This is a genomic window from Actinomycetota bacterium (assembly GCA_035640355.1).
Lineage (GTDB): Bacteria > Actinomycetota > UBA4738 > UBA4738 > HRBIN12 > CALGFI01.
Genome location: DASQWI010000017.1, coordinates 1 through 111,876, shown reverse-complemented (window position 1 = coordinate 111,876; position 111,876 = coordinate 1). Strand labels below are relative to the sequence as shown.

The window sequence follows — 111,876 nt, the reverse complement described above, 5'->3', positions numbered from 1 at the left end:
GTCTCGGGTTATGCTCTCAGCCGGTTGCTGGTCTTGCGCACCTCCGGTTCCCAAGCCGGGGGTGCGTTCGTCTGTAGGCGGACTCATCCGGTCCCCGCCTTCCGCTCCACGCGAGCCTTTCGAACGGGTCTACGGCGGATGAGCGCGACGACGGCGCGGAGCGCGGTTGGATCCTCGACGCGAGCGGGCAAGCCTTGCGCTTCACGAGATGCGCGGACGGTCTCGCGGTCGATCACGCCGACATCCCGGCGTGCAGTGGGTCCTCGGCGAGGAGGTCCCGCGGATGACAGCCCAGAACCGCAGCGAGCCGAATGACCGTCATGCGGGAGGGGCTGCGGCGTCCGCTCTCCCAGTGGTCGACAGCGCCGGCGCTCACGCCCAGCGTCAGCGCAAGGTGCTCACGTCGCCAGCCCTTGGCCTCGCGGAGCTCCCGGAGAGCCGGGCCGTCGAAAGTGAAAAAGCCAGCCAACCTGATCCTCCTTCGGATCGGGTCGCCTGGCAGAGAGAGCGCGCCTATCGGCACACCAGCCGAGCAGCGACTTGCAGACTACATGCCTGAAGTTACACTAGTGAGAGTGATCGCGCAACCTCGGATCACCCTCACGCCCGAGTACAACTTGAAGCGGCTTAGACGTGAGATCGCGGGCCGCGAGGACGAGACGATCCTCGTCGTCGGGACCGGCGAGAAGCATCGGAAGCTTCTCAACCGACTCGCGCGGGAGATGCCGAACGTCCTGCGCGGCTTCGACGAGAACACTCGGGAGCACCTCGCGTATATCAACCCCGACGGTGACCCCCTCGCCTGGCGTCACGACGAGCCCGGGAGGGCTCCTGTCGTCACGTCGATGTACGCGCCGCAGCTCTAGGCCCGCCAGACGATCTCAACGCGAGCGGGATCGAACCTGCTCCGTCCTGGAACGCCGGGGTTCAGCACGACGCCCTCGACGACGAGAGCGAGCAGGGTCCGCCGCTCGTCGAGGCTCGCCTGCTCCCACCACGCCGCGAGCTCGTCGGCCGACGTCGGCAGCGCGGCCGCCATGGTTGCGCGCGAGCGCGAGCGAAGCTCGTCGCGGGCGTGGTCGATCCGTCCGGCCAGATCGCGGTCGGCGGCGCGGAAGGCCTCGAGCGAGATCTCGCCGGAGGAGTAGGCGCCCGCGGCCTCACGGCGACGATCCTCGAGTGCGGCAAGCTCCGCGGCTACCTCGGTGGGCGGATCGTCCGTCGCGACGCCAGCGGCAAGCGCGCGCAGCGCCGGACCGTCGAGTGCTATCAAGATAGCGTCGCGGATGAAGTCCTCGAGCGGCTCGGCCAGGTGGAACATTCGGTTGCAGCCGCCAGCGTCCACGGTGCACGCGTAACGCGGCTGACGCCGATCGTTGGGCCGAGCGACCATCGCGGCGCCGCACCGTCCGCAGCGCAACACTCCGCCGGTGAGCAAGTACCGCCTTGCCGGTGCGCGCGGGTGCGAACGATCGGCCAGGATCGCGACGACGGCCTCGTGCTGCTCCGGCGTGATGACGGCGGGCCAGACGGCCGGACCGACGACGACGCCTCGGTGCTCGCGCAGCCCGGCGATCCGCGGCGAGACGAACATCCGCTTGAGCGAGGCGACCTGCCAGTCGGTCCCCCGCGGCGAGCGCACGCCGCGATGCCGCCAGTCGAGCCAGATGCTCCGCATCGACGCGCCGGCGATCAGACGCTCAACGGCGTCGCGGATCTCGTGTGCTTCGCCCTCGCGGATGCCGACGCGGTCATCCTCGAAACCGAACGGCCGGTCTCCCCCGCCGACCGGCTTGCCGGCCTCCGCGAGCTCGCGGTGCTTGCGACGCTGCCGCTCGGCCTTGTGCTCGGACTCGTACCGCGCAGCGGCGCCGAGCATCCTGGCGACCATGCGACCGCTCGCCGTCGACAGGTCGAGCTCGCCGGCCTGGACCGTGAGCACCGCCGCTCCGGCCTGCTCGATCGTCTCGACGAACGCCTCGAGGTCGCGGGGGTGGCGGTAAATCCGATCGGGGTGCCAGGCGACGACCGCGCCGATGCGACCGGCGGACAAGTCCGCAAGCATCCGCTCGTACTCCGGCCTTCGGCGCCCCGCGTAGGCCGAGACGTCGTTGTCGACATACCGATCGGTGATGGTGAACCCGCGGGAGCGCGCGAGCTTCTCGCAGTCGGCGAGCTGCCGGCGGACGCCGAGCTCGTCGCCGATCCGGTCGTGCGAGATCCGCGCGTACACACCGGCGCGGGGCGCGACCTTGGCGGCGCGGGTGGCCATTAGCGCACCCTACGCGCGTCGGAGTACATAGGTCAACACTGTTATGCGCGAGCGACACTTCACCGGGTCGCAGGTACGACGCGCCCCCGCCGAGAAGCGCCGCGGGCGACGCCGAGTGATGCGGTGAGCGAAACGGCCGGTCGCGGACGAGCCCGTCCCCTTCGAGCAGCCCCGCGACCGAGTGCAACTGCGTGACCTCCAGCGCCTCCGGGCCCGACATCGCCGGCAAGATGGTTGCCAACCGGCGCGCAAGCATCGTCTTGCCTGCACCCGGCGCGCCGACGAACAGCGCGTTGTGTCCGCCGGCCGCGGCGACCTCCAGTGCGCGTCGCGCCTGCGCCTGGCCGCGGACCTCGGAGAGGTCGACGGTGTGGCGGCCTTCGCCCCGGGGCACGGTGCGCGCCGGCGGCGACGGCCGCCACGTCCCGCGGAAGAACCCCACCACTTCGGCGAGCGATGGAGCGCCGACGACCTCGATGCCATCGACGAGCGCCGCCTCGGTCGCGTTCATCTCGGGAACCACGACGCCGCGCAGCCCGTCGGCCGCGGCGGCGATCGACATGGAAAGCACGCCCGGCGTCGACACGAGCGTCCCCTTGAGCGAGAGCTCGCCGACGAACCCCCACCGTCGCACGCCGTCGGCCGGCGCCTGTCCCGTCGCCACGAGCACGCTCATCGCGACGGCAAGGTCGAGCCCGGGCCCATCCTTCCGGATGTTGCCCGGCGACAGGTTCACCACGACGCGGCGGAGCGGCCACTCGAGCCTTGCGCTCTCGACCGCCGGACGGATGCGATCTCGCGCGTCCTGGACCGCCGCGCCGGGCAGTCCCGTCAACGTGAGCGACGGGAGACCGCGACCGACGTGCGCCTCGACGACGACCGGGCGCCCACGAACGCCGACGACGGCGACCCCCATGACGCGCCCGTACACGGTCGCGCGACCCTAGCGTCCACCACCGACACGGCGAGCTACGTCAGAAGGCGTCTTCGAAGATCTCGACGTCGGGTCCGCGCGGTCCGAGCCACACGCTCGCCACGTCGAACCGCGTCTGCACGGCCTGGAACCGGAACGACTGCATGAACGCGTCCGCGAGCTGGCGCAACTTCCGTCGCTTGGCCCACGTGACGGCCTCGTACCCGCCGCCGAAGGCCATGCCGGTCCGTGTCTTGACCTCGCAGAACACAAGCGTGCCTCCCCGGTGCACCACGAGGTCGAGCTCGCCGATCGCGCACCGCCAGTTGCGGGCGATACCCCTGTACCCGCGGCGCTCATACACCCGCGCCGCGGCCTCCTCGCCATCGCGCGCGCGAGACAGTCGTCGATCTGTCGCGGGCACGTCCGGACGCTATCCCCCGATACCGACATCCGTGCCGTCGGCGCCGAGTGGGAGGAACGAAGGAGCGAACCCCCGAGCTACGGGGCGATCGTTGGATCGTCGTCGTGACGAAGCTCTTCCACATTCACGTCGCGGCGCGTCATCACACGCACGCTCGTAACGAACCGCGCCGGCCGGAACATGTCCCACACCCACGCGTCGCCGAGGTTCACCTCCACCCATCCCCCGTCGCGCGTTTGAACGTCCACCTGGTTGGCGAGGTAGAAGCGGCGCTCCGTCTCGATGACGTAGCGGAACATCGGGACGACGTCGCGGTATTCGCGATACAGCTCGAGCTCGCGTTGCTCCTCGAACCGCTCGATGTCGTCTTCTTCGTTCACGGGCCCGCCTCCTCGATGACGACGATCTCGGCGTTCATGTCCTCGACGGTGACATCGCCGTTGGCTCGCTCGGGCGCCACGCCATCGGCGCGTCCGAGCGCTTCGTCGAGCGACCCCGGGTAGTAGCCGGTGCGGAGGCCCTTGAACGAATACCGGTGTATCGGCGAAGGGCCGTGGCGGAACAACGCGTCGCGATGGCCCTTCGTCCCGTAGCCCCGGTTGTGGTCGAACCCGTACGCCGGGAACCGCCGGTGGTACCGATCCATCATCCGATCGCGCAACACCTTCGCCACGATCGAGGCTGCAGCGACCGATGCGGTCACCGCGTCGCCTTTTTTGATCGACAGGTTCGGCACGGGAAGCCGTCGGACCGGGAACCCATCGGTCAACACGTAATCGGGTTGAACGCTCAGCCTCGTGACGCACCGACGAAGTAGCCACACGTTCGTGCGCTGGAGGCCGCGGTGATCGATTCGTTGCGGCATGCACTTGCACACCGACCACGCGATCGCGTCTCGAACGATCCGTTCGAACGCATCTTCGCGCTGAGCCGCGGTCAGGAGCTTCGAATCGTTCACTCCTTCGAGGTCGAACCCATCCGGAAGGATCACGGCTGCCGCGAAGAGCGGACCGGCCAGCGCACCGCGACCCGCCTCGTCCACGCCGGCGATCAGACTGAACCCTTGCTCCCGAAGACCGCGCTCGTATCGAGCGAGATCGACCGGACCAGGCCCGGGCGTCCGCGCCCTGTTCGCTTCACGCACCGCGCTACCCACGCTACTGCACCCCTCCCGCCCTGGAGAGCGGCCAGATCACCACGAACGCACGACCGATCACCTTGTCGACGGGGATGAACCCGAGGCTCCCACGAGAGTCGTTCGAGTGTCCCCGGTTGTCGCCCATCACGAACAGCGAGTCGCGAGGGATCTGAACGGGGCCGAAGTCGCTCATCGACACCCGCGCCTCCCGCGTGAGGTACGGCTCCTGGAGAGGACGACCGTCGATGTACACGATGGTGTTTCGGATCTCCAGCGACTCCCCCGGAAGCCCGATCACCCGCTTGATGAAGTCCTCGTGCTCGGGCCGGGCGATCCCGATGCCCTCGGACAGCCAGTGCAGGAAGCCGCCGACCACGCCGCGGTCGGGACCTCGCCCGTCCTGCGGATCGGAGAACACGATGACGTGCCCGCGTTCCGGCTCGTACAAGACCTTGTTGACCAGGACGCGATCGCCCGGTTTGAGGACCGGCTCCATCGAGCCGGACGGGATGAAGAACGCCTGGACGACCAGGGTCTTGAGCAGGATCGCCAGCGCGAAGGCAAGGACGATGAGAACGGGAAGCTCTCGGAGGAACGACAGAACGGCCTTGCCACCGGTCGGGCGCCCGTTCGGCGTCTTGTCCGGCACCTCGCGGGTCTTCGTCCCTCCGGCCGGCCCGGCCGGGCCGATCGGCCGGTCCGTCACCTTCTAGCCCTGCTCCGCGCTCTCGCCGCTCTCGCCGCCTCCGGCTGATGCGGCCGAGGGCTCGAGCTCCGCCACACCATCGACGACGTTCCCTGCCGCGACGGTGCCCTCGTCGGCAGCCGCCTCCGAGACTTCGACCGAATCGGGGTCTGCGGAACCGTTGTCCGCCGCGGCGGCGCGACGGGCCTCGGCCGACGCGATCGCGGCCAGCTCCTCGTCGCCGAGCCGGCGCTCGCGGATCCGCGCCTTCTTCCCTCGACGCTCACGCAGGTAATACAGCTTTGCGCGACGAACGCGACCGCGGGAGACCACCTCCAGCTTGCCGATGGACGGTGAGTGGAGCGGGAACGTCCGCTCAACGCCGACGCCGAACGAGATCTTGCGAACGGTGAACGTCTCGTGCAGTCCGGAGCCCTGGCGACGGATCACCACGCCCTGGAAGACCTGGATCCGCTCCCGACCGGCCTCCACGACGCGAACGTGCACCTTGACGGTGTCACCCGGACGGAATTCGGGCTGGTCCGTGCGGAGATAGGCTCGGTCGACGAGATCGGTCTTGTTCATGGCGGGAGTCTCATCGTAACAGGCACGCCCGAGGCTCCCGGGGAAGTCGTTCGCTCAGCGTTCAAGCAGGTCGGGGCGGTTGCGACGGGTCTTCTCGACCGCAGCCTCGCGTCGCCACCGCTCGACAGCCGCGTGGTCCCCCGAAAGCAGAACCTCGGGTACGCGCATCCCTCTGAACTCCGCCGGCCGCGTGTAGTGCGGATGGTCGAGGAGGCCGTCAGCGCCAAAGGAGTCGCGCTCGTGCGACTCCTCCCGTCCGATGACGCCTGGAACGAGCCGGGTCACTGCCTCCAGCACGACGAGCGCCGGGAGCTCTCCGCCTGAGAGCACGTAGTCGCCGATCGAGACCTCCTCGGCGCCGAGACCCTCCACGACGCGCTCGTCGATTCCCTCGTACCGTCCGGCGATCAAGACCAGCCACGGTTCCTTCGACAGCTCGCGGACGAGCGCCTGATCGAGACGCCGACCGGCCGGCGACATCACCAACAGGCGCTTCGGTTCATTGCCGAGCGACTCGACCGCGCGAAAGACCGGCTCCGGCTTCATCACCATTCCCGGGCCTCCGCCGTACGACTCGTCGTCCACCTGCCGATGCCGGTCCGTCGTGTGATCACGGACGTCGTGCACCCGAACGTCGAGCGTGCCGGCGTCGATCGCCTTGCCGAGCAAACTCTCGCGAAGAGGGCTGTCGAAGATCGACGGGAAGATGGTCAGGACGTCGACGCGCACGAACGCATCATTCCACGGTGAGTCCGGCGATCTCGCGGACGACGATGCGCTTGGCGCCAACGTCGACGGAGAGGAGCACGTCGTTCAACACGGGCACAAGCGTTTCACGACCTTCGCCGTCGACCACCGACCAGACGTCGTTCGCGGCGGTGTGGATCACCTCGCGAACCATGCCGAGCGCGCGACCTCGGTCCGTCTCGACGGCGCACCCCTCGATCTGGTGATCCCACCACGATCCTTCGGGAAGAAAGGGAGACGACGATTCGGGAACGACGAGGAGCGCCCGCTGGAGTCTCTCCGCCTGCTCTCGGTCTCGAACCTCGCGGAACCGAACGAGCAGCCGGCCGCGATGCGGCCTCGACGACTCGACGGTCAGGGTCCGCCCATCTTCCAGCCACAGCGTCGCGCCGGGGGCGAAACGATCTTCGACCTCCGACAGCACGAGAACCGTTAGCTCGCCCTGGACCCCGTGGGCGCGAGCGACCCGGCCGACCGCGACGGTCGGCTCGTCCACGAGTGCCTAGTCCGCGATCTCGACGTGCGTGTGCCGAACGCCGGCCCGAAGACCCGCGGCCTTCACCACCGTTCGCAGCGCACGGGCGGTTCGGCCGCCCCGGCCGATGACCTTCCCCATGTCGTCCTGGGCCACGCGGAGCGTGAGGAGAACACCACGATCGTCGGCGGCCTCCGTCACTTCGACCGAGTCCGGCTCATCGACGATCTCGCGCGCGAGGTACTCGAGAAGATCCCTGAGACCGTCCGAAGGGGCTTCTGCCACGGGGTCAGCTCGCCTTCGCGGCCGCCTTCGTCCCCTTCTCGGTGGTGCCCTCGCCCTTTGACCCGGCGAACTTCTCCCAGATGCCCGTCTTGGTCATGAGCACCTTGACGGTGTTCGAGGGCTGTGCCCCGACGCGGAGCCAGTGCAGGGCCCGTTCCTCGTCGATCTCGATGATCGAGGGATCGTCGAGCGGGTGATACCTGCCGATGTTCTCGAGGAACCGGCCGTCACGAGGACTTCGCTGGTCCGCGACGACGACGCGGTAGAAGGGCCGCTTGGTCTTCCCCATCCGCCGCAGCCTGATCCGTACCGCCATCTCTCCTCCTGACTCGGGGGCCACGCTCGCGCATCCGCGCTCGCTCCTTGGACCCCCGAACCCCCGCTCCTATCCCAGGCCGGGGAGGTTCGGCATGCCCGGGATCCGGGGCATCCGCTTGCCGCCCAGCATCGACTTCATCATCTTGCGCGCCTGCTCGAACTCCTTGAGCAGGGCGTTCACCTCAGCGGTCGTCGTCCCCGACCCTCGAGCGATCCGGAGGCGCCGGGGCCCGCCGATCATAGCGGGATCGCGTCGCTCTTCCCTGGTCATGGACCTGATGATCGCCTCGGCGCGCGCCATGTGACCGTCGTCGACCTGGAGGTCCTTCAGCGCGTTCTTGCCGCCCGGAACGCCGGGGAGCATCGCCAGCAGATCCTGGAGCGGCCCGAGCTTGCGCACCTGTTCCATCTGCTCGAGGAAGTCCTCGAGCGTGAACGACGCGTCCATCATCTTCTTGGCCGCATCCGCCGCACGCTCGGCGTCGAGGTTCTCCTGCGCCTTGTCGATCAGCGAAAGCACGTCGCCCATGCCCATGATCCGCGAGGCCATCCGGTCCGGATGGAACGGCTCGAGGTCCGCCGGACGTTCGCCCGTTCCGGCGAAGAACACCGGTCGCCCCGTCACGGCCGTGATCGACAGCGCGGCGCCCCCCCGGGCGTCGCCGTCGAGCTTGGTCAGGACGAATCCGGTCGTGTCGATCTCGCGCATGAAGGCCCGCGCCTGGACGACGGCGTCCTGTCCGGTCATCGCGTCGCACGCCATCAGGACGTGGTGCGGCCTGATGGCGTCCTTCACGCGCCGCGCCTCGCGCATCATGTCCACGTCGACGTGGAGACGACCGGCCGTGTCGACGATCACGACGTCGAAGCTCTCGCGCTGCGCGTGCTTCAGCCCCGACTTCGCGACCTTGACGGCGTCCTTGCCTTCGGAGACGACCGGTACGTCGATCTCTCGGCCGAGCGTCACGAGTTGGTCGACGGCAGCGGGGCGCCACAGGTCGGCGGCGACGAGGAGCGGACGTTTGCCCTTTTCCTTGTACATGCGCCCGAGCTTCGCGCACGCGGTCGTCTTCCCCGAGCCCTGGACTCCCGCCATCATGATCACCGCGGGCTTCGCGCCCGACAGCTGAAACGTTGCCTGCGTTCTGCCCATCGTCTCCTGGAGCTCGTCGCGGACCACCTTGATCACCTGCTGCGCCGGCGTGAGGCTATTCATCACCTCTTCGGATAGCGCCCGCGTTCGAACGCGCTGGAGCAGGTCGTCGGCGACCTCGACGGCGACATCCGCATCGAGCAGCGCGGTGCGCATCTCGTCCAGAGCGCTATCCACCTGCTTCGGGTGGAGCTTCCCGCGCGTGCGCAGCTTCTTGAAGATGCCGTCGAGACGGCCGGTCAAGGTGTCGAACATCGGAACGAGATTACGACGTCTCGAGAACGCGCTCGACGGTGTTCAGCAACGCCGTGGGCGAGAACGGCTTCGTGAAGTACTCGTCCGCGCCCAACGACAGGACGAACGCGCGACCCTCTTCACCCGTTGCGGTCACCACGATCACGCGGACGTTTTTCGTGGCGGGGTCGTTCTTGAGCTCGGCCAGCACGTCGGCGCCGCTCGCGCCGGGGATGTTCAGGTCCAGGAACATCAGGTCGGGCGGCTGCGTCTTGGCCATCTCGAGCGCCCTCGCGCCGTCGGGCGCCTCGCGGATCTCGAACCCCTCGTGCTCGAGGATCAGCCGCATCGCTTCACGCATCGTCGCGTGATCCTCGACGATCAGGATGTCGGCCTTGGTCGTCGTGCTCATGCGCTCAGCAGCCGATCCGCGAACGTGCGCGGCTCGAACGGCTCGAGGTCCTCGATCGCCTCGCCCATGCCGATGAGCTTGACCGGCAGGCCGAGCTGTTCGCGAACGGCCAGGACGAATCCTCCCTTCGCCGTGCCGTCGAGCTTTGTCAGCGCCACGCCCGTTACCTCGACTGCGTCGGTGAACGCCCTCGCTTGGGCGATGCCATTCTGACCCGTCGTCGCGTCGAGTACGAGCAGGGTCTCGTCGGGTGGCCGGCCGGCAGCCTTCTCCAGGACGCGGCGTACCTTCCGTAGCTCGTCCATCAGCGGCTGTTTGGTGTGAAGGCGCCCCGCCGTGTCGACGATCAGGACGTCCGAGCCCCGTGCCTCTGCCGCCTTGACCGCGTCGAAGGCTACCGACCCCGGGTCCGCGCCGCGTTGCTGCGTGACCAGATGGGCATCGGCACGACGCGCCCAGACGTCCAACTGCTCGGATGCGGCCGCGCGGAAGGTGTCGCTTCCGGCGAGGCTTACGGATCTGCCGGCCCGCGCCAGTCGGGAGGCGAGCTTGCCGATCGTCGTGGTCTTCCCCGAGCCGTTCACGCCGACCACCATGATCACCGCGAGACGTCCCTCCGGCAGGTCGAGGGCACCATCACCGGCGAGGATCTCGGCCACCTCGTCCGAGACGAGCTCGACGGGGTCGGATCCGGACGTGTAGCGGTCGCGAACGGCCGAGACGACGCGGCCGGCCGTCGACGGACCGACGTCGGCCTTCACCAAGAGCTCTTCGAGCCGTGCCCACGGGTCGTCGACGGCCCCGCCGAACAGCGACCGGATCCGCGCGCTCAGCGTTTCGGTCCGCCGCGGCGGCGGAACTTCGACGGGGGCCGGCCTGGTGCGAGGCACCACGCTCTCCGTCGTGGCGCCCCGCCGCCCCGAGACGCGCAAGACGAGTATCGCCGCGATGAAGATCGCCACGACGACGACAGGGATCCACCAGAGCTCCACGAGCGCGCAGGCTAGCCGACGGGGTTCGACTCGGGTACGACGGCGCCGCGGGGTGTTGGCGCCGTCTCGATCCCGTCCGTGAGCTGATCCAGCCGCTGCGCGAGGACGCGCGACGTACCGTCCTTCGACATCGAGATGCCGTACATGATCCCGGCGACCTCCATCGTCCGTTTCTGGTGCGTCACGATGATGACCTGCGACTCGGCGGCGAAGCCCTCCACCAGCTTGATGAATCGGTGCAGGTTGATGTCGTCGAGCGCGGGTTCGACCTCGTCCATCAGGTAGAACGGGCTCGGCCGAGCCTTGAAGATCGCGAACAGGAACGCCAGCGCGGTCAGCGCGCGCTCGCCGCCCGACAGCAGACTGATGCGCTTGACGCGCTTGCGGCCGGGGCGAGCCTCGATCTCGATACCCGTGTTCAGCAGGTCACCCGGCTCGGTCGCAATGAGTCGTCCCTCGCCGCCCGGGAACAACTCCGCGATCAGCCGTTCGAACTCCGCCGCCACGTCGCGGTACGCCGCCTCGAACGTCGTGGCGATCTCCATCTCGACACGCTGGATCACCTCGAGCAGATCTCTCCGCGCCTTGCGAACGTCGTCTAGCTCTCGCTGCATGAAGTCGTACCGCTCCTGCATCGCCTCGAACTCGCCGCCCGCGAGCAGGTTGACGCGGCCGAGCAGTCCGAGACGTCGCTGAACGAGCTCCGCTCGCCGCTCGATCGTGGACACCGTGGCTTCCTCGGTGAGCTCGGCCACCGCGTCGTTCGGCTCGCGCTGGTGTCCCTCGCGCAAGAGGCGCTCCGCGTCCCGGATGCGGCGTTCGAGGTCACCGCGGAGCCGATCTTCGTCCTGATAGTCCTCGCGAAGACGATCGAGCTCCGTCGACGCGTCGCGCCACAGGCGATTCGACTCGGCCTCCTCCTCCGTGGCTGCGCGGTCCGCTTCTGCGGCGGCGATGCGGGCAGAGGCCGCGGCCTCGAGCGCGGTCTCGGCGCTCGAGAGTCGCCCCTCGGCATCGGCGCGCTCGTTCCGAGCGGTTTGGAGCGTCGTCCGGAAGGTGTCCTCGTCCTGCCCGGCGAGCGCGTCGCGCTCGCCGCGCGCCGCCGCCAGCCGCTCCTCGACCCCGGCGCGATCTCGTCGAAGCGTCTCAACGGCGACTCGCGCTTGCACCGGCGGCTCGGGGGCCTGCGGCAGGTCCGGAACCTCGTGCGTCATCGGCTCCGCCGCGGCGAGCGCGTCGCGCCACGCCGCTGCCGCGTCGTCCAGGCCGGCGAGCCGTTGCGAGAGGAGCTCGTCCTCCTTGGCGATCGACGCGATCTCCGCGTCGACCCGAGCGATGCGATCCGCGGCTCGCGTGATCATCGCGTCCGAGCGCTCGATCTGCTCGGTCAGCTCGTCGATCTCGGTGGCGATGGCGTCGAGCCGTTCGCGTCGCGGCCTCGCCGACGACGTCGCTCGCGCCAGGTCGTGTTCGACGACGTTCAGCTCCCGCCGGATCTCCGCTCCGCGCGAGTCCGCGACCGCAGCCGTCCGGATCACCGCGGGTCCGAGTAGGACCCCTTTCGGCGTGACGAACGACGCCTTGGGATGCCTCCGATGCTTCTCGGTCGCTTCCACGAGCGTCTCGGCAAGGTAGATGTCCGCCAGCACGGTCGTGACCAGACCGCGCGCGGACGCATCCGCGTCGACGACGCTCAGCAGGGTGCGCTCGCCCGGCAGGACGGACGCCGTCGGACCCCCTCCCGCGATGGTGAGCGTGGCGCCGTCTCCGTCCGCCGCGTCCCCGATCGCAAGCTCCTCGTCGGCGTAGACGACCGCGTCCGACAGTGGCCCGAGCCCGGCGCGCAGGGCTCGTTCCCATCCCTTCTCCGCGCGGACGAGCTCGCCGAGCAGACCGAGCGCGCGCTCCTTGTGACCCGTGATGAAGCGCCGGCCCGGCGTCTGTTCCAGGTCCTCCAGCCGCGCACCGAGCACGTCGCGCCGATACTCATGACGCCGCAGCGTCTGTTCGAGCGTTTCCACCGCCGCCGCCACTGAGTGGCGTTCGCGTTCGAGCTCGGCGCGCCGTTCCGACAGCGGCGCCGTCTCTGCGTCGAGGCGCTCGACCTCGTCGCCCAGGCTCTCGCGTTCGCGTTCGGCGACCGTCCGACGTTCCCGAACGTTCGCAATCCCCTCCTCGAGCCGCGCCCGTTCACGCTCGTACGACGCGAGCGAGCGCCTGAGCGTCTGCATCTCGGCGCGATGCGCCGCCGCCTCCTCGAGGGCGCGGCGCCGCTCCTCTTCGACATGCAATCTCATCTCGGCCGCGGAGAGGAACGCGCGTTCGGCCTCGTCCAGCTCGCGTTCGCGCGTGGCCATCTCATCGGCCAGGTCAGCCGCTCGGCGTTGAAGCCCGAGCACCTCGGTCTCGAGTGAAGAGAGTCGTGCTCCCCGAGAACCTTGCGCCGCAAGTGTCTCACGTGCCTCTGACTCGAGCTCCACCGCGCGCCTCAGCTCGAGCTCGGCTGCGGACTTCGCCGCCTGCGCGTCGCGAAGGCGTCCCTCGGATTCCTGGAGCGCCCACACCGCGCGTGCACGGTCGTCCGCCGCTGCGGCGACCCGCGCATCCAGCGAGTCGAGCCGCTCGCGCGCCGCCGTACGTCGTGCCAGCCCCTCCTGCCATCCGCCGCTCCGGCTCTCGCGCTCGTTCAACAGCTCCCGCAGACGCGCGGCGGCGAGCTGCACCGCGAGCGCGTCGGCCTCCGCGGTGAGCTCCTCATGGCGCCGCGCCACCTCGGCTTGTTGCTTGAGCGGCTTCAGTTGCCGCCGCAGCTCGGCCTGGACGTCTTTCAGCCGCAGTAGGTCTTGATCGAGTCCGCTGAGCTTGCGCTCGGCACGCTCCTTGCGTTTGCGATGCTTCGCCACACCGGCTGCTTCCTCGACGTAGCGGCGTCGGTCCTCGGGGCGTGCCGACAGCACGTCCTCCAGCTGACCTTGCCCGACGACGGTGTGCAGACCGCGACCGATGCCGCTCTCGGAGAGCAGCTCCTGCACGTCGAGCAACCTGACGACCTGACCGCCGATGCGGTACTCGCTGTCGCCCGAGCGGAAGATCGTGCGAGCGATCTCGATCTCGGTCATCGGTACAGGGATCAGCCCGGCGGAGTTGTCGATCACCAGCTTCACCTCGGCCATACCCAGCGCAGGACGCTGTGGACTTCCGGCGAAGATCACGTCGGCCATCTGCCCGCCGCGAAGCGCTCGAGGCCCCTGCTCCCCAAGCACCCAGCTGATCGCGTCGACGAGGTTGGACTTACCCGACCCGTTGGGGCCGATGATCACCGAGACGCCCGGCGCCAGTTCCAGCGTGGTCTTGTCGGCGAACGACTTGAAGCCTCGGACCTGCAGGGATCGGAGGAACATCGAAAGGCGATGCTAGCAGCGGCTTTGCGCCCGGCCTCGCATTTCCGAGCCCGAACTTCGGGCCGACAGGATCAGTGCACCACGCGGAACGAGATGTCCCCGACGGGGTCCTCGGCGACCGCCTCGACCTCGTCGATACGAGCGAGCTCCGGTCCGCTGCGGCACCAATCGACCATCCGGTCTACGGCGTCGTTCGTTCCTTCGAACGCGGCCTCGACGCCACCGTCCGAACGGTTCCGCACGTAGCCGCCGACGCCGGCCTCGCGAGCGAGACGCGCGCACGTAGCTCGAAAGAAGACGCCCTGAACGCGACCCGACACGACCACACGGGTTCGTTTCACCGTCGGCATACTAGGTTCGTGATCCAGTACGACCCTCGGACGGCCCTGATCGTCGTCGACGTGCAGAACGATTTCGCCGACCCGAGGGGCAGCCTGTACGTGCGACGCGGCGAGGAGGTCGTTCCGTTCGTGAACCGTGAGATCGAGCGCGCCTTCGATGGCGGCGCGTCGGTCGTGTACACGCAGGACTGGCATCCCCCGGTCACTCCGCACTTCCGGAAAGACGGCGGCATCTGGCCCGTCCACTGCGTTCGAGATACGTGGGGAGCGCAGTTCCACCCGGGACTCCGCGTCGCCGAGAGCGCGACGATCGTTCGCAAGGGTGAGGACGGCAGTGACGGTTACTCCGGGTTCAGCGTGCGCCATCCCGAGACCGGCGACGTCCGCGCGACCGAGCTCGAGTTCATCCTTCGCCAACGAAGCGCCGACTCGCTCGCGATCGCCGGCCTGGCCACGGACTACTGCGTGGTCGAGACGACGCTCGATGCGATCCGATTCGGACACGATATGACGGTGCTCGTCGACGGGGTCCGCGCGGTGGACTTGCGGGACGGCGACGGCGAACGCGCCCTCGAGCGGATGCGCGCAGCCGGAGCGGAGCTGGACTAGGTCAGCTCTGGCACTGGGGGCAGAAGTACGCGTTCCGCCCCGAGATCTTGACGGCCTGGATCGGCGTTCGACACCGGCGGCACGGGAGCCCGGCCCGTCCGTACACCTTCAACTCGTTCTGGAACTCCCCCGGCTTGCCGAACAGATCCATGTACGCCTCGTCGTCGAGCGTCGTGCCGCGGAATCGGATCGCCTCCTGCAGCACCTCCTGCATCGCTCGGTACAGGCGCCGGACCTCCTGCGAGGACAGCGAATCGGAGAGCCGGTCGTATCGCAGACCTGCGCCGAACAGCACTTCGTCCGAGTAGATATTCCCCAGGCCGCTCACGAACTTCTGGTCCATGAGCAGCTGTTTCATCTTCGTCGCGCGCTGCGTGAGCGCGCCGCCGAACGCGTTCCACGTGAAGACGTGATCGAGCGGGTCGATCGCAATGTGCTGTAGCTCCCTCACCTTGCCCAGCTCGTCCGCGCCCGTCACGAACATCTCGCCGAACGTGCGCGGGTCGACGAAGCGTAGGTCGCCGCCTTGGACGAACGTGATCACGACGTGTGTGTGCTGGGGGAGGGGCACGCGCTTGGTGCCGCGCACGAACTGTCCGGACATCCCGAAGTGCACGACGAGGACGTCGCCGTCATCCATGTGAAGCAGGACGTACTTACCGCGGCGCTCGGCCTTGGTGAACTTCCGGCCCACGACCCGGTCGGTGAACTCCTTGCGCTTTCCGTGACGTCGGATCACGCGCATCGCATTCCTCGACGCCCGGACGTCGGCCGTTGCCACCTTGCGTCCGACGACGTCCTTTTCCAAGTCGCGCCGCATGACCTCGACCTCGGGGAGTTCCACTTACCTCGCCTTCTTCCGTACCGCCGCGGGCTGGGCGTCAGTCCTCGCCGTCGCGCCGGCGTGCGATTCCAGGCTCTGGGTGCGGCGGGCGCCGTCCCGCTCGGTCAGTCGGACGTACGCCTGGTGTGCGGCCTCCTGTTCGGCCTCCTTTTTCGAGCGGCCCATGCCGCTCCCGAGCTCCCGTCCACCGAGGAACACCGTCGCCGTGAACTCCTTCTCGTGATCTGGGCCTCGCTCGCTGATGCGGTACTCGGGGAGCGAGTGCAGATCCGCCGACGCCAGCTCCTGAAGGATCGTCTTGTAATCGCGGCCGCCTTCGCCGCGCACGTACGCGATCATCCGTGGCCTGAACACCCGCACGATCAGCTTGCTTGCCGCGTCGAGTCCTCGGTCCAGGTAGACGGCGCCGAGAAGCGCCTCGAGCGCATCGGCGAGGATGCTGCTCTTGTCTCGCCCTCCGCTGCCCTCTTCGCCCTTCCCAAGGAGTACGTACCTCCCGATCCCGAGATCGCGTGCGACGTCGGCCAGCGCGCCCATGTTCACGATCGCCGCACGCAGCTTCGCCAGCTCACCCTCCGTCATCTCGGGGAACTCACGAAACGCCATGTCGGTGACGACGATGCCGAGGACGGCGTCGCCCAGGAACTCCAGGCGTTCGTTGTGGGCGTGCGTGTCGTTCTCGAACGCGTATGAACGGTGCGTGAGTGCGATCTCGCGCAGCGCGGCGTCCTTGAACCGAACGCCGAGCAACCGGTCGAGCGCCTGATCGTTGTGCCCGTTCGCCGCTCCTGCGCGCGAGGCTCTCTTCGTTCGGCCCCGCGCTCCGCCCTTCGAGGCCTGGGAATCAGCAGCGGGTGTCACGCCGTCACTCGACCTCCACCGCTTGGCGCCCTGCGTAGTAGCCGCAGTTCGAGCAGACGCGGTGCGGAAGCTTCGGCTGGTGGCACTGCGGGCACTCCGAGTAGGTCGGCGGTTGCGCCTTCCAGTTGGCCTTTCGCTTGGCGCTCCTCGTGTGGGACTGGCGTCGCTTCGGAACCGGCATCGATCCTGTCCTTTCTGTTGGTCGCGGTCAGCTTTCGGCGTGGCGTGGGGATGGGCCTGCGCCCTCGTCGGATGGAACATCCGGCGCGTCGATGAGGAGTCCGGCGAGCGCGGACCACCGCGGATCCGTCGTGTCGTGGCCCGGGCACTCTCCGAGGTTGCGGTCTCCGCCGCATACGGGGCACAGCCCCAGGCAGTCCGGCTTGCACAGCGGCGAGAACGGCATCTCCAGCACGACCGCGTCTCGAACCATGGGCTCGGGGTCGAGGCTCAGGTCCGGGTCGATCGCGTAGTCGTCCTCGGGTCCTGGCTCGCGCGCGAACATCTCCTCGACCGCGAGATCGAAGTCGCGTGCGAACTCCTTCAGACATCTGGCACAGCGCATCGTGAACCGCCCGGAGATGCTTCCGTGAACGAAGATCCCGTCGAGGACGCTCTCGAGCGTGAGGTCACCCTCGATCGGTTCGTCCTCGCGGACGTCGGCGAGCTCGGTGTGCAGACCGGGAACGCCCTCCTCGACGCGAACGCTCTTCGAGGCGCCGGGGTGTTCGATCAGGTCGCGCACATCGATGGGGCGCATCATGCGCCCTCGTCCTCGAGCATCGGCATCTGGACGTCGGGACCGATCTCGACGTTGGTCGTGGGAACGGAGCCGCGGAGCTTCTCGCGCCCCGCCTGAACCTGGTCGATCGTCCGGCTGATCGACTGGTTGGTCTCGATCACGTCCTCGAGGATCCGCTGCAGCGCGCCCTCGAGCTGCGCGAGCTTCGCGTCGACGTAGTCCTCCGACTCCAGACGGAGCCGGCGACCGTCCTCGCTTGCTTCCTGCACGATGCGCTGCGCCTCCTCCTGCGCGCGCTGCACGACCGCCTCGTGGGAGGCCATTCGCAACTGCTCCTCGCGCGCGGCTTCGACCATCGCCTCCGTGTCGCGGCGAGCCTTCGCCAAGAGCTCCTCACGGTCCTTCACGATCCACCGTGCCTGCTTGATCTCGTCCGGGAGCGAGTCCTTCATCTGCGTGATGAGCTCGAGCACCTCGTCGCGGTTCAAGAGTGCTGACGACGACAGCGGCATCGACTTCGCGTCGCGCACGAGCTCCTCAAGCTGCTGGATCCGGGCGGAAAGGTCCATGCCTACGCGAACCTCTCCTTGAGGCGCTCGGCGACGACGGGAGGAACGAGGCCGCTCACTTCTCCGCCCAGCTTCGCGACCTCCCTCACCAGGGAGGACGACAGGAACGACCACTGCGGCGCTGTGGTCATGAACAGCGTCTCCACGCCGGCGAGCGAGTGGTTCATCTGCGCCATCTGGATCTCGTACTCGAAGTCGGTCACCGCGCGGAGGCCCTTGACGACGACGTCCGCGCCGCGCTGAGTCGCGTATTCCACGAGCAATCCGGAGAACGCCTCGACCTCGACGTTGTTGAGGCCCTGCGTGACCTCCTTGAGCAGGGTGACGCGCTCCTCCGCGGTGAACAGCGGTTGCTTGGAGGGATTGTCGAGCACGCCGATGATCAGCGCGTCGAAGCGCTGAGCAGCACGTTCGATGATGTCGAGGTGACCGTTCGTCACGGGGTCGAACGTCCCCGGACACAGGGCGGTCAAGCCCATCTATGCCTCCCGGAGGATCAGTACGGCGGTGTCCCCGTACTCAAGACGCCTTGCGACGAGCCAGTGTACTGGAATGACAGGCGTGAAACTCCTGGAGCCACGGGTGAGAACGACCGCCCCGCCGGCCTGCACCCACCCGTCGGAGAGGCCTTCGAGCACGCCCTCGACCGCCGCGACGTCGGCGTCGTAGGGCGGGTCGGCCAGGACCAGGTCGAACCTGCGGGCCGGAGCGCTCCTTCGGATGACGAACCCGGAGACCTCGGATGAGACGACCTCGGCGCGTTGGGCCAGGCGGGTCCGATCGAGGTTCTGGTGGATGGTGCGGAGGGCGGCCCTGCTCTGCTCGACGAACGTCGCGCGCTCGGCCCCCCGCGAGAGCGCCTCGATCCCGAGCGCCCCGGTTCCGGCATACAGGTCGAGGACGTCGGCGCCGGGGACGTCTGCGCCGATGCTCGAGAACAGCCCCTCCCTGGCGCGGTCGGAGACGGGCCGAACTCCCGACGGAACGGACGCGAGCCGGACGCCCTTCGCGGTCCCGGCGATCACGCGCACGTGCGGAAGCTACACAGCCTCCATCACGCGGCGGGGCTAGACGACCCCGGCCTCGTTCGCGTGCCGAACGAGCTCGGCGCGGGTGCGAAGGCCGAGCTTGCGCATGACGCTCGCGCGGTGGTTCTCGACGGTTCGCACAGAGACGAACAGCATCGAGGCGATCTCGGCGTTCGTGTGCCCGAGCGCGATGAGGCGCAGCACCTCGCGTTCGCGCTCGCTGAGGTCGTCGATGGCACGCGCCCGGACGCGACCGGGCGTGTCGCGCCACCGAGCGAGCGCGGCGCCCAGCGAGGGCTGGAGGTATTCCGAGCCAGCAGCGACGCGCCGAACCGCGTCGACGAGCTCCGTCGAGGCCGTCTCCTTCAGGAGGTAGCCGCTCGCGCCGGCGGCGAGACACATCTGCACGTCCGTCGGGTTGTCCACCATCGTCAGCACCAGGATCGCGGCGGCCGGGTGCCGTTGCTTGAGACGGCGGACCACCTCGGCCCCCCGCTCGTCCGGAAGCATCAAGTCCGCGACGACGACGTCGGCACGGACGTCGAGCGCCACTGCGTCGTCGACCGAACCGGCCTCGGCCACGACGGTGACACCGTCCTGTCGTTCCAGAAGTGCGCGCAAGCCCTCTCGGACGACAACGTGGTCGTCGATCAGGAGCACGCCGATCGTGGCGCCGTTCACGCGTTCACCCTCCCCGGGACAGCGGTGCGTGTGACGTTCGGCGCATCCTTGATCGGAACCTCGAGCCGGATCCTGGTCCCTGCCCCGGTAGCCGACTCGACCACGAGCCTGCCCTCGACGAGCTCGGCGCGCTCGCGCATGCCGATCAATCCGAGTCCCCGTCCCGGCTGGATCGAAGCCGGATCGAACCCCCTGCCGTTGTCTTCGACGAGCGTCGTCAGCATGCCGTCGTTCCGCCGCATCACGATCGAGATCGCCTCGGCGCGCGCGTGCTTCTGCGCGTTGTGGACGGCCTCTTGCACGACGCGATACACGACCGCCTCGGACTCCGGGGGAAGCCGAAGCTCCCCGATCTCCTCGTGCAAGTCGACGAGGACGTCCGGGACGGAGACGTCCTCCGCGAGTCGGCGCACCGCCGGTACGAGGCCGAGTCGTTCGAGCTCGGGTGGGCGGAGGCTCCACACGAGCTGACGGCTGTCCGCGATCGCGCGCCGGACGAGCTCGGTCACGCGAACGGCGCGGGGCCTCGCTCGCGGCGGGACCTCCAGCTCCAAGTCTGATGCGAACAGCGAGATCGACGTGAGCAGCTGGCCGAGGCCGTCGTGGAGTTCGAGCGCCACACGTTCGCGCTCTTCTTCCTGGGCCCGGACGATGCGGTGCAGCATCTGTTGCCGTTCCTGAGCCAGCTGCTCGAGCTGCGTCGCGCGTTCCGCCAGCGCGTCTCGCAACAGGGCCTGCCTGAACGCGATGGCGAGCTCGGAGCCGACCTCCGACGCGATGTCGGCCGCCTCCTCGTCGAACACGCCCGGCTCCATCGACGAGAGCATCAACGCACCGAGCTGTCCCTCGTCCGCCTTGAGCGCCACGGAGAGCGTGCTCCGGACGCCGACGCTTCGCGCCATCGCCGCGGACGGAGTCGGGGTATCGACCTCTTGCAGGTCGTCTGTGACCAGCACGTCGTGCGAGAGCAGCTCTCGCACGACATCGTCCGGTATGTCGGTGGCCGAATCCGGAACGGGACCGAGCGAGTCGGAGAAGTGGCGTACGGCGACGGACGTGAGCCTTCCGGTCGCCGCGTCGACGAGCGCGACGGTTCCCCCATCGAACGGCACGAGGCGTCGGAGGTGTTCGAGCGCCTGTCCCGCCATCTCGTCGATCGACGTCGCCGCCAGGACGTCGCGGTCCACCTGATGCAGCAGCTCCAGCCGCGTGGCCAGACGGAGCTGCCGGTCGAGCGCTCGCCGCCTGTCCTGCTCGGCCTGCCGCCGGTCCGAGATGTCCTCGATGACGCCGAGCATGCCGGAGATCTCACCGTCGGCGTCGCGGAGGGCGGCAACCGAGAGGCTGACGTCGATCCGAGATCCGTCCTTGCGCATCCGCGTCGTCTCGAACCCCGCGATGCGTTCACCCGCGAGCTCCCGCCTCATCAGGTCGGCGAACTCCTGCTTCTTGTCGGGCGGCAGGTACGGCAGTGGTTGGCCCACGATCTCCGCCGCGGTCCACCCGAACATCTGCTCGGCTGCGGGGTTCCAGTGGCGGACCCGGCCGTCGGACTCGATGACGATGATGCCGAGCGGGGAGGCGCTGAAGACCCCGCCGAGAGACTGGGTGAGCTCGTGCAGCGCCGCGTCCTGGACACGTTGCGGCGTGATGTCGACCATCAGGCCCTGCCACTGCGAGGGACGCCCGCTGTCGGCGGGGATCAGAACGGCCTCGTCGTGGATCCAGACGATGCCGCCATCGCGTCGGCGTGCGCGATACTCGATGCTCAGTACGCCCGTCTCGTCCGCGACATCGCTCGCGGCCAGGACGGCCTCGCGGTCGTCCTCGACGATCACGCGTTGCCACAGGTCGTCGTCGGTCATCCACTCGTCCGGCTTGTAGCCCAAGAGCTCCTCGAGCTGCGGGGCAACGTAGATGCAATGCGTTCGTTTCGGATCGTCCCGGTCGACCTCGTTCAGCCATACAACGCCGGGGACGCGTTCGACGAGCAGGCGGTTCCGATGTTCAGACTCCCGCAACGCGTCATCAGCCGCGTCGACCTCGCCCTGCGCGAGCTGCCACTCCCGCCTGAACCGCCGGATACATAGCCACACCACGCCCGTCGAAGCCAGGACGAAGACCGCCTCCTTGGCGATGCCGACCGAGCGCGCCAGGGGATCCTCGAGCAGCATGTGCAGCGCGATGTCCAGGCCGACGACCCACATCGAAGCGACCAAGGCGTACGCGAACGCCGCGCGAACCGCGAAGCGGTGCGCGCGCTCGGTGGGCGTCGCGCCGGTTGGTGCCCGAGGGAACATCTCCCCAATCCCTCGGGCGGAATCGTGCTCATCTGTAGGGCCGGAGGCGTAGGCCGTCCCGACGGTGATCCGTCCTCGCGTCTCTCTACGAGCTGAACAGCCAGTCGATCGAATGCTCGAACCGCGCCCGGAGCTCCCCCATCAGCGCCGGGTGATCCTCGAGCCCCGGGTCGGCCTCGATCACCTCGAACGCGCGGGCGCGGGCCCGCCGGACGAGGTCAAGGTCCTCGGCCAACCGCGCGAGCTTGAGGTCGGGCAAGCCCGACTGCTTCACGTCGAACAGCGTCCCCTCCCCCCGGAGGCGGAGGTCCTCGTCGGCGAGCTCGAACCCGTCCGTCGTCCGCACCATCGCCAGCAGTCGCGCCCTGGCGTCGTCGTTGTCCGGCGTGCTCTCGTCGAACAGGATGCAGAACGAGGCGTGTTCGCCGCGGCCGATCCGTCCGCGCAACTGGTGGAGCTGCGCGAGGCCGAACCGCTCCGCGTTCTCGACGAGCATGACGGTTGCGTTCGGCACGTCCACGCCGACCTCGATCACGGTCGTCGAGATCAGAACGTGGTGCTCACCGGCGCGATACGCCTCCATGCGTCGCTCCTTCTCCGCGGGTCGCATGCGCCCATGCAACAGCTCGACGGAAAGATCGGGGAACACCTTGGTCGCCAGGCGTTCGGCCTCGACCTCAGCCGCGCGAACCTCGGTCTTGTTCGCCTCGTCGATCGCCGCGCAGACCACGAACGCCTGCCGCCCCGCGGCGACCTCCCGGCGGACGACGTCGTACGCAGCCTCGCGCTCCTCCGCACTACGCGCGATGCGCGTCTCGACCGGACGCCGCCCCTTCGGCATCTCGTCGAGGACGACCATGTCCAGGTCGCCGTAGTACGTGAGGGCGAGCGTTCGCGGGATCGGTGTCGCCGTCATGATCAGCACATCCGGCGAGGCGCCCTTTCCCTTCAGGGCCATCCGCTGGTGGACCCCGAAGCGGTGCTGCTCGTCGACCACCGCGAGCGAGAGATCGGCGAAGGCCACGCCCTCCTGCACGAGCGCGTGCGTCCCCACGACGAGATCGACCTCACCGCTCGCGATGGCGTCGAGGAGCTTCGCGCGGTTCCGCCCGGTGACCGACGCGGTGAGGAGCGCGTACGTCAGGCCCGCCTGAGCCTCTGCGGGAGGTTCGTGGTCGAGGAGCGACACCTGCCCATCCGTCCTCGCGGGTTCGGGCCCGCTCGGATCGAGGTACGGGTGCGCCCCGAATGGACCCGTCTCCGGGGGGCCAACGCTCGCGCGTTCGCGCTCGCTTCTTGGGCCCCCCGAACCCCTCAGGAGATCCTCGATCGAACGGAAGTGCTGCCCGGCGAGCACCTCCGTCGGCGCCATCACCGCTGCCTGGTGTCCGCTCTGGATGGCGACGAGCGCCGCGTGCAGCGCCACCAGCGTCTTGCCCGATCCGACGTCGCCTTGCAGGAGCACGTTCATCGGTCGGGGCCGCGCCATCGCAGCGTCGATCTCCTCAATGGCGCGTGTTTGCGCTTTCGTCGGCTCGAACGGGAGGACGCCGGCGAGTCGTTCGGTGAGCGGACCATCGGGCGTGTGAGAAACCCCGGGCTCGGCGCTCTCGAGGCGTTGCTTCCGGAACGCCACGCCGACCTCGAGGGCGAACAGCTCGTCGAACTTCAGCCGTTCGATCGCCGTAAGGAGCTCTTGCTGGGTTGCCGGGAAGTGGATGGACCGGATCGCGCCGTCGAACGCCGCGAGCGCCTCGGCGGCCACGACGTTTTCGGGCAACGGATCGGGGATCGAGCGGAGCTGCTCGAGCGCGTGCCACACCAGCTCACGGATCGTTCGCGTGGTGATGCCGTCGGTCGCGCGGTGCACAGGCGTGATGCGGCCGGTGTGAACGAGGTCTCCCTCGTCCGCCGTGAGGAGCTCGACGTCGTGCTTGGTGAGCTGACGCCGGCCGCGGTACAGCTGCATCACGCCGGACGCCGCGACCTCGTGACCCTCCCGGTACACGTTGACGATCCACGGCTGGTTGAAGAAGACAAGGTCGATCGTCGCGGTGCCGTCGTACAGGACGACGGTGACCATCGTGGTCCTTGAACGCGTCCGCCGTCGCTCCACCTTCCGCACACGTCCGATCACCGTCGCCGGCAGCCCGACGCGGAGATCGCGGATCCGCGAGACCTCCGAACGGTCGATGTATCGGCGCGGGTAGTGGTGCAGGAGGTCCCGCACCGTTTCGATCTCGATGCCGGCGAGGACGTCTGACGCGGGTGGGCCCTTGGTCTGCACGCCCGTCCGTCGATTGGCGAGCCGCCGGTCGATCGCGGAGACGGGCGAGTCGAGCGTCAGCGGCATGCGCGACGAGGCCGTTCGCGGGCGTGCGGAGGCATACTGCGTTCTACCACGCGGCACATGCGACGCTTCCGGCGCTTCGTCGTACTTGCCACTCGTGGATCGAACCAGTCTCCCCAGGGGTGTCTGTTACCCTGGCCGCGCTATGGCAGCGGTGTGCGAAATCTGCGGGAAGAGACCGTTTTTCGGCATGCAGGTCTCTCACTCCCACCGGCGTTCACCTCGCCGGTGGAACCCAAACGTGCAGCGAATCCGCGCGCTCGTCGACGGGAAGCCGAAGCGCGTGAACGTCTGCACGAGCTGCCTGAAGGCCGGCAAGGTGCAGCGGCCGCCGGCCAAGTCGTCGGCCGTCACCCCCTCGGGCTGATCCGCACCCCGAAAAGCGGGTCGACCGGACCGATCCCCTCGCCGATCGGCAGCGCGTGCCTGATCGCGTCGGTCACGAACCGCTTCCCCAGACCAACCGCGTCCAGAAGGGTCTCGCCCCGCGCGAGATAGGCCGCGATCGAGGACGAGAGGACGCACCCGGTCCCGTGCGTATGCGGGGTGTCGATCCGTTCCCCCTCGACCCAGACGAGTCGATCGCCGTCGAAGAACAGGTCGTCGGCGCGGTCGGTGTCCTCGAGGTGTCCGCCCTTCACCAGCACCGCCGTCGGCCCCATCGCCTGGATCGCCTCGGCGGCGTCCTCCATCAGGTCGCGCGAGTCGACGCGGAATCCGGCAAGACCGGTCGCCTCGGCCAGGTTCGGCGTGACCAGTGTCGCCAGCGGAACGATCCGGTTTCGAAGCGAGTCGACGGCGTCTTCGTCCAGGAGCGCGTGTCCATGTTTCGACACGAAGACCGGATCGACGACGACGTTCGGAACGCGTGTGTCGGCAACGGCTTCGGCGACGGCCTCGACGATCGGCGCGGACGCCAGCATCCCGGTCTTCGCGGCGTCGACGCCGATGTCGGTCACGACCGCGCGGATCTGGTCGCCGACCGATTGCGGCGACAGCCGCTCATACCCGGAGACGCCCTTGGTGTTCTGAACGGTGACGGCCGTGATGGCCGTCATCCCGAACACACCGAGCGCGCTGAACGTCTTGAGGTCCGCCTGGACTCCGGCGCCGCCCCCGGAGTCGGATCCGGCGATCGACAGCGCTCGGGGTCGGGCGGCCGATGCCGTGCTCATGCGAAGTGGTCCCACCCCTCCGGCTCGATCGGCTTCTCGCGTCCGTCGGCGTCGACGCCGACGAGCCCATCACCTTCGATGATCGTTCCGATCGTCGCGAGCGTCACGCCGAAACGCTCCCGAAGCGCTCGCCCCGCCGCGTCCGCATCGTCCGGATCGAGCGTCGCGAGCAGCTCGTAGTCCTCGCCGCCGGAAAGCGCGAGCCCGAGCGCATCGACGTCCAGCGTCTCCGCCCCGTCACGGAGCGCCTGCGCGACGGGAACCGCGTCGAGCTCCACGCGCGCGCCGACGCCACTGGCGAGGCACACGCGAGCGAGGTCCTTCGCGAGCCCGTCGGAAAGGTCGATCATCGCGCGCGCGCCGCTTCGCGCGAGCATCTGCCCTTCTCCGACACGCGCGAACGGCCGCGCGAGCGCACCGAGGAGCGCGCGGCCCCACGGCTTCGACAGCGCCGCCTGCCGAACGGCCGCGCTGGCCCGCGAGACACGGAGTCCTCCGGCGGCAGCGCCGAGCGAACCGGTGACGGCGATCGCATCGCCCGGGCGAGCGCCCGAGCGCGGCACCGCGCGACCCGGCGCGACCTGACCGATCACGGTGACGGCGACGATCAGGATGTCGCCCCGATTGGTGTCGCCGCCGACCAGGGCGAGCGCGTATTCGGCGCACGCGTCGCGCATCCCCCCGTACAGCTCGATCACCCACGCGGCGTCGACGTCGGGCGACAGCGCGATCGATACCAGCGCCGAGCGGGGGCTCCCTCCCATCGCGGCGATGTCGGACACGTTCACGGTGACGGACTTCGCACCGAGATCGCGCGGTGAGATCGACGATCGCTCGAAGTGCACGCCCTCCACGAGCATGTCCGTCGTCACGACCAGCTGACCGGTGCCGGCCGCGAGCACGGCCGCGTCGTCGCCGAGGCCGACCACGACGTCGCGCGCCTCCCCGGTGAGGAGCCGGGTGATCGCTGCGACGAGCTCGTCCTCGGTCAGGTCCATGGCGGCTGCGGCGCGATTGTGTTCGATTGGGCGCCGGACGTTCTGTAGGATAGATGGGCTCCGAGCTGCGTCGATGCGCTCGCGCCCACCACAGAAGGAGACGTTCGTTTGCTCGTCCAGGCGCGCACCGTCCATCAGAGCCCAACGCCGGAGGAGCTGCGCGATTACACCGAGCGCATGCCCACGTGCCGGATCACCGAGTTCGGGAGCGTCAACGTCCAGGCGCGGGTGACCTCGCGGAGCGCGGGAAGCACATACGTCGTCGCCGAGCGTTCGTCCGGAAAGACGATGACCCGCGAGGAGTTCGAACGGATCGCGGCCATGCAGGACGAATACCTTCGCGGTCGAGACGCGCTGGTGATCGACGGTTACATAGGCAACGACCCGGAGTTTCGAACGCGCGCCCGCCTATCGATCGAGACGGCGAACGCGAACATCGCGGGCATGCAGCAGAAGCTCTACTTCCGGCGAGACGACGATGCCGACCCGGAAGTGCACGTCGTCTACACGCCGAACCTCTCCGCTCCCGGCTATCCCGATGATCGCGTCATCGCGGTCGATCTCGAGAACGGCCTCACGCGGGTGATCGGCGCCGACTACTTCGGGGAGTCGAAGAAGGGCGGCCTTCGGATGTGGAACAAGAAGGTCTACGACCTCGGGGGGCTCGCGCTCCACGCCGGCATGAAGGTGATCCCGACGGCCCGCGGCGAACGCGTGTTCATGATCATCGGATTGTCCGGGACCGGAAAGACGACCACGACGTTCACTACGCAGAACGACTCGCTCCCCGTGCAGGACGACTTCGTCGCGCTGATGCCTGGCGGCAAGGCGCACGGAACGGAGAACGGGTGCTTCGCCAAGACGTTCAGCCTCGACCCGAGCTTCGAGCCGAACATCTACCGCGCGGTGGTGAAGCCGACCACGTATCTGGAGAACGTGTTCCAGGACGGATCGGGGAAGGTGAACTTCTTCGAGCAGTCCTACACACAGAACGGGCGTGCCGTGTTCGGTATGGACGACCTGGAGCGCTACCGTGACGCTCGCGAGGTCGGACCGGTCGACGCGCTCCTCATCCTCAACCGCAACCAGGACATCATCCCGGCCGTGGCGAAGCTCAACGACGAACAGGCCGCGGCGTACTTCATGCTCGGCGAGACCACCGGAACGTCTGCGGGCGGCGCCGCGGAGGCGGGGAAGTTCCTCCGCGTTCCGGGAACCAACCCGTTCTTCCCGATACCCCACGGGCTGCAGGGGAACCGCATTCTCGAACTGCTCGCCACGCACCCGATCGAGACGTACCTGCTCAACACGGGACGCGTGGGCGGGCCGGACGGCGATGAGCGGTCCAAGAAGGTACGGATCCCGGATACGTCGGCGTGCGTCGAGGGCATCGCTGAGGGTTCGATCTCGTGGACCGAGGACGATGACTTCGGCTACCTCGTCGCCGAGAACCTGCCCGGCATCGACGACGCCGACCTGCTGCGGCCCCGCCTCCTGTACGAGCGGCAAGGCAGGATGGTCGAGTACGGCGAGGTCGTCGATCGGCTGAAACGGGAGCGGGTCGCCAGGCTGGAGGAGTTCCCCGAGCTCACACCGGAGATCATCAAGGCGGCGGGCTGACGTCGCGCTCGCCCGACGGCGAGCGCCGGCCGAGGAACCACCCGGCCAGGAGTTGCAACGCCGCCAGAACGAGGGGAACGATCAGGTACCACCGGTAGGGCTCGACCTCGTCCACCCACGCTCGCCCGCGCAGATCCACCGACGCATAGATCGCGAACAACCCGGCCACCGCGAACCACAGGCCCACGCGCCCCGTCACGAACAACGCGTACAACGCGTGATCGGACACGTCGGTTCCGTCGAACGGCCGGCGCGTCCAACTCCACAGCGAGCGAAGGCCGAGGAGGACGAACACGATGGCGATCACCACCTCCACGATCCTCACGCCGCACCTCCCTCTTCCCGGTGGGGCCGCACCACGCTCGGATCGCTCGCCGTGCTACCCCTGGACCCTGGCGCCCTCGCAAGCAGCCGAACCACCTCGTCGTCGCTCGTCTGGTTGAACGTGCGGTACCACTCGCCGACGGCGAGGAACGGCTCGGGCGTTGCGAGCACCACCATCCGGTCGGCGTCCTCCCGAAGCTTCGCGATCGATTGAACCGGAGCGACGGGAACGGCAAGGATGACCTTCGACGCGCCACGCTCGCGCGCCCACCGAAGAGCGGCCGCGGCGGTTCCTCCCGTGGCGATTCCGTCGTCGACGACGATCGCCACCTTGCCCCGAACGTCGGCGGGAGGACGTCCCTCCCGATACGCGCGTACGCGCCGTTCGATCTCGCGCTCCTGCGCGGCGATCTCGCGCTCGAGGTACTCCGGCGTCACGTGCAGCGAGCGGACGAGACGGTCGTCGAGCACGCGGACGCCCGGAGCAACGGCGCCGAGGCCGAGCTCGGGATTGCCTGGTGCGCCGATCTTTCGTGGCACGACGACGTCGAGTGGCGCGCCGAGCGCGTCGGCGACGGCCCGGCCGACGACGACGCCGCCGCGGGGGATGGCCAGGACTACGGAGTCCGTGCCGGCGTACTCGAGCAGTGCATCGGCGAGGACGTCGCCCGCCTCGGCGCGGTCGGAGAAGATCACCCCTCGTCCTCGTTCGGCGTCTGTTCGTCGCTGCGAGTTCGACGGCGCGTCGCGTCGTCGATCTCGCGACGCGCTTCGTCGTCCTCGATCTCATGCCGCCGGTCGCCGATCACCTTCTCCGGAGGCGGCATCGGTCTTCGAAGCCTGCGGTACGGCGCGAGCGGGTCGTCGCGGCTCGTTCGCTTCCGCTTGGCGGCGGACATGTGTCGATCATCCCACTCTGTCGGTGCGTGCGTTTGCCGCCTCCACGGTGCGTGCATAGAGTGGCCGCGTTCGAACGCGCGGGGCGTATCCGACGGAGGGAGGCGTTCGGTGGTCCAGGCCTACATCCTCATCCAGACCGAGGTCGGAAAGGCCGCGCAGGTCGCCAAGGACGTTCGCGGGATCACCGGCGTATCGGAGGCCGAGGACGTCACCGGACCGTACGACGTAATCGTCCGCGCGGAGGCGAAGAACGTGGACGAACTCGGCAGGCTCGTCGTCGCCAGGATCCAGGGCGTCGAGGGCATCACGCGGACGCTCACCTGCCCCGTCGTGCACCTTTAGTCGAAACGGCGAGGAGCTGTTACCCGCCGAAACCCTTCTTCCGATCGTGCTCGTGGCGCTCGATCGCCAGCTCGATCAACCGGTCGACGAGATCAGCGTACGGAACGCCGGACGCCTCCCAGAGCTTCGGGTACATCGAGATGCTGGTGAATCCGGGGATCGTGTTGAGCTCGTTCACGAACAAACCCCCGTCGCTCGTCAGGAAGAAGTCGACGCGCGCGAGGCCGGAGGCGTCGATCGCTCGGAACGCCGCGATCGACAGCCGCTGAATGTCTTCGAGCGTCTCGGGCGGGATGTCGGCGGGGATCACGAGCTCGGCACCGTGCTCGTCGAGGTACTTCGCGTCGTAGTCGTAGAACTCGTGGCCGCGCGGGATGATCTCGCCAGCTAACGACGCGACTGGATCGTCGTTGCCGAGCACCGCGCACTCGAGCTCTCGACCGCCGTCGACCGCCGCCTCGAGGAGCGCCTTTGTCCCGTAGCGAAACGCTTCCTCCAGTCCGGCACGGAGCTCCCCGCGCTCGCGCACCTTGGTGACGCCGACGGACGACCCGAGTGCCGCGGGCTTGACGAACAACGGCGTCCCCAGATGCTCGGCGCGGGCCTCGACCGCCTGTGGGTCCTCCTCCCACTCGCGTTCGTACACCGCGTCGTGGAGCACGACGGGGATGCCCGCCGAGTGAAACAGGACCTTCTGCACCGCTTTGTCCATCCCCAGTGCGGATCCGAGCACGCCCGAACCGACGTACGGCACGCCGGCCATCTCGAGGAACCCCTGGATCGACCCGTCCTCGCCGTAGGGGCCGTGCATCACCGGGAACACGACGTCGATCTCGGTCCGACAGCCGTCGGCGGCGACGATCGCGTGCGCCCCCGGTTCCTGGTCGAGCGCCACCTCTTCCCCCGGAGATCGCTCTACCGACGGCAGCGTCTGCGACGAACCTCCCTGCAACGCCGGCGGTCCGCTCGGCATGAGCTGCCACCGGCCGTCCCTCGTCACACCGATCGCGACGACCTCGTACCGATCGCGGTCGAGCGCGTCGAACACCGAACGCGCCGAGATCACGGAGATCTCGTGCTCGGCGGAGCGCCCACCGAACAGCAGCACGACGCGGCGTCTCACACCTTCTCCAGCGCTCGCGCGAAGTCGGCGGCGATGTCATCGGGGTCCTCGATCCCCACGCTGACGCGGACCAGGCCGTCTGCGAGGCCGGCGGCGCGACGCGCCTGGGCGTCGAGCTGTCTGTGCGTCGTCGACGCCGCGTGACCGACCAGGGTCTGCGTCCCGCCGAGGCTGGCTGCGATCCATGCGAGCTCGACGCCGTCGCAGAACCGCCTTCCCGCGTCCACGCCGCCATCGACCTCGAACGCGAGCATGCCGCCGAACCCCATTGGGAGTTGCCGGCGCGCCAGCGCATGATGCGGATGCGTCGCCAATCCCGGGTAATGCACGCGGTCCACCTTCGGATGCTGTTCGAGGAACGTCGCGAGCGAGAGCGCGTTCGCCGAGTGTCGGTGCATCCGGAGCTCGAGCGTCGCGAGGCCGCGCATGCACAACCAGGCCTCGAGTGGCGCCATCGTCGCTCCGGTCTCGATCACCGTGTTGCGCAGTCGCGCCGCGTCGCGTTCGGAGCAGCAGACGACGCCCGCGATCAGGTCGCTGTGGCCGCCGATGTACTTCGTCGCCGAATGCAACACGAAATCGAATCCGTACCGCGCCGGGTTGCACAGGTACGGCGACGCGAACGTGTTGTCAACCGCCGCCGGCACACCGGCGTTCTGACAGAGCTTCGAGAGTGCCTCGAGGTCAACGACCGTGACGTTCGGGTTGGCGATCGTCTCGCAATAGAAGAGCTTCGCGCCCGGCAGCGCATCGCCGACCGCGTCGTGATCGTGAGCGTCGACGAACGTGACCTCGATGCCGTACCGCGGAAGGACGTTCCGAAACAGCGAGAAGGTGCCTCCATAGAGCTCCGGACTCGCGACGATGCGATCGCCGGCACCGGCGCACGCCGTGACGACGGTGTGGATGGCCGCCATGCCGCTCGCGAACGAGAAGGCCGCCTCGGTCTCCTCGAGATCGGCCATGAGCGTCTCGAACGCGGCGAGCGTTGGGTTCCCGTACCCGCGCGTATAGGTGTAGCCAGGCCGGCGGAACGAGATCGTGTCGGCATACCGTTCCGACGTCTCGAACCGGAACGTCGAGGATTGGAAGATCGGAACGCTCGGCGCGTCCTGGTCGATCGGCGGCATCCGGGCGCCGTGGACCGCCCTGGTCGCGAACCCCGGGCGCCAATCCTCGTCCACAGCCACCTCCGCTGAGCCACGTTCGATCGCGCGGCTCGCTCGGCAGCCTACTTCGTTGGCCTTTCTGCATTCGTCCAGCGCTCGGGGTAGCGCCCTCGTAGCCCATCGACGAGCGAGGCGAGCTCGTCCATCAACTGATCGGTCACCGCGCGAACCATCGAGTGATCGGGATCCGCGCCGGCTCGAGTGGCCGCGTCGAACGGCTCGCCCGCTCGCAACCAGATGGGACGGCCGAACGCGACGCTCTGCCTCCCATCGCGCCGCCACACGTACTGACCGCCCCACGTCGCCACGGGGATGATGGGGACGCCCGTCGCGACCGACAGGCGAACGGCGCCGGTCTTTCCACGACTCGGAGAGAAGTCCGTGTTCGTCGTCGTGCTCGTTCCCTCGGGGTAGATCACGACGACATCACCCTCCGCGATCGCTCGTTCCGCCTCCTCGAGGGGCGATCGATCGCCCGTTCCGCGGCGAACGGGAATCTGCCCCGCGCCGCGGAGCACCGCCCCCACGAACGGCGCGTCGAACAGCTCCTGCTTCGCCAGGAACCTCGGCCGTCGCCCCGCCTTCACGACGAAGTAGGCGTGCGCGAACGGGTCGAGGTATGACAGGTGATTGCCTGCGATGATGGCCGGACCCTCGGCCGGCACCCGCTCGAGACCCTCGAATCGCCAGTTGAACCAGAGCTGGAACGGTGGGCGCAGCACCCCGACCATCGCGCGGTACCACGGCTCCAACTTGGCGCCACCTCGTCTGGAACCGGGGGTTCGCACGACGTTCGCTTCGCTCACTGTGCTCCCCAGAGCCCCGGTCGCGCGATGCTATCGCGTTCCGAGAACGCTTCACCGCGCGCCTGCCGCGGGCGGCGTTGGCGCGGTGGAGGCGTTAGCCTTTCCGAATGCGCGTGGTCGCCGTTCCGGTGAAGTCGCTCTCGCGCGCGAAGACGCGTCTCGCGCCGAAGCTGTCCGCGCTCGAACGTGGCGCCTTGACCCTCGCGATGCTCGAGGACGTCCTCGATGCGACCGAAGAGGTTCCCGGTTGGGAGACGTGGATCGTGTCCCCGGACGAGGTCGCGCTCGAGGTTGCCGCCCGTCGCGGCGTGCGCGCGATCGCCGAGACGAAGTCGTCCCTGGCGAACGCCATCCGACAGGTCGAGGTCCTGGCCAAGGACGTGGAGGCCGACGCGCTGACGATCCTTCCGGGGGACCTCCCGCTCGTCACACCGGAGGCGTTGCACGACGCCTTCCGAACGCTTGGGGCGGTCGTATTGGCGCGTTCGGGCGACGGCAACGGAACGAGCCTGTTGTTGCGACGGCCTCCGCGGGCGATCCCCGCTCGGTTCGGACCGGAATCGTTCCACCGGCACATGGAGCTCGCGGCAGAGCGGGGCCTCCCCGTCTCGGTGATCGAACGCACAGAGCTCGAGTTCGATCTCGACACGCCGAGCGATATCCTCACGCTGCTCTCGAACGGGCGGAGGGGACGAACGCGAGAGGTCTGTCTGCAGATGGATCTTCCCGAACGTCTTCGGAACATCGCGTAGCAGCGCGGGACGAGGAGGAACGGTGCCGCAGGGAACGATCAGGCACTTCAACCCGGAAACGCGCGACGGCTCGCTGCTCCTGGACGACCGGACCGAGGTCTCGATCGACGCGACGTCGATCGAGGGCGGCGGAATCCTCTACCTGCGCATCGGTCAACGCGTGCGGTTCGACCTCGTCGAGGAGGCCGGTCGAAAGGTCGCGCGCACGCTCCGGCTCGTCACGTTCTGAGCCGCACGCCGAGTCCGGGGACGGCCTAGCTCGAACGCCTAGACGTCGATCGCCGGCGTTTGGCCGCGATCATCTCCTTGAACTCCTTGCCCGCGGTGAACCACGGGAGATCGCGCGCGGGGACCACGATCGGCGTGAGCGGCTTCCGGGGATTGCGGGCGATCCGGCGGTTGCGGCGCTTGCGCTCGAACGTGCCGAACCCTACGAGTGAGACCCTGTCGCCGCGAGCGACCGTCTCGCGGATCACGTCCATCGACGTGTCGATCGCCCGGGCGACGTCCGCCTTGCTCGCCCCGGTGCGCTTCGCGACCTCCGCGACGAGTCCGCTCTTGTTCATGCTCGCCTCCCCCGTCCCCTGCACCGTAACGAGATGCGCTCCCCGTGGTCAATGGGCGTGGGCCGTGCGACGATGACATGAACGTGAGACGCTCGCTCGCCGCCCTGGCCGTCGCGATAACGCTCGCCGCGTGCTCGGGCGAGGACGGCCGCGAGTTCGCTCGTTACTACGATCCTCGCGGCCTGTTCACCACCAATCTCCCAGCCGCCAACGACATCACGGTGACGCCGCCGTCTACCGGCGGGGAAGGTCCTCCCTTCCTGACCGGCGTGATCTCGACGCCGCCGCTCCCCAGCCCCGAGCCGCAGAGCGCGTTCGGCGGTGGCGCGGCATTCGATGCTTCCCAGACCGAGGCGCCGGACCAGACCGTCTATCGCGCGTTCGCCCTCACGACCGCCGAGTTCGACGATCTCGACCACATGGGGTTGTTGCTGCTGACCGGCCAACCGTCCGTCGACGTCCAGATCGACGAGGGCGTGCGGATGGATGGTCTCGAGGCGCGCCTGCTCGTCGCCGACATCGTGAACGAAGGAGCAGTGGCTGCGTCCGCCGCGATGGCGTTCACGCTCGGTAGCGACGGGACGGGCTACATCCTGATCGCTGTGTTCCCGCCTGGCGGGTGGGACGCGGAACGCGACGACTTCATGCGGATCCTCGAGTCGTTCCGGGCGGAGGTTCCGCCGGGATTGAACGCGTTCCCGGTGACGGGCGGGGAAGCATAGATCCGGTTCGCTTGCTGGCGGGCAGGGACTCGAACCCCAACTTCCAGGGCCAGAACCTGGCGTCCTGCCATTAGACGACCCGCCAACGATCCGAGCCATCCTACCCGTCGTGGGCGCCGCGGAACGGCGCGGCCGTGAGTACGCTCGTGCCGGTCTGGATCGCGTTGGACGGAATCCCATGAGCGTCGAAGAGGGCCGGCCGCTGTGGCGTCCTTCGGATGAGCTCGTCGCGGACTCCAACATCACGCGCTACCTACGGTGGCTCGACGAGGAACGCGGTCTGGCCTTCGACTCGTACGACGGGCTCTGGCGGTGGTCGGTCACCGAGCTCGACGCGTTCTGGTCTTCCCTCTGGGAGTTCTTTGCGGTCCGGGCGCACGAGCCGTTCACATCGATACTGAGCGAGCGCCACATGCCGGGCGCTCGGTGGTTCGAGGGCGCGAGGCTCAACTACGCGGAGAACGCGCTGGCGGGTCCCGACGATCGGCCGGCGATCCTGTTCCGGCGCGAGGACGGGTTCGCGCTCGACCTCACGCGCGCGGAGGTCGCCGAACGCGTGGCGGCGGCGGCCGCGGGGCTGCGGCGACTGGGGGTGCGTCCGGGCGACCGCGTGGCGGCATACCTGCCCAACGGGGTCGAGGCGGCGATCGGATTCCTCGCGGCCGCGAGCATCGGGGCCGTCTGGTCGTCGTGCTCGCCGGACTTCGGGCCTCGGGCGGTCGTCGACCGATTCCGCCAGATCGAACCCAAGGTGCTGCTCGCCGTCGACGGCTATCGCTACAGCGGGCGCGAACAGGACAGGCTCTCCGTGGTAACGGACGTCGCGCGCAAGCTGCCCGGTCTCGAGCATGTCGTGATCGTTCCGACCCTCCGCGACGATCCCGACCTCAGCGATGCACAAATGGCAGCGCGCTGGGCGGACGTGATGTCCGAGCCGGCGCCTCCGGCGTTCGAGCCGGTCGCGTTCGACCATCCGCTTTGGGTCCTGTACTCGTCCGGAACCACCGGCCTGCCGAAGGCGATGGTGCACGGGCACGGCGGGATCCTGCTCGAGCACCTGAAGTCGCTCTCACTCCACCTCGACCTGGGGCCGAACGACAGGTTCTTCTGGTTCACCACGACGGGCTGGATGATGTGGAACTTCCTGCTCGGCGGCCTTCTGGTCGGCTCGACCATCGTGCTCTACGACGGCGCGCCGGCGCATCCGGGGGTCGGTGCGCTGTGGCGGCTCGCCGCGGAGACCGGCATCACGTACTTCGGGACGAGCGCGCCGTACCTGCACGCGTGCATGAAGCGGCGGCTCGATCCGAAGACGATCGCCGACCTCGCCGCGTTGCGGGCGATCGGCTCGACGGGGTCGCCGCTCTCGCCGGAAGGCTTCGCGTGGGTGTACGACGCGGTCGGTTCGGACGTGTGGCTGGGATCGATCAGCGGCGGAACGGACCTCTGCACTGCGTTCGTCGGATCCTGTCCACTCCTTCCGGTGTACACCGGCGAGATCCAGTGCCGGTGTCTCGGTGCGAAGGTGGAGGCGTTCGACACCGAGGGCCGATCCGTGATCGGTGAGGTGGGCGAGCTCGTGATCACCGAACCCATGCCGTCGATGCCGACCTCGTTCTGGAACGACTCCGACGGCGCGCGCTACCGGGACAGCTATTTCGACGTGTACCCGGGCGTGTGGCGCCACGGCGACTGGATCAAGATCACCGAACGGGGCAGCTGCGTCATCTACGGCCGTTCGGACGCGACGCTGAACCGTCAGGGTGTTCGCGTCGGCACCTCTGAGCTGTACCGCGTCGTCGAAGCGCTCCCCGAGATCCGCGAGAGCCTCGTGGTCGATACCGGCGAGCTCGGCATTGAGGGCGAGCTCGTTCTGTTCGTGGTCCTGGATGAGGGCCGCGACCTGGACGAGGCGCTTCGCGCACGTCTCAAGAACGAGATCCGAACGCAGCTCTCGCCGCGACACGTCCCCGACGAGATCATCCCGGTGCCCGACATCCCCAAGACGCTGAGCGGCAAGCGGCTCGAGGTGCCGGTCAAGCGGATCCTGCTGGGCGCGAACCCCGAAGACGTGGCGAGCCCCGACGCGCTCGCCAACCCCGAGGCGCTCCGCGTGTTCGCCGAGTTCAGCCGCGAACGCAGGAAGCGCTGAATCAGCTCGACGCCATGGTGAGCGCCATCAGCGCCTTGCCCGTGTGCATGCGGTTCTCTGCCTCGTCGTAGACGACGGAGTTCGGCCCGTCGATCACCTCGTCGGTCACCTCGAAGCCCCTGTCGGCGGGGAGACAGTGCATGTACAGCGCGTCGTCGTTCGCCAGCGACATCCTTCGCGCGTCGCAGATCCAGTCCGTGTACCGCTTCGCATCGGCGAGCGCGGCGCCCTCGTCGGTGAACAGATCGAGCCGTCCCCACGACTTGGGGTACACGACGTCGGCACCATCGAACGCGGCGTCCATGTCGTCGGTTTCCCTGATCGAGCCACCGCCCGCCCGGGCCGCTTCCTCGGCACGAGCGCGGACCTCCGGCATCAGGTCGAACCCCGGCGGGTGCGCGAGCACGACGTCCACCCCGAACCGGGGCAGCAGGGAGATGAGGCCCTGAGGAACGCTCAGCGGCTTCGCGTAGCTCGGCGCGTACGCCCACGACACCGCGACGCGAAGACCGCGAAGCTCGTCGCCGCGCTTCTCACGGATCGTCATCAGGTCGGCGAGCGTCTGCGTGGGATGGTCGACGTCGCACTGCAGGTTGATCACCGGGACCTCCGCCCAACGCGCAACCTCGCGCATGAACGCGTTCCCCTCGTACGGGATGAGGTCGTGGCGGATCGCCAGACCGTGGCCGTAGCGCGACAGGATGATGCCCATGTCCTTGGGGCTCTCTCCGTGCGCCACTTGCGTCTTGTCGGCATCCAGGAAGTGCGCGTGTCCGCCGAGCTGCGTCATGCCGGCCTCGAAGGCGTTCCGCGTCCGAGTGCTCTTGTCGAAGAACAGCATGAACAGCGTCTTGTCCGGGAGCAGGCGATGCGGGTTCCCTCGCTTGAAGCTCTCTTTCAGCTCGCCGGCGAGCCCGATCGACTCGTCGATCTCCTCGGTGGTCCAGTCGAGGGTCTCGATGTAGTCGCGTCCCCGGAGCGTCTTCCTATCCACGTGGTTGCCTACTCCTTGGGCGTCAGGGATTCCTGTCCGAGCTCGACGCCGAAGTACTTCGGCACGGCTTCCTGGCCCGGCACGTCGGGGACCGGGGGACAGTCGCGCCGCGACGGTTCGCGGAGCCCGACGATGTCGTCCGGCTGCACGGGAGCCCGGTTGAGCTCGCGCCCCGTCGCATCGCGGATCGCGGCGACCACCGCAGCCGTGGAGACGATCGTCGACGTCTCACCCACGCCCTTCGCACCGAAGGGGACGCCGGGCTCGGGATCCTCGACGATCCTCGTCTCGACCGGCGGCATGTCGAGCGTCGTGGGGATGAGGTAGTCGGTGAACGACGCGTTCGCGATCGCGCCATCGCGCAGCTGGATCTCCTCCATCACCGCGAGCCCGAGCCCCTGCGCGCTGCCGCCCTCGCTCTGTCCCTCGACGCCCTGAGGGTTGATGGATCGGCCGGCGTCGAGCGCAGAGGCGAGCTGCACGACCTTGACCAGACCGAGCTCGGTATCCACGTCGACGACCGCGCGCTGCGCGCCGAACGTGAACATCACGTGGATGTCGCCCTGCCCCTTGTCGTCGAAATCGGTCGTGTCACGGTGGTGGAACGTTCGCGTCGCGACGATCGGTTCGGCGAGCAGGTCTCCAACGTCGGCGACCGGCACGCCGCCCGCGAGCACCTGACCGTCCGCGAGCGACAGCTCACCTTCGGGTTGGACGTGCGCGATGGCCCTGGCGAAGAGCTCCTCGGCGACTGCGCGACACGCGAACTGTACCGCTCCCCCACCCATGAACGTCTGACGCGACGCCGACGTCGATCCGGCCGAGTCGACCGCGGTATCGGCGGCGTGCAGGACGACGTGGTCGACGCCGAGCTCCGTCCGCGCGACCTGCGTGACGATCGTCGAGAACCCCTGGCCGCACTCGACGCCCGCGGTATGGATGACCGCGACTGGGCCGTCCTCGCCCGCCGAGAGCGTCACCCGGGCCTGGTGGAAATCGTCGTAGCCGGCGCTGTACGCGACGTTCTTGTAGCCCACGGCAAACCCGACGCCGCGTCTCATCCCCTCTCCGTGGCCGACGTTGCCGGCGCCACCGGGGAACGTCATTGGATCGCGCATGCGAGGCGGGTCGGGTTCGGGCGGCATCGGAGCGTCTCGCGCCGCCTCGATCACTTCCCGCAACGGTGCGCTTCCCCGGATGACCTGTCCCGTCGGCAGCACCGATCCGGGCGAGACGGCATTCCGCAGCCGCAGCTCGATCGGATCGAGGCCGAGCTCGCGCGCCAGCTTGTCCAGGTTCGCCTCGTGCGCGAAGCACACCTGCGGCGCGCCGAATCCCCGCATCGCGCCGCACGGCGGGTTGTTCGTGTACACGGCCGTTCCCTCGAGGAGCGCGTTCGGCACCTCGTACGGCCCGGTCATGAACGAGGTCGCGTTGGCGATGACCGCGCTCGACGACGATGCGAACGCGCCGCCGTCGATCAGGATGCGGCCACGAACGGCGACGAGCCTGCCGTCACGATCGGCCCCGGTGCGGAGCCACACGCGCGAGGGATGACGGTGGACGTGGCCGAGGAACGACTCCGCACGCCCGTACGACATCTTCACCGGGCGCCCCGTGTACAGGGCGAGCATGCAGGCGTGGATCTGCATGTGGACGTCCTCCCGGCTGCCGAACGCCCCTCCCACGCCGCCGAGCGTCATCCGCACCTTGTCCTCGGGAAGGCCGAGCGCCGGCGCGATCTGGCGTCGGTCGACGTGAAGCCATTGCGTCGAGACGATCAGTTCGATCCCGCCGTCCTCCGCGGGGATGGCCAGACCCGCTTCCGGACCGAGCGCGGCCTGATCCTGCATCCCGGTCTCGTAGTACCCCTCCACCCACACCTCGGCCTCGGTGTCTGGATCGCCGTGCTCGATGCGGAGGTGCCGGAGCACGTTCCCCCAGTCGTGAAGCTTCGGCGCGGACGGATCGAGCGCGTGCTCCATGTCCAGCACAGGCTCGAGCACCTCGTACCGCACGCGCACCTTGTCCGCCGCGCGCTTGCCGAGCTCGAGCGTCTCGGCGGCGACGACGACGACTGGCTGCCCCACGTAGAGCACACGATCGTCGGCGAGCACCGGCTGGTCGGCGAACTCGAGTCCGTACGTCTTCTTCCCTCGAACGTCGTCGTGCGTCAGCACGGCGTGAACGCCGGGGCTCGTGACCGCGTCGGCGATGTCGACGGACTCGATGCGCGCGTGCGGGTGAGGACTTCGAACCGTCGCACCCCACAGCATCCTGTCGTGCCACAGATCGCTGCCGTACGCGAATGCGCCGGTTACCTTGGGGACACCGTCGACGCGGCCAAGGCTCTCGCCGACGGTTCCACGAGTGCGTTCGAGCGTTCGGCGGCTCATGCTTTGCTCGCGACCCGTTGGGCCACCCGGCGCCCCTCCCGTGCGATCTCGTCCTGGTCGGCCGAGGCCAGTCGCCCATCCCGAACGACGAACCGCCCCTCGACCAATAGATGACGCGCGCGTTGCGTTCGACCCATCAACAGACCGGCGACGACGTCCGACGCGCCGGCAAGCTCGAGGCCGTCGACCGGGAACAGCGCGACGTCCGCGCGCTTGCCTGCTTCGATCGAACCGACGTCGTCACGCCCGAGAACGTCGGCGCCGCCACGCGTTGCCAGCCGCAACGCCTCGCGTTCGCTGAGGCCGCCTTCCGGACCCGTCGCGCGCGACACGAGCATCGCCTGACGGATCTCGCCGAACAGATCGCTCGCCTCGTTGGAGGCCGGACCGTCGACGCCGAGGCCGACCCGAGTGCCCTCGTCGACGAGCGAACGCACCGGCGCGATGCCCGCTCCGAGCCGGAGGTTCGACGACGGACACGATGCGATGCCGCTCGAGGTGTCCGCGACGCGGCGCACGTCCTTCTCGTCGAGGTACACGGCGTGTGCGAACCACACGTCCGGGCCGAGCCATCCCCAGTCGTCCATCAGCTCGAGCGGCCGGCGGCCGAACCGCTCCAGGCAGAATCGTTCCTCGTCCTGCGTCTCGGCGAGGTGCGTGTGCAGGAGGACGCCGAGCCGCCGCGCGAGGTCAGCGCTCTCTCGCATCAACCGTTCCGTCACGCTGAACGGTGAGCACGGCGCGATCGCGATCCGCACCATCGAACCGATCGAGGGGTCGTGGAACCGCCGCACCGCCTCCTCCGAAGCGGCGAGCGCGTCGTCGGTGGTCTCGACCACGCTGTCGGGCGGCAACCCGCCGTCCCGCTCCCCGAGATCCATTGACCCGCGGCAGGGGTGGAAGCGGACGCCGAGCTCGCGCGCGACGTCGATCTCCACGGCGAGCAGGTCGCCCGCGCCTGCGGGATGGACGTAATGATGGTCGGTCGTCGTCGAGCATCCCGACAGCGCGAGCTGCGCGAGCCCCACGCGCGCGGCCGCGCGTTCCCACTCCTGGTCGACGCGCGCCCAGACCGGATACAAGTCCACGAGCCACCCGAACAGTCCCTTGTCGCGAGCGCGGGCGCGCGTGAGCGTCTGATAGAGGTGGTGATGCGTGTTCACCAGACCGGGCGTGGCAACGGTGCCTCGCCCGTCCAGTCGGTGATCCGGTTCCACCGGTGGATCGCCGGTTCCGACCCAGGCGATCATGCCGTCTTCCACGAGGATCGATCCGCCGGCGATCTCGGTGCTCGCGTCGTCGACGGTGACGACGACCTCGCACGACTCGATCAGCAGCCGCGTCACGCCGATCGCTCTCCGCCCAGACGTCGCTGCGAGGCGAGGCTCACCGCGTCGAGGATCTTCTGGTAGCCGGTGCACCGACACAGGTTGCCCGAGAGCGCCTCGCGCACCGCGATCTCGTCCGGCGATGGGTCGTGATCGAGCAGGTCGGTCACGGCGACGACGAAGCCCGGCGTGCAGAATCCGCACTGCACCGCGCCTGCCTCGACGAACGCCGATTGGACGTCGTTCATCGCATCGCCGTCGACAAGCCCCTCGACCGTCCGGACCTCGCGATCCTGCGCTTGCGCGGCGAGGACGAGGCATGCGCACACGAGCGTCCCGTCGAGCCAGACCGAGCAAGAACCACACTCTCCCTGCTCGCACGCGTTCTTCGAACCCGGCAGGTGCAGCTCGTCACGGAGGAACGACAGCAGGCTCGAGCCCTCCCACGCGTCAGCCTCGCGCCACTCGCCGTTCACGTTCACGCGGACGAGCATGGTCAGCGTCGTCCCGCGATCACGACACCATCGCCTCGTCGGCCCGTTCCTGCATCGCCCATCCCAGCGCACGGCGAGCGAGCACGCGAAGCGCGTGCAGGCGGTACGCGGCGGTGCCGCGCACGTCGTCGATCGGCGTCGCCGCCGCGACCACGCGTTCGGCGAACCCATCGGCCACGTCGTTGGGCACCGGCGCCGTGAGTTCGTCCCACGCGCCGGCCCGCTCCAGCTCGGCGGCCAGGAACGTCTCCGCGTCGGTCGCCCGCACTGCCGTCGGTGCCACGGCGCCGAGCGCAACGCGCACGGTTCGGCTGGGCGGGTCCATGGCGAAGCACAGCATCGCGATGGAGATGACCATCGCGTTGCGCGTTCCGACCTTCGAGTACGACTGCGGCCCGGACAGCGCCCGGTAGCGCGCGCCGATGATCAGCTCGTCGGGCTGGAGCGTCGTGCGCTTCACGCCGACGAGGAACTCGTTCCACGGCAACCACCGTTCGCGATCGCCCGCGACCAGACCGATCTCTGCATCGTGAGCGGCGAGCACGGGCAGCGCTTCACCAGCCGGTGACGCGGTTCCGAGGTTCCCGCCGATCGTGCCGGCGTTCCGGATCTGCGGCGATCCAACGCCTCGGGACGCCTGCGCGAGCGCGCGCTGGTGCGGCAGCTCGCGGAGGATGCGCGAGTAGGTCACACCCGCGCCGAGGAATACGTGGCCGTCGCCGTCCGAGCGCAACTCGCGGAGCTCGCGCAGATGCGACACGTCGATCAGGGTCTGCGGCCGGATCTTGTCGAAGTTGATCTCGAACATGAGGTCCGTGCCACCGGCGATCGGGACGGACTCGGGTTCCGCCGCACGGCGCTCGAGCGCTTCGGCGAGGGTGCGGGGAAGAACGACGTCCACGCTCAGGACCACCCGCCTTCCTCGCGGGAGCGAACGCCCCCCGCGAACGTCTCGAGCATGGCATCCACGTCGTCACCGAGCGGGTACAGGATCGGACTCGTGCATCCCGACGCGACGTACTCTCGCACCTTCGCCCGGCACTCGTCGGCGGTCCCCGACGCGGTGAGCATCTGCACGACTTCGTCCGGAACGAGCGCCATGGCCTTTCGGATCTGCTCCGGCGTCGCCGGCCACGTGAGCTCCTCTGCGATATCGTCGAGCAGCGACTGGTCGACCCCACTCGCCTTGCCGATGTGCGGCTGCTGACCGAGGTACTGAGTGACCAGTTCGCGCGCGCGATCGAGCGCGACCTCCCGGTCGTCGTCGAGCGAGCACACGACGAGCTGCGGACGGTCGATGTCCTCGACCGTCCTCCCCGACCGGGCCGCTCCATCCGCGAGGCGCGCCATCGCCTCCGCGTTGTAGGTCGGGCTGACCAGGTAGTTCAGCACCACGCCGTCCGCGATCTCGCCGGCAACCTCCATCATCTTCATCCCCGTCGCGCCGAGGTAGATCGGGATCTGCCTGGGCGACCGATCGCCGTGCACGATGTCGATCTGGATGTCGGTGACGTCGACGAACTCGCCATGGAACGTGACGTTGTCCATCGCGATCAACCGGCGAAGCACCTCGACGTACTCGCGCATCGCCCTCAGCGGCCGCTCGCGCCTGATGCCGACCTTGGACGCGAGCGGGTCCCACCAGGCGCCGATCCCCAACAAGATCCGTCCGGGCGCCAGGTCGTCGAGCGTGATGAACGTCGACGCCATGAGGCCGACGTTTCGCGTCCAGCAGTTCACAACGCCCGAACCGACGCGGATCGTCGAGGTGGTCGCGGCGAACGCGGCCATCGGCACCGTCGCCTCGCGGACGAGGCGGCTCTCGGCCTGCCACACGGCCTCGAACCCGAGCGCCTCCGCTCGACGGACGTAACGGATCCCGTCGCGGATGGGGTGCTTGTCCTGCAGGTAGAGCGCGATACGTCCTTCCGCCCCGCTCACCGCGCAGCGCCCCCGGTCGGCGCGAACGGATGTTCCTCGATGTCGTCCATCCGCCGCCACAGCTCTTGGGCGGTCGCCTGGCTGAAGGCGCGTAGCTCGGCCTCGCCGGTGTGGACGAGCCTCCGGTCGCGAACGACGACCGAGCCGCCGACGACCACGTCGCGGACGTCTCGAGCCGACAGCCCAAACATCCAGTGCCCCGCGAGATTCTCAGCGGTCAGGGGCGTCGGCGGATCGTAGTCGAGAACGACGAGATCGGCCGGCGCGCCGGGCTCGATGCGGCCGAGGAGCGGCTCGTCGAACGTCCGCCCGGCGAACGCCGCTCCAGCCGCCATGCGTCCGAGCACCCACGGGGGGGTGATCGAAGGGTCGTCCTCGCGCCCCCGCCAGTAGACGGCGCGCGACTCGGCGAACATGTCGCCGTCGATCCCGTCGGTCCCCAGTGCCACGCGGTCGCCCAGCCGTCCCACGGGTGCGCGGCCCACGCGGTTGTTCATGTTCGAGCGAGCGTTGTGAGCGACCCACGCCCCGGTCTCTCGGATCAGCGCTATCTCGCGGTCGTCGACGTGCACGCAATGGGCGAGCAGCGAGCGGTCGGAGAGCGCGCCGGCGTCGGCGAGGCGCTCGATCACGCGTCGACCGAAGCGGGCCTCGCTGTCCCGCTCGTCGACCGCGTCCTCGGCGACGTGGACGTGGATACCGACGTCGAACTCGTCGGCGAGCGACACACACGCGTGGAGCGTCTCCGCGGACAGCGTGAAGGACGCGTGCGCACCAACCATCGTTCGGAGCAGCGGCTCCACGTGCCCCGCCGACGCGTCTTCTTTCAGTCGCAGATGCGTCTCCTCGAGCCCGGCGGCCGCTCGATCGAGCCCGTCGCGGTCGGTGACCTCGTAGCAAAGGATCCTTCGGGCGCCGAGGCCGCGCAGCCCACCGTCCAGCCATTCAAGGGACCGGTCGATCGCGTTCGGTGAGGCGTGATGATCCACGATCGTCGTGGTCCCGGCGAGGAGGGCATCGGCACCGCCGACGAACGCCGAGTGGAAGATCGACGATTCGTCGAGTGCCCGGTCGAGGCGCCACCACACGCGCTGGAGAACCTGCAGGAAGTCCTGGGGTGGCTCGAGCCGGTACGGCATGCCCCTCGCGAGCGCCGAGTACAGGTGGTGGTGCGCGCAGACGTTGCCCGGGATCACCAAGCAGCCGGTGCAATCGATCGAGTCGGCCCCGGGCTCGGTACCGCCGTCGGCCGCGACTCGTCCGTTCACCACCGTGACGTCGGTCGGTCGGAGGGACGGCGGGTCGAGCGACGTGACGACGGTGCCTCCCCGCAGAACGATGCTCACCCCGCGGGACTCACTCGGTCTCGATGCGGCGGGCGCTCCCTGCGAGTTTCGGCACGAGGGCCACCGCCGCGGCGGAGTCGCGCATCGGCAGCTGCGTTCTCCACCGACCGTCGAACGCCTTCAGCGCGCCGGCGACGGCAGCTGCGGTGGGGACCAGACCGATCTCGCCGACGCCCTTCGCGCCGTACGGTCCTTCGGGCTGCGCGACCTCGACGACGATCGTCTCGACGTCGGGCATCCGAGGCGCCGGGATGATCCCCAGCGACTTGAGCGTGTTCGTCGAGGGGAACCCTCCCTCGACGGCGAACTCCTCGGTGAGCGCGAATCCCAGGCCCATGTGCACGGCGCCCTCAACCTGCCCCTCGATGAGCGTCGGGTTGATCGCCCGACCGACGTCGTGGGCGGCGACGACCCTCTCGATCCTTCCGTCGTCGTCGAGGATCACCACCTGCACCGCCCACGAGTACGCGAAGTGGGTGACGGGGTTCGCGACGTCCTCGCCGGGCTTGTTCGTCCAGTCGACCACGACCTCGCCGTGGAACTCTCGCCCGGCGAGGTCCTCGATGCGGTTGCCGTTCAGCTCCGCCTTCAACGCGGTCGCGGCCTGCTGGATCGCGCGCCCTCCCAGCACGGTCGAACGCGACGCCGTCGTCTGACCGGTGTCGAGCTCCCGCATCGTGTCGACGACGACGTGCACCCGATCGGCGGTGAGGCCGAGCTCCTCGCACACGATCTGCAGGAGCGCCGTATGCACCCCCTGCCCCATCTCGGTCCACGAGTGGAACAACGTCACGGTGCCGTCGACCTCGGCTCGCAGGATCGCCCGCCCCCGTTCGATCAGCCCATTGCCGATGCCGGTGTTCTTCACGCCGCAGCCGATCCCTGCGTGCTTCGCGTCGCGGTACTCGTCCCGCACGGCCTCGAGGCATGCCTTGATCCCGACGCCCTCCCCGAGCACCTGTCCGGTTCCGAACGGCTCGCCGACGTCGAGCGCGTTCCGCCAGCGCATCTCCCACGGGTCGATCCCGACGCGCTCGGCGAGGCGATCGAGCATCCCATCGATGGCGAACACCACCTGGTTCACGCCGAACCCACGCATCGCGCCGGCCGGCGGGTTGTTCGTGTAGACAGCCGTCGATTCGATGTCGACGGCGTCGAACCGATAGGCGCCGCAGGCGTGTCCCGCAGCGCGCTCGAGCACCTTGTCGCCGACGCTCGCATATGCGCCGGTGTCTCCGACGATCCGAGCCCGCACGGCGGTCAGACGCCCTTCGTCGTCGCACCCGACCGTGTACGTCATCGTCAGCGGGTGGCGCTTGGGGTGGAACCGGATGCTCTCGGCGCGGCTCATCGTGAGCAGGACCGGACGGCCGGTGGCGACGGCGGCGAGCGCCGCGTGGCACTGCACGTTCAGGTCCTCCTTTGCGCCGAACGCTCCCCCGTTCGCGACCTGCGTGACGCGCACGCGCTCCTCCGGCCAGCCCAGGAACGACGCGATCTGATGCCGGTCCTCCCAGACGCCCTGACCTTGCGACGAGACGTGCAGCGTGCCGTCGGACTGGGGAACCGCGAGGGCCGACTCGGGCTCGAGAAAAGCGTGCTCGATGAACTGCGTTCGGAACGTCTCGGTCAGCACGTGGGTCGAGCGTTGGAGCCCTGCGTCGACGTCACCGCGACGAACGATCGACGTCGAGAGCACGTTGCCGCTCTCGTGCAGTCGCGGCGCGTCGGGCTCCAGCGCCTCGAACGGATCCGTGACCGGTTCGAGCACCTCGTACTCGACGTCGATGAGCTCGGCGGCCTCGCGGGCGTCGTGGCGGCTCTCTGCCACCACGACCGCAAGGACGTCGCCGACGTACCGCGTGATCTCGCCCTCGGCGACGATCTGCGGCCAGTCCTTGGTGATCGCGCCTTGAACGCGTTGACCGGGGACGTCGCCCGCCAGTAGCACCGCGACGACGCCCGGATGCGCGCGAGCCCGCCCGGCGTCGATCCGTACCACGCGCGCTCGGGGGTGGTCGGAGAACCGGAGCGCGCCGTGCAGCATCCCGGGCGCAGACAGGTCGTTCACGTACGGCTTGTCGCCCAGGGCCAACTCCCGTCCCTGGTAGCGAGCGGTGCGCGAGCCGATCCGGCCCGACAGGTCCGGGTGGGGCATCGGCTCGCCGAGACGCGACCGCGCGACCATCTCGACCGCGTCGACGATCTTGATGTACCCGGTGCACCTGCACAGGTTTCCGGCGAGCGAGCGTCCGATCTCCTCGCGTGACGGTGATGGGTTCTTCGCCAGCAGACCCTCGGCCTTCATCACGATCCCCGGCGAGCAGAACCCGCACTGCGACGCGCCGGAGACGACGAACCCGTCCGCCCACCGGTCGCGCTCCTCGGGTGGGAGACCTTCCTGTGTCATCACCTGACGCCCCGCCGCGCGCTCGGCCTTCTGCGCGCACGAGACGACGGCTTTGCCGTCGATCAGCACCGTGCAGGCGCCGCACGAGCCCTCCGGCGCGCACCCGTCCTTCACCGAGGTAACACCCAGGTCCTCGCGGAGCACGTCGAGGAGGCTCGCGCCCGGACGAACGTCGACCGACACCGCGCTCCCGTTCAGCGTGAAGTCCACGTCACTCCCCTCCCGCGGCCGCAACGTAGCGCTCGGGGAACGCGGCGTACCACGCCGCCGCGAGCGGGAGGTGATCGATCGGACACTGGTCGTCAACGCTGTGCGCGTACACCTCGTTCGCCGGGCCGAACCCGATCGTGGGGATCTCGAGCTTCCCCGCGCTCGACACGCCGTTCGTCGAGAACACCCATCGGCCGATCTGTGGCGTCATCCCCAGGGCGCGCTCCGAGGTCTCGACCGCCGCGCGAACGCCGTGATGGTCCTCGGGCGTCACCCACGTCGGGAAGTACTTGTCGGTCGAGAGGGTCAACCCCGTGTATGCCCGCCCTTCATAGGTGAGCAGCTCGACCGTCGCGGCACCCTCCTGCACGGCGGGCAGCCCCTCGAGCTCGGCCCGAGCCGACTCGACCGTCTCTCCAATCGTCAGCCGCCGGTCCAGGTAGATCGTGCAACCGTCGGGCACGGCGTTCAACGAGGGCGTCTGAGCGTCGATCTTCGAGACGACCACCGTTCCCTTTCCCAGGAACGGATCGGACGCGAGTCGTTCGTTCAGGGCCTCGACCTGCTCGACGATCGGCGCCATCCGGTAGATCGCGTTCACCCCGCGCTCCGGCGCCGACGCGTGCGCCGCCCGTCCCGTCGTGTGGAGCGCGAACTCGGCGCGCCCGCGATGTCCCCGGTAGACCTGCAGGTTCGTCGCCTCGCCGAGCACGACGATCTCGGCCTTGGGGATCGTGTTCGTCAGGAGGTACTCCAGGGCGAGGCCGTCACAGTCCTCTTCCTGGACCGTTCCCACGACCCACAGCGTGAACCGAGACGTATCGATGCCGAGCCGCCGCAGCAGCGCGCCCCCGTGCACCATCGACGCGATCGCGGCCTTGTTGTCCGACGCGCCGCGGCCGTAGAGCACGCCGTGCTCGATCGTCGCCGTGAACGGCTCAGTGCGCCACAACGACGGGTCGCCCGTGTTCACCACGTCGATGTGCGAGTCGAACACGATGTGCACCGGCCCGTCGCCGATCCGCCCGATCACGCTGCCGAACCCGTCCACGACCACGTCGTCGAACCCAACCGCCTTCATCTCCTCGCCGATCCGTTGGACGACCGCGTTCTCCTCGCGCGAGAGGCTCGGCCGTTCGATCAGGTCGGCCAGGAACCGGGTGACGTCGTCGCGGAGACCTTCTGCCTCCCGCGCGTAGCGTTCGTCGACGTTCATCGGCCCACCATTGTCCCGTTCCGGTCGACGCCGGTGAACACCACGGCGACGCGCTCGCCCCGGTGCAGGCGTCCTCGTCGCGACAGCTCGATCAGGCCCGCGAGTCCCGCCGAGCCCGTGTGGTCGACGTCGATGCCACTCGCCTCGCGCGCGAGCGTGTTCGCGTCGCGTAGCGTCTCCTCTGAGACGAGGACCGGGGACCCGTCCGTCGCCAGCATTCCGCCGATGACCGCCGCCCAGTCGTACGTCTCGTCGTCGAGGATCCCATCGGCGATGCTTCGCGGTTCGGTCTCCCACGGCCACATGACCTCGGACCGGTTCGACCGCGCCCAGGTCATCGCGTCGACGATCCCCTCCGGCGTCGCCTCGTATCCGGCACGCTGCCGGACGCGCACGTACGCCCGCTCGAGCGGATGCGCGCTCTCGGTCTGCACGGCATGGATACGCGGCAGACGCTCCGGCGCCTCGAGCAGCGCGGCGTCCTCGAACGCGCGGATGCACGCGCTCGCCAGCGCGCCCCCGCCGATCTGCACGACGAGCGCGTCGAGCGACTCACCCGCTCGCGTGAGCTGAGCGACGAGCTCGTACCCGAGCGTCTCGCCCCCTTCGATCGTCAGGCCGTTGTCCGGACCCTGACACGTGAACGGGATCGCGCCCTCGGCGATCGCGCGTCGGAGCGCCGCGTACGTCGGGTCGCCGACCCCCTCCTCCTCCCGGTCACAGATCTCCATCGTTGCGCCGAGCTCGTGCAGCCGGCGGACCACCGCATGGTCCGCCCACGTCGGGATGAACACACGGAGCGGGCGCTCGGCCGCGCGCGCCACGACGGCCGCCGCGAGCGCCGCGTTGCCGCAGCTGGCGATGGCGAGCTCACGTCCGTCGATCGACCCCATGCCGGTCTGCTCCGCGACCAGCAGGTGGATCATCAGCCCCATCAGGTGCCGCGCCTTGTGCGACCCGGACACGTTCCCCGTCTCGTCCTTGACCCACACGTCGCATCCCAGGCGCTCGGACAACCCGTCGCTCCGTTCGAACGCAGTCTCGACGAATCCACGCCCGTCGACTGCGGCGACCGCCTTGTCGAGCTGCTCGACCAGGTGGACGTGGTCGTCGTCGCTCATCCCGTGGGCGCGGCCGAGGTGGTACGAGTGGAACAGCTCGCGAAAGCGCACGAACGGGTTCCGGTCGTCGCCGTCGGGGAACGAGACGTGCGTCGGGTCGATCTCGCGAACCATCACGTGGTCGCGGTCATCGCCGTTCGCGCTCGGACAGCGGAACGGGAACGGCTCGTCAGCCGGAGCGGTATACCCGCAGCCCTCGCAGACCACGGACGTCGCCGGCGCTGCACTCACACGGCCATCCCCGATCGAACGTTGAACGCGCGGATCGCCTCGTCCCACTCCGGCAACAGATCACGGAGCGAACGCCAGAACGCCTGGTCTTGGCGCGCCACGAAATCCTCGACGGAGACGCCTTGCTGCTCGACCCACGTGAAGTAGCCGAGGTTGAAGACGCGTCGCCGGTCCTCCTCGGTGAGCTGCATCATGTCGCCCGTTCCCTGCCCCTCGAGCGACCGGCCGAAGGTCTCCGCAGCCTCCGTTTGGCCGAACCCCCCGGGGAAGTCGCGCGCCAGGACCTTGTCCACCTCGGTTCGGTACATCGCCGCGCCGTCGGTGGCGATGGTGACGACGACGTCGTCGGCGCCGAGCCGCAGCAGCTTCGCCGTCTTGATCGCGGCGAGGACGTTGCAGATGCTCGACAAGCCGAACGCATCGAGCGCCTCGATCACGCGCTCGTCGACGCCGCGCGCACGGAGGAACGCCCGTCCCTCCTCGGTGTTGAACAGCACGTTCAGACGATCGGTGTCTCGGTCGCTCACGTCGGCGACGACGTCGGTGTTCATGACGTTGTGGATCAGCGGCACGTGCTTGTCGCCGATCCCCTGGATGTTGTGCTCGCCGAACCCATTGTGGAGCAGCGTCGGACATTCGAGTGCCTCGGCCACGACGACCTGCGCCCCGAACCGGTCCTTCAGGTGGTCCCCGGCGCCCAGCGTCCCGGCCGACCCCGACGCCGCGACGAAGGCACGAAGTCGGAGTGACGGGTCGGCCTCGCGAAGCGAGTCGAACACGCGCTCGAGGGCAGAACCAGTGACGAACAGGTGCACGAGGTGGTTGGGGTACTCGGCGAACTGATTGAGGATGACGTTCGCCGGATCCCGCGCGAGGCGGTTGCACTCGTCGTAGATCTCCTTGACGTTGCTCTCGACGCCCGGCGTTCGCACGATGTCGGACGGTTCGCTGACCCAGCGCTCGAGCCATTCGAATCGCTCCCGGCTCATCCCTTCGGGCAGCACGGCGACGCCCCGGCATCCCATGATCCGGCTGATCGCCACGCCGCCTCGGCAGTAGTTGCCGGTCGACGGCCACACCGCCCGCTGCGAGGTCGGATCGAATCCGCCCGTCACGACGCGCGGCGCGAGACACCCGTACGCAGCCAGCACCTTGTGCGCGCCGATCATGGGGAATCGATCACCGAACGCGACCAGGATGCGCGCGTCGACGCCGGTGAGCTCGGTCGGAAGCACGACGTGATCCGGGACGTCGACGGTCGAGCGGCGGTCGGCGCCGTTGTACCAGTGGACGCGGAACAGGTTCAGAGGATGTGCGGCGTCGGGATCGACGGACTCGAGCTCCGAACGGATGCGCTGCGGGATCTTCCCCGGGTCAGCGAGCTGCTCGAAGGTCGGCAGCGCGATGCCCGCCTCCGCCAAGCGCTCGACGACGCGCTCGTCGGCCGAGACATCCGCGCCGATCATCGCCCTCGTCCGCACCACCTTCGAAGGATTCTAGGCGGGGTGGGTTCGCCGTCGCGTCGGCCGTTCAGGGAGCGTGTGCCGCGGAACGACTACGGGCGAGGGTCCAGGATCAGCGGCGGGAGCGGTTCCTGGTCGAAATCGAACTCGCTCAGCAGGTTGCCGAGCCCCCGGACCTCCTCGCGGACCGTGGGACGCGAGTCCGGCCGGCTCATTGTGTCGGGATCCAGCCGTGCGCCGTCGAGGAACAGGTCCTCGATCAATCGCAGGTATGCGTCGAACGACAGCGTCTGCGAGTCGATCATGCCGCGACGCGCCCACGGGCTGATCATGATCCCCGGCACGCGGATGCCGTAGCCGTTGCGATCGACACGGGGTGGCACGACGTGGTCGTAGAAGCCGCCCCAGTCGTCCCACGTCAAGAAGATCGCCGTCTGCTCCCAATCGGGCCCGCGCATCAACGCGTTGACGACGTTCGTCACGTGTCGCTGCCCTTTCCAGATCGGCTCGCCGGCGCCGGGATGCTCGCCGACGCCCGAGTACGGCATCACCCACGACACCGACGGCAACGTTCCGTCCGCCGCCGCCGCATAGAACTCCGAGTGGCCCTGGACCCGATCGAGCTGGCGGTTCTGGCGGACGGTCGTGAACCACCGAAGCGGGTTCTGCTGGCTCACGGTGCGTTGTCCGCTCCTGTCGTTCGGGCAGGGATCGAACTCACACGTGTCGTCGCCGACGTAGTACGACCAGCTCACCCCGGCCTCGTGCAGCAAGTGGGTGATGTCGGTCCACGCCCAGATCGGAACGTCCTCGTGGGAACGCTGGACCTGCGCCTCGTCGCTCAGCTCGAGATCCGACACGCAACTCATCGGATCGCGAGGGTTGTCGCAGCTCGCCGCCCACGCAGAGACCAGGAACAGGTGCGCCGGCAGCGTCCACGAGTCGGCCGGCGCGAACATGCGGTCCTGCAAAACGAACCGGCGCGCGTACGTCCAGTAGTTCGGGATCGTCCGCGCCGTGTGGTAGCTCATCACGTCGGGCTGTCGTTGCGGCCCGAGGTAGCGCGCGCACGCCGGGTCGTCGCGGTGGTCGGCGCAGTGGATCGGGCTGTCGACCACCGTTCGGATGAACCCGTCCATCCGTCCGCCGTCCACGTCGGCGCGCGAGTGTCGCCATGCGTGCGGTCCGCCCTCCTGCAGCTGGCTGGTCGTTCGGTACGGCCGCGCGCACCTGCCGAGGACGGGGTCGGGGATGCACACGGCGATCCGGCCGTCCTCGGTCCGCGGAAAGCCCTTCGCCCCGGGGAACGTCCCGAAGTAGTGATCGAACGAACGGTTCTCCTGCACGATGAACACGAGGTGCTTGAGCGTCGCCCGGGCCTGCACGAGCTGCGTCTGCGACGGCTCTGGTACCGCGTCGCGGCTGCAGGCCGCCGCGACCAGCGCGAGCGACGCACCGAGGACGAGGAGCGTTCGCCTCATGTTCCGCTCGGCCTACCGGCGCCGGGATCCAGGATCAATGGGTCGAGCGGTTCCTGTTCGAAGTCGAACTCACGCAGCAGATCGCCGAGCACCTGGACCTCCTCGCGAACCGTGGGCCGCGAGTCCGGTCGGCTCATCGTCTCCGGATCGAGGCGCTCACCCTCGAGGAACAGGTCCTCGATCAGCCGCAGGTACGCGTCGAACGACAGCGTTTGCGAGTCGATCATGCCGGAACGCGCCCACGGGCTGACCGTCATCCCCGGAACGCGGATCCCGTACCCGTTCAGGTCGACGCGCGGCGGTTCGACATGGTCGTAGAAGCCGCCCCAGTCGTCCCACGTGATGAAGATCGCCGTTTCCTCCCAGTCCGGTCCGCGCATCGCGGCGTTCACGAGATTGGTCACGTGGCGCATGCCCTTCCACACCCGCTCATCGTTGTCCGGGTGCTCGCCGACTCCGTTGTAGGGAACGATCCACGACACCGACGGGAGCTTTCCGGCACGAGCCGCTTCGTAGTACTCGGCGTGGCCACGAACGTTGTCGATCTGGTGGTTCTGCCGGACCGTCGTGAACCACGGGAGCGGAGTCTGCTGCATGACGGTGTTCCGGCCGCGCGGGTTCCGGCGGCAGCCGAAGAAGCACGTGTCGTCGCCCACGTAGTACGCCCAGCTCACGTCGCGCTCGTTCAATAGATACGTGATGTCGGTCCACGCCCACAGCGGAACGTCCTCGCGGGCCTTGAGGATCTCCAGCTCCTCCGCCGGATCGAGCTCCGAGACGCAGCTCATCGGGTCACGAGGGTCCTCACATCGCGCAGCCCACGCCGACACCAGGTATAGGTGGGCGGGAAGCGTCCACGAGTCTGCCGGCGCGAACATGTGGTCCTGCAGGACGAAGTTCTCCGCGTAGCGCCAGTAGTTCGGGATCTCCCGATCGGTCATGTAGCTCATGACGTCGGGCTGCCCCTGCGGCCCCAGGTAGCTCGCGCACGCCGGATCGTCGCGATGGTCGGCACAGTGCATCGGACCGTCGATCACCGTGCGGACGAACCCGTCCATGCGGCCGCCGTTCACATCGGCGTCGGAGTGGGGCTCGCCGTGCGGCCCTCCCTCCTGCAGCTGGCTGCTCGTGTGGTACGGCGATACGCACGTGCCGAGGATCGGGTCGGGAACGCACACCGTCGGTGTGCCGTCACGCATGGGGATGCCCTCGGCGCCGGGGAACGTGCCGAAGTAGTGATCGAACGACCGGTTCTCCTGGACGATGAAGATCAGGTGCTTCAGGCGCACCTGCGCCTGCTCGAGCTTCGGCATGCCGGAGACGTCGTCCGGTGCGTGTGATGGGGACGACGCAACCGGCTGCGTCGTCGCGGGACTCGTGGTGCCGTCGGTCGCCTCGGGCGTCGCTTCCGAAGGAGCGGAACACGCCGCCGCGACAAGGCACGAGACGAGCGCGATCGCGCGGGCAGTACCAGGGACACGAGGCACGCCCGAGCCTACAACGCCGACGCCTGACCTCCGAGACGCCCGTGAGAGGATGCCGCCGTTCCGCGCCACGAAGGAGCTCCCATGAACCGAACGGCCACCCACAACGTCACGCTCATCCCCGGCGACGGTATCGGCCCCGAATGCGTACGCGCCGCCCAACGGATCGTCGAGGCGACCGGCGCGAACATCGACTGGGACGAACAGGAGGCCGGCGCAGAGGTTTTCAAGAAAGGACTCCCCTCAGGCGTCCCTCCCGAGACGATCGAGTCGGTCGACCGCACCCGCGTGGTGTTGAAGGGACCGCTCGAGACTCCCGTCGGATTCGGCGAGAAGAGCGCGAACGTGACGCTCCGCAAGCTGTTCGAGACCTACGCGAACGTTCGCCCCGTCCGGGAGCTCCCCGGCGTGACGACCCCGTACAGCGGCCGTGGCATCGACCTCGTCGTCGTTCGCGAGAACGTCGAGGACCTCTATGCGGGGATCGAGCACATGCAGACGCCCGGCGTCGCGCAGGCCCTCAAGCTCATCAGCCGGAAGGGCTGCGAGAAGATCGTGCGCTTCGCGTTCGAGCTGGCGATCGCGGAGGGACGCGAGAAGGTCCACTGCGCCACCAAGGCGAACATCATGAAGCTCTCCGAAGGCTTGCTGAAGCGCACCTTCGAGGAGATCGCGCCGGAGTATTCGGCGATCGAGGCCAATCACATCATCGTCGACAACTGCGCGCACCAACTGGTGAAGCGCCCCGAGCAGTTCGACGTGATCGTGACGACCAACATGAACGGCGACATCCTTTCCGACCTCACATCGGCGCTCGTCGGCGGGCTCGGGTACGCGCCGAGCGCGAACATCGGAACCGACGTCGCGATCTTCGAGGCGGTGCACGGCTCGGCGCCGAAGTACGCGGGCAAAGACGTGATCAACCCCACGGCGGTCGTGCTATCGGCCGTTCTGATGCTTCGGCACCTGGGCGAGTTCGACGCCGCGGCGGACATCGAGCACGCGATCCTCGTGACGCTCGAGCAAGGAACGTTGACCGGCGACGTCGTCGGCTACGACAAGGGCACGCCGACGAGCGCGTACACCGACGCGATCATCGGCAACCTCGGCAAGCGCTCGAAGCGGTGGCAGGTGCGCGACTACAAGCCGATCTCATTGCCATCGGTCGCCTCCCGGCCCGACTTCGTTCGGCCCGCGGAGCGCGCGGTGGTAGGACTGGACCTGTTCGTCGAGTCACCGCTCGATCCGGAGGAGCTCGGCACGAGCCTCCGCGCGCTGACCGATGACACGAACCTCGAACTGAAGTCGGTGTCGAACCGAGGACGGCAGGTGTTCCCACCGACCGGAGCGACCGCCGACATGGTCGATCACTATGCGTGCCGGTTCATAATCAGGCAGGACCCGGGCGACCTCTTGGACGGCGCGGTCCACGACCTCTTGCAGCGCGTGTCGACCAAGCACAAATGGATGCACATCGAGAAGCTGCAAGAGTTCGACGGCGAGCTGGGGTTCACCCGCGCGCAGGGAGAGAATTAGAGCAGCGAGCGTTGGGCGCGCCGGTCATAGATCGGCCGGCCGTCCTCGCCCCTCGCCGATGAGTGAAGGACGTGCTCCTCCCCGCCGCCGTCGAGCAGATGAACGACGCGGCCCCCGGTGGCGACGATCGCGTCGGAGAGGATCCGCCGGTGGCAGCGGCGCCAGTCGGACTCGGCACACATGAAAGCGGTGGGCATCTCGTCGGCGCTCCGGAGCAGCCAGTCGAGGCCGTCGGCGAACTCGCGCGTCTCGGTGTGATCGGCGTAGCCGCGAAGCGCGTCGTTCCAAAGCGCGACGTGGTGAGAGTCCGGGCGAGGTGTGCGGAGACCTCCCAGCTCGGCGCCGCGCCAGACGTACTCGATGCAGGCGTCGGCCAGCACGGAGTCGAGCGTCGCCTTGTTGAAATGCGGGTTCCGGCGCGACGCGGGCATCGCCCGAACGTCGACGACGCGACGAATCCCGGGGGCTTGAACGAGCTCGAGGAACGCGTCGACCGGCCGGCGGCCGTGGCCGACGCTGTACAAAAGGGCCATAGGACAAGAGTAGAAGTGGAATCATCCGAGGCCAGCGGAGCGCGTTCGATATCCTGGCAAAGCCCCGGACGGGGCGCTCGGTCCCATCGTCTAGTGGCCTAGGACACCACCCTCTCAAGGTGGAGACACGGGTTCAAATCCCGTTGGGACTACAAGCAAAGGCCCAGGTCAGAAACGGTGTCGCATCTGAACCGCCACTCAACTCGGTCGTTCGTCCCGCATTCGTCCCGTGGACGACCGTTACACGTAGCGATCGAACTGCCGACGGGAGGGAACAGGTTGAGGCTTTTGCTTAGGGGCTGCGAGGCCACGAGTTGGGGTCCCAACTAGGACGGTCGCGTGTGGATAGCGTCATATGCACCATGGGTTCGTCACAATTACGGCCCGTTCGACCGCTCCCTCAGCCACGTTTTCTCCTTCTAGGACTCGTGAAGCTAGGGCTCTTTCGTCCACGCATGTATGACCCGACGTTCGACCCGGTCGTAGACCTCGACGCGGTTGCCTTCCAGGCCCTCCATGCCCATCGACGTCTTGAAGGCTGTCACAGGTGGCGGTCCGTTCAGCCGGGGTGCCCCTCGCCCTCCGAGCTACGCACGTGCCTGAGCATGAGCCCGACGAAGATAGCCAAGGCGATCGTTCCAACCAGGCTTACGGCGGCGGCGACGTGCAGTCCCCGGACGAAGGCCTCGCGAGCGGCGTCGACCATGGCGCGGCCGACCTGATCCGGAAGCCGCCCGGCCACCTCGATGGCGCCTCCGAGCGTGTCCCGTGCGATCGCGGCCGCCTGGGGAGAGACCCCGGGCGGGATGCCCTCGCCGATCCCGGCGCGATAGATCGCAACTCCGATGCTGCCGAAGATGGCGATCCCGAGAGCCCCGCCGAACTCAGCGGACGTCTCCGAGATCCCCGCGGCCGCCCCGGCCCGCTCGGGCGGAGCCGACCCGATGATCAGGTCGTTCGTCAGGGTGAACAAAGGAGCGCTCCCAAGCGAGAAGGCGACGGAGCCGGCGACGATGACCGCGAAGCCTGAGGCCGCGTCGATCTGCGTAAATATCAGGAAGCCCACGGCGGCCAACGCCAGGCCGCCCGCCATCACCGGCGCCGGACGGACCCGGCGGGCGATCACCGGTGTCAGATTCGATCCGACGACGAACCCCAGGGCCCACGGCAGCGTCCACAAGCCCGCCTCGAGCGGTGACAGCCCCAGCACCAGCTGGAGATATTGCGGCAGGAAGAGGAAGCCCCCGAACACCAGGAAGATGCCGAACCCATACGTCACCAGCGAGGCGGTGAAGGCCGGCCTCACGAACAGCCGGAGGTCGATGAACGGATCGGCCAGCTTCAACTGCCGGCGCTGAAACACGACGCCAACGGCCAAGCCGGCAACGATGAACATCACGGCCACTACGCTCACGCCGTCCTGGGCGATCTGCTTGAGACCGAAGATCACCGCCAGAACTGCCACCAGCGCCAGGGCGGCGCTCGTGAGATCGAGACGGCCCGCGTCTGGGTCGCGGTATTCGGGGAGGAACTTCGGCCCAAGTGTCAGCAGCAGCGCCATCACCGGCACGGCCAGCAGGAACACCGCGCCCCACCAGAAGAACTCCAACACCAGGCCGCCCAGCAGCGGGCCGATCGCGCCTCCAACCGAGAAGCTGGTGATCCAGATGCTGATGGCCACTGTGCGCTGCCGGGGGTCGAGGAACATGTTCCGGATCAAGGACAGCGTGGACGGCGCAAGGGTCGCCCCTGCCACCCCCAGCAGGGCCCGGGTGGCGATAAGCATTTCGGCGCTGGCCGATAACGCGGCCAGCACGGACGCCACGCCGAACGCGGCAGCGCCGATCATGAGCAGACGGCGGCGACCGATCCTGTCGCCCAGCGTGCCCATCGTGATCAGGGACCCGGCCACCAGGAACCCGTAGATATCGATGATCCACAGCAGCTGCGTGCTGGTGGGCCGGAGGTCCGCGCTGATGGCCGGCACCGCCAGGTGCAGGACGGTCAGATCCATCACGTACAGAACGCACGCCAGCGCGATAACAGCGAGCCCTATCCACTCCTTGCGCCCGGCCCGAGGTGGGGCGGCGACCTGGTTTTCAGCCTGCACTGCTCACCTCCAGCCGTTCGGCTTCTCTTTACGACCCGTGGGGTCGGCAAGACTCATCGGTCAGTCGGCTAGGTCGGTCCCGCCGAGCTGGCAGCTTGAACGGTGGCGCCCTTCACGAAGCGCTGGAGCCTGTCGCTGCCCTGGTGCCGAATGAACCATCGGCCCGATTGGACGACGGCGAGGTAGATGGGCAAGAAGATCGCGACGGTGGCAATCGCCGCGCCAAGGAATCCGCCGACGAGGTAACCGATGAACAGCGGCGGGTGATCACAACGGGTCCCGGCCTGATCAGGCCCATCGCTACCGAGTCGAGGAACTCGCGCCCTGAGAGCCAGTAACACTGCTCAACGACCCCCTTCTCGGAGGAACGGGACGATCGCGAGCCCAACACCGAAGATGACGCACATTCCTGCATGTTTACCGTTCGTACGGGACGGACGACGAGGGCACCGATGCTTCCCGCTCATCTGGTTCAGTCGACCACGCCGTCCCGCTCGGCATCGTCCGCCTTGAGATTCAGAGAGATCGAGTTCATGCAGTAGCGCTCTCCGCTGGGCTCGGGACTATCATCGAACAGATGGCCAAGGTGGCCGCCGCACCGGGCGCACGTGACCTCGATTCGGCGCATGCCGAAGCTCACATCCTCGTGAAGCTCGACGGCTCCGCGAGCGATCGGCTCGAAGAAGCTGGGCCAGCCGGTGCCCGAGTCGTACTTCGCCTCGGAACGGAACAGTTCCTCTCCGCACGCCGCGCACCGGTAGGTCCCGCGATCCTTCGTGAACGCGTACTTGCCGGTGAAGGCGCGCTCGGTGCCCTTGTTTCTGAGCACCTCGAATTGTTCCGGGGTCAAGCGCTCTCGCCACTCCTGCTCGGATCTCGGGAGGTGCTCTCGGGGCCGCCGTCTCACGATCTGCTCGTCCATCACGCCTCCCTCGATGCGGATTGACACCTCGGCCGAGGAACGGTGCCTCTTATCCCCTCGCTCTCCCAAGAACGCTCGTAACTCGGCGTACGTTCCCCGGGGCGTGGGCGTCCAGGTCCAAATGCACCGCAGCCTTCGCACTGGTGCGGCGAACCGGGAGCCAGGGCGAGGCGAGGAAGGAGGACGCGGCGGTCGAATGATTCTGGAGCTCCAAGAGCAGAGGCAGGTGGTTCACACATCGTCCAGCCAGGTCTACGAGCAGACGCTCAGGTCACTAGGCACGTCGAGTGTGAACCGCCACTCAATTGGTCGTTCGTCCCGCATTTGTCCCGCGACACGTCACACATTCAAGTGGCGCTGGCGGGAGCGGTCCTGTCGATATGCCGATCTTCCGGCGAGCGTGCAGAAGGATCAGCCACCACCCGTGAGGAGCCGGTCCACTGAAGCAGGACTAACAGCACGGCTCTTTACGAGATGTGTCGTTGCGGCTCGTAGTGAAGGACGCCACGCCAGTTCGTGCCAGTTGTGTGCTCAGCCCATCCGCGAGCGGCGTCTACGAGCCCTGCTGCTCCTGCGCGCGCCGAGCGGCCTCCTCGGGCGAGACGTCCTCGACGTGCGTGTGGAACCACCAGTGGTTGCCGAACGGATCCACGACGCCGGCGCTCCGGTCACCGTAGAACTGGTCGGCCGGCTCGCGGAGCGACGTCGCTCCGGCCTCGAGTGCCCGTTGGAACGTCGCGTCGGCATCCTCCACGTACGTCATCACTGTGGCTGGCATCGGCTCGCCGCTGCCCTCGGCCGTCGAGGCCTCCGCGAGCATGACGATCGAGTCACCGATGCGCATCTCCGCGTGCCCGATCCTGCCGTCGGGCTGGGGCATCCTCAAGGCCTCTTCGGCGCCGAACGTCGCCGTGATGAACTCGATGAGTCCTGCCGCGTCCTCTACCAACAGGTAGGGCTGCACGCTGTGGTACTGGTCGGGTATCGCCTTGACGGTCATCGGCTCCTCCTCCTGAGGCTGGATCGAGGCTACCAACTCTCGACTGCGTAAATCCCTGACTCGTGCCGGAGCACTGAGACAGACGACATGCCCATCCAGCTGCGGACACCTTTCTGGTTTGTCCGTCGGACTCTCGGCTGTCGCATCGAGCGTCCTGGGTGAAGATCGCCGTCACCGCGCATACCGGCACATAGGCGTCGCAGTCCACTCGGCGCCACGGGGCTCATGTTCTACGAACGACGAGGTGGACGGTTCTTCGCGCTGGACGCCGACGGCAGAAGCTGCATGCTGGTCGTCGCGGTGCGCGACAGCCCGCGCTTGCTCAGAGCCGGGCGGTGATCGGTCGGAGCCGCCCTGGATCAAGAGGTTCGACTGGGGAACACATCGTCGATCGTGCGCAGCCTCAACTCGAGCGCCGCGAGCTGCGCGTCCCACCGCCAGAGCGCATCACGAAGTTCCGGCTTCTCGAACATCATCAGCGCCGAGCAGACGGTCATGGGGAGCACGTCGACGTCATCGCCCGCAGTTTCCGCGATGTCGGCGAACGTCACATGGAGCGCGTCCTCCGCCTCCTCCTGCGTCTCGAACTCCATGAGGACGTCTGGATGACCAGACGATCGCCAGTGGATGAGGAACCATGGCTGGAGCTCCGGAACCTCGACGACCTGTGCCATCCGCTCTCCAAACCGTGTCCTCGGGCGAGGGGCGGTTCCGTCCCCGAAACGCCTCGATCCTCCGCCTCCGGCGCCGAGATGCGGAATCGGGCGGGTGGAGGGTTCGCGCGATCCCCCAACGTGGGTAGCCCGCGGCGCGAGCCGCCATACGCTTGGCACGGACGCGGATCCGGATGGTGAGGTGAGGAAATGCGCACGATCGCGCTCCTCGGATGGCTCGGGATCGTCGGGGCGCTTCTCGTCTGGCAGGGCATCGGGCTTCTCCGCGGACCCGAATGGCCAACGCTCTCGGACCTTCTTCGCTCCTTCATGACGGTATCCGCCGGGCGCTTCCTCCTGTTCGGACTGTGGCTGTGGCTCGGATGGCATCTGTTCATCCGAGGATGGTCCTTCTTCCTTCGGGGTTGACGACCGTGCTGCGACAGGTCCTTCTGCCGCTCGTCGCCGCCTACGTCGCTTTCGTCGCCATGGTCGGCATCGCTCGGCGACATCCGGTCCCCAGACGGCCGGTCACCGGAAGGAACGTACGGCCGCACCTCGCCGAGACGGTTCGCGCAGTGGCGTGCGGGTACGCCGTCTTCCTCGCGATCGTCCTGATCTTCCACGTCTGGCTCGCCCGTGAACCGGATGCGTTCCCGAGCGCGATCTTCGGCGGCGCGTTCCTGGCGGCCATCGCACTGGTCGCGGCACTCGCCTTGTCGCTGATCGGCGGACGTGGCCGCCCGCACACTTGATCGTTCGGAAGTGGGCGATTCGGTTTGACATCCACAAGGATAGGACGTACTCGGTTTTCAGCGGTTCCCCACGTGGCCGATCGAGGCCCGCAACGACGTCCACTTACCCCGCCGGAGCTGTGTGCGGACGCTCCCGAACCATCTCCCCCTTTGAGAGGCCGGCAACGTCTGGGCCCAATAATGAAGGACTCCCCAGGCCGGTGGCGCGGGCAGATCGGGCCACCATAAGTAAGGACTCCCTGTGGCCCCCGCCATCAAAGCCATCCTTCTTGGCAGTTAGCGCTCACCGAGCTCAACCCGCGCCTCGAGTCCTACCTTGGCTGACGTCCCGGGACCGATCTCACATCGAGCCACTCGGTGGCTCGTGGACCTCGCCGCGCCACGACCCGGTGGGCTTTCCACGGGTCTCGATGAACTCCTTGAACCGAACCAGGTCGCCCTTCACCTGGCGCTCTAGCACACCGAGCGCGTCGCCAACGGATTCGACGGCGCCCTCGGGCTTGTACTCCACCGCCACGCTAATCTTCGTCCGCGACCCGCCATCGGCGGGCTCGAAGAACACTCGTCCCATGTTCTGCGGGTTCCCGAACCCCTCCCAGGCGATCACCTGATCGGGCGTCTGCTCGGTGATGCGGGCGTCCCACTCCTTGCGGCGCCCCGCGACCTCGGCCACCCAGTGGAGGGTGGAGCCCGTCGTCTGCTGGACCGCCTCGACTCCCTCCATGAACCGCGGAAACTCTTCGAACTGCGTCCATTGGTCGTACGCGACACGAACCGGCACGTCGACCTCGATCTCGCTCTCGACCTGTCGCATCTCTTCCTCCTCCTTGGATCAGCCGCGCGTGCGCGCTGGATCCTTGCCGTAGGTGCGCTCCTCCTGGATGCGGCCGTCCTGGCGATGGATGACCAGCCGGCCTCGCTGCGACTTCGCCACCTCGCGGGCTCGCCGGACGACGTCCTGCTTGGCGCTCGACCGCGCGATCGCCCGGCTCGATCCGCGCTTCGCGGCCCGCCATCCACCCTTCGGATCAGCGGAGACGTCGATGACCGGTGCGTCGCCGGCGCGCGTGGTCGACCGCCGGCCGGTGTCCTTGGTCCGCCCTCGCGTGCTCGTCGGGCGGGTGCGCGAGTGCCGGGTCGAATCCGTCGGTTGCATCGCGTCGCGGATAGCGTCCCGCGCGCGGTCCATGATCGACACGATCGGACCGATCAATAGGTTGCCGGTGGCCGACCTCGGACCCCGGGGATGCGGCCGGGTCGGCGCGGTGGCTTCGGCGGCGCGGAACGCAGCCGCCAGCATCCGGAGCTGGTCCGCATCGACCTCGGAACGGATCTTCGGGTGCTCCTCGCGCTCCTCGCGCTCGGCGTGCTCGAGGACTTCCTGCTGGAGTGCCTCCAACATCGCCGGGAACCGCGCGTCCTCGGGACCGATCTTCACGAGCTCGGAGAGGACCCCCTCGGCCTGCTTCTCCTCGGAGACGCGCCGGTCGCGGATATCGTCGGCGCCGGCGCGCAGCGCGAGCGGGTGCACGATCTCCTGTTCGGCCGTCTCATGCACGGCGAGCTTTCGGACCAGAGCCTGGAAGGCACTGCGCCGGCGGGTCCCGGTCGACGAGCGGACCTTCGAGAACAGCTCCTTGATCTCCCTGTGGTCCTTCAGCACTTCGTCGATGACGTCTCCACGGCTGCTCATCTCGGCCTCCCTCCCTCGAACGGCGAGCCAGCGTCGGCTGCCAGTCAGACGATGTGGGCGCAGTACCCACCGATGCACAACCGCATACGCCGATGCGCTCGGTGTGCTCGCTCCGCGCTCGTTTCGGCCGTATAACGGCCCAAGTATCGGATTGGCACCGTCGGGCGAAGTGGAACGCGCCGCAGAGGAGGGCGCCATCAAGGTGTTTCTGACCTGCACCGATGGAACATCGTGGATTTGGCGTTCCGAAGACAGGATCAGGTGGCGTGGACGAAGAACAAGACCCCGAGATCGGGCCAGGACACACCGAGCGTCGAGTCGACCCGGCACCCGACGAGCGTTTCCGGACCCTGGTCGAACACATCCCCGGAGTCGCGACCTATCTCGACCGCGTCTTGGACGACCCTGAGCATTCCGAGCCGATCTACATCAGCCCGCAGGTCGAGGACATGTTCGGGTACCCGGCCACCGAGTGGCTCGGCGAAGGCGAGCTGTGGTTGCAGATCCTGCCACCCCGAAGACCGCGACCGAATGATCGTTGCCGACGCCGAGGCGCGCCGGACGCTCTCACCGATGAGCGCCGAGTACCGGCTGATGACCCGAGAAGGGCGCGTCGCATGGGTGAGCGAGAAGGCCGCGGTCGTGCGAGACGTCGCTACCGGAGAGCTGTACTGGCAAGGCGTGATGGTGGATATCACCGAACGCAAGCGGTCAGAAGAGGCGCTCCGGGCGAGCGAGATGCGGTTCCGGACGATCTTCGACGCGGCCGCTTTCGGTGTGGCCACCGTGAACGTCCACGGCAAGATCATCGAGGCGAACCCGACGCTCGAGCTCATGGCCGGCTACGAGCACGGCGAACTAGCTGGGGTCTCACTGGGTGCGCTCGTTCACAACGACGAACGGGACGGCCTGAATCCGATCGGCGACGTGATCACCGGCGTGGTTGATCGGTGCGAGGTGGAGCACCGATTGAGGCGCAAGGATGACTCGCAGCTTTGGTGCCGCACGGTGATGGCGATCGTGCGCGACGCACAATGCGGCCCATCGTATGGGATCGGCATGCTCGAGGACATCTCCGACCGCAAGGACGCGGAAGAGGAGCTGATGCGGCGTGCCGTCCACGATCCGCTCACCGGTCTGCCCAACCGCCGTCTGCTGGAGGATCGGCTCGTGAGCGCGCTCGCCCGTCTGGCGCGGAGGCCGGACGGCGGAGTGGCCGTGATCTTCCTCGACCTCGACGGATTCAAAGAGGTGAACGACACGTTCGGGCATCAGAGCGGCGACGAGCTCCTCGTCGCGGTTGCGCAGCGGTTGCTCGCCTCGATGAGACCGTCCGACACGCTTGCTCGGATCGGCGGGGACGAGTTCGTCGCGATGTTCGAGGACGTGTCGTCGCGTGCGGCTGCGCGACGCATCGCCAAACGACTGATCGGACCCCTCTCCGAACCGTTTCTCCTGGACAACCGAGAAGTGCGAGTGACGGCAAGCGCCGGCATATCGTTGGGAACCGACTCACACGTCCGCCCCGAGCTCTTGATCCGCGAGGCCGACGGGGCGATGTACGTCGCGAAACGGAAGGGACGAAACCGGATCGAGTTGGCGCACCTGGTCGCGGGTTGACTCGTGATTGGGCTCAGGGCGGAGCGGTTCCGACGCTCCCTATTCTGTGTGTGCTGACGCAACCGAACGTCGGCGGGCGTTCACCTCGTGGAAGAAGGACCACAAGGTAGTTCGTGGGGTCCCTGCGTTGAGATAGCCTCCGGCCGGCAATGCTCGCCGTAAAGCCAGTGCATCGAGGCGAACGAGAAGTTCCGCTGCGAGCGAGGAGGGTCCTTGCGGCGACGTGCGCCGTCCTCGGCGTGATCACCTGCCTCGGCGTCCTGGTCCTCTGGCCCCGTGGCGACGTCGTGAGCCGACTCCTCCGCGATGTGACCGGCCTGCAGGAGACCTACGACGCCGAGGTCCTATCGGTCGTCACGGAGCCGTGCCGGGGCACGATGCCGGAGGACGATATCGAGTGTGCTCACATGACGTTCCGTTTGCTTGGCGGGCCCGACGAGGGAGAGCAGGCCTCGATCGAGGTTCCGCCGGAATCGTCGCAGGCATCGATCGAGCCCGGCACGACGATCGTGCTTGCCCGCAATCCAGACGCTCCCAAGGTCGTCAGATATGGGTTCGTGGACATCGAGCGCGGGAGGACCATCCTGATTCTCGCCTTCGTCTTCGCCCTTGCCGTCGTCCTGCTGGGGCGCCTTCGAGGCGTCACGGCGTTGGTTGGGCTCGCGGTTACGTTCGTTCTCCTTTTGAAGTTCGCCCTGCCGGCGATCCTCTCCGGGCACGATGCCACGGTGGTCGCGGCGTTCGCGGCATCGGCGATGGCCTTCATCGCGCTGTACCTCGCGCACGGCTTCACGGCGATGACGTCGATCGCTCTGCTCGGCACCCTCGCAAGCCTTCTGCTCACGGTGCTGCTCGGGAGCGTCTTCGTCGGGCTGTCCAAGTTCTCGGGCTTCGCGTCCGAGGAAGCGTTCCTCGTGAACATCGGAGCGTCGGAACTCGACCTGTCAGGCCTGATCCTCGCGGGAGTCATCATCGGCGCGCTCGGAGCGATCGACGACATGACCGTGACGCAGTCGTCGGCTGTCGCCGAGCTCGCTGGTGCGGATCCGCTAGCGGATCGCGGCGCGTTGTTCCGGGCGGGAATGCGAATCGGGCGCGACCACGTCTCCTCCACGGTGAACACGTTGTTCCTCGCTTACGTCGGAGCGTCGCTTCCGCTACTGCTCCTGTTCATCCTCACCGATCAATCCCTCGCGTTCGTCGCGAAACGAGAGATCGTGGCGACCGAGATCGTAAGGACGCTGGTCGGCAGCATCGGCCTCGTCGCGTCGGTACCGCTGACTACGTGGCTCGCCGCTTATTGCTTCACCCTCGAAAAATCGAAGCAACCGAGGAAATCGAACGACGTGCCCGCCCCGTCCGAGTCGACTGACGGGCCATCGCGGACGGACGAGGAGCGAGCGCGCACATTGGGGCCCGAGGAACACCCCATTCCCGATAGCCGGCTCGGTCGCCTTCGAAGGCGCTCATGACGAACGGCAACGCCAGGGCAAGCTCGATTCGTCTCGCTATGACGATCAGCGGCCGTGCGAACACAGCACGATGGAACCACCGGGCTCACTGTCCGCTCTGAGACTCCGAACGCTAGGTCGCGCTGAAGCTGGCGTGCATCCCTTGCTGGTAATGGCCGGGGAGGTTGCAGATCAGCACGTAGCTGCCTGCATCCAGGTTCACCGTCAGCGACTGCGAGCTGCCGCCCGCGACGTCCTCGATCTCGTCGATGAGCGTGACGCCTTCGCCCTCCTCGTCGACGACGCCCTCATCGTTCGTCGGCAGCTGATCTTCGGCGAGGTCGGTCTGGAACACGACGAACTCGTGCGTCTGCTCGGCGTCATTGGTGACGTCGAAGGTCACCTCTCCCGCCGGTGCGCTGTCCGAGTCCAGCGTGATCGAGAAGTCCGCGAGGGTCGCGCCGACGCCGCCCTCGTCACCACCGCAGCTTGCCGTGACGAACGCGAGCACCAGGACCACCACCGGAACCGCCAGCCACGGTCGTATATGCCTGGTCACGAATGCCTCCTTTCGGACGTCGCACACTCTTGCGTGGACGAACCCACCCGAAACGAATATAGGCACACCCCCGGATATCGTGCTCACCACTACTCGCGTTCCAACGTTTCGCCAACCGGTCATCGGTAGGGTCCGTCGCCGCAAGGAGCGGTCCAGTGGTCAGTGACGTTGAAGAACGGGCCGAGCCGGGTCGGCCCGAGACGACCGGAAAGGGGAGGCATTGATGGTATTGGTCACGATTCGTGCGCGGCTCCGGGATGATCCGGAAGCCATCCAGAAGATCCACGATGAAGTCACCTCGGCCACGAAAGAGATGGCCCTGCAGGCGGGCGACATCTCCCACCGGGTGTATCTGAACCCCCAGGACGGTCGGGACTTCCTGGGCATCGACGAGTGGAAGTCCGCCGAGGCGGTCCAAGCGTTTTCTGCCAACCCCCAGATTCAGGAGTTCTTCGGCCAGATGTTCGAAGGCCAGCCAGAGGTCACCGTCTGGGAGGGGTCAGGCTGGAACGAGTGGTGACCTAGCGGGGTCGCCTGGCAGCGAAGCCGCTCGCAGTCCGGCTCATCGTCGAGCCGGCGTCATGCACCGAGCGCGGAGAACCCCTCGTAGACGAGGAACGCTGGCCAGAGGATGGCTTTCGGGAAGATCGCCCAGACGTACTCCCAGAACGCGTCGGCCTGCTGCCAGTAGTAGAACAACGCGCCGAAGATCCCCAGCCCGTAGATCCCGCCACCCGCGGCCGCACCCGTGCCGCCCTTTGCCATCAGCGACCTCCTCCCCTGTCTGACTCCTGCATCGCAACCCTCGTGGCGGATGGAGTATCGGGGATGGCGAGGCACTTGGGTGCTGTTGTTGCTCTGCCGAATAGTTGGAGGGAGAGAGCTGGCCGTGCTTAGGCGAGCACGGAAAGAAGGAGTCGGAGGTCATGCCACGATGAAGCTGCCGGTGCTCCTGTGGAAGGAGGGCTGGAGGTTTTCGGAGCCGCCCGGCTACCAGCCGCACCTCGTGGAGGTGGGCGAGGGCGTCCTCGTCGACGACGCACGGTTACCGCACTTCCTGAACCAGCTGCTCGATGAGCACCCCGAGGGCCAGCGACTCAGAACGGAGGCGGCGAAACATCTCCCTTCTATGGGACTGGCCGTGGATCGAGGCGCCGACGGCTACGTCTACGTCTTCGTCAGTCGAACGGGAGAAACGGTCGGAGCGTTCGACTATCGCCTTCTCATGGCCACTGGCTGAATGCGTCGCCTGGCCATCCTCCGACGCGGCTTGCGATGTTCGATGGTGAGGCGGCTTGCGATGTTCGGTGGTGGGGCGGCGCTTATGCGTTCGTCAGAACGCTGCCGACCTGGGAGAAGGCCTGCAGGGCGTTGTGGACGATCAGGAAGATGATGAACGCAGCTGTCGCCGCCGATACGATCCGCAGGACCTGAATCTGAGTGTTCACCCTGTGACCCTCCCTTCCTTTCACTCGACGTCCCCACTTGGGGGATACCGTTTCTGTCCCCGGACGGTACCAGTGCGTTTCGTTGCTGGGGATACGTCGTTGGGCCATAAGAGACTCTCTTTCGCCTTCGGTCGATAGTTGACGTCGGCGGCAAAGGTCCATGACGACATCGGTCGGCCTCCGCAAAGTCCGCTCGCACGTCGTACACGAAATCGTCAGACGACTCATCGAGCGAACTTCAACCGCACGTTCAACTGGCGAGTCAGACCACGGAACTCGGGTCAGAGTCACTCACGAACACCAAACGCGCCTCGCGCGTCCGGGGGAAGCCGGATGGCCTACGGGGGCTGGAGCTGTGCCGTAACCGAAATGTCCGATCGCCTGATTCCCGCCCGCGTCGGAGTCCCTACCCTCAGCAGGCATGGAAGTATCGATACCGCGCGCTCGCTGGCGAGGTCGAAGGTGGCACCGGGTCAGCGAGACGACGCCGGTTGCCGAGCAAGTTGAGGAAGCCCGAGACGCCGAAGCTCGGGCATCGAACGACGTTCCCGTCCCCCTGCAGCTGCGCACGCTCAACATGGGGATGAGGACGATCCTGCTCGTTCCCCTGTTCTCGGCCTCTGCGCTGGTGTTGGCTCGAGGTACCGACGTGGACATGGGCCCGTTTGGCGTGGTGTTCGTCGTCGTCGCAATCGCCGCCGGACTCGCCACGCTGCTGCCCTACGAACGCCTGTTCCGAGTCGGTTGGGGGATCCCGGTCGTCTTCGCCTGGTCGATCGTGAACCTCGTCCTGATCGCCATCGGTATCTGGGCCACTGGTGGCTCGAGCTCGCCGCTCATGTTCTTGTACCTGCTCACGACACTCTTCTCTGTTGTTGCATTCACCCCTCGCGTCCAAGCCGTCTTCTTGGCGCTTACCGTCGCCAGCTACTCCGTTGCCCTCGGCGCCTCGGGGTGGAACACGATGAACGTGGTCATCCTCGGGGTTCTCGCCTTCCTGGCGAACCTGCTGGTCGGTCAGCTGAAACGTCAGACCGCCGCGCACAGGGAGGCACATCTGGAGTCCGAGCGTCGGTGGGCGCTTCTCGCGGTGGTGTCGGCGGCGGCAAGACAGATGAGCGCGGTCGAACCGACAATCGTCCTCCGAGCGGTCGTGGACTCGGTCGTCGCGCTGGGCTTTCCGACTACCCGGATCTACGTGCAAGACGATGGTGACTATCGAGCCGTCCTTCCTCCGGATGCCCCCGAGAACTCCTCGCACGCGATCGACTCGCTTCGCTTGGAGGCCATCAGGCGGGTGCTGGACGGAGGAAAGCCCGTGGTCATGGGCGAGGTCGGTGACGCGCTTCGGGAGCCGATTCGCCGGCTTGGCCTTTCGTCAGTGGTGGTCATCCCCATCCCCGAAGGCGAGCACGTCGAGGCGATCCTGGTCGTCGGCGTTGAGGGATCCGACGGTGCTTCGGCTCAGGACGTCGAGGTCTTTCAGATGCTCGCGACGCAGGCGGCTGTCGCACTCGAGAACGCTCGCCGTTTCGAACGTCAACGCCGCTCGATGGACCGGATCGCAGAGCTCGACCGGATGAAGAACGACTTCCTCTCCAACATCTCGCACGAGCTGCGTACACCGCTGACCGTGATCACGGGCGTGGGTCGGACACTCGAGGAGAGCGCGGACATCCTTTCGGAAGAAGACCATCGCGATCTGCTGGCCCGACTGAATGCGAACGCCGCAACGCTGGACAGCATGGTTGCCGAGCTCCTCGACTTCGGACGGTTGGAGGCGGGACAGCTCGACATCGAACCGACGGACGTCGATCTGCGAGAGCTGCTGACCGGAGTGACCGACCGCCTGGCCAGTCTCTTCCGTCACCACATCGTCCACGTCGACGTCGAACAAGGACTCACGGCCCAGGCAGATCCCCTGCTCCTCGAGCGGGTGGTCGAAAACCTGCTCACGAACGCAGCGAAATACACGCCGGCGGGGAGCAACGTCCGTGTGTCCGCGATCGGCGAAGGCCGGGACGCGGTCGTCGCCGTCCTTGACGACGGACCCGGGATACCGCCCGATGAGCTGTCTCACATCGGCGAACGGTTCTTCCGCGGAGGCGATCCGAACACCCGATCGACGCGAGGGACGGGCCTCGGCCTCGCACTCGTGTCCGAGATCCTCGACCTGCACGGCACCTACCTGGAGGTCGAGAGCAAGCCAGGGGCGGGGTCGAGATTCAGCTTCCAACTCCCACGCGGTCGCGTGACGGCAAACGATTCGTCGATCGGAGGCACCACGGTCATGTCCCGCACCGCACTGGGTCTGTCAGGGCAACGGCTCGTCCTGAGCGATGTCGCCCTCCCCGACCGGTTCGAGACCGTGCTTGCGGCCGCGCAAGTGGGCTTGGAGTTGCCCGTCGCCGCCCTGTTCCGCGAGTTTCATCCGCGGGTTCTCCGCTACCTGCGAGCGCATCTACCCGAGCGCGCGGAAGAGCTCGCGTCCGAGACGTGGAGCGAGATCGCAGCGGGGCTCCCGGAGTTCGAAGGGAACGAGGCCTCCTTCCGGCGATGGGTGTTCGCCGCTGCGAGGCGGCGCTTGCAGGAAGCGCGTGAGGAGCGAGGCTTTGAGCCGAGCGCGCGGATCGAGCGGTCCGAAGACGTGTCCGACGAACGACGCGCAGTTGACGCCGCACTCGCCCAGATCAGGGCGCTCGACCCTGAGCAGGCCGACGTTCTCCTTCTGCGCGCCCTGGGAGATCTCGACCCGCTGGAGGTCGCGGAGATCACCGGCGATTCACCCGATCAAGTGCGCGTGCGAGAGATGGAGGGGCTTCGGACTCTGAAGGACCGCACCGCCCTACGGACGGTCTGGACTCTCGAACGGGCTGAATCGGGAACGCGCCGATGACGAAGATCGACGGAGGGCTCATCGAAGAAACCACTGATGCGTTCGACTTCGCGGAGATCCTCGAAGCGGTTCGAGCCGCGGCCACACCGGAAGAACAGGCAAGCGCGAACGAGGCCATCTCCGCAGTCACCTCGACGCTGCGTACCAACCGACGCGCCGCACAACGAACCGTCGTGCGAGACGTCGCGACGAAGGGGCGGCGAGCAGGGACGAGGCTCGGAGCCGCTCTCGTCGTCACGGTCCTCACGGCAAGTACGAGCCTCGCGATCAGTGGAGGGCTCCCGGACGAAGCTCGGGACGCCGCCGCCGGGCTACTGGCGCTTGCCGGACTACCGTCGTCGGCGCCAAGGTTCGGAGCGGACCCGGCTACGGCTCCGCATACCACAGCCGAGCCGTTCGGGCCGGCGGATGACGATGGGCCCGTGTGGAGACCTCAGTTGTTGCTGGGCGGGATCGCCGGATCCATTTATCCGACACAACAGGCGCCTGCCCATAACGGGAGTACGCTCCCCGATTCCGACCCGCTGCCTGATGTCGACCCGATCCCTGATGTCGACGTCCTGCCGGATCCGGAGCCAGTGCCGGATTCCGACCCGGTGCCTGAAGCCGACCCATCGCCGCACACCGACCCCGTACCGGATGTCGACCCCGTACAGGATGTCGACCCCGTACAGGATGTCGACCCAGTGCCGGATGACGATCCCATTCCCGTTGTCGACCCAGTTCCCGACGGTGAGCCGGTGCCTGATGTCGACCCACTGCCGGATTACGGTGATGTACCCGACTACGGCACGCCCGGGTCCGACGAGAAGCCTGGTAACGGCCCGCCGCCCCACGACGGCACAAAGCCGGGTAACGGCCCGCCGCCGCACGCCGGCCCGAAGCCCGAGGCAGGCCCGAATGGCTACGACGGGAAGCCTGGCAATGGCCCGCCGCCGCACGCCGGCCCGAAGCCCGATGCAGACTCTACGGGCTACGACGACGAGCCGGGTAACGGCCCGCCGCCCCACGCCGGCCCCAAGCCGAGTGACGACCAGAAGCCGGGGAACGGGCCGCCGCCCCACGCCGGCCCGAAGCACAATGAAACCCCGGCGCCCGTGGAGAGCCCGGCGCCCGAGACCGACGCGGCCACCGATGCTGACCCCGCGCCAGAAGCTGATCCCGCTCCAGAACCTGATCCGGCCGCCGAGCCTGGTCCGGCGCCACAGGCTGACCCAGCCCCCGAGGCTGGTCCGGCGCCCGACGAGGCGACCCCCTAGGAGCACGCACAGGGGCGGCTCTACCAGCCGATGGGGGTGATCAGCTGGGCCGAGATCCTCGACCTTTCCGTCGGCGAGTTCAGTCCCGGTCAGACATCTAGCGATCGCCGGCGTCGCCGCCCACAGTCGGCATGCACACCGTCCGATAAGACGAAGGTGCGCAAACCGGCCGAGTTCCTGAAGTCACAGTTGCGGCTTCGGGTCGCCGTCTTCGGGGCGACGGTTGCCGTCGCGGCCGTTCTCACCCTGATGGGCGTTTGGTGGCTGCCCGCGTCCTTCCTTGCCCTCGGGCTCCTGTTCGTGCTTGGACGCGAGGCGTTGAACGGCCGCGCGCTCGATCCGGCGGGCCTCCGGAAAGGGATCCTCGGTGAAGAGGCCGTCGCTAACGTTCTGGCACGGCTACCGTCCTCCTACTGGGTGCTGCACGGCGTCTACACAGGGCACGGGGACGTCGATCACGTCATCATCGGGCCCACCGGCGTGTTCGCGCTCGAGACGAAGGGCTGGGAGGGCAAGTTCTATCGCAGCCGAGGTCAGCTGTACTGCAATGGGAAGCCGGCCGAGCATGTGCTGCAACAGGTGCGGGGCGCCGCCGGGCAGGTCCATCAAATCCTCCTGGAGGCCGGTGTCGACGAGTGGGTCGAGGCCGTCGTGGCCGCGGCGCGCGCCTCAGTAGCCCGCTCTCCCCTTCGCTTCCGGAACGCGTACGTCGTCTCCATCGAGGACGTGGTGGGGTTCGTGACGAGCCGGAGACGTTCGCTCAGCAGCGCGACCGTCCTTCAGGCTGCCGGGGCTCTATTGCGGCCGGGAGAGCAGCTCCCGCCCGAGGAGGTCCCGTCCCCTGCGACGAGTCACGAAGATGCTGCTGATGCCGACTAGTTTGAACTGATTGATCAGGTCGCCGAGGGGATCTCGATCCAGCGAGACCTGGGAAACGCCAGAACGTTTCGACCGGGTGCCTGCGTGACCACGAGCAGGACGGCGTCACAGTTGCGACAACGCAGGACGATCCCCGGAGCCTCCGTGTACGCGTGCTCCGCGCCGATTGGTTCGACGTTGCCGCACCCGGCACACGCGATCCGACTCGTCGTCACCTCGTGAACGAACACCTCTTGGAGGATGCCGGCGATCGCGTTGCCGTCGGTCCTCGTCTCCCCGCCTTCCATCTATCCTCCCGTCGGTCCGAATCGTTCGGTCTTGACGCTCGTCGCCGGATACCCAAGAAGGACGAGAGCGCTTGCGACCGACTCGACGAACGGCGTGGGCCCGCATATGAACGCCGTCGGCGAGCTCGATGCCGGCCAAGCGGTCTCCGACAGCATCGCGCCGTCAACACGACGCGCGTACCCGGTCCATCCCGGCGGCTGTGATCGGGTCAGCGTGTGGAACACCTCCGGACCGTTCGAGCCTGCCGAAAGCCCCTGCAGTTCATCCCGATAGATGACGTCGTCCCACGACCGCGACGAGTACACGAGCCGGGCACCCACTCCGGCCCCCGCAGCCTCGCGGTGCCGCAGCATCGACATCAGCGGGACGATGCCGGATCCACCGCCGACGAGCAGGACCGGTCCGCCTTTCGAGGCCTCCCACACGAAGTAGCCCCCGATGGGGCCACGGAGCTCGAGCTGGTCGCCGCGGCGTAGCTCTCCGAAGAGGTACGAGGACACTTCACCATCGGGCAGCAGCTCGACGGTGATCGCCAAACGAGAGTCTTCCGGCGCCGAGGCGATCGAGTAGCTGCGCTGGGCCTGATATCCATCCTCGGCCGTGAGGCGGACGTCCACGTGCTGTCCGGCCCGGTGGCCGGGCCAGTTCGCGACGTCGAGGACGATGCTTCGAACGCGGGGCGTCTCGTCGATGAGCTCGGTCACCTCGCCGAGCGTCCAGTTCAATCGCCCCAGTACCGCTGCTCGCGCCATGGATCTCCGTAGATGTGGTAGCCGTACGACTCCCAGAACCCCGGCTCGTCGTGGTCCATCATCCGAAAGCCGCGAACCCATTTCGCGCTCTTCCAGAAGTAGAGGTGCGGCACGAGCAGACGAGCCGGGCCGCCGTGTTCGTCCTCCAGCGGCTGGCCGTCAAAGGCAAACGCGATCCACGCCTTGCCGTCGACTAGATCCTCGAGAGGCACGTTGGCCGTGTAATCGCCGTCGGAGAACGCGAGCACGTGGGTGGCCTCGTGCTCGACTCCGTCCAGGAGCGTGTCGATCGCGACGCCCTCCCACATCGTGTCGAGCTTCGACCACTTCGTGACGCAATGGATATCGGTGCGGATCTCCTCGGAGGGGAGGGCTCGGAACTCCTCCCAGCTCCACGTCTTTGGCTCCGCGACCTCGCCCTCGATGGAGAACGTCCACTGCTCGAGCGGCGTGTGCGGCGTGGGGCCTGCCGAGAGCACCGGCCAGTCCGGATCGACGCGATACTGACCCGGCGGCAACCGAGAGGCATCGGCCTCGCTCGTCCGTCTGCCTCGAAACCCGCGGGAGACTCGTCCCATAGTCCGTCCGTTCGTCGAGGATGAAGCGGCCCTGATCCTATGCGCTTCTCTAGGAGCTGCGGATCTTGGTCCGCTCGCGGGCATGTCTGCCGTGCTCTGCGATGAAGCGAGCGACGTCGCCGATCGCGTCGGCGTGGCCACCCAGCATGAGGTGACCACCGCTACCGATCGTCACGAGGCGCGCGTCGGGGATGCGGCGGAACATCTCGACGGCGCCCTCGTAGGGAGGACCCGGATCGTCGCGAGCGTGCATCACGAGCGTCGGGACGCGGACCTGTGACAGATCGATTCGGTTGACGTCCGGGTTCGACACGTACGCATCGAAGCACTCGCCCACGACCCTGAGTTTCCCCAGAAGGACGTTGTGCATCGCGCGGGCGAGCTTCTCCTGATCGCCCGGGATCAGCTGCACGCCGTGAGGAACTTGCAGCACCTGGCTGAGCGCGCGATCAGGCCGCGCAGGTACGTGATCATCGTCTAGAGGATCGGGTCGTTGCCAAAGATCGCCTTGAACAGTGGCTTCGGCGGCAACCCTTTCGAAAGGTGCTCACCCAGGACGTTGGCGGAGACCAGGATAAGCGCACGGACCCGCTCGGGATGACGGACCCCGAGATGCAGCGCGGACGTGCTCCCGGCCGACCCCGCCAGGACCACGGCGTCGCTGATACCCAGCGAATCCATGAGCTCTGCGAAGGCGTCGGCCTGCATCTCAGTGGTCGCGTGCTCAGGCATCTCCGAGCCGAGGTAGCCGAACCGAGACGGGACGAGCAGTCGGTATCCATCCGGCACGAGCCCCTCGGCGAGATCGCGAAGGCCGCCATCCGCCGCCTCGGTGATGCCGTGGACTACGAGAACGACCGGACCGTCGCCACGGTCGAGGTACTCGATCCGGCCGAACGACGAGTCCACGGATCGCCATTCAAGCCCACCGATCTTCGCTTCGCGGCGTCGATGTCGTTCCGATAACGCTGGAACACGTTCATCGCGGGGCCTCCTCTGCTTACGTTGCCATCACGCCCCGACCATCGCCCTCGACGGCCAGCTCAGCCACAGGATCGAGCCGATCAGGGCCGCGTTGACCCCCTCGATGAAGAGGAACCAGGGGGTGAAATACACGACCATCAGCAGGAACGAAGCAGCTAGGCCGGTGATCGCCGCAGCGCGCCACCAGTCGGCATGCGCCCACAGTCCAATCCCGGCTGCCACCAGCACCACCGCGGTCGCTGTAGCGACCGTCGCGGCGAGTGCCCTCCTGTCGCCAAGCAGCCACGAATAAGAAGCATCGAAGGGCGCTTCCTTCCCGGGAGCTGGATTCGGAACGAGGACCCACATCGCGACGTGGATCAGCCCGTGCGCGATGAGGAATCCGATGAAGATGAACCGCCACATGTGAATCACCTCCCATCTTGTCGGTGCCATCGTGCCCTCGTGCCCGATCGAGATCACCGGCCGGACGACCCGGACCGTGCGGTCCCTTGGTCCCGCCCGCTGGACTCACCACCGTTCGGAACCCACTCCTTCAGCCAGACACGACCGATCACTCCTGCTCATACGAACGGGTCTCTCGCCACGAGCAACTCCGCTTCTTCGATCGATCCGGCCGAGAACGTGATGAGTCCGCCCGACCGGTCAGCCAGCGGGCCGCCGACGTAGTCAGGCAGGTCGAGCTCACGCCAGTACGCCGCGTGATTCGGTGCGACTGAACCAACCCGGCCCGGATCGTGCTGCATCAAGTAAAAGTACGCGACCCGCATATCGCCCTCGTTCCTCCGGGACTACTCAGGCGTCGACCGGAACCGTGCGAGGTACCTTCCCTGTCATCGTGAAGATGAAGCGCATCGCCCTGTGGCCAGAGTCGGCGCAGGGGTTGAACATCAAAGGGCATCCTCCGTCGATCACGGTGACTCCTCGCTCACGGCCGTAGGACGTGGCCTCGTCCGAGACGCTGCCCCGTCCGAACGAGCGATGCATCCACACCTGGCGGATCCCAAGCTCGGTGCACTCGCGCATGGTCTCGACGGCGACCTCAGGCCGCGTCCCGATCACGACTGCGTCGACGCCGCCCTCGATCGTCTTCAGGTCGTGGTAACAAGGATCGCCCTCGACCTCATCCGCGTTCGGATTCACCGCAAAGACCTGATACCCGCGGTCGCGGAGCCGTTGATACACGACGTTGGCTCCGTGTCCCTTCGGGTCCCTCGAGACACCCGTCACCGCGATCCTCTGCTTCGACAGGAACTCCTTCGCTGCTTCTCTCATCGTTGCCATGAGAATCCCCCCTGGTGATGAACCGGCTCGCGACCGCCGCGCCGGTGATGATCCTTGTGGTCGAGTTCGTACTCCTCCCGACGCCGCGCCATCGCCACGTACATGCTCGGAACCATCAGGACGTGCATGGCTGCGAGGAACGACCCTTCGGGAATCGCCCCAGCGAGGAACGGACCGAGCAAGACGATGTACGGAACGGTCATCGCCGCGCTCATCTCGCCGACGCTGGCCCAGCCGTGCCGCCGATGGCGCATCCACAGCGCCATGCCGGCGACCATGTACCCGGTCATCAGCAGGCCCCGGAGCGCCGCATAATGCAGCAGATTCGAGTGTCCCGCGAGCGCGAAGAGCCCCGAGACTGCTGCTCCCAGGATGGCCATCGACAGCAGCATCACGACGACCATCTCGGCGAAGTGTCCCCAGAACCGCCGCTTGGACCGTGTCGGAACCGATGCCTGCAGTTCGACCATATCGATGTTCATGTCCTCACCCGTCCACGTTCTGGCGCACCGCCGGCCGCGTCCCCGGGCCGCGGCTGGTGGTCACGCTTCCATCAATACGTCGAGACGCGCCGCTCCTCCGTGTGGCGCTCCTTCGAGCGGCGGATCGCCCTGCTGATGCCGTAGATGCAGAGCCCGCAGCACGCCGCCGCGACGACGACCCAGAAGACCACGGCGACACCTCCCTCGGCCGTCTCGGACCGGCGTCTCCGGTCCGCCTGGCCTCCTACCTTCCGTCTCGCGTCGTGAACGCCATAGGGGCTTTGGGCCCAGGTCCGAAGGGACCGGAGGTCCCACGCGGGAGATGCCGGCGTGCAGATGAACATCGGGATCCACGCCGTCGGGATCGCGGCCGAGCTTGCCGTCGCGCTCGTGCCTCCCGTGCACGACTGGATCGCGAAGAGGATCTAGGTAGCCCGTTCCCGCACCGAAGCCGAGCAGTGTGAAGCCGAAAGTCCGGAGCTTCGCACTAGCGCAAGGGCGAGTAAGTAGATGCGTACATCTTGGTCACGGATCGCTATCCGCCGTTCAGCCTGAGCGAGTGAGCATCGCGATCTGACGGCCTGCGAGCTCCAGCCCCGCGTGCCAACCGGGAGCTCGCCCACCCGCCGGCGGTTGCAGCGTCGACGTTTCCACGCCTCCGCGAGCGAGCAACCATGAGATCAGCGAGTTGGAGTTCCACATGTCGCCGGTGCGCAGCTCGTCTCGGCCCCAGACCAGCATCGGGACGGACGGCACCAGCTCGAGGATGCCTGTCGCTCGCGTGACGTCGTTCGCAACCCGGACCGGGCTCGACACCGCCTCCCTCGCATCTGGGATCAACCCTCCGCGCCACCGGCGGATCTCGTAGCGGAACAGCCGGAAACGTCCCGCCCATCGCGTCCCGACCGGGCCCTCGCCAACGACGCCGCGCTCGGGACCCGTGTCGTCTCGGATCGGCGCGGATTCGATGACGAAGCGGCCGTCCGGAACGCTGATCTCGAGAGCCGTGTGGTACAGGTCGTTTCGGTGGCGTCGCTCGACGAGCGCCTTGATGGCTTCGTAGACCTTGCCGTTGAGCCGAACGACGTGTCCGCCGGCTCCAAGCGGAATCCAGTAGAGATCGACCGCGGCCGATGACGCGTCATTCGGACGCGACTGCATCGACCCAACGGAGCAGATCTCTCTCAGTGATGATCCCGATCAATCGATCGCCTTCGACAACGGGCAGACGACGGATCCGCTTGCCCGTCATCAGACCGAAGATGAAGACAACCTCGTCCGTTAGCGCGACGGAGACGACGGGCACCGACATCACGTCGCCCACGCCACGAACCAACAGTTGTGGATCGTCGAGGATCCTTCGCGATACGTCCCGCTCCGTGAACACGCCGACCGGGCGTCCATCTTCGACGACGACGACAGCACCGATGTCGCGGTCGATCATCGCCCGAAGAGCGTCGGCGACGCTGGCGTCCGGTCCTACGTGAACGACCGGGGAGCTCATCATCTGCTGCACGAAATCCGGCGCCTTGACCATGTCGACTCCCTTCCGCTGCGACCAGCGAGGCGGGAGTTCATACCCCCGCCTCGCTGGTTCGGGCGAAGTACTACTTGAGGACCGGCAGCCGCTTCACCAGCGACAACCGCTCCCAGTACCGACCCAGCCCGATGTACCTGCCGGCTCCGACGTACGTGATGCCGGCCAGCACGACCGCGTACACGACGTGGTCATCGAGGAACGGGTTGTGCTCCGGCCAGATCGCCGTGGCCGTGTAGAAGATCGCCATCCACACGATCCCGCCGAGCGCCGCCAGCCGCGTTCCGATCCCGAAGATCAGACCGAGCCCGATCAGTAGCATCGAGAGCATGTACACCCACTCGACCCATGTCTGCCCGGTCAGACCGTCATACAGACCCTTGAAAGGGGCCCTTCAGCGCGTACATCAGCACGCCGTCCGTCGGCGATCCGCCGTTGACCCACGCGGCGTCGCCGAAGAAGTCGATGGCGCCGGTCTCCGGGTTGCGCCCCGTCGCGAAGCCCAGGGCGAACGCCTTGTCCACGAACGCCCACAGGAAGGTCCAGCCCATCGCGATGCGGAGAACCCCCCACACGGCGCCGGCCGTCCTTCCCTCCCGTGGCTTCGACACCGTCGTGACGCCGTTGGCCGTGATCTCCGTCACGACCCCGTTGTCGATCACCCTCGTTGCCATGACGCCCTCCTTTCTCAACGAGCAAAGGGTGCCCTGGAACGACGGGCATGCGATGGGTCGGACGCCCCGGTCCAAGCAGGACTTATCCAGGGCTGCCGGGGGCCTTTGGTCCGGGGTCAGGCAGGAGTACCCGGTGTGGTGGTGTGCCGGGCGAGATACGCCGCCGCCTCCGCACGGCGCGCAACCTCCAGCTTCGACAGGATGCTGGAGACGTAGTTCTTCACGGTCTTCTCGGCAAGGCGAAGCTCGTCGCCGATCTCCTTGTTCGTCTTCCCATGGGCGACTGCGGAGAGGATTCGTTCCTCCTGCGGCGACAAGCGGGCCAACTTCTCGTCGCGGAGCAGATGTTTGCCCTTGCGCAAACGCTCCAACACTGCGTTCGTCACGGCCGGATCGAGGAGGCTCTCGCCCTTGCCGACCGTGCGGATCGCGCGCACGAGCTCGCCGCCCTTTACCTGCTTGAGCACGTATCCGGACGCTCCCGCCATGATCGATGCGAAGAGGGCTTCGTCGTCCGCGAACGAGGTCAGCATGATGACGGCAGTCTTGGGGTGCTTGGCCCTGATCTCACGGGTCGCCTCGATGCCGCTCCCGTCGACGAGCCGGACATCCATGACGACCACGTCGGGACGTGCCCTGTCCGCTTCGTCGACAGCCTCACGAACAGACCCGGCTTCGGCCGTAACGATGATGTCGTCGGTCGCCTGGAGAAGGGCACGGACGCCGTCACGCACGACCTCGTGGTCGTCGACCAGGAGGACACGGAGAGGCGGTTTGGTCTTGGCTTTCTCCGTGCTCACGTAGAGAAAGCCTAACCGCCCGCGGTCGTGTGGACCCGAGCGGCGACCTTCTCGCCCACCCGGTCCAGGAAGTCCTTCACCGTCGCCTCGGCCACACGGTGAAGCAGCGCGCGATCGAACACCCGCCCCACAGCTCCCATCGGTGGCAGGTAGCGCCCGCTGATCGAGATTTGGGTCCGCGCCGGTCCGAGCGCCGCGATCTCGAGGTCCGCCTCGAACGACGGGAACAGGCGCGCAGCGCCAGTCGCACTCCACGACATCGGCAGACGAGCCTGGGCGAACGCGCGGACCGGTTGACCGAATGAGATCTCGACTCGCTTGTCGACACGGTGGCGGTTGGTCACGGCGAAGCCCACATCGGACATGAGCTGCTCGCCCGCGTCGTCGGCCGCGCGCGCCTCGCCCGGGATCCAGGTCCCGGGGTCCGACAGCAGCGCCGCCTCGACGCGGTCGTACGGATCCTCGAGGTCCAGGAAGTACTTGATGAACATGCAACGAGGATCGGCGCACCCGCGCCGCGTTCGGAGGGCCGAACGACCCTCCGACGCCGGGACGGATGGCCCGAGGAGTAGCGGCCGCGGCGAGGCAGAGTTCCCTCCATGACCGATCTGAGTGATAGCGCTGCGACGGTGCTCGTGGTCGAGGCCAATCCGGACGAGCGCGAGATGTTCGGTGCGTGGCTCGAGGATGCCGGATACCGCGTCCTCGCTAGTCCAGGGCCGCTGGAGCCCGACTTCACGTGTGTGGGCGACCGGACGGGTACATGCCCCCTCGCCACTGCCGCGTCCGTCGTCGTTCTTGACATGAGCACGCAGAGCGAGATGGTCGGGTTTGGAACGGCGTCCGAGGACCTGCTCGGCCTCTACCTGTTCGCTGACCGGCGCGTCGTCGCTCTGGGGTCTCGTCCGGGCGGCGAGATCCCAGACCAGCTCCTTCGCCGCCAACGCCATCCCGAGTGGGAGGAGCTCCTCGACGCTGTTCGCTCGCTGATGCACCCGGGAGATCGGCCGATCTGCCGCGAAGAGCGGCACTTCGCGCGGCCCGAATAGGTCAGAGCGGAAGTTCGATCCGGATCGTCGTGCCCTGCGCGGGCACGCTGGCGATGATCGCCTTGCCGCCCAGCGCCGCCGCGCGCCCCTCCAGGTTGGTCAGCCCCTCCCCGCGCCGTGTGGTCGACGGATCGAAGCCGTTCCCATCATCGTCGATCTCGAGCACGGCAGCACCGCCGTCCTGCCGCAACGACAGCCTGCACGTTGCCGCGTTCGCATGGCGCCCGACGTTGGAGAGCGTTTCGCGCGCGAGCTGGACGAGCTCGGCGGCATGTGATGTGACCACAGACGCGACCTCGTCGTCGATCTCCACGACGGTGACGACGCCGCTCTTCGTTTCGAACTCCTCGGCGAGGTGGCGGAGCGCGTGGCCGAGCTGGCGGTCCGCGAGGATCCCGGGGCGTAGGCCGAAGATGTAGTTGCGGAGGTCCCGGATCACGCGATCCAGCTCGCCGACGGCCGCCTCGATGCGGCGGGCAAGGTCCTCGTCGCTGCTCATCAAGGCCGTCCCCTGCAGGCCCATTCCTACAGCGAACAGCGCCTGGATCACCCCGTCGTGAAGCTCTTTCGCGATTCGCTCGCGGTCCTCGAGCAGCATGAGCCGCTGGATCCCCTCCTGGGCGCGCGCGTATTCGAGCGCGAGCGCTGCTTGTCCCCCAAAAGCCTCGAGGACGCGAATGTCGTCCTGCGTGAAGGATCGACCGCCGCGACGGTTGACGGCGGCAAGCGTTCCGAACGCGGCGCGATCACGCGCAAGCGGGACGAACACGGCAGGGCCCATCTCACCAAGAGCGACGACCGGTTGCTGAGCTCGAGTGTCGTTCGATACGTCCTCGCTGATCTGGGGGCGACCGCTGCGGGCCACGGCTCCGGAAATCGAACCGTCCACAGGGAAGCGGCGTTCGGTCAGCTCATCGGCCCGGGCGCCGTCCGCGGCCCGGATCACGAGTTCCGCTCCGCCGCCGTCGGGCACCGCAACCGTCGTCAGGTCAGCGCCCACGAGCTCTCGCGCACGAGATGCGACCAACGAGAGCGCCTCGTCGGATCCAGCTCCCGCCAGAACCGCGTTCGTGATCTCGCGAACGGCGTCGAGCCATCGTTCGCGTCGGGCCGTCTCCTCGTAGAGTCTCGCGTTCTCGATCGCGACGCCGGCCTGCGACGCGAGCACCAGGACCGTCTGAGCGTCCTCTTCAGTGAACTCCGAAGCACCTTGCTTCTCGGTCAGATAGATATCGCCGAAGACGTCCCCTCGTGCCACGATCGGCGCCCCGAGGAAAGAATGCATCTCGGGGTGGTTAGGGGGAAACCCGTACGCGTGTTGATGTTGCGAGATGTCGGCGATCCTGATCGGGGTTCGTTCGGTCCCGCGGTGGATCAGCAGTCCCAGGATTCCGTGACCTACCGGTAGGTCGCCGATTGCGCGGCGCTGTTCGGTCGTGATCCCCGTAGTGATGAAGTCGACGAGCCTGCCGTCCTCGACGACGCCGAGAGCCCCGTATCGAGCGCCCGTGATGTCCGCCGCGACCTCGATGATTCGCTGGAGCACAGCCGAGAGCGACAGCTCCGATGCGAGGACGAGGCCGGCCTCGATCAGCTCATCGCGTCGATCCACGATCGGAGCGTAGCGCTCGCCGCCGTGGGGACGTAGGCGCCTAACGCTGCGCCTTCGCTCGGGCCTTCACGATCGCCCGGAGTGTGAGCAGCGCGACGATCGCGACGACCTGGGCACCGAGCACGATCCGGTTGAGATCTACCGCCGGCCGCCAGGTCACCTCCTCGCCACGGATCAGGTATGCACCGACCGGGCGGGCGGCCAGACCGAAACCCGATCCAGAGCCCCTGCCCTGGCCCTCCGGCCCCTCGCCGCCCCCTCCACCGGCACCGCCCTGGACGCGAGCGGCCGGGATTACGGTCACGCCGTTCTTCTCGTATGGCTCGCCGAAGACGCGCTTCACGGTCATCGCATCGCGCGCCTGCGCAAGCACCTCCTGAACCTCCATCTTCGCCTCCCTTCGGCTTGGACAGGTCTCGTTGGACACTACGACGACACGCGCGGACCGTGATTCGTCATTCGTCCTTGTCCAGGAAGCGGCCGTCCTGCCCTGCGATCCGGGGCCTTTCGTCCTCTTCGCGTATCGATCCCAGCGCTACCTTCGCATCGACGGAAAGAGGTGAGTCGAATGGACACGAAGGTCATGCAAGAACGCAGCCGCGGGGTCCGAGTTCTCAAGACGGAAGCATCCGCCACATCGTCTCCCCGCGTGCGCTCCGTGGACGCCGCAGTTCTCACCTCCGCGATCGTCGCCGCGCTCATGTTGGGCGCGTCGGTGCTCGGCATCGTCATCGACGACCTCTATCGAGAGGCCGCGTGGGCGCGCGAGGCATTCCGCGGCGGCGACATCGTGACGCTCGTGCTGGTTGTGCCGGTACTCATCACGTCGCTGGTGCTTGCGCGCCGCGGATCGGTGCGCGCCACGGTCATCTGGATCGGCGCGCTTGCTTACTCGATCTACAACTACGCGTACTACGTGTTCGGCGCGTCGTTCAACGACGCGTTCCTCATCCACATCGCGATCTTCTCGGCGTCGATCTTCGCGCTCGTCATGGCCGCCTCGAGCGTCGACGTCAGCTCGATGGCGGAGCGGCTTCGAGGCCCCAGGCTCGCCCGATGGATCGGCGGCTTCCTCGTGCTCGTCGGCGTGGGCCAGGGTGGATTGTGGGTCTTCATCATCCTTCGCTACGTCGCAACGGGGGAGGTCCTCGCGGACATCCCAGTCCGCGGTCAGCACGTCGTGTTCGCGCTGGATCTGTCGCTGCTCGTCCCGGCGCTCGTCGTCTCGGGCGTGCTCCTATGGCGACGAACACCGATCGGGTACGTCGCGGCGGGGATCGTGAGCGTGATGGGATCGCTCGTCCTGCTCAACCTGCTGCTCGCGGCTGCGTTCCAGGCCAACGCGGACGTCGCCGGAGTCAAGGCGTTCCCCGTGGAAGGCGTCGCGATGACCGTCGGGATGGTCGCATCGGCACTGCTGTTACTCGTGAGGCCGTTGAAACTGATTGGAGGGAACGAACGATGAGGCTCACATGGAGAGACGGAGTAACCACGATCCTCGCGGTGTTGGTCGGTGCGGCAACGCTCGCCGTCACGGACGACTGGGGGTGGGCGCTGCTGGGATCGACGCGCGCCGCCATCGGCGCCGTTGGGGCGATCGGATTGTCCATGTGCATCATCGGTGGTTCGAGGGACGCGTCGCCGGTGAGGGGCGCCTTCGGTGTCGTCGCTGCGGCGTTCGGAATCGCGGCGTTCATCCTCATAGTCCTCGGCCTGATCACGGGTTCGGAGTCACTACTCCTCGCGCTTGCCGGTGTGATCGGTTTCCTGTCGTTCATCACAACGCTTCGGCACGCGATCGTTCCGGCAACCGCGGCGCCCCAGCGCGGGTGATTCCGCGACGTGAACTGTTTGCGTCCGGCAATACCGGTGTGAGGCGTGCACTATGGCCGAACGGATATCGTCGGAAGATCGACTGCTTCCCGAGCGTCAGGAGGTCGAGGGGTCATGACTGGAACGTCGGTTGAATCGCGGGCGCCCGGCGGCGACGCACCTCCGCTCTCCGATGAGGAGCTCCGGCTGATAGACGCGTGGTGGCGAGCGGCCAACTACCTCTCCGTCGGACAGATCTACCTGATGGACAATCCGCTGCTTCGGGAGCCACTTCGCCCCGAGCACGTGAAGCCACGTCTGCTCGGCCACTGGGGAACGACGCCGGGGCTGAACTTCATCTACGTGCACCTGAACCGGGTGATCGGAGCCCGCGACCTCGAAGCGATGTACGTGATCGGACCGGGTCACGGCGGCCCGTCGCCGGTCGCGAACTCGTACCTTGAGGGCACCTACTCGGAGCTCTACCCAGACGTGACGGAGGACGAGGACGGCATCCGCCGTCTGTTCCGCGAATTCTCCTTTCCCGGCGGGATCGGCAGCCACGTGACGCCGGAGGTGCCCGGGTCGATCCACGAGGGCGGCGAGCTCGGGTACTCGCTCGCGCACGCGTTCGGGGCGGCGTTCGATAACCCGGATCTCTTCGTGTTCTGCGTCGTCGGCGACGGCGAGGCGGAGACCGGACCGCTCGCCGGGAGCTGGCACTCGAACAAGTTCCTGAACCCGGCGACCGACGGAGCCGTCGTGCCGATCCTCCACCTGAACGGCTACAAGATCGCCAACCCGACGATCCTCGCGCGCATCCCGAACGACGAGCTGTCGTCGCTGCTCGAAGGGTATGGCTACCGGCCGTACTTCGTCGAGGGCGAAGACCCACCCGACGTCCACCGGCAGATGGCCGCGGTGCTCGACGACGTGCTCGACGACGTCGAGCGGATCCAGGGCGCCGCGCGGCAGGACGGCGATCGCCGGCGGCCCCGGTGGCCGATGATCGTCTTTCGGACGCCGAAGGGATGGACGGGACCGCACGAGGTCGACGACCAACAGGTCGAGGGGACGTTTCGATCACATCAGGTTCCACTGTCGAATGTGAGGAACGACCCCAGTCACCTCGATCTCCTCGAACGATGGATGCGCAGCTACCGGCCCGAAGAGCTCTTCGACGAGAAGGGACATTTGGTCGCCGAGATCGCCGCCCTCGCTCCCAGCGGAGAACGCCGCATGAGCGCGAGCCGACACGCGAACGGGGGCGTCGAGCGCGACCTGTCGCTCCCCGACTTCCGACAGCATGCCGTCGAGGTGAACCAGCCCGCACGAACCTTTAGCGAGGCCACCTCGGTCCTCGCCGCGTTCCTCCGGGACGTCATCAAGCGAAACGGAGACACGTTCCGACTGTTCGGGCCCGATGAGACCGCTTCGAATCGCCTATCGCCGGTGTTCGAGGTGACGAACCGCACGTGGCTCGAGGACATCGTTCCCGCGGACGACCACCTGGCGCCGGACGGTCGCGTAATGGAGATCCTGTCCGAGCACATGTGCCAGGGATGGCTGGAGGGATACCTGCTCACCGGCCGGCACGGGCTGTTCAACTGCTACGAGGCGTTCATCCACATCGTCGATTCGATGTTCAACCAGCATGCCAAGTGGCTGAAGATCAGCAAGGAGGTTCCGTGGCGCCGGCCGATCGCGTCGCTCAACTACCTGCTGACGAGCCACGTGTGGCGCCAGGACCACAATGGCTTCTCGCACCAGGATCCGGGGTTCATCGACGTCGTCGCGAACAAGAAGGCGGAGATGACGCGGGTGTATCTACCGCCGGACGCGAACTGCCTGCTCTCGGTGGCCGATCACTGCCTCCGGACGAAGAACTACGTGAACGTGATCGTCGCCGGGAAACAGCCAGCGCTGAACTACCTCTCGATCGACGACGCGATCCTGCACTGCACTCGCGGCATCGGGATCTGGGACTGGACGAGCAACGACGGCGGAGACCCCGACGTGGTCCTCGCCTGCTGCGGCGACATCCCGACGCTGGAAACGCTCGCCGCGGTGGACCTCATCCGTCAGCACCTCCAGAACCTCAAGGTTCGCGTCGTCAACGTGGTCGACCTCATGCGGCTCCAACCGGAGAGCGAGCACCCGCACGGGCTGCCCGACCGCGAATTCGACACGCTGTTCACGGTCGACCGGCCCGTGGTGTTCGCCTTCCACGGGTACCCATGGCTCATCCACCGACTGGCGTACCGGCGAACGAACCACGAGAACCTGCACGTGCGCGGGTACAAAGAGGAAGGGACCGTCACGACGCCGTTCGACATGGTGATGCGGAATGACCTGGACCGGTTCCACCTGGTCATGGACGTGATCGACCGCGTTCCCGGACTCGGATCTCGAGCCGCGCACGTCCGGCAGCTCATGGTCGACAGCCGGATCAGCGCTCGGGCGTACACGCGGGAGCACGGCGAGGACGTCCCGAGCGTCCGCGAGTGGACCTGGCCGGCCTGACCCGAGCCGCATCGTGCGGGTCCTCGTCGTCAACGCCGGCTCGAGCAGCCTGAAGCTAAGGGTCCTCGACGGTGACGATCGAGTCGTCACGTCCCGTGACCTCGACGCGCGCGACGAGGATGTCGCTACACGAGAGCTCTCGACATTCATCGGCGACGTCGAGTTCGACGCGGCCGGTCACCGCGTGGTGCACGGCGGACACGTCTTTCGAGAGAGCGTGGTGGTCACGGGTGAGGTGATGGAACGTCTGGCGTCGATCGGCAACCTCGCGCCGCTCCACAACCCGCCGGCGCTCGCCGCGCTCGAAGCGGTGCGCGACATTGCCCCCGATCGACCGTCGATCGCCTGCTTCGACACGGCGTTCCATGCGACGCTCCCCGATCGCTCTGCGGTGTACGCCGTCCCGTGGCGCTGGACGGAGGACTGGGGAATCCGGCGGTTCGGGTTCCACGGGCTGAATCACGCGTATGTGGCGCGACGAGTACCGGAGATCCTCGGACGGGACGCCGACGAGCTTCGGATCGTGAGCTGTCATCTCGGTGCGGGCGCCTCGTTGTGCGCGATCGCCGGCGGCCGTTCGGTCGACACGACGATGGGGTTCACGCCGCTGGAGGGACTGGTCATGGCGACGCGCTCGGGGTCCGTCGATCCCGGCGCGCTCCTCTGGGTCCTCCGGGAGCAAGGCCTCCACCCCGACGACATCGAACGCGTCCTTGACCACGAGTCCGGCCTACTCGGGCTTTCCGGCGTCGCGCCGGGTATGCGCGACGTGATCACGGCCGCCGACCGTGGTGACCGGCGCGCGACACTCGCCGTCGAGGTCTATCTGCACCGGCTCAGAGCCGGGATCGCCGCCATGGCAGCGGCAATGGACGGGGTGGACGCCGTGGCGTTCACCGGCGGCGTCGGCGAGGGCTCCGCACGCATCCGTCTCGACACCTGCCGAGGCGTGTCGTTCCTCGGCGTCGACATCGATCCCACGGCGAACGAGAGCGTCGAGGAACTCGACGTCGACGTATCAATACGCGACGCCCCGGTCCGGACGGTTGTCGTGCAGGCCCGCGAGGACCTGACGATCGCCGCCGAGGTGCGTCGGCTCGCGGCGAGCGCCTGAGGCGCATCTCGTCCAAGTCGGACGGGACCTTCGGCCCACGCAGGTAGGGCCGGACGCCTCGGGGCGGACCCCCTCTTCTCGCCGACACTTACTCACGTGCGGTGCGGAGAGTCCGCCTCGTGAGAGAGAAAGGAGAAGGGCCATGAAGAAGGCCTTTCCAGTCGCTCTCATGCTCATCGGGCTCGTGTTCCTGGCGGCCGGTGCCTACACGGTCGTTCGTGGGATCGACGCCAAGGGAGATGTTCGCGATGAGCTCGAGGCGCAGAAGATCGTGACGCCGGAAGACGCCTCCATTCCGAACGCGGCCGTCGTCGACGCGGCAACGGCACAGTCGATGGCCGACATCATCGGCGTTCACGCCGACGAGGCCACGGGAGGACGCTCCTACGCGGAGCTGGGGCGCTTCCTGACACCCGACGGCGGCGACACCAGCGACGAGGCGGCAGCCCTCAAGGACGAAGAGGGCAACCCCGTTGCGAATCCTGTGCGGAACGTCGCCTTCCAAGCGTCGGCCCTTCGGACGAGCCTGTACACGTCCGTGATGGCCTTCAACGTGTCCGACCTCGTGATCGGTCTCGGTGTCGCTTTCGCGGCGCTCGGGTTCGTGATCGGCGGCGTCGGCGTGGCACTGGGAGGGCTGGCCATCCCCACCCTGGCGCGGAGGCTTCACGTCGAACCGGTCGCGGCTCCCCGCGTATAGGAAGACTCCACGACCTCCGCACCGTGGAGTTGACGCCCCGGTCCCTATCGGGACCGGGGCGTCGCGCGTCACCCGCCGATCTCGTACCTTAGGAACAGGTGCGATCCATGTCTCCGTGCGCTCAATAGTTCGCCGGACACCTTCCGCTCCGGTAGCAGATCGCTCCCCTCGACCAATCCGGGTCGCCCGCTCGTCGACGATCGGCCGGCGAGGAGCGGCGACACCGTCAGGAACAGCTCATCGAGCAGTCCTCGCCTCAAGAGGCCACCGATCACCGTCGGTCCACCTTCTGTGAGGACGACGTCGTGGCCCTCGCCGTGGAGGACTGACATCACGCTCGTGAGATCAACCTCCTCAGCGTCTCCGATCGCGATGACCTTCGACGATGGAGGCAGTCGCGTTCCGAGCTTCGCCGAGCCGGCCTCGGTGGTGACGACGAGGGCCCCCGCTTCCAACGCCGGGTGCCGTGGGTCGAGTGCGCCGGATGATGTCAGCACGACGAGTCGCGGTTCTGCGTCTCGCCCGAGACGGTCTCGAAGCTCGGAGAAGTCGGTTGCGCAGTCCGGAAAGATGTACCCGGGCGTCCATAACGAATCCGGCGCCGCTCGCATCGTTGCGGCTCCGATCAGCACCGCGTCGGCGAAGGCGCGGAGCAGACCCATCACGAACCGGTCGGCCAGGCTGTTGCCGCTGATCATCTGGCTGGAGTGATCCACGCCCTCGATGGCGACGACGCCGTCGAGGGACGAAACGAAGTTCGCGTACAGCCGCGGTGACTTGAATCCCAGGTCGCCGCCGTAGAGGCGTCCCAATTGCGGCTGCAGTTCCTGCGACGGCAAACCGGAGGTCTCGTAGATCACGTCGAACGGCTCCATGGGTTCGACGCCTCACCCCTGCCGCATGGCGACCTGAAGGAACGACTGCCGCAGCTCGGGGTCGTCCTCGTAGACGCCGCGCCAGAACGAGGTCCACGTGCTCGATCCCTCCTCGCGAACGCCCCGCATCTGCGTACACAGATGCACGGCCTCGAGATGGACGGCGACACCGTGCGGGGTCATCAGCTGCACGAGGGCGTCGGCGACCTGCTGACCGATGCGCTCCTGCACTGTGAAGCGTCGCCCGAACACGCGCACCAGCCGCGTGAGCTTGGAGATGCCGATGATGTTCTCGTGGGCGACGTAGCCGATGTGCGCCTCGCCGTAGAACGGCAACGCGTGGTGTTCACACAGTGCGAAGAACGAGATCGGTCCCTCGACGATCTGGCTGATTCGGCAGTCCGGACCGCCGCGGCACTCCGTGGGGAACGTCTTCAGCAGCTTGGGGTCGCCTTCGTATCCATCCGTCGAATCGAGCAGCGCTCTCAGGAAACGCGACGGCGTGTCCTTGGTCCCCGGCGTCTCCAGGTCCATCCCGAAAGCCTCGAAGATCTCACGGACGTAACCCTCGAACCTGTCCCACTGCGCGAGCGACAGGCTCCGCGGGCGGACGGCTTCCCACCGAACGTCGTCTTCCGGGTCCGTCTGGAGGTGGGAGGAACCGATGGACGTCGCCCGATCCTCTGCGGACTTGGTCATGGCTCTGTCGAGGCGACCTTGCCGCCCGGCAGCTGATCGACCTCGGTTTCATCCCACGCCGTGCTTCCCTTCAGACCTTCCACATTGAACTGGTAGTCATAGACCAGCGAACCGCCGTACGCCGCTCCGATCGTCACCAGCGCCCCGGCAACCACGGACAGGATGACGACCACACCCGGTGAGAAGCGAGCGTCCGACTGCGCGAGTCGAGCGACGATGTCGACGATCGCGATCGCCGTCACCGAGAGCATGATCGTCATGTGCGTGTTGATCGTCCGCCACACCTGCGTGTGCTGAGCGCGCCCCAGCAGACCGGTGGGTTCGCGATCGATCCCCTTCCACCAGTCCCAGAAACCGGTCGTCGCCGCGCCGAGGGACACGATCGCGCCGGCAATGATCACGTACGTCCCAGCCGTAAAGAGGTCTCGCGCGAATGGGCGCGGGTCGGCGCTCGATCCGTGACCGAAGAACGAGATCAGGTCGAAGATCGCGGTCAGCACGTACGCGACGATCGGAAAGTCGGTGAGCGGCGGGTGCGTCGGCTTTCCCGCCCATCCGCGTATCCCGTGGAACGCTCGTCCTCTGAACGTGATCGCGGGCTTGAACGAGAACAGACGTGCCATCAGCGACCTCCTCCTTACCCGTTCCGGCCTGTCCGCATGGTTTCTGACGTACCCGAGGACGGCCTTCCCTAACGTCGGCAGGTATTGGCGTTACAACGCCCGACCCTATCGGGGTCGATGGCAAGCCGTCAACGTGGTGAGGCACTACGGCGTGCTCTTGAACCGCGCGACCCGCTCTCGAATCTACGGCTAATAGACCTTGGTGCTACGATCGATGGCATGTTGCGAGGACTGCGGCGAGACGCCGAGGCACTCGGAGCCCTCGAGGACGAGCTTCGGCAAAAGCTCTACATCTTCGTGCGATCGCAGGGACGGCCCGTCACACGGGACGAGGCGGCTTCCGCGGTCGGCATCTCGCGGAAACTGGCCGCGTTCCATCTCGACAAGCTCGCCGAGCGTGGACTCCTGACGTACTCGTACGCCCGGCCGCCCGAGCGTGGTGGGCGCGGTGCGGGACGGTCCTCGAAGTACTACGAGCCGTCGGGCCGACAGATCGACGTGACGATCCCGGAGCGACGGTACGACCTGATGGGATCTGTGTTGCTCCGTGCGCTCCGATCGCAGCGCGAGAGCGAACGCGGCGAGGAATCGGCCCGTCGGGCGGCAGCCGAAGCAGGCAGAGAGATCGGCGTTGCCGAGCGGCGCCGTCTGGGCATCCCGCCACCAGGCGCCGAGCGAGCGATGGCGGTGTCGACTCGGGTCCTCGAGGACACCGGCTACGAGCCGTACCGCGACGACGAAGGAAGTGTCCGACTCCGGAGCTGCCCGTTCCACGCTCTCGCCGAGGAAGACCGCGATCTCGTTTGCAGCATGAACCAGTGTCTCGTCGAAGGAGTGGTACGTGGGCTGGGGAACGAAACGGTGGACGTCGTGCTCGACCCGATCCCCGGGCAGTGCTGCGTCAGGCTGAGCATGCCCCGACGAGCGGCCACACCGCCAGGCTGAACGAAACGTAACGACGGCGAAGAGCTACTAGGCGTCGTGCCCAGTGGGCGGATGCGCCGCCTCCGCGAGCAAGCGACCCACGTGCTGGTACGTGAAACGATCGCCGGTGAACAACGAGAGCACGTACGCCGTGTCGCGATAGGACAGCTTGCGCGTCAGCTCGACCGCGATCTCCCGCACTGCCATGGACGCTTCCCCCCGACGCAGCCTCAGAATCTCGTCAGCCGGATGGAACGTGGCATCTCCCCGCCTCACGCGGTAGCGGTGAAGGCGAACCCGTCCGAACACGGTGGCCACCCAGCGCGGCTCCCGTCGCTGTCGTGCTCCGCCGCTCTGTGAGATCGCCTCTTCCTCGAGTGCGGCAACCGCGCACAGAAAGAGATCTCGTGCGACTCGTCGGGCCGCCATCGCGATCTCCCACTCGAGCGTCACGGGATCCTCTCCTAAGCTGACCTCGACCTGGACGTCGTGCCTGGCGCTGACCAAGGCCATCCCGTTTCCTCCCAAAACAGTTCTAAGACTAGTAAATCCTGGTCTTAGAACCTCGATGGGGCAACCTGCCATTCCCAAATGGCGGCGCTGCGTGAACACGTTCGAACCCCCTCGACGTGGGTGGAATGAATTTCGACTGCCGAAATCGGAACAGCGGAGCAGCTCGTATGGCTTACGGGACGCTTCGACTCCGGCATAACGTTGGAGGCACACAGGAAGCGACCGGGTCGGCCGTCCCGCAAAGGACCCACCACTTCCGGTCGTGGACGGGAGGTCAGCTATGGGCGAGGCGAGCCTGTACGAACGATTGGGTGGCGTGTTCCCCATCGCCGCCGTGATCGACCACTTCAGCGACGCTCTCATCAAGAATCCGATCGTCGGACAGGGATCGGAGAATCCGGAGCTTCGCGAGTGGCATACCAACAAGCTGGACAGGCTGCCGGGACTGAAGTGGATGCGCACGCTGTGGGTCTGCAACGTCGCCGGTGGACCCTTCACGTTCGAAGCCACGAAGCCGGGAAGCACTCCTCTCGGGCTCGAGGAGGCCCATCGCGAGTTCCGCATCACCCCCGAGGAGTTCGATGAGGTTGCGGCCGAGCTGGCACGTTCGCTCGATCACTTCAAGGTCCCGCCGCGTGAGAAGGACGAAGTCCTGGCCGCCTTCGCGGCGCACAAGGGAGAAGTGACCGAGGGGTCAATGGCCTCCGCCTGAGCGCTTCGCGCGCCGATCCAGTCGCACGTGACTCTCGAGTAGCTACACGTTGCGCTCAGGTCAACCGGGTTACGCCGTCGGGGTGATCGAACCGCGCAACGGTTGGCACGATCAGCCCGAGCAGGTAGACCTGTGCGTGCGACCTCCTGACGATCGGCCGTGATTCGCGCGAGAGAGGGGGACGGGAATGGCTGCTGACGCCACCGTCATCGAGGGGCGGCACACGTATCGACTCCAGTCGCTCGGACGAGTATTCGGTTGGTTCTTCTTGGCCACGTTCTTCACGTCGATCCCGGCCTACTTCATCGGCTACGCCCGCATCCTGGAGGACCCCGGCCTGATCACCGGGGCCGGCGCCGATCCCACGACGGGCGTAGCTGCCGCCGCAACGCTGGAGGTCTTCCTCATCATCGCCAACGTCGCTACCGCCGTGGTGGCGTACCCGGTCCTCAAGCGCGAGAGCGAGATCGGAGCTGTCGGCTACGTCTCTGCCCGGCTAGTCGAGGGCATCTTCATCGCCATCGGGCTCGTCAGCGCCCTCGCATTCATCCTGATGCGGCAGGAGGCCACGGCGGTCTCTGATCCCGCAATCGGTGAGGGGCTCGTCGCGCTCTACTACCGAGCGTTCCTGGTTGGCCCCGGCTTCATGGCGGGTCTCGCGAACGGAGTCATCCTGGGATACCTGATGTACCGATCCGGCTTGGTGCCGCGAGGTATGGCGATACTGGGTCTCATCGGAGGTCCACTCGTCATCGCCACCGGGATCGCCATCATGTTCGATGCGATCGAGCGAGGTGGGGCCATTCAAGTCATCGCGACGATCCCAGAGTTCTTCTGGGAGCTGTCGCTCAGCATCTATTGCATCATCAAAGGGTTCAGGCCTTCTCCCACCCTGGGAATGGAGTCTGTGACGACGCTGCCCGAGTCCGACAGCGTATCGAGGCACCGTGCCTAGGCGACATTCATGAGAACCGGGTCGAGGCGGACGGCGTCGATCCAGCCTAATTGTTCGGCGGCGCGGTGCTGATGTCCGCGAGGAGCGGCTGAACCCTCGGGCTCATCGACACGTCGGCCAGCGCGACGACGCCGACCGGACGCCCACTCTTCACGACCGGCAGACGACGGATGTCGTGCTGGTGCATCAGGTCGATCGCCGCCTTCACCGATTCGGTGGGCCCGATCATCACGGGCGACGGCGTCATGATGTCCCCGACCTTCGCCGCATCGGGGTCTCTCCCCTCCGACACCGCGCGAACCGCGATGTCGCGGTCCGTCAAGATCCCTCTGACTTGTCCGTTCTCGGTGACGATCACGTTACCGATGTCGGCGACCCTCATCTTCTCGGCGGCCTGGCGGATGGACGTCTCGATATCGACCGTTTCTGGCGCCGCCGACATCACCTCGCGGACAGCTCGCACGTCGAGCGTCGCGTCCCCCACCGCGAGTCGTGACCGGACCGCTCGTGCGGCCTCCGAAGCACGGGTGCGCAGATCACTCGCCTGAGTGCCGACGGCCTCCGCCCCTCCCCGCATCTGCTGCCTGGCGTCGCGAACCGCCCGTACCGGCCTGTCGCCTAGCTTCATGCCCGCGTAGTAGCCGGCGCCCAGCGCCAGCGTGGTCGTGAACAAACCCATAGCTCTCACCTCCGAGATGAACGCATGCGATCCCTACATACCCGAGGGTCTCGGGAGCAAGCATCCCGCCACCGATTTCGCTGAGGTGTGCACCCGATGAGTTCCGCTCCCCCGTTTCGTCCTCTTCATCGGATCGCAAGAGGGAGACCTATGTCCGATCGCGGGAGTCGACCTCCCGTGGGGCCGCTGCCCGAGCTGCTGGTCATGCCTTCCGCGCCGTCACGCGCCGACGTCGAGTCGATGCGCGAGGACGTGTGCAAGCTGGCCGGTAGCGAGCGCGACCCGATGTGCGACGTCGGAGACGTCGCAGAACCCGATGCCGACACGATCGACGCGCTGGCCCGCTTGCAACTCCTCGCGCTACGGGTCGGCGTCCGGTTCCGTTTCAGCGACGCCTGCGAGGACCTTCGCGACCTTCTCGCGCTGACGGGTCTCGCCGAGGTCCTGCCGTGCGAACAGCCGCCGTGTGACCCGCCGCGCCGCGCGACCTCGGGAGGTTCCAGTTCAAGCGTCGAGCCGCTGGGGCAGGCCGAACAACGGGAACAAGCTCTGCGTGTCGAGGAAGAACGTGATCCCCGAGATCCGTCCGCCTGAGATCTCGAGCACCTGAAGCGACCACGGCTCGAGCCCGCCGTCCTCGCTAGGCTTGTACTGACCGAACGCCGGCGATCCATTCGCCGCGACGGGAATCAGCCGCGACCCGCGACATCCGATCCCTGGCCCCAGGCACCAGCGGCGGATGTCGTCGTGCGTCTGCAGCCAGAGCTCGTGCGGCGGCATGTTCCAGGTGGCATCCTCTCGCAGCAACGACGTCAGCGAGTCCATGTCGTATCGCTGGAAGGCGTCCACGTAGCGTTCGATCAACCGCGCCTGCTTCTCGTCGATCTGTTCGGCCGGCGCGGCCTTCGCGTGGATGTTCGCGAGCGTCGCCCGGGCCCGCTGTAACGCGCTGTTGACCGATTGGACCGACGTCTCGAGCAGTTCGGCCACCTCGGATGCCTTCCACCGCAGCACTTCGGCGAGGACGAGCACGGCGCGTTGCTTGGGCGGCAGATGCTGGAGTGCCGTCACGAACGCGAGCCGGATCGACTCGCGCTGCTCGGCAAGCTCGGCGGGATCTCCGGCCAACGGCAGCACGCGGTCGTCCGGGACGGGAAGGATCCACGTCGCCTCCGGATGTCGCTCGCCGAGCGGCGTATCGGCGGATCGAGCCGGCCCGAGATCCATCGGCCGTGCACGGCGCTCCTTCCCGGCGAGCATGTCGAGACACACGTTCGTGGTGATGCGGTACAGCCACGAACGGAGGCTCGAACGACCTTCGAACGCGTCGTAGCCCTTCCACGCGCGCAGGAACGTCTCCTGCACGGCGTCCTCGGCCTCGAAGGCAGAACCGAGCATCCTGTACGCGTATCCGGTGAGCTCGGTCCGATGCTCCTCGAACCGCTGCTCGAGGTCCGAAGGTGCAGCGGCGATGCCACCGGTGATGTCCGTCATCGGGCCAATGATAGGCAGCGCCGCCAACGGCGCACTCACGCGGGGTTCTCGGAGCGTTCACATCTCGTCGTGCGCGGGGGGAATCCGCGTAAGTGCGCGGCCGGTTGCAATCGATACCGATGATTTTCGGGAGCACGCGCGGTCCGAGTTCCGTGAGACATCGAGAGAGGCCGAGATGACGAGCGAGACCCACGCAGCGCCGGACCGAGTCGGTGTTGTCACAGTGAAGCGACGACGTTCGTCTACTCCATGTCACGAGGAAGGGAGCTGTCCATGACGACGTCCACGGCCATCCCCATCGACGACCTGCGGCGCGAGTTCGACGGGCGCGTCGCCGCACCCGGTGACGCTGGATACAACGACGCACGGCGGGTGTTCTCGGGCAACATCGATCGCCATCCGGCGGTCATCATCCGCCCGGCCGACGCGAAGGAGGTCGGCCGCGTCGTCGCGCTCGCGCGCGACACTGGCCTCGAGCTGGCCATTCGGAGCGGCGGTCACAGCGGCGCCGGCCATGGCACGTCCGAGGGGGGCATCGTGCTCGACCTCGCCGAGATGAACGCGGTGGAGGTCGACCCCGAGCGGAGAACCGTGTGGGCCGATGCCGGCCTCACCGCGGGCGAAGTGACGACGGCTGTCGACGTGCACGACCTGGTCGTCGGGTTCGGTGACACCGGCTCCGTCGGGATCGGCGGGATCACCCTCGGCGGCGGCATCGGGTTCCTCGTCCGGAAGTTCGGCATGACGATCGACAATCTGCTCGCCGCCGAGATCGTCACCGCGGACGGCGAGGTTGTTCGCGTCGACGAGGAATCGCATCCGGACCTGTTCTGGGCGGTCCGCGGCGGCGGCGGCAATTTCGGCGTGGCGACCCGGTTCCAGTACCGGTTGCAGCCGCTCGAGAGGATCGTCGGCGGCATGCTGTTCCTGCCGGCAACGCCGGATGTGATTGCCGGATTCCTCGCCGCCGCGTCCGACGCGCCAGATGAGCTGAGCACGATCGCGAACATCATGCCAGCCCCGCCGATGCCGTTCGTTCCCGAGGAGCACCACGGCAAGCTGATCGTGTTCGCGTTCATGACGTACGCGGGAGGTGTCGAAGCCGGTCAGAAGGCGATCGCGCCGTTCCGCGCGCTGGCGGCGCCGATCGCCGACATGGTCCGGCCGATGCGCTACCCGGAGATGTACATGCCGGAGGACGAGAGCTACCACCCGATCTCGTCGGGTCGGACTTCGTTCGTCGACGAGGTTGACGAGCGCGCCATCGCCACGATCATCGACCGGCTCGAGAACGACACCGCGCCGATGCGCGTCACGCAGATCCGCGCGCTCGGCGGTGCGTTCGCCCGCGTGCCCCCGGACGCCACGGCGTTCGCGCACCGACGCCGGAACTTCATGCTGACCTGCGCGACCGTGTACGAGGACGTCGACCAGACGCCCGAGCGCGAGCGATGGGTGACGAGCTTCTGGAACGAGCTCCAGCGCGGCGATCGCGCCGCGTATGTGGGGTTCTTGGCGGACGAGGGCGAAGATCGCGTCCGGGAGGCCTACCCAGGACCCACGTGGGACCGTCTTACCGACGTGAAGACGCGCTACGACCCGAAGAACCTGTTCCGAGTGAACCAGAACGTTCCGCCAAGGCGGCAATCGGATCGCTGACCTGCCTCACTGCACCGCAGTGAGGCACAGGCTTCAGCTGCGAGGCGCCTCCGCTTCCTCGGCCCGACGTCTCGCCTCGACCTCCTCCCGGTATCCCGGTTGCATGTACGCGGGAAGGTCCGCCGTCTTTCCCTTGGCCTTCGCTTCCTTCCGCCTCTCGTTCGTTCGCTTCCAGGACCGCTTTCCAGCCTTCCCGGCGCGGTACAGAAGGAATCCGATCACCATCGCCAGATAGAGCGCGAACGAGATCCCCGCGGCGATGCCGGCGCGAACCAACCACGGACGCCACTGCTTGTTCACGCGCTGGACGATCGCATCATGCGGACGATCGAGCTCGACGATGAGAAACCTCGAGGATTCACCGATCCGGACGGCGGTGAGCACCTGGAAGCGCTCCCCCTTCACCGCCGTCTCGGACGTGCTGGGCTTGATCGCTCGAAGCTCGTCGCGTACGGCGGGATCGCTCGTGCCGACGAGCGACGCATCGTCGGCGAACATCACTGTGCCGTCGGCGCGCCACAGCCGAACGTGGTTGATCGGCCCGGCCATCACGTCTTGCTGGACGATCGAGAGGAGGTGTTGGTAGCGATCACCGGTGACCGGAGCGTCGGCATCCGATTGAAGCAGCATCGGCTTCAGGACCTGGACGGCGAGCTTGCGCCCGTCCTGGGTTGCCCGCTCCTCGAGGTCGCGTTGCTGGTACCAGATCGCGCCGTAGATGAATCCCGCGGCCAAAAGGAAGATCACCGTCAGCGTGCCGAACAAACCACGCACCGCGCCTGCTCGCCGCTCGAACACGGATGGCGTAGGGCCCGAGAAATACATCGTGCTCATGGCGTAGGTATCGGCCTGAGATATCTCGGGGCTGAGTCGGATGTTCGGGGGGTCGATCCCGCCATCGCGGCTACGATGGCGCGGTGCCGCGATCGTCCGACACTGCCTGAGATGGGTGGGGACAAGCCGCTCGGCTTGGCCATCGGCGGCGTGGTAACGGTGGCGTTCGCGCTGCTGCCGGCGCTCGCCGTTGCCGTCTTCTACCTCGTCGCGAACGTGTCGGCCCTGATCATCGGGACCGATTTCGACTCCGACCCGAACGAGCCGGCTGTCTTGCTGGTCGGGCTCGTAGGCACCGTGACGTCCCTCGTCCTCACGATCGCGGGGGGGCTCGCCCTGATCGGCCGTCGACTGTCGCCGAAGAACCGCGACGACTGAGCGCGGAGCGCGCACGCCCAAGGCTTGTGGCCGGCGCCGGCCTGCGCATATGGTCCGCACCGTAGGCCGAAAGGGGGAACACGGGGGTGCGGCAGCCGCGGTACCGCAGCTGGCCATTCGTCGCGCTCGGGAGCGCCGTGATGCTGCTGGCCACTTCTCCGGCCGCGGCGGTCAACCGAGATGGCCAGTACGGCGGCATGACCTCACAGGACCGACACATCCGCTTCGTCGTCGACGGCGGCGAGATCAGCAACGTTCATGTCCCTGTCTTCCACCAGGCCTGCAACCTCACGGTGCTCGCGACGAGCGGCGCCGTCAGGTTCGGAATCGCCGACGACGGTACGTTCGTGATCCGGTTCTTCGATAGCGACCGAGAAACCACGGTGGTCGTCCGAGGCGAGTTCACGAGCCGAGAACGAGTCAGGGGAACGTTCCGCTCCGAGCGGGATTCTCGCGGCTGCAGGGACGTCGCCCGCGGGACCTGGCGCGCGCACCGGGTCTGAACACGTCGCGAACACGTCTGCGCCGACCGCCGCCCGAGGGACGCTCGAACGTCACGCGACGGTGCGGACCCGTTCGACCGTCCTCTGCCGTCCGAGGAGCTCGAGCGATTCGGGAAGCGGCGGCGACACGGTCGTTCCGGTCACCGCGGCACGGACCGGCTGGAATCCCTTCGTCCGGTTCAGCCCGAACGACTCGACGACCTCGTCGAGCTTGCTCTCGATCGCCTCGGAGCTCCACGGCTGAACCGCCTCGAGCTCGTCCGCGATTCTGGCGAGGTACCCGTCCGGCGCCCTCTCGATCAGCGCCGCGGCCCTGTCGTCGGGCGTGACGTCGTCGGAGAACAAGGACCGAAGGAGCGCGACGCATTCCGTCAGATACTTCATGCGCGTCTTGACGAGCGGCATCGCGCGGCGGAGCAGCACCGGATCCGGCGACAACCCGGCGACGGACAGGAAGTGCAGGCACCGCGCGGCGAGGTCGTCGTCGTCGAGTTGCTGGATGTAGTGATTGTTCATCCACTCGAGCTTGTCGACGTCGAAGCGCGCGGGGTTCTTCGAGACGCGCTCGATATCGAACGCCTCGACCAGCTCATCCCTGGAGATCAACGTGGTCTCCGCGTCCTTGGACCATCCGAGCAGCGCGAGGTAGTTCATCAGCGCCTCCGGGAGGACGCCCTTCTCGCGGAACGCCTCGACGCTGGTCGAGCCGTGACGCTTCGACAGCGGCTTGCCGTCGGGCCCGTTCACCTGTGGGACGTGCGCGTACTTCGGTGGCGTGCCGCCGAGCGCCTCGATGACCGCGGCGTTGCGCGGCGCGCTGTCGAGAAGGTCATCGCCCCGGATGACGTGCGTGACTCCCATCAGCATGTCGTCGACGGCGACGGCGAGCAGGAACACCGGCGAGCCGTCGGACCGCATCAGGACGAAGTCCTTCAGGTGACCGGGCGCCCACCGGACCTCCCCTTTGACGAGGTCGTAGATGACCCATTCGCGCTCCGGCATGTGGAACCGGGCGGCGAACGGTCGCCCTTCGGCCTCGAACGCCGCGCGCTCCTGGTCCGACAGGTTCCGGCAGCGGCCGTCGTAGCCTTCGGGCTCGCCTCGGGCGCGCGCTGCCGCGCGGCGCCCGGCGAGCTCCTCGTCCGTGCAGTAACAGCGGTACGCGTCGCCTTGCAACAGAAGGCGGTCGACCGTCTCACGGTAGATGGCCATCCGTTGCGACTGACGGTATGGCTCGAACGGACCCCCGATGTCGGGGCCCTCGTCCCAGTCGATCCCCAGCCATCGAAGCGAATCCATGACGCCGTGGAACGCCTCCTCCGTCACTCGAGAGGCGTCGGTGTCCTCGATGCGAAGGATGAACGCGCCCTTGTTGTGCCGAGCGAACGCCCACGAGAACAGTCCCGTTCGCACGTTGCCCACGTGAAGCGACCCCGACGGCGCCGGAGCGAATCGAGTCCTGACGTCGCTCACGCCGCTACCACGGGGTTCGCGAGCGTGCCGATGCCGTCGACCTCGACTTCGACTACGTCGCCGGGCGAGAGCTTGCCAACGCCTTCCGGCGTCCCGGTGAGGATCGCGTCGCCGGGGAGCAGCGTCATGAACGAGGTGATGTACTCGATCAGCGTGGCCACGCCGAACGCTACGTCGGAGGTTTGTCCGGCCTGGCGCACGTCACCGTTCAGGCGTGTCTCGACGCGGACGTCGGTGGGATCGAGGTCGGTCTCGATCCACGGCCCGAGCGGACATGAGCCATCGAATCCCTTCGCTCGCGCCCACTGGTCGTCGGTCTTCTGGAGGTCGCGGAGCGTCACGTCGTTCGCGCAGGTGTAGCCGAGGATGTGCTTGTACGCGTCCTCAGTAAGCACGTTCCGCGCGATGCGGCCGATCACGACTGCCAGCTCGCCCTCGTAGTCGACGCGGTGGCTTATCGGGAGCAACCTGATGGGGTCGTTCGGTCCGATCACCGCCGTGGACGGCTTCAGGAACAGCAGCGGTTCCTCGGGGACGTCGGAATCGAACTCGGCGGCATGGGCGGCGTAGTTCCTACCCACGCACACGAGCTTCGACGGCAGCACCGGCGCGAGCAAGCGCACGTCGTCGAACGGCACCTCCTCGCCGGTCGGCAGGGGATCCTCGAAGAACGTGCCCTTCAGGACGCGGATCGTGTCGCCCTCGAACTCGGCGGCGCCCGTGGCGATCCGGTCGCCGAAACGGAACCGCACGAGGCGCATGGGATCGGCAGGCTACCGCAGGCGAGTGGCTACCCGAGCCGGCGCCACGGCGCGGGCACCGCAGGGGCGACATCGACGGTTGTCGCGCCGAGCCACGTGGCGAGCTCGCGGACGGCCGCTGTGATCGGCACCGCGTTGGAACGGTCGGGACGGACGGTGGGCTCGGGGACGATCGACTTGACGACGAGCGCGGAGCGCTCTCGGTCGAACGCGGGATCGACGCGGGCGATGAACCGATCGCCGTCGAGGAGCGGCATCGCGTAGTAGCCGTACTTCCGGTTCGCCACGGGGACGTAGATCTCCATTCGGTAGTCGAGGTCGAACATCGTCAACAGTCGCTTCCGGTCGTGAATCAGGTTGTCGAACGGCGACAGCAGCGTCGTTCGCGGCTCCCATTCATCGCGCTCGATCCGCTCGAGCAGCGGCACATCGTCGCGATGCGCGTACCACTTCCCCCGGAGCGGTGAACCGTCGCGAACGACGTCGACGCGCTCGACGACGCCTGTCTTCTCGAACGCGGCGAGGGTCGCGGGCAGACCCGGATACCCGTGGGTGAAGTGACCCGCGATGTGCTGCGCGGTTCCGACGCCGAGACATTTCAGCGAGAGCTCGATCGCCCGTCGAGCGACCTGGGCGTCGCCCAAACGCTGACGTCGCACGTCGTCGGGCAGGACGCGCTCGGCGAGGTTCCACCATTTCTCCAGTCCTCGCCGATCCGAGACCAATACCTTCCCCTGCATCCACAGGAACCGGGTCATCTGGTCAACGTTCCGATCGGCGGTCCAGCCCGAGGACTTCCAGGTCTCCACCGACAGGTCCGCCATGTCTCGGATGCGGAGCGGGCCGCGGCGTCGCAACGCCGACAGGATCGAAAGTTTGAGGGCGGAGTTTGCCCCGATCCATCCTCGGATCCGATCGCCCCACGCGCCGTCGCCCGGCCATCGCCGCATCCGGTACCGATGAATGGCGAAGTCCTCCGACAGCACGATCGATGCGGCGTGCGCCCAGTACTCGAACAAAAAACGATCGCGGTAGGCGAGCCGGTCCAGATGCCGCGGCTCGAACGCTTCCAGGCGGCTCCGCAGCACCAGGAGAGGACTGCGCGCGACGACCGAGATCGGGTCGAGCTGCACGCACCGGATCGAGCGGACGACGTCGAGCACCTTCGACGGCGAGGAGCGCGGAGCGATGCCGGTGAGCCGCTGCTTGGCGATCGCCAACCGGCGCGCGGTGCGCAGATCGACCTGCCGGATCGCTGACACGGCGTGGCGGTTACGCGAGTCGGGTACCGATGCCCCAGGTGACGCCGACGCTGCGCCAGTACCCGGCGACCATCTCGACCGGCGCCAGGCTCTCGAGCTCCTCGACGGGTGAGGGACCGAGTTCCAGCTCGGCGTCGCCGGTCCACACCTCCGAGCCCTCCCAGTCGTAGCTCTTCATCGTCACGAGCTCATTCATGGAGGGCGGGCTTCCCTCCTCGATCGACGGGAAATACCGGTTGTGCAGCATCGGCAGGGCGTTCACGAACCCGTTCGTGTCGGCGCGCCCGGTGATGGTGAACCGCGCATCGACGATCCGCCGATCGTGAACGGCGACGCTCGCCCCGAACCGCCCGCCCGGCTCCAACCGCGGGCCGGCCTTGCCGTACGAAACGGGCCGCGTGACCCAGATCGACCCGAGCTTCTTGGGGTAGCCCTGGTGCCACCCTCGGACCATCGAGAAGTCCTTGTCCACCCAGATCAGGAGGCAGCGCGAGTACCGCTCGCCGCGGTACGCGCACCGCACGACGACGAACGCCTCCTTGTACTGCGCGCGAGCAGGATCGAGCAGTTCCTCGAACGTGTCCGAGCACGATTGCCAGTCGGCGAAGATCACGGCGACGGCGTCGGGATCCTCGTCGGCCGGCTCGATCGGATCCGGCAGCCACCGCGCCACCGAGCCCGGCGCCGCGCGGTACTCGATCGTCAGCAGGTCCCCCGAGTAGTGCCACGGTGGTGCGGGGACGACCGACGAGCGCCCTTCGGGTGTGAGCGGCGGCATGAAGCCCTTCAGCTCCGCCATGCGCCGCATACTATCCGGGGCGTGGAGACGCGACGGATCGTGCTCGACGGCGAGCCGACCACGGTCACCCGCCAGGGCACCGAGCTGATCTCGCCCGACGGACGCCGCGTCCCCGCCGAAGAGGCGATGCACCTCGCGCCGTGCGAGCCGACCAAGATCATCTGCATCCACCTCAACTACGAGAGTCGCGTGAGGGAGTTCATGGCGAAGATGCCGCCGGCCCCTACGTACTTCCACAAGCCGATCAGCTCGCTGAACGCGCACGGCGGAACCGTCGTTCGCCCGCCTCGATGCAAGTACCTGAACTACGAGGGTGAGATCGCGATCGTGATCGGGCGCGAGTGCCGGCACATCGCGCCCTCCGAGGCCGCTGATCACATCGCCGGTTACACGATCGCGAACGACTACGGGCTCCACGACTTCCGTGACACCGACTCGGGCTCGATGCTGCGGGTGAAGGGGTCGGACACGCTGTGTCCGATCGGACCGGCTCTCGTCGCGGATTGGGACTTCCGCGGCAAACGGATCCGAACGCTCGTGAACGGTGACGTTCGTCAAGACGGCACGACCGACGAGATGGTGTGGGACATGCACTACCTGGTGGCGGACATCGCACGAACGATCACGCTGATGCCGGGAGACGTGATCCTTTCGGGGACACCGGCGAACTCCAGGCCGGTGCAGCCCGGCGACGTCGTGGACGTAGAGGTGGAGGGTTTGGGGACGTTGCGGAACACGGTCGTCGAAGGTTCGGTGGCGATCCGGGACGATGTCGGAGCCCAGCCGAGCGAGTCCGAGGAGGTGATCTCGACGGCGCTCGGCGGCGACTGGGAGTTCCGGGGGATCCGTCCACCAGGCCGCACGTAGCGGAGCGGTCGGCCACACTGGAAGACGCTGATCATGCGGTTCGACGAGATCCTGACGGCACATGGATTCATGCGGACGGAACGGCCTCCGCTCATGTGGGAGGCCGACACCGACGACGAGCGGTTCATCCCGTTGCTCGGGGAGATGATCGTCATCGGCCTGAACGCGGGGAACGAGCTCGCACAGCTCACGCTGGCCGTTTCGAACGTGACGGTCGAGGAAGACGACGACCCCGAGGAGACGCCGTGGGTCGAGCCGGGTGACTACGTCGCGGTGACGGTGCGGGGGCGGGGTCGCTGGAGCGACGACGTGTGGCGTTCGGGCGACGGGCCGACACGAGGCTTGTTGGTCAACGTCGCACCGCGAGCGGACGACGCGGGCGCCGTCTACGCGTACACGCGCGACCTCGACGGCGAGGGCGCCGTCACGGTGTTCCTGCCTCGCCTGGCCCAGGAGGGCTAAGGCGGTCGATCCTGTACACGAGGTGCGGCAGTCCCTTGAAATCGACCTCGCGGTCGACGCGCATCCCGATCTTCTCCGCGACGCGCGCTGAGGGCTCGTTCTCGGACCGGATGAGGGAGATCAGGTGGTCGACATCGAGGTTCGCGAAGGCCCAGTCGCGCGCCGCGGCGGCCGCCTCAGGCGCGATCCCTCTTCCCTTCCATCCCGGTCGAACGTGCCAGCCGATCTCGACCTCGCGAACGCCGTCGACGATCTGCACCGCGGGCCCGACTGTGCCGATGATCTCGCCGGTCTCCCGGTCCTCGACCACCCACAGTCCGAAGCCCTCGTCGCGGTATCGGTCGAGGTTCCGCTGGACCCACAGCTCGGTCTCCTTCCGGCTGTACGTCGACGGGTAATACCGCATGTGCTCGGCGTCGGCGAACATCGGGGCAAGCGCGTCGGCGTCCTCGGCCGTGCACGGCCGGAGCCGAAGCCGCTCCGTCTCGAGCCGGAAGTCCTCGTCCACCGGGTCGACACCGTACCGGGCGCGTTCGGCGCCGGGTCGACTATCCTCGCGCTCAGGCCCGCCGTCTCCCGCTGAGGAGCGTTCGATGGACGTCAAGGGCAAACGCCTCCGCTTGCTCTACTCGGACGTGCTCGGCGTCGAACGCGGCAAGTACCTGTTCGGGGACGTGGCCGACGACGGCCGGGCGGCGTTCTGCATCGGCGTGTTTCCGCTCACGACCGACCGCGAGATCCTGGACATCTCGCGCCAGCAATTCGACGTCGGGCTCCCCGACGTCGAGGCGTTCGTCGATCGCGACACGCTCCGCCCGGGTTGGGAGGACGACACGATCATCGGGATCGCCGACGTCCAGCAACACGGCGAGCCACTCGACGTCGATCCGCGGCAGGTGTTGCGGAAGGCCGTCGAGCCGTGGCGCGAGATGGACCTCGAGCCGATGTTCGCCTTCGAGTCCGAGTTCTATCTGCTCGAGCGGGGCGAGGATTCTTCGTGGAAGGCGGTCGACCTGCCGTCGCACCGCGTGTACGGGACCGGAGCGGCGGTCGACCCGGACGGAACGATCGACGACATGGTCCGAGCGTCGATGCAGACCGGATTCCCCGTAGAGAGCTGGGGCAGCGAGTTCGACGCCGCGGCCTACGAGGTGAACATCCGCTACAAGGACGTCATCTCGGCGGCGGACGAGTGCTTCCTGTTCCGTCTCCTCGTCAAGGAGATCGCCCACAAGCACGAGCGGCTGGCGACGTTCCTCGGCCGTCCGTTCAACGATCGGGGCGGGAGCGGGATGCACCTGAATTTCTCGTTCCGCCGCCCGGACGGCTCGAACGCGTTCCACGAGCCGAACGCGTCCGACGGGGTCGCGCCGCTCGCGAAACAGTGCGTCGCGGGGCTCCTCTCGCATCACGAAGGCCTCAGCGCCATCGCCGCCCCGCACGTGAACGCCTACAAGCGGTTGCAACCGGACATGCTAAACGGGTATTGGGCGAACTGGGGGTACGACGATCGAACGGTGTGCATCCGCGTCCCCCCGGCGCGTGGCGAGGGGACGCGGCTCGAGCACCGCATGCCCGACGGCGCGGCGAATCCGTACCTGTCGGCCGCCGCGGTCCTGCACGCGGCGCGGTTCGGCGTCGAGCAGAAGCTCGACCCGCCTGCGCCCCAGAGTGTGGGCGAGGCGCCGAACACCGACCGCCGCGTCCCGGCGACGCTCGAGGCCGCGCTCCAGGCGTTCGAGTCCGACCAGGAGCTGTGCGAGGCACTGGGCCCGTGGCTCGTCGAGACGTTCACCAAGCTCAAGCGGGCCGAGTGGGAGCGTTACGCGAAGGCGATCGACGACACGACGACGACGGATGTGACGCCGTGGGAGATCGAGTACTACCTCCCCTACTTCTGAGGCGGCCATGACCGAGCCGAGGAACGTGCGATGAGCCTGGCGACCGCCGAAGCCGAGCTCTCCGGGATCGACCTCGTCGACCCGGACAACTACGTCGAGCGCGTGCCGTTCGAGTGGTTCGACGAGCTCCGCCGCCGCGCGCCCGTCGTGTGGCACGAGGAGTCCGAGCCCAACAAGGGCTTCTGGGCAGTCACGCGCTTCGACGATCTCGTGCAGGTCCACATGGACTGGGAGACGTACTCGTCCGAACGCGGGGCTGTCTCGCTCGAGGAGCTCGACGAGGAGCAGCTCTCGATCCGCAAGTCGATGCTCGAGACCGATCCACCACGCCATCGGGAGCTACGAAACATCTGCAACCGCCGGTTCAGCGCGCGCGGCGTCGGCGAGTACGCGGACTTCATCCGAGAAGTGGCCGGCAAGGTGCTCGACCGCGCGCTGGAGAAGGACGAGTTCGACTTCACGATGGAGATCGCCAAAGAGCTTCCGATCCGGTTCCTGTGCGCGATCTTCACGGTCCCCCAAGAAGACGCGCCCATGCTCATCAGGTGGGGCGACGCGATGATCGGCAACCAGGATCCCGAGTTCACCGACGCCGTCGTCGACAAGGTCGACACGGAGGAGTTCAAGTACCTGCCGTTCCGCTCCCCCATCGCGCTCGAGATGTTCGAGTACGCGCACCGGCAGCGCGACGTACGTCTGGACGAACCGCAGGACGACGTGATCACCGCGCTGACGATCGCCCAGCGCGAAGGCGTGCTTACCGAGCGCGAGTTCGACAACTACTTCGGCCTGCTGATGATCGCCGGGAACGAGACGACGCGACACACCATCAGCCACGGCATGCAGGCGCTGATCGAGCACCCCGACCAGATGCAGCGCCTCCGCGACGACCCGTCGCTGATCCCCAGGGCCGTCGAGGAGATCCTGCGGTGGGCCACACCGGTCATGCACTTCCGCCGAACGGCGGCGCACGACACGGAGCTCCGCGGTCAGAGGATCCGGGAGGGCGAGAAGGTCGTGACGTGGTACATCAGCGCGAACCGCGACGGGGATCAGTTCCCCGATCCGTACCGGTTCGACGTTAGCCGGCGTCCGAACGAGCACGTGACGTTCGGGCCCGGTGGACCGCACTTCTGCCTCGGGGCGCACCTCGCGAAGCTCGAGACGCGCATCCTGTTCGAGGAGCTGCTGCCACGTTTGAAGTCAATCGAGCTCGCAGGGCCGGTCGAGCGCATGCGCTCGAACTTCGTGAACGGCATCAAGCACATGCCGGTTCGGGTCAAACGCGCTTGACGCTAAGGCGCAGCCCAGACCAGCAGAGCAACGACGCCGACGGCAGCGAGGAAGATCAATATCGCCACCAACGCGCCGTGAAGTACATCCTTACGTTGCCGACGCGAGAGGGCTGAACCCCGGACGATCCTCCCGGGTACGACGCCCGCCCACTTCCACCACGGCTCGTCGTACTGCCCCACATCCCTCGCTGGCGGCCTTCCGCGACGTATTCGCCGTGTCATGCACTCTTTATCGGTGGAACCCCTAGCGAAGCGCAGGGCATGTTACCTGCGCTCCTCGCCCTCGCCGGCGACCCGAAGCATCGAGCGGAGCATCATCGCCATCGCGTCCTGCTGCTCGGGTGAGAGGTGCGACGTGATCGCTGCCTCCTCGGCGTTGAATCGGGGGAAGAGGTCCTCGATCTTCCGACGCCCGCGTTCGGTCAGTGAGACGCGAACCATCCGGCCGTCCGCGGCGTTCTTGCGGCGGCGGACGTAGCCGCGGCTTTCGAGCGTCGTCACGATCCCGGTGGACGTCGGGCGACTGATCCCCACCGCCGACGCGAGGTCGCGCGACTCCATCTCACCCCACACCCACAGCACCCACAACGCGACGAACGACGTCCACGACAACCGGTCGTCGGCGAGGATCTTCGCCTCCATGTGACGGCGGATGGCGGCGGACGCGCGGAACAGGTTCGACACCGCCCACATCGCTCGGAAGTCGAGCGGCATGTGCCCGAGACGTTCCAGGACCCGGCGCTCGGCGGGTAGCAGACCGGCGGGATCCGTCACGGCGCGATCCTACCGTGGCGCTTGTGACAGCATGCGCGACTCGTCGTTCTCGCGTCAGTCGACGTTCACGATCGTCATCACGCTCATGGCGTCGGCCGCACCTTGAATCCGAACGTTCGTCGAGGTGCCTCGGAACCGGATCGAGATCGTGTCGCCGTTCGCGGCCGTGACGATCGTGGTGAGCGGGATGACCCTCGTCATCGTCGTCGTGTCGAGGGTCATCGACTGGCAGGTGGTGTTCGCACCGTTGATCGCGACGCAGAGCGTCGCCGTTCCGCCGAGCGCTGCCGACGCCACGGGGATGGACGCCGCGACGAGGAAAAAGCCTGCGCGCGGGGCGGTGACGGACGCGGTTCCGGCGACGTGCGTGAAGCCGTCAAGGGGGCCGTTCGTGGACCACGTCACGTTCTGGAACGTGTTCGCGGCGGCCGCCGATTGGACCGTGGTGTCGGAGACCTGGATGTAGTCGGGGTCCGCGCCGGGGCCGGCTGGTCCTGTCGGACCGGTCGCACCGTCGGCGCCATCGGCCCCGGGCGGTCCGGCGGGTCCGGTCGCACCGTCGGGTCCAGTAGCACCGTCGGCCCCGGGCGGTCCGGCGGGTCCGGTGGCACCGTCGGGTCCAGTAGCACCGTCGGCACCAGCCGCACCGGCGGGTCCGGCGGGTCCGGTCGGACCGTCGGCGCCGTCAATGCCATCGATGCCATCGGCACCCGCAGGCCCCGTCGGTCCCGTAGCGCCGTCGAGACCGTCGGTGCCGGCAGGTCCCATCGGTCCGATCGGACCGAGCGGTCCCGCAGGGCCGGTGGCG

General features: G+C 67.5%; 126 protein-coding genes, 2 tRNA genes and 1 pseudogene (1 of these 129 only partly in view). 36 read left to right on the top strand and 93 right to left on the bottom strand.

The features are described 5' to 3' along the window. Positions 1–87, bottom strand: the 5' portion of a protein-coding gene (locus VFA08_09160) for a hypothetical protein (GenBank protein ID HYZ13756.1). Its footprint begins 354 nt before the window's first position; 87 of the gene's 441 nt are visible here — the first part of the coding sequence; its start codon is at positions 85–87; its stop codon lies off the left edge, out of view. A 145-nt stretch (positions 88–232) separates the two neighbouring features. Further along, the gene (locus VFA08_09155; protein ID HYZ13755.1) at positions 233–469 is read right to left on the bottom strand and encodes a helix-turn-helix transcriptional regulator; all 237 of its coding nucleotides are present in this window, start codon (positions 467–469) and stop codon (positions 233–235) included. A 106-nt stretch (positions 470–575) separates the two neighbouring features. Between VFA08_09155 and VFA08_09150 the strand changes: the two genes are divergently transcribed. Beyond that, positions 576–866 carry a hypothetical protein gene (locus VFA08_09150; protein ID HYZ13754.1) on the top strand — a complete coding sequence of 97 codons (291 nt, stop codon included), beginning with the start codon at positions 576–578 and terminating at the stop codon, positions 864–866. Here VFA08_09150 and VFA08_09145 read toward each other — a convergent pair. The 15 genes and pseudogenes from VFA08_09145 to VFA08_09075 form a co-directional block, all read right to left on the bottom strand. Next, positions 863–2,272: a recombinase family protein gene (locus VFA08_09145; protein ID HYZ13753.1), complete on the bottom strand. Its 1,410-nt coding sequence runs from the start codon at positions 2,270–2,272 to the stop codon at positions 863–865. The genes VFA08_09150 and VFA08_09145 overlap by 4 nt on opposite strands. A 974-nt stretch (positions 2,273–3,246) precedes the next feature. Further along, entirely contained in the window at positions 3,247–3,609 is a 363-nt protein-coding gene (locus tag VFA08_09140) for a YraN family protein (GenBank protein ID HYZ13752.1), read from the bottom strand. Positions 3,610–3,686: 77 nt separating this feature from the next. Further along, the gene (locus VFA08_09135; GenBank protein ID HYZ13751.1) at positions 3,687–3,989 is read right to left on the bottom strand and encodes a DUF2469 family protein; all 303 of its coding nucleotides are present in this window, start codon (positions 3,987–3,989) and stop codon (positions 3,687–3,689) included. Beyond that, positions 3,986–4,765: a ribonuclease HII gene (locus VFA08_09130; protein HYZ13750.1), complete on the bottom strand. Its 780-nt coding sequence runs from the start codon at positions 4,763–4,765 to the stop codon at positions 3,986–3,988. The genes VFA08_09135 and VFA08_09130 overlap by 4 nt, the downstream gene beginning before the upstream one ends. 1 nt (position 4,766) lies before the next feature. Then, complete coding sequence (gene lepB, locus VFA08_09125) at positions 4,767–5,453, bottom strand: signal peptidase I (GenBank protein ID HYZ13749.1); 687 nt, start codon at positions 5,451–5,453, stop codon at positions 4,767–4,769. A 225-nt stretch (positions 5,454–5,678) separates the two neighbouring features. Next, positions 5,679–6,017 (bottom strand): annotated as a pseudogene (rplS, locus tag VFA08_09120) (50S ribosomal protein L19). 54 nt (positions 6,018–6,071) lie between these two features. Further along, complete coding sequence (gene trmD / locus VFA08_09115) at positions 6,072–6,746, bottom strand: tRNA (guanosine(37)-N1)-methyltransferase TrmD (GenBank protein ID HYZ13748.1); 675 nt, start codon at positions 6,744–6,746, stop codon at positions 6,072–6,074. 7 nt (positions 6,747–6,753) lie between these two features. Continuing rightward, complete coding sequence (rimM, locus tag VFA08_09110; protein HYZ13747.1) at positions 6,754–7,260, bottom strand: ribosome maturation factor RimM; 507 nt, start codon at positions 7,258–7,260, stop codon at positions 6,754–6,756. Between the two features lie 6 nt (positions 7,261–7,266). Next, positions 7,267–7,524: a KH domain-containing protein gene (locus tag VFA08_09105; GenBank protein HYZ13746.1), complete on the bottom strand. Its 258-nt coding sequence runs from the start codon at positions 7,522–7,524 to the stop codon at positions 7,267–7,269. A 4-nt stretch (positions 7,525–7,528) separates the two neighbouring features. Further along, the gene (gene rpsP, locus VFA08_09100; protein ID HYZ13745.1) at positions 7,529–7,864 is read right to left on the bottom strand and encodes a 30S ribosomal protein S16; all 336 of its coding nucleotides are present in this window, start codon (positions 7,862–7,864) and stop codon (positions 7,529–7,531) included. Between the two features lie 45 nt (positions 7,865–7,909). Continuing rightward, positions 7,910–9,250 (bottom strand): signal recognition particle protein, encoded by a 1,341-nt coding sequence (ffh, locus tag VFA08_09095; protein ID HYZ13744.1) that lies wholly within the window; start codon positions 9,248–9,250, stop codon positions 7,910–7,912. A gap of 10 nt (positions 9,251–9,260) precedes the next feature. Continuing rightward, positions 9,261–9,641, bottom strand: coding sequence for a response regulator (locus VFA08_09090; protein ID HYZ13743.1), 381 nt, complete (start codon positions 9,639–9,641; stop codon positions 9,261–9,263). After that, positions 9,638–10,633: a signal recognition particle-docking protein FtsY gene (ftsY, locus tag VFA08_09085; GenBank protein HYZ13742.1), complete on the bottom strand. Its 996-nt coding sequence runs from the start codon at positions 10,631–10,633 to the stop codon at positions 9,638–9,640. Before ftsY ends, VFA08_09090 begins: the two co-directional genes overlap by 4 nt. A gap of 11 nt (positions 10,634–10,644) precedes the next feature. Next, a complete protein-coding gene (locus VFA08_09080; GenBank protein HYZ13741.1) occupies positions 10,645–14,034 on the bottom strand; it encodes an AAA family ATPase in 3,390 nt (1,129 codons plus the stop codon). 71 nt (positions 14,035–14,105) lie between these two features. After that, the gene (locus VFA08_09075) at positions 14,106–14,384 is read right to left on the bottom strand and encodes an acylphosphatase (GenBank protein ID HYZ13740.1); all 279 of its coding nucleotides are present in this window, start codon (positions 14,382–14,384) and stop codon (positions 14,106–14,108) included. 9 nt (positions 14,385–14,393) lie between these two features. Here VFA08_09075 and VFA08_09070 point away from each other — a divergent pair, with 9 nt between their 5' ends. Beyond that, entirely contained in the window at positions 14,394–14,984 is a 591-nt protein-coding gene (locus tag VFA08_09070; protein HYZ13739.1) for an isochorismatase family protein, read from the top strand. Between the two features lies 1 nt (position 14,985). On the opposite strand, the gene mutM is transcribed toward VFA08_09070, so the two are convergent. The 10 genes from mutM to recG form a co-directional block, all read right to left on the bottom strand. After that, entirely contained in the window at positions 14,986–15,828 is an 843-nt protein-coding gene (gene mutM, locus VFA08_09065) for a bifunctional DNA-formamidopyrimidine glycosylase/DNA-(apurinic or apyrimidinic site) lyase (GenBank protein ID HYZ13738.1), read from the bottom strand. Further along, a complete protein-coding gene (gene rnc, locus VFA08_09060) occupies positions 15,829–16,578 on the bottom strand; it encodes a ribonuclease III (protein HYZ13737.1) in 750 nt (249 codons plus the stop codon). Positions 16,579–16,693: 115 nt separating this feature from the next. After that, positions 16,694–16,870 (bottom strand): 50S ribosomal protein L32, encoded by a 177-nt coding sequence (rpmF, locus tag VFA08_09055; GenBank protein ID HYZ13736.1) that lies wholly within the window; start codon positions 16,868–16,870, stop codon positions 16,694–16,696. 27 nt (positions 16,871–16,897) lie between these two features. Further along, complete coding sequence (locus tag VFA08_09050) at positions 16,898–17,452, bottom strand: YceD family protein (GenBank protein HYZ13735.1); 555 nt, start codon at positions 17,450–17,452, stop codon at positions 16,898–16,900. Next, positions 17,449–18,000 (bottom strand): hypothetical protein, encoded by a 552-nt coding sequence (locus VFA08_09045; protein HYZ13734.1) that lies wholly within the window; start codon positions 17,998–18,000, stop codon positions 17,449–17,451. The genes VFA08_09050 and VFA08_09045 overlap by 4 nt, the downstream gene beginning before the upstream one ends. 2 nt (positions 18,001–18,002) lie before the next feature. Continuing rightward, on the bottom strand, positions 18,003–18,479 hold the full coding sequence (gene coaD / locus VFA08_09040; protein ID HYZ13733.1) for a pantetheine-phosphate adenylyltransferase: 477 nt from the start codon (positions 18,477–18,479) through the stop codon (positions 18,003–18,005). Continuing rightward, complete coding sequence (gene rsmD, locus VFA08_09035) at positions 18,480–19,031, bottom strand: 16S rRNA (guanine(966)-N(2))-methyltransferase RsmD (GenBank protein ID HYZ13732.1); 552 nt, start codon at positions 19,029–19,031, stop codon at positions 18,480–18,482. It lies immediately after the preceding gene. 36 nt (positions 19,032–19,067) lie between these two features. After that, positions 19,068–19,709: a response regulator transcription factor gene (locus VFA08_09030; protein HYZ13731.1), complete on the bottom strand. Its 642-nt coding sequence runs from the start codon at positions 19,707–19,709 to the stop codon at positions 19,068–19,070. Then, positions 19,706–22,009, bottom strand: coding sequence for a PAS domain S-box protein (locus tag VFA08_09025; protein ID HYZ13730.1), 2,304 nt, complete (start codon positions 22,007–22,009; stop codon positions 19,706–19,708). Before VFA08_09025 ends, VFA08_09030 begins: the two co-directional genes overlap by 4 nt. 85 nt (positions 22,010–22,094) lie before the next feature. Continuing rightward, on the bottom strand, positions 22,095–24,362 hold the full coding sequence (gene recG, locus VFA08_09020; protein ID HYZ13729.1) for an ATP-dependent DNA helicase RecG: 2,268 nt from the start codon (positions 24,360–24,362) through the stop codon (positions 22,095–22,097). A gap of 142 nt (positions 24,363–24,504) precedes the next feature. Between recG and rpmB the strand changes: the two genes are divergently transcribed. Continuing rightward, positions 24,505–24,726, top strand: a complete 222-nt coding sequence (gene rpmB, locus VFA08_09015) for a 50S ribosomal protein L28 (protein ID HYZ13728.1) — start codon at positions 24,505–24,507, stop codon at positions 24,724–24,726. Here the strand turns inward: rpmB and thiD are convergent. Then, complete coding sequence (gene thiD / locus VFA08_09010) at positions 24,710–25,534, bottom strand: bifunctional hydroxymethylpyrimidine kinase/phosphomethylpyrimidine kinase (GenBank protein HYZ13727.1); 825 nt, start codon at positions 25,532–25,534, stop codon at positions 24,710–24,712. The two genes, rpmB and thiD, sit on opposite strands and share 17 nt — an antisense overlap. Then, a complete protein-coding gene (gene thiL, locus VFA08_09005; GenBank protein HYZ13726.1) occupies positions 25,531–26,532 on the bottom strand; it encodes a thiamine-phosphate kinase in 1,002 nt (333 codons plus the stop codon). Before thiL ends, thiD begins: the two co-directional genes overlap by 4 nt. A 108-nt stretch (positions 26,533–26,640) precedes the next feature. On the opposite strand from thiL, the gene VFA08_09000 reads away from it, so the two are divergent. Then, on the top strand, positions 26,641–28,152 hold the full coding sequence (locus tag VFA08_09000; GenBank protein ID HYZ13725.1) for a phosphoenolpyruvate carboxykinase: 1,512 nt from the start codon (positions 26,641–26,643) through the stop codon (positions 28,150–28,152). Here the strand turns inward: VFA08_09000 and VFA08_08995 are convergent. The 3 genes from VFA08_08995 to VFA08_08985 are packed head-to-tail and all read right to left on the bottom strand — an operon-like array spanning position 28,136 to position 29,375. Beyond that, positions 28,136–28,477, bottom strand: a complete 342-nt coding sequence (locus VFA08_08995) for a hypothetical protein (GenBank protein HYZ13724.1) — start codon at positions 28,475–28,477, stop codon at positions 28,136–28,138. The two genes, VFA08_09000 and VFA08_08995, sit on opposite strands and share 17 nt — an antisense overlap. Further along, a complete protein-coding gene (locus VFA08_08990) occupies positions 28,474–29,172 on the bottom strand; it encodes a phosphoribosyltransferase family protein (protein HYZ13723.1) in 699 nt (232 codons plus the stop codon). The genes VFA08_08995 and VFA08_08990 overlap by 4 nt, the downstream gene beginning before the upstream one ends. Further along, positions 29,169–29,375 carry a hypothetical protein gene (locus VFA08_08985; GenBank protein HYZ13722.1) on the bottom strand — a complete coding sequence of 69 codons (207 nt, stop codon included), beginning with the start codon at positions 29,373–29,375 and terminating at the stop codon, positions 29,169–29,171. The genes VFA08_08990 and VFA08_08985 overlap by 4 nt, the downstream gene beginning before the upstream one ends. 109 nt (positions 29,376–29,484) lie before the next feature. Between VFA08_08985 and VFA08_08980 the strand changes: the two genes are divergently transcribed. Then, positions 29,485–29,718, top strand: a complete 234-nt coding sequence (locus tag VFA08_08980; GenBank protein HYZ13721.1) for an Lrp/AsnC ligand binding domain-containing protein — start codon at positions 29,485–29,487, stop codon at positions 29,716–29,718. Positions 29,719–29,737: 19 nt separating this feature from the next. Here the strand turns inward: VFA08_08980 and VFA08_08975 are convergent, their stop codons facing one another. Genes VFA08_08975 through VFA08_08965 form a run of 3 tightly spaced genes read right to left on the bottom strand, consistent with a single transcriptional unit; the run spans position 29,738 to position 32,762 of the window. Continuing rightward, positions 29,738–30,841, bottom strand: coding sequence for a D-alanine--D-alanine ligase family protein (locus VFA08_08975; GenBank protein HYZ13720.1), 1,104 nt, complete (start codon positions 30,839–30,841; stop codon positions 29,738–29,740). Continuing rightward, entirely contained in the window at positions 30,838–32,031 is a 1,194-nt protein-coding gene (locus tag VFA08_08970) for an aminotransferase class I/II-fold pyridoxal phosphate-dependent enzyme (GenBank protein ID HYZ13719.1), read from the bottom strand. The genes VFA08_08975 and VFA08_08970 overlap by 4 nt, the downstream gene beginning before the upstream one ends. Positions 32,032–32,072: 41 nt before the next feature. Further along, a complete protein-coding gene (locus VFA08_08965; protein ID HYZ13718.1) occupies positions 32,073–32,762 on the bottom strand; it encodes a lysophospholipid acyltransferase family protein in 690 nt (229 codons plus the stop codon). A gap of 161 nt (positions 32,763–32,923) precedes the next feature. Between VFA08_08965 and cofC the strand changes: the two genes are divergently transcribed. After that, positions 32,924–33,568, top strand: coding sequence for a 2-phospho-L-lactate guanylyltransferase (gene cofC, locus VFA08_08960; GenBank protein HYZ13717.1), 645 nt, complete (start codon positions 32,924–32,926; stop codon positions 33,566–33,568). Positions 33,569–33,590: 22 nt separating this feature from the next. Next, on the top strand, positions 33,591–33,797 hold the full coding sequence (locus tag VFA08_08955) for a hypothetical protein (protein ID HYZ13716.1): 207 nt from the start codon (positions 33,591–33,593) through the stop codon (positions 33,795–33,797). 25 nt (positions 33,798–33,822) lie between these two features. Here the strand turns inward: VFA08_08955 and VFA08_08950 are convergent, their stop codons facing one another. Next, positions 33,823–34,134, bottom strand: coding sequence for an HU family DNA-binding protein (locus VFA08_08950; GenBank protein ID HYZ13715.1), 312 nt, complete (start codon positions 34,132–34,134; stop codon positions 33,823–33,825). 83 nt (positions 34,135–34,217) lie between these two features. Between VFA08_08950 and VFA08_08945 the strand changes: the two genes are divergently transcribed. Next, positions 34,218–34,856 carry a hypothetical protein gene (locus tag VFA08_08945; GenBank protein ID HYZ13714.1) on the top strand — a complete coding sequence of 213 codons (639 nt, stop codon included), beginning with the start codon at positions 34,218–34,220 and terminating at the stop codon, positions 34,854–34,856. 14 nt (positions 34,857–34,870) lie between these two features. Here VFA08_08945 and VFA08_08940 read toward each other — a convergent pair. Then, positions 34,871–34,941: transfer RNA gene (locus VFA08_08940), tRNA-Gln, on the bottom strand. Positions 34,942–35,034: 93 nt separating this feature from the next. Here VFA08_08940 and VFA08_08935 point away from each other — a divergent pair. Then, on the top strand, positions 35,035–37,008 hold the full coding sequence (locus tag VFA08_08935; GenBank protein ID HYZ13713.1) for an acetoacetate--CoA ligase: 1,974 nt from the start codon (positions 35,035–35,037) through the stop codon (positions 37,006–37,008). Position 37,009: 1 nt separating this feature from the next. Here the strand turns inward: VFA08_08935 and VFA08_08930 are convergent, their stop codons facing one another. The 13 genes from VFA08_08930 to VFA08_08870 all read right to left on the bottom strand — a co-directional run bounded on the left by VFA08_08930 (position 37,010) and on the right by VFA08_08870 (position 55,126). After that, complete coding sequence (locus VFA08_08930) at positions 37,010–38,002, bottom strand: ornithine carbamoyltransferase (GenBank protein HYZ13712.1); 993 nt, start codon at positions 38,000–38,002, stop codon at positions 37,010–37,012. 8 nt (positions 38,003–38,010) lie between these two features. Then, the gene (pucD, locus tag VFA08_08925; protein HYZ13711.1) at positions 38,011–40,398 is read right to left on the bottom strand and encodes a xanthine dehydrogenase subunit D; all 2,388 of its coding nucleotides are present in this window, start codon (positions 40,396–40,398) and stop codon (positions 38,011–38,013) included. After that, positions 40,395–41,744, bottom strand: a complete 1,350-nt coding sequence (locus VFA08_08920; protein HYZ13710.1) for an 8-oxoguanine deaminase — start codon at positions 41,742–41,744, stop codon at positions 40,395–40,397. Before VFA08_08920 ends, pucD begins: the two co-directional genes overlap by 4 nt. Then, a complete protein-coding gene (locus tag VFA08_08915; GenBank protein HYZ13709.1) occupies positions 41,741–42,220 on the bottom strand; it encodes a (2Fe-2S)-binding protein in 480 nt (159 codons plus the stop codon). The genes VFA08_08920 and VFA08_08915 overlap by 4 nt, the downstream gene beginning before the upstream one ends. A gap of 19 nt (positions 42,221–42,239) precedes the next feature. After that, complete coding sequence (locus tag VFA08_08910; protein HYZ13708.1) at positions 42,240–43,133, bottom strand: FAD binding domain-containing protein; 894 nt, start codon at positions 43,131–43,133, stop codon at positions 42,240–42,242. Further along, positions 43,124–44,161, bottom strand: coding sequence for an LLM class flavin-dependent oxidoreductase (locus VFA08_08905; GenBank protein HYZ13707.1), 1,038 nt, complete (start codon positions 44,159–44,161; stop codon positions 43,124–43,126). Before VFA08_08905 ends, VFA08_08910 begins: the two co-directional genes overlap by 10 nt. Continuing rightward, positions 44,158–45,507 (bottom strand): amidohydrolase family protein, encoded by a 1,350-nt coding sequence (locus VFA08_08900; protein ID HYZ13706.1) that lies wholly within the window; start codon positions 45,505–45,507, stop codon positions 44,158–44,160. The genes VFA08_08905 and VFA08_08900 overlap by 4 nt, the downstream gene beginning before the upstream one ends. A 10-nt stretch (positions 45,508–45,517) precedes the next feature. Beyond that, positions 45,518–48,127, bottom strand: a complete 2,610-nt coding sequence (gene xdh, locus VFA08_08895; protein HYZ13705.1) for a selenium-dependent xanthine dehydrogenase — start codon at positions 48,125–48,127, stop codon at positions 45,518–45,520. Position 48,128: 1 nt separating this feature from the next. Then, positions 48,129–49,343: a YgeY family selenium metabolism-linked hydrolase gene (locus VFA08_08890; GenBank protein ID HYZ13704.1), complete on the bottom strand. Its 1,215-nt coding sequence runs from the start codon at positions 49,341–49,343 to the stop codon at positions 48,129–48,131. Next, on the bottom strand, positions 49,340–50,695 hold the full coding sequence (locus tag VFA08_08885; GenBank protein HYZ13703.1) for a PLP-dependent lyase/thiolase: 1,356 nt from the start codon (positions 50,693–50,695) through the stop codon (positions 49,340–49,342). Before VFA08_08885 ends, VFA08_08890 begins: the two co-directional genes overlap by 4 nt. Then, positions 50,692–52,161, bottom strand: coding sequence for a pyridoxal-phosphate dependent enzyme (locus VFA08_08880; GenBank protein HYZ13702.1), 1,470 nt, complete (start codon positions 52,159–52,161; stop codon positions 50,692–50,694). Before VFA08_08880 ends, VFA08_08885 begins: the two co-directional genes overlap by 4 nt. An 89-nt stretch (positions 52,162–52,250) precedes the next feature. After that, entirely contained in the window at positions 52,251–53,639 is a 1,389-nt protein-coding gene (locus VFA08_08875; GenBank protein HYZ13701.1) for an alkaline phosphatase family protein, read from the bottom strand. Further along, complete coding sequence (locus tag VFA08_08870; GenBank protein ID HYZ13700.1) at positions 53,636–55,126, bottom strand: alkaline phosphatase family protein; 1,491 nt, start codon at positions 55,124–55,126, stop codon at positions 53,636–53,638. The genes VFA08_08875 and VFA08_08870 overlap by 4 nt, the downstream gene beginning before the upstream one ends. A gap of 81 nt (positions 55,127–55,207) precedes the next feature. Between VFA08_08870 and VFA08_08865 the strand changes: the two genes are divergently transcribed. Then, positions 55,208–56,659, top strand: coding sequence for an NADP-dependent isocitrate dehydrogenase (locus VFA08_08865; GenBank protein HYZ13699.1), 1,452 nt, complete (start codon positions 55,208–55,210; stop codon positions 56,657–56,659). Here VFA08_08865 and VFA08_08860 read toward each other — a convergent pair. After that, positions 56,656–57,192 (bottom strand): DUF488 domain-containing protein, encoded by a 537-nt coding sequence (locus VFA08_08860; GenBank protein HYZ13698.1) that lies wholly within the window; start codon positions 57,190–57,192, stop codon positions 56,656–56,658. The genes VFA08_08865 and VFA08_08860 overlap by 4 nt on opposite strands. Positions 57,193–57,271: 79 nt before the next feature. Here VFA08_08860 and VFA08_08855 point away from each other — a divergent pair. After that, positions 57,272–57,344: transfer RNA gene (locus tag VFA08_08855), tRNA-Glu, on the top strand. 407 nt (positions 57,345–57,751) lie between these two features. Here VFA08_08855 and VFA08_08850 read toward each other — a convergent pair. The 5 genes from VFA08_08850 to VFA08_08830 all read right to left on the bottom strand — a co-directional run bounded on the left by VFA08_08850 (position 57,752) and on the right by VFA08_08830 (position 61,898). After that, entirely contained in the window at positions 57,752–59,302 is a 1,551-nt protein-coding gene (locus VFA08_08850) for an MFS transporter (protein HYZ13697.1), read from the bottom strand. A gap of 68 nt (positions 59,303–59,370) precedes the next feature. Continuing rightward, positions 59,371–59,643 carry a chromate transporter gene (locus tag VFA08_08845; GenBank protein ID HYZ13696.1) on the bottom strand — a complete coding sequence of 91 codons (273 nt, stop codon included), beginning with the start codon at positions 59,641–59,643 and terminating at the stop codon, positions 59,371–59,373. A gap of 131 nt (positions 59,644–59,774) precedes the next feature. Beyond that, positions 59,775–60,224: a peptide-methionine (R)-S-oxide reductase MsrB gene (msrB, locus tag VFA08_08840; protein ID HYZ13695.1), complete on the bottom strand. Its 450-nt coding sequence runs from the start codon at positions 60,222–60,224 to the stop codon at positions 59,775–59,777. A 553-nt stretch (positions 60,225–60,777) separates the two neighbouring features. After that, positions 60,778–61,224 carry a VOC family protein gene (locus tag VFA08_08835; protein ID HYZ13694.1) on the bottom strand — a complete coding sequence of 149 codons (447 nt, stop codon included), beginning with the start codon at positions 61,222–61,224 and terminating at the stop codon, positions 60,778–60,780. 359 nt (positions 61,225–61,583) lie between these two features. Then, entirely contained in the window at positions 61,584–61,898 is a 315-nt protein-coding gene (locus tag VFA08_08830; protein ID HYZ13693.1) for a hypothetical protein, read from the bottom strand. 189 nt (positions 61,899–62,087) lie between these two features. Between VFA08_08830 and VFA08_08825 the strand changes: the two genes are divergently transcribed. Further along, positions 62,088–62,306: a DUF6186 family protein gene (locus VFA08_08825; protein HYZ13692.1), complete on the top strand. Its 219-nt coding sequence runs from the start codon at positions 62,088–62,090 to the stop codon at positions 62,304–62,306. After that, on the top strand, positions 62,282–62,632 hold the full coding sequence (locus VFA08_08820; protein ID HYZ13691.1) for a hypothetical protein: 351 nt from the start codon (positions 62,282–62,284) through the stop codon (positions 62,630–62,632). Before VFA08_08825 ends, VFA08_08820 begins: the two co-directional genes overlap by 25 nt. Before the next feature lie 340 nt (positions 62,633–62,972). Here VFA08_08820 and VFA08_08815 read toward each other — a convergent pair whose 3' ends face one another. The 3 genes from VFA08_08815 to VFA08_08805 form a co-directional block, all read right to left on the bottom strand. Then, a complete protein-coding gene (locus tag VFA08_08815) occupies positions 62,973–63,446 on the bottom strand; it encodes an SRPBCC family protein (GenBank protein ID HYZ13690.1) in 474 nt (157 codons plus the stop codon). A gap of 18 nt (positions 63,447–63,464) precedes the next feature. Beyond that, positions 63,465–64,325, bottom strand: a complete 861-nt coding sequence (locus tag VFA08_08810) for a DUF2188 domain-containing protein (GenBank protein HYZ13689.1) — start codon at positions 64,323–64,325, stop codon at positions 63,465–63,467. 257 nt (positions 64,326–64,582) lie between these two features. Beyond that, a complete protein-coding gene (locus tag VFA08_08805) occupies positions 64,583–64,738 on the bottom strand; it encodes a hypothetical protein (protein ID HYZ13688.1) in 156 nt (51 codons plus the stop codon). Here VFA08_08805 and VFA08_08800 point away from each other — a divergent pair. Continuing rightward, positions 64,707–65,945 carry a diguanylate cyclase gene (locus tag VFA08_08800; GenBank protein ID HYZ13687.1) on the top strand — a complete coding sequence of 413 codons (1,239 nt, stop codon included), beginning with the start codon at positions 64,707–64,709 and terminating at the stop codon, positions 65,943–65,945. The two genes, VFA08_08805 and VFA08_08800, sit on opposite strands and share 32 nt — an antisense overlap. A 149-nt stretch (positions 65,946–66,094) precedes the next feature. Next, positions 66,095–67,417, top strand: coding sequence for a YibE/F family protein (locus VFA08_08795; GenBank protein ID HYZ13686.1), 1,323 nt, complete (start codon positions 66,095–66,097; stop codon positions 67,415–67,417). Positions 67,418–67,529: 112 nt separating this feature from the next. Here VFA08_08795 and VFA08_08790 read toward each other — a convergent pair whose 3' ends face one another. Beyond that, positions 67,530–67,955, bottom strand: a complete 426-nt coding sequence (locus VFA08_08790; protein ID HYZ13685.1) for a sulfocyanin-like copper-binding protein — start codon at positions 67,953–67,955, stop codon at positions 67,530–67,532. 223 nt (positions 67,956–68,178) lie between these two features. On the opposite strand from VFA08_08790, the gene VFA08_08785 reads away from it, so the two are divergent. Continuing rightward, complete coding sequence (locus tag VFA08_08785) at positions 68,179–68,475, top strand: antibiotic biosynthesis monooxygenase family protein (GenBank protein HYZ13684.1); 297 nt, start codon at positions 68,179–68,181, stop codon at positions 68,473–68,475. Positions 68,476–68,534: 59 nt separating this feature from the next. On the opposite strand, the gene VFA08_08780 is transcribed toward VFA08_08785, so the two are convergent. Further along, positions 68,535–68,720, bottom strand: a complete 186-nt coding sequence (locus VFA08_08780; GenBank protein HYZ13683.1) for a hypothetical protein — start codon at positions 68,718–68,720, stop codon at positions 68,535–68,537. A gap of 169 nt (positions 68,721–68,889) precedes the next feature. Between VFA08_08780 and VFA08_08775 the strand changes: the two genes are divergently transcribed. Further along, positions 68,890–69,195, top strand: a complete 306-nt coding sequence (locus VFA08_08775) for a hypothetical protein (protein HYZ13682.1) — start codon at positions 68,890–68,892, stop codon at positions 69,193–69,195. A gap of 82 nt (positions 69,196–69,277) precedes the next feature. Here VFA08_08775 and VFA08_08770 read toward each other — a convergent pair whose 3' ends face one another. Beyond that, entirely contained in the window at positions 69,278–69,403 is a 126-nt protein-coding gene (locus tag VFA08_08770) for a hypothetical protein (protein HYZ13681.1), read from the bottom strand. 583 nt (positions 69,404–69,986) lie between these two features. Here VFA08_08770 and VFA08_08765 point away from each other — a divergent pair. Genes VFA08_08765 through VFA08_08755 form a run of 3 tightly spaced genes read left to right on the top strand, consistent with a single transcriptional unit; the run spans position 69,987 to position 74,437 of the window. After that, the gene (locus VFA08_08765) at positions 69,987–72,299 is read left to right on the top strand and encodes a sigma-70 family RNA polymerase sigma factor (protein HYZ13680.1); all 2,313 of its coding nucleotides are present in this window, start codon (positions 69,987–69,989) and stop codon (positions 72,297–72,299) included. Further along, complete coding sequence (locus tag VFA08_08760) at positions 72,296–73,558, top strand: hypothetical protein (GenBank protein ID HYZ13679.1); 1,263 nt, start codon at positions 72,296–72,298, stop codon at positions 73,556–73,558. The genes VFA08_08765 and VFA08_08760 overlap by 4 nt, the downstream gene beginning before the upstream one ends. 36 nt (positions 73,559–73,594) lie before the next feature. Further along, entirely contained in the window at positions 73,595–74,437 is an 843-nt protein-coding gene (locus VFA08_08755) for a nuclease-related domain-containing protein (GenBank protein HYZ13678.1), read from the top strand. Positions 74,438–74,451: 14 nt separating this feature from the next. Here the strand turns inward: VFA08_08755 and VFA08_08750 are convergent, their stop codons facing one another. From VFA08_08750 to VFA08_08680, 15 genes are all read right to left on the bottom strand, one after another. Continuing rightward, the gene (locus VFA08_08750) at positions 74,452–74,724 is read right to left on the bottom strand and encodes a DUF6510 family protein (GenBank protein ID HYZ13677.1); all 273 of its coding nucleotides are present in this window, start codon (positions 74,722–74,724) and stop codon (positions 74,452–74,454) included. Continuing rightward, a complete protein-coding gene (locus VFA08_08745; GenBank protein ID HYZ13676.1) occupies positions 74,725–75,477 on the bottom strand; it encodes a ferredoxin reductase in 753 nt (250 codons plus the stop codon). Further along, entirely contained in the window at positions 75,447–76,055 is a 609-nt protein-coding gene (locus tag VFA08_08740; GenBank protein HYZ13675.1) for a sulfite oxidase-like oxidoreductase, read from the bottom strand. The genes VFA08_08745 and VFA08_08740 overlap by 31 nt, the downstream gene beginning before the upstream one ends. Before the next feature lie 49 nt (positions 76,056–76,104). Further along, entirely contained in the window at positions 76,105–76,467 is a 363-nt protein-coding gene (locus VFA08_08735) for an alpha/beta hydrolase (protein ID HYZ13674.1), read from the bottom strand. Positions 76,468–76,532: 65 nt separating this feature from the next. Beyond that, complete coding sequence (locus tag VFA08_08730; GenBank protein HYZ13673.1) at positions 76,533–76,964, bottom strand: alpha/beta fold hydrolase; 432 nt, start codon at positions 76,962–76,964, stop codon at positions 76,533–76,535. Between the two features lie 102 nt (positions 76,965–77,066). Further along, positions 77,067–77,474 carry a hypothetical protein gene (locus tag VFA08_08725; protein ID HYZ13672.1) on the bottom strand — a complete coding sequence of 136 codons (408 nt, stop codon included), beginning with the start codon at positions 77,472–77,474 and terminating at the stop codon, positions 77,067–77,069. 128 nt (positions 77,475–77,602) lie between these two features. Next, positions 77,603–77,809, bottom strand: a complete 207-nt coding sequence (locus VFA08_08720; GenBank protein HYZ13671.1) for a hypothetical protein — start codon at positions 77,807–77,809, stop codon at positions 77,603–77,605. 25 nt (positions 77,810–77,834) lie between these two features. Continuing rightward, a complete protein-coding gene (locus tag VFA08_08715; protein ID HYZ13670.1) occupies positions 77,835–78,314 on the bottom strand; it encodes a CoA-binding protein in 480 nt (159 codons plus the stop codon). After that, the gene (locus VFA08_08710) at positions 78,311–78,805 is read right to left on the bottom strand and encodes a hypothetical protein (GenBank protein HYZ13669.1); all 495 of its coding nucleotides are present in this window, start codon (positions 78,803–78,805) and stop codon (positions 78,311–78,313) included. The genes VFA08_08715 and VFA08_08710 overlap by 4 nt, the downstream gene beginning before the upstream one ends. A gap of 546 nt (positions 78,806–79,351) precedes the next feature. After that, on the bottom strand, positions 79,352–79,966 hold the full coding sequence (locus VFA08_08705) for a hypothetical protein (GenBank protein HYZ13668.1): 615 nt from the start codon (positions 79,964–79,966) through the stop codon (positions 79,352–79,354). Next, on the bottom strand, positions 79,947–80,342 hold the full coding sequence (locus VFA08_08700; protein ID HYZ13667.1) for a CBS domain-containing protein: 396 nt from the start codon (positions 80,340–80,342) through the stop codon (positions 79,947–79,949). Before VFA08_08700 ends, VFA08_08705 begins: the two co-directional genes overlap by 20 nt. Positions 80,343–80,412: 70 nt before the next feature. Further along, on the bottom strand, positions 80,413–80,664 hold the full coding sequence (locus tag VFA08_08695; GenBank protein HYZ13666.1) for a hypothetical protein: 252 nt from the start codon (positions 80,662–80,664) through the stop codon (positions 80,413–80,415). Between the two features lie 46 nt (positions 80,665–80,710). After that, on the bottom strand, positions 80,711–81,016 hold the full coding sequence (locus VFA08_08690; protein ID HYZ13665.1) for a hypothetical protein: 306 nt from the start codon (positions 81,014–81,016) through the stop codon (positions 80,711–80,713). Between the two features lie 116 nt (positions 81,017–81,132). Further along, positions 81,133–81,816, bottom strand: a complete 684-nt coding sequence (locus VFA08_08685) for a response regulator transcription factor (protein ID HYZ13664.1) — start codon at positions 81,814–81,816, stop codon at positions 81,133–81,135. An 11-nt stretch (positions 81,817–81,827) separates the two neighbouring features. Next, positions 81,828–82,307 carry a hypothetical protein gene (locus tag VFA08_08680; GenBank protein HYZ13663.1) on the bottom strand — a complete coding sequence of 160 codons (480 nt, stop codon included), beginning with the start codon at positions 82,305–82,307 and terminating at the stop codon, positions 81,828–81,830. Positions 82,308–82,415: 108 nt separating this feature from the next. On the opposite strand from VFA08_08680, the gene VFA08_08675 reads away from it, so the two are divergent. Beyond that, positions 82,416–82,865, top strand: a complete 450-nt coding sequence (locus VFA08_08675; protein HYZ13662.1) for a hypothetical protein — start codon at positions 82,416–82,418, stop codon at positions 82,863–82,865. A 1-nt stretch (position 82,866) separates the two neighbouring features. On the opposite strand, the gene VFA08_08670 is transcribed toward VFA08_08675, so the two are convergent. Beyond that, positions 82,867–84,477, bottom strand: coding sequence for a GAF domain-containing protein (locus VFA08_08670; protein HYZ13661.1), 1,611 nt, complete (start codon positions 84,475–84,477; stop codon positions 82,867–82,869). 40 nt (positions 84,478–84,517) lie between these two features. Then, positions 84,518–84,865: a spore germination protein GerW family protein gene (locus VFA08_08665; GenBank protein HYZ13660.1), complete on the bottom strand. Its 348-nt coding sequence runs from the start codon at positions 84,863–84,865 to the stop codon at positions 84,518–84,520. 180 nt (positions 84,866–85,045) lie between these two features. Here VFA08_08665 and VFA08_08660 point away from each other — a divergent pair, with 180 nt between their 5' ends. The 5 genes from VFA08_08660 (at position 85,046) to VFA08_08640 (ending at position 90,626) form a co-directional block, all read left to right on the top strand. Continuing rightward, positions 85,046–85,942: a hypothetical protein gene (locus tag VFA08_08660; GenBank protein ID HYZ13659.1), complete on the top strand. Its 897-nt coding sequence runs from the start codon at positions 85,046–85,048 to the stop codon at positions 85,940–85,942. Further along, entirely contained in the window at positions 85,939–86,310 is a 372-nt protein-coding gene (locus tag VFA08_08655) for a hypothetical protein (protein ID HYZ13658.1), read from the top strand. Before VFA08_08660 ends, VFA08_08655 begins: the two co-directional genes overlap by 4 nt. Positions 86,311–86,424: 114 nt before the next feature. Then, positions 86,425–88,812, top strand: coding sequence for a phosphoketolase family protein (locus VFA08_08650; GenBank protein ID HYZ13657.1), 2,388 nt, complete (start codon positions 86,425–86,427; stop codon positions 88,810–88,812). Between the two features lie 13 nt (positions 88,813–88,825). Further along, a complete protein-coding gene (locus VFA08_08645) occupies positions 88,826–89,926 on the top strand; it encodes an acetate/propionate family kinase (protein HYZ13656.1) in 1,101 nt (366 codons plus the stop codon). Positions 89,927–90,068: 142 nt separating this feature from the next. After that, positions 90,069–90,626 carry a hypothetical protein gene (locus VFA08_08640; GenBank protein HYZ13655.1) on the top strand — a complete coding sequence of 186 codons (558 nt, stop codon included), beginning with the start codon at positions 90,069–90,071 and terminating at the stop codon, positions 90,624–90,626. A 68-nt stretch (positions 90,627–90,694) separates the two neighbouring features. On the opposite strand, the gene VFA08_08635 is transcribed toward VFA08_08640, so the two are convergent. From VFA08_08635 to VFA08_08625, 3 genes are read right to left on the bottom strand one after another with little or no spacing between them, the layout of a single operon-like run. Then, positions 90,695–91,501 carry a dihydrofolate reductase family protein gene (locus VFA08_08635; protein ID HYZ13654.1) on the bottom strand — a complete coding sequence of 269 codons (807 nt, stop codon included), beginning with the start codon at positions 91,499–91,501 and terminating at the stop codon, positions 90,695–90,697. Positions 91,502–91,513: 12 nt separating this feature from the next. Beyond that, positions 91,514–92,200, bottom strand: a complete 687-nt coding sequence (gene folE / locus VFA08_08630; GenBank protein ID HYZ13653.1) for a GTP cyclohydrolase I — start codon at positions 92,198–92,200, stop codon at positions 91,514–91,516. Then, positions 92,197–92,823, bottom strand: a complete 627-nt coding sequence (locus VFA08_08625; protein HYZ13652.1) for a DUF2231 domain-containing protein — start codon at positions 92,821–92,823, stop codon at positions 92,197–92,199. Before VFA08_08625 ends, folE begins: the two co-directional genes overlap by 4 nt. A 219-nt stretch (positions 92,824–93,042) precedes the next feature. On the opposite strand from VFA08_08625, the gene VFA08_08620 reads away from it, so the two are divergent. Further along, positions 93,043–93,768 carry a transcriptional regulator gene (locus tag VFA08_08620; protein ID HYZ13651.1) on the top strand — a complete coding sequence of 242 codons (726 nt, stop codon included), beginning with the start codon at positions 93,043–93,045 and terminating at the stop codon, positions 93,766–93,768. A gap of 27 nt (positions 93,769–93,795) precedes the next feature. On the opposite strand, the gene VFA08_08615 is transcribed toward VFA08_08620, so the two are convergent. Then, positions 93,796–94,260, bottom strand: coding sequence for a hypothetical protein (locus VFA08_08615; protein HYZ13650.1), 465 nt, complete (start codon positions 94,258–94,260; stop codon positions 93,796–93,798). Positions 94,261–94,540: 280 nt separating this feature from the next. Here VFA08_08615 and VFA08_08610 point away from each other — a divergent pair, with 280 nt between their 5' ends. Both VFA08_08610 and VFA08_08605 read left to right on the top strand, forming a co-directional pair. Next, positions 94,541–94,972 (top strand): group 1 truncated hemoglobin, encoded by a 432-nt coding sequence (locus VFA08_08610; protein ID HYZ13649.1) that lies wholly within the window; start codon positions 94,541–94,543, stop codon positions 94,970–94,972. 187 nt (positions 94,973–95,159) lie between these two features. Next, positions 95,160–95,927, top strand: coding sequence for a DUF4386 domain-containing protein (locus VFA08_08605; protein ID HYZ13648.1), 768 nt, complete (start codon positions 95,160–95,162; stop codon positions 95,925–95,927). 46 nt (positions 95,928–95,973) lie between these two features. Here VFA08_08605 and VFA08_08600 read toward each other — a convergent pair whose 3' ends face one another. Continuing rightward, positions 95,974–96,606 (bottom strand): CBS domain-containing protein, encoded by a 633-nt coding sequence (locus VFA08_08600; GenBank protein ID HYZ13647.1) that lies wholly within the window; start codon positions 96,604–96,606, stop codon positions 95,974–95,976. Positions 96,607–97,110: 504 nt separating this feature from the next. After that, positions 97,111–98,100 carry a sigma-70 family RNA polymerase sigma factor gene (locus tag VFA08_08595; protein ID HYZ13646.1) on the bottom strand — a complete coding sequence of 330 codons (990 nt, stop codon included), beginning with the start codon at positions 98,098–98,100 and terminating at the stop codon, positions 97,111–97,113. A 273-nt stretch (positions 98,101–98,373) separates the two neighbouring features. Between VFA08_08595 and VFA08_08590 the strand changes: the two genes are divergently transcribed. Further along, positions 98,374–99,759: an FAD-binding oxidoreductase gene (locus VFA08_08590; GenBank protein HYZ13645.1), complete on the top strand. Its 1,386-nt coding sequence runs from the start codon at positions 98,374–98,376 to the stop codon at positions 99,757–99,759. Between the two features lie 33 nt (positions 99,760–99,792). On the opposite strand, the gene VFA08_08585 is transcribed toward VFA08_08590, so the two are convergent. Then, the gene (locus tag VFA08_08585; protein ID HYZ13644.1) at positions 99,793–100,533 is read right to left on the bottom strand and encodes a hypothetical protein; all 741 of its coding nucleotides are present in this window, start codon (positions 100,531–100,533) and stop codon (positions 99,793–99,795) included. Between the two features lie 171 nt (positions 100,534–100,704). Between VFA08_08585 and VFA08_08580 the strand changes: the two genes are divergently transcribed. Both VFA08_08580 and VFA08_08575 read left to right on the top strand, forming a co-directional pair. Next, the gene (locus VFA08_08580) at positions 100,705–100,971 is read left to right on the top strand and encodes a hypothetical protein (GenBank protein ID HYZ13643.1); all 267 of its coding nucleotides are present in this window, start codon (positions 100,705–100,707) and stop codon (positions 100,969–100,971) included. An 86-nt stretch (positions 100,972–101,057) separates the two neighbouring features. Then, the gene (locus VFA08_08575) at positions 101,058–101,474 is read left to right on the top strand and encodes a hypothetical protein (GenBank protein ID HYZ13642.1); all 417 of its coding nucleotides are present in this window, start codon (positions 101,058–101,060) and stop codon (positions 101,472–101,474) included. A gap of 51 nt (positions 101,475–101,525) precedes the next feature. Here the strand turns inward: VFA08_08575 and gltX are convergent, their stop codons facing one another. Genes gltX through VFA08_08555 form a run of 4 tightly spaced genes read right to left on the bottom strand, consistent with a single transcriptional unit; the run spans position 101,526 to position 105,769 of the window. After that, positions 101,526–102,947, bottom strand: coding sequence for a glutamate--tRNA ligase (gene gltX, locus VFA08_08570; GenBank protein ID HYZ13641.1), 1,422 nt, complete (start codon positions 102,945–102,947; stop codon positions 101,526–101,528). Beyond that, a complete protein-coding gene (locus VFA08_08565; protein ID HYZ13640.1) occupies positions 102,944–103,708 on the bottom strand; it encodes a fumarylacetoacetate hydrolase family protein in 765 nt (254 codons plus the stop codon). Before VFA08_08565 ends, gltX begins: the two co-directional genes overlap by 4 nt. 29 nt (positions 103,709–103,737) lie before the next feature. Further along, on the bottom strand, positions 103,738–104,970 hold the full coding sequence (locus VFA08_08560; protein ID HYZ13639.1) for a crosslink repair DNA glycosylase YcaQ family protein: 1,233 nt from the start codon (positions 104,968–104,970) through the stop codon (positions 103,738–103,740). A gap of 10 nt (positions 104,971–104,980) precedes the next feature. Then, a complete protein-coding gene (locus VFA08_08555; protein ID HYZ13638.1) occupies positions 104,981–105,769 on the bottom strand; it encodes an acetoacetate decarboxylase family protein in 789 nt (262 codons plus the stop codon). A 12-nt stretch (positions 105,770–105,781) separates the two neighbouring features. Here VFA08_08555 and VFA08_08550 point away from each other — a divergent pair, with 12 nt between their 5' ends. Further along, entirely contained in the window at positions 105,782–106,636 is an 855-nt protein-coding gene (locus tag VFA08_08550) for a fumarylacetoacetate hydrolase family protein (GenBank protein HYZ13637.1), read from the top strand. A 33-nt stretch (positions 106,637–106,669) separates the two neighbouring features. After that, positions 106,670–107,098: a hypothetical protein gene (locus VFA08_08545; protein ID HYZ13636.1), complete on the top strand. Its 429-nt coding sequence runs from the start codon at positions 106,670–106,672 to the stop codon at positions 107,096–107,098. Here the strand turns inward: VFA08_08545 and VFA08_08540 are convergent. Then, positions 107,061–107,606 carry a GNAT family N-acetyltransferase gene (locus tag VFA08_08540; GenBank protein ID HYZ13635.1) on the bottom strand — a complete coding sequence of 182 codons (546 nt, stop codon included), beginning with the start codon at positions 107,604–107,606 and terminating at the stop codon, positions 107,061–107,063. The two genes, VFA08_08545 and VFA08_08540, sit on opposite strands and share 38 nt — an antisense overlap. An 85-nt stretch (positions 107,607–107,691) precedes the next feature. On the opposite strand from VFA08_08540, the gene VFA08_08535 reads away from it, so the two are divergent. Then, positions 107,692–108,999 (top strand): glutamine synthetase family protein, encoded by a 1,308-nt coding sequence (locus VFA08_08535; protein ID HYZ13634.1) that lies wholly within the window; start codon positions 107,692–107,694, stop codon positions 108,997–108,999. 30 nt (positions 109,000–109,029) lie between these two features. Beyond that, positions 109,030–110,292: a cytochrome P450 gene (locus VFA08_08530; GenBank protein ID HYZ13633.1), complete on the top strand. Its 1,263-nt coding sequence runs from the start codon at positions 109,030–109,032 to the stop codon at positions 110,290–110,292. Between the two features lie 266 nt (positions 110,293–110,558). On the opposite strand, the gene VFA08_08525 is transcribed toward VFA08_08530, so the two are convergent. Together VFA08_08525 and VFA08_08520 are read right to left on the bottom strand one after the other, a co-directional pair. After that, positions 110,559–111,068 carry a MarR family transcriptional regulator gene (locus VFA08_08525; protein ID HYZ13632.1) on the bottom strand — a complete coding sequence of 170 codons (510 nt, stop codon included), beginning with the start codon at positions 111,066–111,068 and terminating at the stop codon, positions 110,559–110,561. Between the two features lie 54 nt (positions 111,069–111,122). Further along, positions 111,123–111,876, bottom strand: a 754-nt coding sequence (locus tag VFA08_08520; GenBank protein HYZ13631.1) for a hypothetical protein, incomplete at its 5' end; no start/stop codon positions are given.

Excerpts from the sequence above, each read along its gene's own strand:
- VFA08_08745 (HYZ13676.1), bottom strand. The coding sequence starts at position 75,477 with ATGGCGCGAGCAGCGGTACTGGGGCGATTGAACTGGACGCTCGGCGAG.
- VFA08_08865 (HYZ13699.1), top strand. The coding sequence starts at position 55,208 with ATGAACCGAACGGCCACCCACAACGTCACGCTCATCCCCGGCGACGGT.
- VFA08_08710 (HYZ13669.1), bottom strand. The coding sequence starts at position 78,805 with ATGAACATCGATATGGTCGAACTGCAGGCATCGGTTCCGACACGGTCC.
- VFA08_08950 (HYZ13715.1), bottom strand. The coding sequence starts at position 34,134 with ATGAACAAGAGCGGACTCGTCGCGGAGGTCGCGAAGCGCACCGGGGCG.
- VFA08_08780 (HYZ13683.1), bottom strand. The coding sequence starts at position 68,720 with ATGGCAAAGGGCGGCACGGGTGCGGCCGCGGGTGGCGGGATCTACGGG.
- VFA08_08815 (HYZ13690.1), bottom strand. The coding sequence starts at position 63,446 with ATGCGACAGGTCGAGAGCGAGATCGAGGTCGACGTGCCGGTTCGTGTC.
- VFA08_08830 (HYZ13693.1), bottom strand. The coding sequence starts at position 61,898 with ATGGCACAGGTCGTCGAGGTTCCGGAGCTCCAGCCATGGTTCCTCATC.
- VFA08_09025 (HYZ13730.1), bottom strand. The coding sequence starts at position 22,009 with ATGTTCCCTCGGGCACCAACCGGCGCGACGCCCACCGAGCGCGCGCAC.
- VFA08_08725 (HYZ13672.1), bottom strand. The coding sequence starts at position 77,474 with ATGGCACCGACAAGATGGGAGGTGATTCACATGTGGCGGTTCATCTTC.
- VFA08_08880 (HYZ13702.1), bottom strand. The coding sequence starts at position 52,161 with ATGATCGGCGCGGATGTCTCGGCCGACGAGCGCGTCGTCGAGCGCTTG.
- VFA08_08835 (HYZ13694.1), bottom strand. The coding sequence starts at position 61,224 with ATGACCGTCAAGGCGATACCCGACCAGTACCACAGCGTGCAGCCCTAC.
- VFA08_08760 (HYZ13679.1), top strand. The coding sequence starts at position 72,296 with ATGACGAAGATCGACGGAGGGCTCATCGAAGAAACCACTGATGCGTTC.
- VFA08_09050 (HYZ13735.1), bottom strand. The coding sequence starts at position 17,452 with ATGATGCGCCCCATCGATGTGCGCGACCTGATCGAACACCCCGGCGCC.
- VFA08_08625 (HYZ13652.1), bottom strand. The coding sequence starts at position 92,823 with ATGGCACGTCTGTTCTCGTTCAAGCCCGCGATCACGTTCAGAGGACGA.
- VFA08_08740 (HYZ13675.1), bottom strand. The coding sequence starts at position 76,055 with ATGGGACGAGTCTCCCGCGGGTTTCGAGGCAGACGGACGAGCGAGGCC.
- cofC (HYZ13717.1), top strand. The coding sequence starts at position 32,924 with ATGCGCGTGGTCGCCGTTCCGGTGAAGTCGCTCTCGCGCGCGAAGACG.
- coaD (HYZ13733.1), bottom strand. The coding sequence starts at position 18,479 with ATGGGCTTGACCGCCCTGTGTCCGGGGACGTTCGACCCCGTGACGAAC.
- VFA08_08635 (HYZ13654.1), bottom strand. The coding sequence starts at position 91,501 with ATGGAGCCGTTCGACGTGATCTACGAGACCTCCGGTTTGCCGTCGCAG.
- VFA08_08825 (HYZ13692.1), top strand. The coding sequence starts at position 62,088 with ATGCGCACGATCGCGCTCCTCGGATGGCTCGGGATCGTCGGGGCGCTT.
- VFA08_08650 (HYZ13657.1), top strand. The coding sequence starts at position 86,425 with ATGACTGGAACGTCGGTTGAATCGCGGGCGCCCGGCGGCGACGCACCT.
- VFA08_08915 (HYZ13709.1), bottom strand. The coding sequence starts at position 42,220 with ATGCTCGTCCGCGTGAACGTGAACGGCGAGTGGCGCGAGGCTGACGCG.
- VFA08_08720 (HYZ13671.1), bottom strand. The coding sequence starts at position 77,809 with ATGCGGGTCGCGTACTTTTACTTGATGCAGCACGATCCGGGCCGGGTT.
- VFA08_08675 (HYZ13662.1), top strand. The coding sequence starts at position 82,416 with ATGACCGATCTGAGTGATAGCGCTGCGACGGTGCTCGTGGTCGAGGCC.
- VFA08_08705 (HYZ13668.1), bottom strand. The coding sequence starts at position 79,966 with ATGCAGTCGCGTCCGAATGACGCGTCATCGGCCGCGGTCGATCTCTAC.
- VFA08_09075 (HYZ13740.1), bottom strand. The coding sequence starts at position 14,384 with ATGCCGACGGTGAAACGAACCCGTGTGGTCGTGTCGGGTCGCGTTCAG.
- rpmB (HYZ13728.1), top strand. The coding sequence starts at position 24,505 with ATGGCAGCGGTGTGCGAAATCTGCGGGAAGAGACCGTTTTTCGGCATG.
- VFA08_08700 (HYZ13667.1), bottom strand. The coding sequence starts at position 80,342 with ATGGTCAAGGCGCCGGATTTCGTGCAGCAGATGATGAGCTCCCCGGTC.
- ffh (HYZ13744.1), bottom strand. The coding sequence starts at position 9,250 with ATGTTCGACACCTTGACCGGCCGTCTCGACGGCATCTTCAAGAAGCTG.
- VFA08_08615 (HYZ13650.1), bottom strand. The coding sequence starts at position 94,260 with ATGGCCTTGGTCAGCGCCAGGCACGACGTCCAGGTCGAGGTCAGCTTA.
- VFA08_08655 (HYZ13658.1), top strand. The coding sequence starts at position 85,939 with ATGAGGCTCACATGGAGAGACGGAGTAACCACGATCCTCGCGGTGTTG.
- VFA08_08935 (HYZ13713.1), top strand. The coding sequence starts at position 35,035 with ATGAGCGTCGAAGAGGGCCGGCCGCTGTGGCGTCCTTCGGATGAGCTC.
- VFA08_08545 (HYZ13636.1), top strand. The coding sequence starts at position 106,670 with ATGCGGTTCGACGAGATCCTGACGGCACATGGATTCATGCGGACGGAA.
- VFA08_08810 (HYZ13689.1), bottom strand. The coding sequence starts at position 64,325 with ATGAGCAGCCGTGGAGACGTCATCGACGAAGTGCTGAAGGACCACAGG.
- VFA08_08785 (HYZ13684.1), top strand. The coding sequence starts at position 68,179 with ATGGTATTGGTCACGATTCGTGCGCGGCTCCGGGATGATCCGGAAGCC.
- VFA08_08620 (HYZ13651.1), top strand. The coding sequence starts at position 93,043 with ATGTTGCGAGGACTGCGGCGAGACGCCGAGGCACTCGGAGCCCTCGAG.
- VFA08_08985 (HYZ13722.1), bottom strand. The coding sequence starts at position 29,375 with ATGTCCGCCGCCAAGCGGAAGCGAACGAGCCGCGACGACCCGCTCGCG.
- VFA08_08795 (HYZ13686.1), top strand. The coding sequence starts at position 66,095 with ATGCTCGCCGTAAAGCCAGTGCATCGAGGCGAACGAGAAGTTCCGCTG.
- VFA08_08775 (HYZ13682.1), top strand. The coding sequence starts at position 68,890 with ATGAAGCTGCCGGTGCTCCTGTGGAAGGAGGGCTGGAGGTTTTCGGAG.
- rpmF (HYZ13736.1), bottom strand. The coding sequence starts at position 16,870 with ATGCCGGTTCCGAAGCGACGCCAGTCCCACACGAGGAGCGCCAAGCGA.
- msrB (HYZ13695.1), bottom strand. The coding sequence starts at position 60,224 with ATGGACGAGCAGATCGTGAGACGGCGGCCCCGAGAGCACCTCCCGAGA.
- VFA08_08820 (HYZ13691.1), top strand. The coding sequence starts at position 62,282 with ATGGTCCTTCTTCCTTCGGGGTTGACGACCGTGCTGCGACAGGTCCTT.
- thiL (HYZ13726.1), bottom strand. The coding sequence starts at position 26,532 with ATGGACCTGACCGAGGACGAGCTCGTCGCAGCGATCACCCGGCTCCTC.
- VFA08_08605 (HYZ13648.1), top strand. The coding sequence starts at position 95,160 with ATGGCTGCTGACGCCACCGTCATCGAGGGGCGGCACACGTATCGACTC.
- VFA08_08860 (HYZ13698.1), bottom strand. The coding sequence starts at position 57,192 with ATGGCCCTTTTGTACAGCGTCGGCCACGGCCGCCGGCCGGTCGACGCG.
- VFA08_08715 (HYZ13670.1), bottom strand. The coding sequence starts at position 78,314 with ATGAGAGAAGCAGCGAAGGAGTTCCTGTCGAAGCAGAGGATCGCGGTG.
- VFA08_08580 (HYZ13643.1), top strand. The coding sequence starts at position 100,705 with ATGGGTGGGGACAAGCCGCTCGGCTTGGCCATCGGCGGCGTGGTAACG.
- VFA08_08535 (HYZ13634.1), top strand. The coding sequence starts at position 107,692 with ATGGACGTCAAGGGCAAACGCCTCCGCTTGCTCTACTCGGACGTGCTC.
- VFA08_08640 (HYZ13655.1), top strand. The coding sequence starts at position 90,069 with ATGAAGAAGGCCTTTCCAGTCGCTCTCATGCTCATCGGGCTCGTGTTC.
- VFA08_08765 (HYZ13680.1), top strand. The coding sequence starts at position 69,987 with ATGAGGACGATCCTGCTCGTTCCCCTGTTCTCGGCCTCTGCGCTGGTG.
- VFA08_08680 (HYZ13663.1), bottom strand. The coding sequence starts at position 82,307 with ATGTTCATCAAGTACTTCCTGGACCTCGAGGATCCGTACGACCGCGTC.
- pucD (HYZ13711.1), bottom strand. The coding sequence starts at position 40,398 with ATGAGCCGCCGAACGCTCGAACGCACTCGTGGAACCGTCGGCGAGAGC.
- VFA08_09045 (HYZ13734.1), bottom strand. The coding sequence starts at position 18,000 with ATGGACCTTTCCGCCCGGATCCAGCAGCTTGAGGAGCTCGTGCGCGAC.
- thiD (HYZ13727.1), bottom strand. The coding sequence starts at position 25,534 with ATGAGCACGGCATCGGCCGCCCGACCCCGAGCGCTGTCGATCGCCGGA.
- VFA08_08660 (HYZ13659.1), top strand. The coding sequence starts at position 85,046 with ATGGACACGAAGGTCATGCAAGAACGCAGCCGCGGGGTCCGAGTTCTC.
- VFA08_08530 (HYZ13633.1), top strand. The coding sequence starts at position 109,030 with ATGAGCCTGGCGACCGCCGAAGCCGAGCTCTCCGGGATCGACCTCGTC.
- VFA08_08555 (HYZ13638.1), bottom strand. The coding sequence starts at position 105,769 with ATGGCGGAGCTGAAGGGCTTCATGCCGCCGCTCACACCCGAAGGGCGC.
- VFA08_08690 (HYZ13665.1), bottom strand. The coding sequence starts at position 81,016 with ATGGCAACGAGGGTGATCGACAACGGGGTCGTGACGGAGATCACGGCC.
- VFA08_08565 (HYZ13640.1), bottom strand. The coding sequence starts at position 103,708 with ATGCGCCTCGTGCGGTTCCGTTTCGGCGACCGGATCGCCACGGGCGCC.
- VFA08_08875 (HYZ13701.1), bottom strand. The coding sequence starts at position 53,639 with ATGAGGCGAACGCTCCTCGTCCTCGGTGCGTCGCTCGCGCTGGTCGCG.
- folE (HYZ13653.1), bottom strand. The coding sequence starts at position 92,200 with ATGACCAAGTCCGCAGAGGATCGGGCGACGTCCATCGGTTCCTCCCAC.
- VFA08_09090 (HYZ13743.1), bottom strand. The coding sequence starts at position 9,641 with ATGAGCACGACGACCAAGGCCGACATCCTGATCGTCGAGGATCACGCG.
- recG (HYZ13729.1), bottom strand. The coding sequence starts at position 24,362 with ATGCCGCTGACGCTCGACTCGCCCGTCTCCGCGATCGACCGGCGGCTC.
- VFA08_09080 (HYZ13741.1), bottom strand. The coding sequence starts at position 14,034 with ATGTTCCTCCGATCCCTGCAGGTCCGAGGCTTCAAGTCGTTCGCCGAC.
- VFA08_08695 (HYZ13666.1), bottom strand. The coding sequence starts at position 80,664 with ATGCTACTGATCGGGCTCGGTCTGATCTTCGGGATCGGAACGCGGCTG.
- VFA08_08595 (HYZ13646.1), bottom strand. The coding sequence starts at position 98,100 with ATGACGGACATCACCGGTGGCATCGCCGCTGCACCTTCGGACCTCGAG.
- VFA08_08610 (HYZ13649.1), top strand. The coding sequence starts at position 94,541 with ATGGGCGAGGCGAGCCTGTACGAACGATTGGGTGGCGTGTTCCCCATC.
- VFA08_08665 (HYZ13660.1), bottom strand. The coding sequence starts at position 84,865 with ATGGAGGTTCAGGAGGTGCTTGCGCAGGCGCGCGATGCGATGACCGTG.
- VFA08_08750 (HYZ13677.1), bottom strand. The coding sequence starts at position 74,724 with ATGGAAGGCGGGGAGACGAGGACCGACGGCAACGCGATCGCCGGCATC.
- VFA08_08890 (HYZ13704.1), bottom strand. The coding sequence starts at position 49,343 with ATGAACGTCGACGAACGCTACGCGCGGGAGGCAGAAGGTCTCCGCGAC.
- VFA08_08600 (HYZ13647.1), bottom strand. The coding sequence starts at position 96,606 with ATGGGTTTGTTCACGACCACGCTGGCGCTGGGCGCCGGCTACTACGCG.
- VFA08_08805 (HYZ13688.1), bottom strand. The coding sequence starts at position 64,738 with ATGCTCAGGGTCGTCCAAGACGCGGTCGAGATAGGTCGCGACTCCGGG.
- VFA08_08590 (HYZ13645.1), top strand. The coding sequence starts at position 98,374 with ATGACGACGTCCACGGCCATCCCCATCGACGACCTGCGGCGCGAGTTC.
- VFA08_09145 (HYZ13753.1), bottom strand. The coding sequence starts at position 2,272 with ATGGCCACCCGCGCCGCCAAGGTCGCGCCCCGCGCCGGTGTGTACGCG.